Source organism: Solwaraspora sp. WMMD791 (assembly GCF_029581195.1).
In the GTDB taxonomy this organism is placed as follows: Bacteria; Actinomycetota; Actinomycetes; order Mycobacteriales; family Micromonosporaceae; genus Micromonospora_E.
Genome location: NZ_CP120737.1, coordinates 4,144,537 through 4,259,879 on the forward strand (window position 1 = coordinate 4,144,537; position 115,343 = coordinate 4,259,879).

Sequence of the window (115,343 nt, forward strand, 5' to 3'; positions counted from 1 at the left end):
TTCGTCGACGGTGCGCAGCACCACCATCGTGTCCCGCTGGTCGGGGTGCCAGTCCCAGTTCTGCCCCAGCAGCAGGTGGCCGTCGACGGCGTGGCTGCCGAGGACTCCGGCCGCCGTACAGCCGCCGTCGGCACCGTCCGGATGCCCCGGCGCGGCGGGGGGCCGGGTCCCGTAGAGCAGTTCGGTACGCGCGTTGAGCGCATAGATCTCGTCGACGTGCACACCGGCGCCCTCGGCCAGCCCGTCGAGCATGTCGGTCACTCGCGGATGCACGGCACGACTGGCGTTACGGAACGTGCCTCCGGCCACCCGTACCGCTGCCCGGCTCAGCCCGGCCTCGTCCCGGAACCGGCGCAGGTACCGGTCGACGTTGTCGGCGATCAGGCCGGCGGCGGCGGCACCGTAACCGGCACCGCACTGGGCGGGCGCGCCGGTGACGTCGACCACCACGACTCCGGCGGCGGTGAGCGGGGCCCGCAGGTCGTGCCGGGCGACATCATCGGCCACGAGGACCACCTTATCGTCGCCGGTGACGAGACCTGCCCCGGAATCTACCCTGATTGTCTGACCAGGCCTTATCCGCAGGGTGCGGCGGCCGCCTACGCTGTGGCCATGGCAGATGACGGCAGGGCGGTCGGTCCGGTGGACGAGTCCTGCGTGCTCATCGACGGCCCATGGGAGCACCGGTACGTCGGCGCGAACGGCAGCAGGTTCCACGTCGTCGAGGCGGGCACCGGCCCGCTGGTGTTGTTCCTGCACGGTTTCCCCGAGTTCTGGTGGGCCTGGCACGAGATGCTGCCGGCCGTCGCCGACGCCGGGTACCGGGCCGTCGCGGTCGACATGCGCGGCTTCGGCGCCAGCGACAAACCACCCCGCGGGTACGACGGCTACACCCTGGCCGCCGACGTCACCGGCATGATCCGGGCCCTCGGTGAGCGTTCGGCCGTCATCGTCGGCGCCGGGTTCGGCGGCATGATCGGCTGGACGGCCGCCGCGTTCCACCCCCGGATGGTGCGCCGGTTGGTCGTCATCGGGGCCGCCCACCCGCTGCGGCTACGGTCGGCGATCTTCTCCGATCCGCGGGGGCAGTTCACCGCCTCCACCCCGTCGCTACGGTTCCAGCTCCCCCGCTACGAGCACGTGCTGACCCGCGACGACGCGGCGATGATCGGTGGATTCCTCCGGCGCTGGGGCGGGCCGGCCTGGACGGACGGGCCGCGATTCGCCGAGTACGAGCGACGGTGCCGCACCGCGATGCGAATCCCGCAGGCGTCGTTCTGCGCGTTGGAGGGCTACCGTTGGGCGTTCCGGTCCCTGCTGCGCCTGCACGGCTACCGCTTCGTGAAGCTACTGCAGGAACCGCTGGTGACGCCGACGCTACAGCTGCACGGTGCGCTCGATCCGGCGGTCCTGCCGCGCACCGCCCAGGGCTCCGGACGGTACGTGATCGCCCCCTACGAGTGGCGGCTACTGGACGCGGTAGGCCACTTCCCGCACGTCGAATCGCCCGACCTGGTCCTCGGTGAGGTGCTGCGATGGGCGAAGAGCTGATCCTGCCCGGCTGCGGACTGCGGCTCAGACCCGCTGCTCCCGCAGCTCGGTGACCTCGTTGGCCGGTGCCCAGCCCTGGTAGACGCCGAAGTCGAACTCTTCCAGCCCGAGGGACTGGGCGACCGGGGCACGGCCGCCGGTGTACTCGACCCGCAGCCAGCTGTCGTGCTTGGCGAGCACCACGAACGGCTGGCCGTGCCAGGTGCAGGTGGTCCGCACGTACGCCAGGTCGTCGATCTCGGCGGCCGGCACCACCCGGACGCACCGGCCGGGGCGGATGGCGGTGAATCCGTCGCTGTCGGTGGGCTGGTAGATCCGGACGTGGTCGCCGTCCGGGCTGGCGTCGTACTCCTGCCCTCGCCAGCGGGCGACGTAGCCGTCACGCATCATTCCTCCTTGACCCGCTGCCACGCCGTCTCGTCGACGTCCAGGCGGGCAACGAGTGTCTCGGTGCCGTCGGCGGTCAGCCGCCACAGCTGTGATCCGTGCGGCAACCGAATGCTGTCCACTTTGAACTCGGCCACCACGTCGCTGCTCTCGCCCGGGGCGAACCCGTTGCCCCGGAACGGCGGTCGCTCGATGACCCAGCCTTCCATCGCCCGCATCGCGGACTCGTGCTGCCCGCCGTAGGGGATGCGGTAGAGACTCGGCCGGTAGGCCGGCCAGCGGAGCACGAAGATCTCCGGCGCCTCCCGATCGAACGGTGAGCCCGCGTAGCCCAACCCGAGCGCGGCGTGCAGCTTGCCCGGGGTGTTCAGATGGGCGACCTCGGCGGCCCGGTGCACGAAGCCGGACACCCGGTCGTACCCGCGCTCCAGGTAGTAGTCGACCTGGCTGGCCGCGATGGCCTTCTGCATCATCGTCGGCTGGTCGGGATCGGTACCACCGGTCGCGGCGACCGGCTGTGCGACCGGCGCCTCGGCCGGTCGGGCCTCCGCCGGCTCGGCGTCGGTCTCGTCACCGAGGCCGAGCTCGGCGGCCCAGCTGGCCAGGCCGACGATCTCTGCCCCGGGCAGCTTCGCGCCGACCGGGGTGCCCGGATTGATGACGAACGACCACTGGGGGTCGGGCCAGCGCCGGATCAGCTGGACGAACTTGACCTCGACCGTTTCGAGCGGGGTGTCGAAGTGGTCGGCGATGCGTTCCGGTGACGTGAACACCAGGACGAAGGTGTCACCGTCCACTGTTTCGGTGCGCCACACGAAGCCGTCGTCGCCCGGCCGCGCCCCGGCCGCCGACTCCGGCGAGACCGGCAGCAGGACCCGGGCCAGCAGCAGCGTCGACAGGAACGAGTTGCTGCCCCCGCCACCGGCAGCGGCCACCAGGTCGCGCTCGACGTCGTTCGCCGGATCGAAGACGACGGCCGGCTCCGGCTCCGGCTCCGGCAGCTGGGGATCCGGCTGGGGCTCCGGCTGTACGGGCTGTTGAGCGGGCTCGACCGGGGCGACCGGCGGCGCGGAGACCGGGCCCGGTGCCGCGACGTCGGCCGGGGCGGGGGCGACGTTCGCCGGAGCAGGGCCGACGTTCGCCGGAGCGGCCGATGCGGGGGCCGACGCCGCAGGCTCGACCGGCGCCGGACCGGCAGGTGGTGTCGGGACGCGACGGGGCAGGCCGTTGGGCCCGACGCCGCCGACGCCGCTGCCACTCGATCGGGTCGACCCGTACGGCGGTGGGCTGGCGGGTGTCGGCGGCGCGGTCGGTGTCGCCGCAGCGAGGTCGGGTTGTGGGCGGTGCGGCCACTGACCCTGCGGGGCCGGGGTGGTCGGCGGTGCGGGCGCCGGTGGCGCGGGTGCGGGCTCGGGTGGCGCGGCGTGATCGGTGGCGTACCGGTCGTGCGGCGACGGCATCGGCTCCCCGGGCCGGGCCGGAGCAGCGTGACCGCCCGGAGCACCGTGACCGCCCGGCCCCATGCCGGTCGGCACGGTGGCAGTGGCCCGTGCGCGGGCCTGCCCGCCCCGGTTCGGCAGTCGCGCGTCGCCCCGCGCCAACTGAGCGACGAACCAGGCCGGCAACCAGCCTTCGATCGGTAGGCCGGGATTGACCGCCAGCCACCACTCAAGATTCGGCCAGGTGGCGGCGAGCTCGGCGAAGGTCACCCGGCGGGCGGAGCTGCCATTGTCGCCGAGGCAGGCCCGCAGGGTCACCGGGGAGGTGAAGGCGAGCACGTGGGTCCGGCCGTTGGTGGTCCAGGTACCCCAGCCGAGTGGAGCCTGACCGGCCAGAGCCTCCGCCGACACCGGCAGCAGCAATTCCGTACCGGCCAGGATCTGGAAGTACAGCTCCTGGTCCTGCCGGAGCAGCGCATCACGCATCGCGGCCTCGACCTCGGTGGCCGGTTCCCATTCGGTCACGGCCGCCCCCCTTCCACCGGACAGGCCACACGCGTCGGATACAACCTACAAGGTAGGGCGGCGATCACAACGGCCGGCGGGGAGGCGTTCTCGGCCACGCCCCGACTATCACTCAGCGTGCCGGTTGAAACACAATTCCCCTGGTCGGTCACTGAAACAGCCGGACGTTGTGCTGCTCCGCACTGAGATAGTCGGCCGCCGATTCGTCCACCGCCACCTTGATCTCCTGCAGCATGGTGCGCAACCGGCCGGCCGCCGCCCGCCAGTTGGCCTGGCGGGCCTCGTACGCCTGACGCGCCGCACCGTCCCAGCTGCCGACCAGCGGCGCGGCGTCGCGCTCCACCTGATCGAGCTGGGTCTCCAACGTCCGCAACGCCTGCTGGATGTCGACGCTCGCCTGCTGCAGCACCCGGAAGTCGACCACCAGGACGTCATCGTTCATCGGGTCACCACCGACCCACCGGCACCCGTACCCGACACGCCTCGGCTCACAGCGGCAGCTCGATGCGTCGGGCGACGGCCGCGACCCGGTCGCCGGCGGCCGTGTCGGCACCACGGTAGTGCGCGCTCGCGCCGCGCACCGCACCTGCCGTCTCACGCAGCGCCCGGTGCAGGGCCGCCTGCTCCTGCGCCCACGCCGTCTTGACCTGCTCGAACGAGCGACCACCAGCACCCCGCCAGGCGCTGCGCACCACCTCGAGACGCTGCAGCAGCCCGCGCAGCATCGCCTGCAGCTCCTCGTCGGTCTGCTCGAACCGGGCAGCGACCTGCTGCATCGCCGCCGGATCGACCTGTGTCTGCGACATCTGACCACCCGTCATGTCTCGCCTGCCGTCACCCCACCGACGAACGTAGCCGGGCGCGCTCCCCGACGCTGCCCCGTACCCGTCCGCTGTGGATAACGTGACGCCCGCTGCCGCTGCGGGGCCGTCACCGGAGGGCGGCGCGCGCGTCCAACGCCGGGCCGGCCGGGACCAGTCCGACCACGTCGGCGGGCATCGGTACCGGCACCGCGTCGGGATAGCCGAGCACCGCGAGCGTCGCCGGATCGGTCACCTCGTGCCGTACCCCGGTTTCGGTGACCAGGCTGACCGGCGCGGACGCGGATGCGCTCGCCGTACCGTCGCTCGCCGTACCGTCGCTCGCCGCGACCGCCCGGACGAGCGCCGCGCGGCCGGGCGGCACCTGCACCCCGCCGACCGCCGGCCCTGGCGGATCCAGGTCGATCTCCACCGGGGCGTCCGGCCCGGCGATCCGTACGCAGAGTCGACCGTCCGCTGCTTCGCGTAGTAGCGGTGTGGTCGCCGGTGGTGGTGCCGACCCGGACGGCGTCAGGTTCCCCGCGCCGGCAAGAGCACGGAACCTGCCCTGCGTCAGCGGAGTCGGCACCGCCTGGTCATGGCTGGTGAGCAGCAGATCGGCCTGCACCTGGGTGATCTGCGCCAGTCCATCGCGCGCCGCCACCGCGTACTGCCGCGATCCGCTCTGGGTGGCCACTACGAAGACCTCGCCGATCCGGGCGCCCGGTACGCCGGACGACCGGTCGCCGACGCCGGGCACCACCGGCCCGACCAGGTCGGCACCGGCCGGCACCGCCCGCAGAAGCGCCGTCGCGACCGGCAGGGGCCGGTGCTGCCCCCAGCCGAGCGCGCCGCGCACCAGTTGCGGCTCCGGTACGCCGTGCCGCCGGCCACGCCAGAGCAGCGCGACCTCCCCGTCGGGTGTCTGGACCAGCAGCCCGTCCTCGCCCAGTGGGCGGTTCGTCGCGCTTGCGACCCCGACCCCGACCGCCGGCGGCGGAGCATCGGTGTCGCCGGACGTCGACGTCCCGGTGCCCGAGCAGACCGTCCAGGCGCCGTCGAGCAGATCATCCTGCTGCGGCAGCGAGTCGGGAGCGCCCAGGATGCCCAACGGGGCACCGCGCTGCACGCTGCGCAGCGCGTCCCGGGACACCAGCACGGTACGCGGCGGCGCGCTTGCCACCAGCAGCGCCGCCGAACTGTAGTTGTGCACCGGGTGCAGCAGTCCGTCGCGGTAGACGTACCGGGCACCGGACTCGCGCTCGACGATGATCGCCCGGCCGTCCCGCCAGTCCTGCCGTGCCGATCCGGCGACCGCACCGTATGCCGCGGCACCACCCACCCCGATGGCGGCGACCAACAGACCGGCCAGCGCCACGGTCCCGGCCCGGCCGCCCGGCACCGGCGCAGCCGGATCGGCGTCGCCGGTCACCAGTGCGGCCACCGTCCGGTTCCCCGCATACCGGTGCGACCGCAGCAGTTCGCGCCGCGATGCCATCGTCCACCTCCGCACTCCACTCGGGACGGCGCCGACAACCCGGCGTGACCGGCGCGTCGACGGTGAGAGATCGTATCGCCGATCGACGATGCGGGGCGGTACGGCGAACCGCCGTCATGGCAAGATCCGGGGATGGGTTTCGTGACTAGCCTGCTCATTCGGCTCGGCAGCACCGCGCTCGCGTTCTGGCTCGCCACCCTCGTCATTCCCGGCATCAGCCTGGAGACCGACGCGGTCGGTGAGGGCATCGTCACCTTGCTGCTCGTGTCGGTGATCTTCGGTCTGGTGAACGCGATCCTGCAGCCGATCATCAAGACCCTCGGCTGCGGCCTCTACGTGCTGACGCTCGGCCTGATCGCGATCGTCGTGAACGGACTGCTGTTCCTGCTGACCGGTGTCATCGCCGAGCAGCTCGACCTGCCGTTCGAGGTCGACGGGTTCTGGCCGTCCGCCGTGCTCGGTGCGCTCTTCGTCAGCGTGGTCACCTGGCTGTTGGGGCTGGTGCTGGACCGGGACTGACCGTCGGGCATCGCGTCGCCGGACATCGCTCACCCGGTGTCGCCGCATCCGTCCGGAATTCGTAGGGACAGCCGACCAGCCGACGTCTACGGTCAGCGGATGGTGTCGATCATGCTTGCGGACGGCCATCAGATCTGCGACGACCCGACCCGGGTCGACGTCGACCGGGTCCACGGTTGGCTCTCCACCGACGCGTACTGGGCGCTGGGCCGCCCCCGGGAGGTGGTCGCCCGGTCGATCGCCAACTCCCTGGTGTTCGGGGTCTACCGGGGCGGCGACGGCGGCCAGGTCGGTTTCGCCAGGGTCGTCACCGACAAAGCGACCTTCGGCTGGCTCTGTGACGTCTACATCGACCGCTCGGTGCGGGGTCGTGGACTCGGCCGCCGGCTGGTGGCGGCGGCCCGCGACGAACTGGCCCGACAGGGGGTACGCCGGCTGCTGCTGGGCACTCTGGACGCGCACGGCGTCTACGCCGAGCTGGGCTTCACCCCGCTGGCCGACCCCGACCGTTGGATGGAGCTGACGGCACCACCGACGGCCGATCTGAACACCGGCGGCTGACCGGCACGCGCGCCCGGTGACTCCACCGACCCGGTGACTCCACCGACCCGGTGACTCCACCGACCCGGTGACTCCACCGACCCGGTGGGTCAGCCGACCTGGTGGGTCAGGATCGCCGATCCGTCGGCCCGCACCAGCTCCAACCGTTCCAGGTCGGTCTCGGCGAACCGGGTGGCGCCGGTGAAGACGATCTCCGCGCCGGGACTCACCGCCCACGAACCGACCCGCTGCCTGGCACCGTCGCGGTCGTAGGCGACCAGCTCGAAGTTCATCGGTTCGCCGTCCGGATTGGTCGGCTCCCACCAGCATCGCATCGTCACCTCGGTGCCGTTGGCCACCTTCTGCAGGCCGACCTCGGCGTGGATCGGCAGCTGCGACGCCACCGGCTGCATCGCGGTGAGCTGGGTGCCGGGGTTGGTCTCCGGCGTACCGCCGGCACCGACCCAGCCGACCCCGAAGCCGACGACGATCGCCAGTCCGGCGGCGGCCAGCGCCGCGCCGGCGGTCTGCCAGCGCCGCATCCGCCGGCCCTTGCGGCGGGCCTGCCCGGCGGCGGTGACCAGCGTCGACAGCCGGGGGCCGGCCGACGGTGGGTCGCTGATCTGCTCGAACCCCGCCGGGTCGAGCCGGCCGAGCAGACCCGGCAGTACGGCGATCTCGGCGACCGCCTGCCGGCAGCTCGGACAGCCACTGAGGTGGTGCTCGTACGCGGCACGTTCCGACGGGGACAGGGCACCCAGGACGTACGCGCCGTCGTCGTGCGCGTAGTCACACTTCACTGGGTCACCCCCATCTCCTCCAGCACCAGCCGCAGCGAGCGCAGTGCGTAATGTGTACGTGACTTCACGGTGCCGGGCGGCACCCCGAGCCGGGCGGCCGCCTCGGAGACCGAGCGACCCCGGTAGAAACATTCGATCAGCACCTCGCGGTGCGGTGGGGACAACCGGCCGAGAGCTTCGGCCACTGTCCACGCCTCCACCGCGCGGTCCGCCTCGTCCACCGCGGGCGGTGGCTCCGGCAGCTCGTCGGTGACGACCTCCCCGACCCGTACGCTGCGTCGACGCCAGGCGTCGATGGCGAGGTTGCGGGCCGTGGTGAACAGCCAGGCCCGTACGGAACCTCGCTCCGGGTCCAGCGACTCGGGATGTCGCCAGGCCCGCAGCAGCGTCTCCTGCACCAGGTCCTCGGCTCGTTGGCGGTCACCGCCGGCCAGCCGCAGGGCATGGGCGAAGAGCGCGTCGCCGTGCTCCTCGTGCAACGCGCGCATCAGTTGTGAATCCTGGTCGGTCAAGAGGCGCCCTTCCCTTCCGCCTCTTGACACGTAGCCGCCGACCCGGCGGTTCAACGTCCTGCGAAAACAGCTCAGTTCATCGGCTGTTCCGGCGCGGTCATCGCATCGGCGACCGCCCGGGCGGCGGTCAGCAGCTTCGCGCGGACCACCCGGGCCGAGGTCATCATCTCGGCGGCCGGCAGCGCACAGGCGATCGCGACCCGTCGTTCGACGTCCTTGTCGACGTTGACCATGACCGCCGCGCAGGCCACCCCCTGCCGGTACTGGCCGATCTCCAGATGCATGCCGCGCCGGTCGCCGACCGCGATGTCCGCCTCGAAACCCTCGATCGTCGTGATCGTCGCCGAGGTGAACGGCCGCATGCCGAATTCCTTGAGGTAGCGGAACCGCTGATCGGGGGTGAGGGTGGCGAGCAGCGCCTTGCCGAGCGCGGTCGCGTGGGCGCCTTCGTCGAAGCCGGGGACCATGTCCTCCAGGTACGGCGACCGCAGCCCGTCCGCTGAGGCGGTCACCGCCACCTGGGTGCCGACGAATCGGCCGAGATAGTGGCTGTAGCCGGTCTCGACCGCCGCCCGGCGCAGGGCCTCGCCCACCGCCGGCGGCCCGCGGAACGCGGCCACCAGTTCCCGGTAGCGGTCGGCGACCTCGAGCCCCACGATGTAGGTGCCGTCCTCACGACGGATCACATAGCCCTCGTACGCCAGCGTGCGCACCAGGTGGTACGTGGTGGCCACGGTCAGCTCGCAGCGCCGGGCAATCTGTTTGACGGTCAGTCCGCGCGGGGCACGACCGACCGCTTCGAGCACCCGAAGTGCCCGTGAAACACTCCGGATGAGGTCCGAAGGTTCCGCCAAGGGGTCGCGCACAACCACCTCCGCCGCCGGGGACTTACACCATATGAAAAGACAGCCGCCTGTGGAATGCCCTTTCGAATCAGGGGCACCAGATGGCGACTATCGGTGTGGCGCCCGACACGTACGGTTCATGCTATTGGCTGGCCTGAGCTCATCGCAAATGGGAGCACCCACCGTCCACCCCCGTACCGCCGCTGGACAGCGGAAATCCGACTGCCACGCTACGCCGACGACCCCGTCCGGCAAGCCGGCCGTCAGCGGTACGGACGTCGTCAGTTGGTGCGGTCGGCGATGAAGTCGCAGAGGGACTCCATCGCCTGCCGGGCCGGCCCCGCCGGCAGCGGTGCCAGCCGGGACCGTGCCTCCTCGGCGTAGCTGCGCACCGTCTCCCGGGCGCGCTTGAGCGCCGGCGACTCGCGCAGCAGGCCGAGCGCCTCGGCGTGCAGGTCGTCGTCAGTCACCGGACCGGCGGCCAGGATCTCCCGCAACCGTCGGGAGGCGGCGTCACCGTCGTCGTCGGCCAGGGCGTACAGCATCGGCAGGGTCGGCACCCCCTCCCGCAGATCGGTGCCGGGCGTCTTGCCCGACTGGGCCGACTCGGAGGCGATGTCGAGCAGGTCGTCGGAGAGCTGGAACGCCACGCCGATGGTCTCGCCGTACCCGGCGAGGGCCTCGATGTGGGTCGGCGTCGCACCGCCGAACATGCCGCCGAACCGGGCGGACGTCGCGATCAACGAGCCGGTCTTGTCCCCGATCACCTGCAGGTAGTGGTCGACCGACGGTTCACCGTCGCGCGGACCGACGGTCTCGGCGATCTGGCCGTGCACCAGCCGGGCGAAGGTGCGGGCCTGCAGCCGGACCGCCTCGATGCCCAGGTCAGCGGCGAGATCGGCGGCCCGGGCGAACAGGTAGTCGCCGACCAGGATCGCCACCGAGTTGGTCCACCGGGAGTTGGCGCTGGGCGCGCCCCGGCGCACCGGGGCCTCGTCCATCACGTCGTCGTGGTAGAGCGTCGCCAGGTGAGTGAGCTCCATCACTACCGCCGCCGGCACCACCAGCGGCCGCTCCGGGTCGCCGAAGTGCGCGCCGAGCGCCACCAGCAGCGGCCGGAACCGCTTGCCGCCGGCCTCGACCAGATGTCGGGCCGCCTCGGTGACGAACGGGTCGGCGCTGAACACACTGTCGCGCAACTCGGCCTCGACCGACGCCATGATGTCGGTGACGGACGCCTGCAACCGCGGGTCGACGATGTCGATCCCGATCGAGGTCACCGCCCCGCCGCCAGACGCGATGGAGCTGCCGTCAGCCGTCCTCACCACACCCCCAACCATGCCACAACGGTCCGTGCGGCCCAGGTTGGGGGCGGGTGAGGTGACTCATCGGACAAACTCGGCGGCGTTGCTGGTGAGATCCAGCAGTGCGCCCGGCGCCACCCCGAGCAGCAGCGTGGCCAGTACGCCGATCATCAGCGCCGCCGAGGTGAGCGCCCCGGGGATCACCACCGTCGGGGTGGCCTCGCTCGGCTCGCTCAGCCACATCATCACCACCACCCGCAGGTACGGGAAGGCAAGGATCATGCTGGTCACCACACCGGCGATCACGAGCCAGATCTGGCCGTCCCCGACCGCCGCCCCGAACACCGCGAACTTGCTGGTGAAGCCGCTGGTAAGCGGGATTCCGGCGAACGCCAGCAGGATGAAGGTGAAGATCCCGGCGAACAGGGGCGACCGGCGGCCCAGCCCGGCCCAGCGGGACAGGTGGGTGGCCTCACCCTCGTCGTCACGGACCAGGGTCACCACGGCGAACGCCGCGATCACGATGAAGCCGTACGCCACCAGGTAGAACATCGTGCTCGCCAGGCCCTCGGCGGACAGCGACAGCACACCCACCAGCAGGTAGCCGGCGTTCGCCACCGACGAGTACGCCAGCAGCCGCTTGATGTCGGTCTGGGTGACGGCCATGATCGCCCCGACCAGCATGGTCAGTACGGCGATCGCGCCCAGCACCGGGGTGAAGTCCCAGGCGGCCCCGTAGAAGGCCACGTGCAGCACCCGTAGCAGCGCGCCGAACGCGGCGACCTTGGTACAGGCGGCCATGAAGCCGGTCACCGGGGTCGGCGCGCCCTGGTAGACGTCCGGTGCCCAGACGTGGAACGGTGCCGCGGTCGCCTTGAACAGCAGCCCGACGGAGATCAACGCGATGCCGGCGAAGAGCAGCACCGGGCTGGCCGTCGAGGTCTCCACCGCCGTACGGATGGTGGCGAAGTCGACCCCCGGCCCGGTCGGGCTGTCCACCCCGGCGGTGAAGCCGTAGGTCAGCGCCAGCCCGAACAGGAAGAACGCCGACGAGTAGGCGCCGAGCATGAAGTACTTCAGTGCCGCTTCCTGGCTGAGCAGCCGCCGGCGGCGGGCCAGCGCGCAGAGCAGGTACAGCGGCAGCGAGAAGGCTTCCAGCGCGATGAACATCGTCAGCAGATCGTTGGCCGCGACGAACAGCAGCATGCCGGCGATGGCGAACAACGCCAGCGGGTAGACCTCGGTCGCACCACCCCGGCCGGCCGCCTGCTTGCGGTCCTCCGGCGAGTTGACCACGATCGCCGCCTGCGCGACGAACGCGCCGCCGGTCTCCAGCGACCGTTCGCCGATCAGCAGCATGGCCATCACCCCGAGGACGAGGATCGCCCCCTGCAGGAACAGCGTCGGGCCGTCGACCGCGATCGCCTCACCTGCGGTCACCGTCCGGGTGCCGCCCTGCAGCACGACCGCGACCAGGGCGGCGACCATGCTGGCGAGGGCGAGCACCAACTGCACCGGGTTGCGTACCGACCGGGGCACGAACGCCTCGACCAGTACGCCGACCATCGCCGCGCCGAACAGGATCAGCATCGGCGCGATCGCCGCGTAGCTGATCTCGGGGAACGAAATGTCGCTCACCGGGCCGCCTCCTGAATAACGCCCACGGTCGGGGCGGGGTCGGACCTGCCGACGTCATCGGACAACGTCGCCTCGATCGCCGGGTTGATGACGTCGGTCAACGGCTTGGGGTAGAAGCCGAACAGCAGGATCAGCGCGATCAGTGGGGCGACCACGATCTTCTCCCGCAGGGTGATGTCCCGCTTCATCGGCTCGACCTCGGTCAATGCCGGGTTGAGCGTGCCCTGGGTGGTGCGCTGCACCATCCACAGCACGTACGCGGCAGCCAGGATGATGCCGAGGGTGGCGATCACCGCGACCGGCTTGTTCACCGAGAAGGTGCCGATCAGCACCAGGAACTCGGAGATGAACGGGGCGGTACCGGGCAGCGCCAGCGACGCCAGACCGGCGAAGAAGAAGACCCCGGCCAGCACCGGGACCAGTTTCCCGGCGCCGCCGAAGTCGCTGATCAGCGCGGATCCGCGGCGGGCCACGAACATGCCGACGACCAGGAACAGCAGGCCGGTGGCGAGCCCGTGGTTGACCATGTAGAGCACCGCACCGGTGCCGGCCTGGGTGGTGAACGCGAAGATGCCGACGCCGATGAAGCCGAAGTGCGAGATCGAGGTGTACGACACCAGCCGCTTCAGGTCGTTCTGGCCGACCGCCAGCAGCGCGGCGTAGATGATGCCGATCACCGCCAGCGTCAACGCCCAGGGGGCGAACCACTGGGACGCCTCCGGGAACAGCCCCAGGCAGTAGCGCAGGATGCCGAACGTACCGACCTTGTCCATCACACCGACCAGCAGCGCGGCCGAGCCGGCCGGCGCGGCGCCACCGGCGTCGGGCAGCCAGGTGTGGAACGGGAAGAACGGTGCCTTGATCGCGAAGGCCACGAAGAAGCCGAGGAACAGCCAGCGTTCGACACCGGTGGACATGTCGATCTGGCTGAGCGCCTGCCAGTCGAAGGTCTGCCCGCCGACCACCCACAGGCCGATCACGGCGGCCAGCATGAACAGGCCGCCGACCAGCGAGTAGAGGAAGAACTTGACCGCCGCGTACTGCCGCTGGTGGCCGCCGTAGCTGCCGATCAGGAAGTACATCGGCACCAGCATGACCTCGAAGAACACGTAGAACAGGAAGATGTCGGCTGCGGCGAAGACGCCGATCATCGTGCCTTCGAGCAGCAGCAGCAGGCCGAAGTAGACCGGCACCGACCGCTTCGACGCCTCCGCGTCGTGCCAGGAGGCGAGGATCACCAGCGGCACCAGTACGGCGATCAGCATCAGCATGACCAGTGCGATGCCGTCGGCGGCGAAGGTGAAGTTCACCCCCCAGTTGGGGATCCACGGGTACGACTCACGGAACTGGAAGCGCTCACCACCGGCGGAGAAGGCAAACCACATCACCAGTGACAGCACCAGCACCGCCACCGACCAGCCGAGCGCCAGCCACTTGGCCAGCTCCCCCTGGCGGCGCGGGACGAGCGCCACCACGAGCGCACCGACCAGCGGCGCCACGGTCAGCACCGAGAGGAACGGAAAGTCGTTCACGCCAGCCATCCCATCTGCAGGGCGAGGAACGCCGCGACCACCACGAAGGCACCGGCGAGCACGGACATCGCGTACGAACGCACGAAGCCGGTCTGCAGCCGCCGCAGCCGCCCGGAGCTGCCGCCGATCGCGGCGGCCAGCCCGTTGACCAGGCCGTCGACTCCCCGGTTGTCGAGGAAGACCAGCGCCCGGGTGAGGAAGATGCCCGGCTTTTCGAACACCGCCCGGTTGACCGCGTCGGTGTAGAGGTTGTGCCGGGCGGCGGTGACCAGCACCCCGGCCGGTTGCTCCTGCTCGGCGGTGCCGTTGCGGAACAGCAGCCAGCCGAGCAGCGCGCCGAGCACGGTGATCACCAGCGCCAGGATGGTGACCGCGCCGTGCGACAGCACCGCCTCGTGGTGGCCCTCCTCGGTGCCCAGCACCGGGGTCAGCCACTCGGGCACCGAGGTGGACATCAGCCAACCGGCGGCGACCGAGCCGACCGCCAGCAGGATCAGCGGCACGGTCATCAGCGGCGGCGACTCGTGCGGGTGGTCGATGTCTTCGGTCCACCGCTTCGGGCCGTGGAAGGTGAGGATGAACAGCCGGGTCATGTAGAAGGCGGTCAGCCCGGCACCGAGCAGCGCGGCCCCGCCGAACAGCCAGGCGGTCCAGTCCTCCCGTTCGAAGGCCGCCGCGATGATCGGCTCCTTGGAGAAGTAGCCGGACAGCGGCCAGATGCCGATGATCGCCAGCCAGGCCAGCCCGAAGGTCGCCCAGGTGATCTTCATGTGCCGCCACAGACCGCCGAACCGCCGGATGTCGGTCTGGTCCTTCATCCCGTGCATCACCGAGCCGGCACCGAGGAACAGCCCGGCCTTGAAGAAGCCGTGCGCCAGCAGGTGCACGATCGCCAGCGCGTACGCCCCGCCGCCGAGCCCGACGCCGAGGAACATGTAGCCGATCTGGGAGACCGTCGACCAGGCCAGCACCCGCTTGATGTCGTCCTTGGCGCAGCCGATGACCGCGCCGATCAGCAGGGTGAGCGCGCCGACGCTGACCACCACGGTCTGCAGCGTCGGGTTGGCCGAGAAGATCGGGTTGGACCGGGCGATCAGGTAGACGCCGGCGGTGACCATCGTCGCGGCGTGGATCAGCGCCGAGACCGGGGTCGGACCCTCCATCGCGTCCGGCAACCACGCCTGCAGCGGGAACTGGCCGGACTTGCCGGTCGCGCCGAGCAGCAACAGCAGGCCCATCGCCAGGATCGTGCCGGACGCCAGCGCGCCGGCACCGGTGAAGACCGCGTCGAACTGGGTGGTGCCGAGGGTGGCGAACATCAGGAAGATCGCCAGTACGAGGCCGGCGTCGCCGACCCGGTTCATCAGGAACGCCTTCTTGCCGGCGGTCGCCGCGGCGGGCAGGTTGTACCAGAAGGAGATCAGCAGGTACGACGCCAGACCGACGCCCTCCCAGCCGAGGAAGAGCATCACGTAGTTGTTGCCGAGCACCAGCACCAGCATCGCGGCGACGAACAGGTTGAAGTACGCGAAGAAGCGCCGTCGCCCCGCATCGTGCGACATGTACTCGACCGCGTACACGTGGATCAGGAAGCCCACGCCGGTGATCAGCAGCACGAAGACCGCCGACAGCGGGTCGAACAGCAGCCCGAAGTCCACCGACAGGCCACCGACCTCGATGAACTGCCACAGGCTCAGCTCGACCGCCCGGTTGTCCAGGCCGCGTAGCTGGAAGAAGTAGGTCAGGCCGAGGACGAAGATCGCCCCGACGGCGACCACGCCGAGCCAGTGCCCCCACTTGTCGGCGCGCTTGCCGAGCAGCAGCAGGATCGCCGCGCTGGCCAGCGGAATGGCCACCAGCAGCCACACGCTACTCAGCAGCCCCGTGGCCTGGGCGTACTCCACAGTCGGTTCCACGTGTGGGCCCCTTAGTACTTCAGCAGGTTGGCGTCGTCGACGCTCGCCGAGCGCCGAGTCCGGAAGATGGTCATGATGATGGCGAGCCCCACGACCACCTCGGCAGCCGCCACGACCATCACGAAGAAGGCGATGATCTGGCCGTTGAGGTCACCGTTGATCCGGCTGAAGGTGACCAGCGCCAGGTTCGCGGAGTTGAGCATCAACTCGATGCACATGAACAGCACGATCGCGTTGCGGCGGACCAGCACGCCGACCGCGCCGATGGTGAACAGCACCGCCGACAGGATCAGGTAGTTGTCCGGAGTCATTTGTCAGTCCCCTTCGGGGCGGCCTCGCTCGGCGAGAGCTCACGCGTCGGCAGGATCGCCGGGATGCTCCGCTCGGTGAGCGTGCCGTCGGGCAGCCGGCCCGGCGTGGCGACCGAGGTGGAGGTGGCGTAGACACCCGGCCCCGGCTTCGGGCCCGGGTAGTTGCCGGGCGCGAACCGTTGCCGCATCATCTCCGGCTGGCCGCGCCGCTGTTCCTTGCGCTTCTCGATGTGCGCCAGGATCAGGGCGCCGATCGCGGCGGTGGTCAGCAGGGCGGCGGTCACCTCGAAGGCGACCAGGTAGCGGGTGAACAGCAGGGCGGCGATGCCCTGGACGTTGCCGTCCGCGTTGGCCTGCTCCAGCCCGGCCGCCTGCACCCCGCCGAGGCCCCGGTACAGCCCGGTACCGACCAGCGCGGCGAAGCCGACGCCGAGCACGACGGCGGCGATCCGCTGACCGCGCAGGGTCTCGATCAGCGAGTCGGAGGCGTCCCGGCCGACCAGCATCAGCACGAACAGGAACAGCATCATGATGGCGCCGGTGTAGACGATGATCTGCACCAGGCCGATGAACGGCCCGCCCTGCACGACGTAGAAGACGCCGAGGCAGAGCATGGTCAGGACCAGCCAGAGCGCGGAGTGCACCGCGTTGCGGGCCCACACCATGCCGATCGCGCCGAGCAGCGCGAGCGGGGCCAGGATCCAGAAGGTCACCGCCTCTCCGGTGGAGACCTCCGCTACGAGCTCGGTCATGGCTTGCCCTCTCCCGTCGTCGTCCCCGAGCCGTCCTGGGTGCCCTGCTCCGACCAGGGCGCCCGTTCCGCACCGGCCGACGTACCGGGGTTGGTCAGCGCCCCGACGTAGTAGTCCTTCTCGCTGTCGCCCAGCCGCATCGGGTGCGGCGGCTGCTCCATGCCCGGCAGCAGCGGCGCCAGCAGCTGCTCCTTGGTGAAGATCAGGTCCTGCCGGGAGTCGCGGGCCAGCTCGTACTCGTTGCTCATGGTCAACGAGCGGGTCGGGCAGGCCTCGATGCACAGGCCACAGAAAATGCACCGGGCATAGTTGATCTGGTACGTGCTGGCGTACCGCTCGCCCGGGGAGAACCGCTGCTCCTCGGTGTTGTCGCCGCCCTCGACGTAGATCGCGTCTGCCGGGCAGGCCCAGGCGCACAGCTCACAGCCGATGCACTTCTCCAGCCCGTCCGGGTGCCGGTTGAGGATGTGCCGGCCGTGGTAACGCGGCGCGGACACCGGTGGCTTGAACGGGTAGTCGGTGGTGACCACCTTGCGGAACATGTGGGAGAAGGTGACCCCGAACCCCTTGAACGTTCCCGTGATCGCGCCCACGTCACACCTCCTTGTCGTCGGTGGCGGGACCGACCTGGGCCGGTTCCCGTTCGGCTACCGCCCGCTTGGCCCGCGGGCTGGGCGGGACCTGCAGGTCCATCGGGGGCAGCGGGAAGCTGCCCGGCGGACGGGTGTCGACCTGCTCCTGCAGGGTCGGCGTCGGCTGTTGCCTGCGGCTCGGCCAGAAGATCACCACGGCCAGCAGGATCGCGACCGGGATACCGATCGCGACCAGCCGGTCGTTGCGCTCCCAGCCGCTGGTCACCCGGATGCCGCCGAGCGCCAGGATCCAGAGCAGGTTGATCGGCAGCAGCACCTTCCAGCCGAACCGCATGAACTGGTCGTAGCGCAGCCGGGGCAGGGTGCCGCGCAGCCAGACGAAGACGAACACCAGCGCGATGACCTTGCCCATGAACCAGAGCATCGGCCACCAGCCGGAGTTGGCCCCGTCCCAGATGCTGATCGGCCAGGGTGCCCGCCAGCCGCCGAGGAACAGCGTCACCGTCACCGCCGACATGGTCACCATGGCGACGTACTCGGAGAGCATGAACAGTGCGAACTTCAGCGAGCTGTACTCGGTCATGTAGCCGGCGACCAGCTCGGACTCGGCCTCGGGCAGGTCGAACGGTGCCCGGTTGGTCTCGGCCACCGCCGCGATGAAGAAGATGATGAAGCTGGGCAGCAGCAGGATCGCGTACCAGCCCGGCGCGTACAGGTCGAAGCCAGCGATCGAGGTTACCCGGTCACCGCCCGACTGGGCGGCGACGATGCCGCTGGTCGACATCGTGCCGGCGGTCATGAAGACGCCGACCACCGACAGCCCGAGCGCGATCTCGTAGGAGATCACCTGCGCCGTCGAGCGCAGGCCGCCGAGCAGCGGGTACGTCGACCCGGACGCCCAGCCGCCGAGCACCAGGCCGTACACGCCCATCGACGAGCAGGCCAGCAGCACCAGCACCGCCACCGGCACGTCGGTGACCTGCAGCGGAGTCCGGGTGCCGAAGATGCTCACCATCGGTCCGAACGGGATCACCGACAGCGCGGTCACCGCGCAGATCACCGAGATCGTCGGGGCGAAGAAGTAGACCACCTTGTCGGAGGCCTTCGGCAGGATGTCCTCCTTGAAGGCCATCTTCAGGCCGTCCGCCAGGGTCTGCAGCAGACCGAACGGGCCGGCCTGGTTCGGGCCGGGCCGCACCTGCATCCGGCCGACGACCCGCCGCTCGAACCAGACCCCGAGCAGCGTGCCGACCAGGCCGAACACGAAGGCGAAGAGCACCTTGATCAGGATCAGCCACCACGGATCCTGCCCGAAGTCGGACAGGGTGGGATCCTGTGCAAGTCCGTTCACCGCAGACCCCCTACGTTGAGGTTCGTCGCGCCGTTGCCGCCGAGCGCGCCACCGGCGGCCGCGCTGACCTTGACCACCGCTCCGGCGACCGCGCCGAGGCTGCGGCGCACCGTGGAGCCGGGCGAGTTCGTCGGCAGCCAGACCACCCCGTCGGGCAGTCCGTCGGTGACCGCCGCCGGCAGGGTGACCGCGCCCCGGTCGGTGCCGACGGTGACCGGGTCGCCGTCGGCGACGCCGAGCGCGCCGGCCAGCGCCTTGCCGAGCCGGGCCACCGGTCGCCGCGCCGTGCCGCCCAGATGCGGGTCACCGTCGGTGAGGGTGCCGAGGTCGATCAGGTGGTGCCAGGTGGCCAGGACCGCTTCGCCGGCCCCCGGTGCCGCCGCCGCGACCGGGTCGACCAGCGGCAGACCGGGCCGCTGGGCCTTGGTAGCCGGCAGTGCGCCCAACTCGCGGCGGATCAGGTTGACCTCGCCGGTGCCGAGGGTGACGCCGAGTTGGGCGGCGAGCGCGTCGAGCACCCGGGCGTCGGGCATCGCGGTCGTCTCCAGCACCGCGCCGAAGGTGCGCAACCGGCCTTCCCAGTCGACGAAGCTGCCGGCCTTCTCCACCACCGGGGCGACCGGGAAGACCACGTCGGCGCGGCGGGTCACCGCGCTGTGCCGGATCTCCAGGCTGACCAGGAACGGCACCGCGTCCAGGGCCTGCTCGGCCAGGCGCGGGTCGGCCAGGTCGGCCGGGTCGACCCCGGCGACGACCAGCGCGCCGATCTTGCCGGCGGCGGTCGCCGCGACGATCGCGTCGACGTCACGGCCCGGCTCGGCCGGGATGATCCCGGCCCCGATGTCCCAGGCCCCGGTGAGCTCGGCGCGGGCCGCCGCGTCGGCGACCGGACGGCCACCGGGCAGCAGGTTCGGCAGGCAGCCGGCGTCGACCGCGCCCCGGTCACCGGCCCGGCGTGGCACCCAGGCCAGCTTCGCGCCGGCCCGGTCGGCGACCGCGCCAGCGGCCGACAACCCACCGGGTACGCCCGCCAGCCGCTCGCCGACGATCAGGATCGCGCCGGACCGGGCGAGTGCCTCGGTGACCGTCGTGTCCTCGGTGAGCAGCCGCGCCTCGTCGCCGGGCACGGTCGGCACCAGCGTGGCGCCCAGCTTCTCCAGGCCCCGGCTCAGGTACGGCGCCAGCGCCACCACCCGCAGGCCCTTCTTGGTGTACGCCTTGCGCAGCCGCAGGAAGAGGATCGGGCACTCCTCCTCCGGCTCCAGCCCGGCGAGCACCACCACCGGGGCCCGCTCGACGTCGGCGTAGGTCGCCTCGGCGCCGCCGGCGACCCGGGCGGCCAGGAACTCGGCCTCCTCGGTGGAGCCGACGGCACCGGCGATCGGCCGGGCCCGGAAGTCGATGTCGTTGGTACGCAGCGCCACCCGGGCGAACTTCGCGTAGGCGTAGGCGTCCTCGACGGTGAGCCGGCCGCCGGTGAGCACCCCGACGCCGTACGCGCCGTCGCGGGCCTTGCGCAGCCCCTCGGCGGCGACCGCCAGGGCCTCGCTCCAGGACGCCTCACGCAGCTCACCGCTGTCGGCGTCGCGGACCAGCGGGGTGGTCAGCCGGTCGGTGGCGGTGGCGTAGCGGAACCCCCACCGGCCCTTGTCGCAGTTCCATTCCTCGTTGACCGCCGGGTCGTCGCCGGCCAACCGGCGCATCACCTTGCCACGCCGGTGGTCGGTGCGCTGGGCGCAGCCGGCCGAGCAGTGCTCGCAGACGCTCGGCGTGGAGACCAGGTCGAACGGGCGGGCCCGGAACCGGTACTGGGCGCCGGTCAGCGCGCCGACCGGGCAGATCTGCACGGTGTTGCCGGAGAAGTAGGAGTTGAACGGCTCGTCGCCGGCACCGGCCTCGCCGTCGACCGCCGGGTCGGCGCCGAACGCCTCGTCGCGGTAGACGTTGATCTGCTCGCCGGAGGAGCGGTCCATCAGGTCGATGAACGTGTCGCCGGCGATCTCCTCGGAGAACCGGGTGCAGCGTTGGCACAGTACGCAGCGTTCCCGGTCCAGCAGCACCTGGCTGGAGATCTCGACCGGCTTGGGGTACTCCCGCTTGTGCTCGTGGAAGCGGGAGTCCGGCCGGCCGGTCGACATCGCCTGGTTCTGCAGCGGGCATTCACCGCCCTTGTCGCACATCGGGCAGTCCAGCGGGTGGTTGACCAGCAGCAGCTCCATGACCCCCTGCTGGGCCTTCTTGGCCACGTCGGAGGTGAGCTGGGTGCGGACCACCATGCCCTCGGCGACGGTCTGGGTGCACGAGGCGACCGGCTTGCGCTGGCCCTCGACGTCGACCAGGCACTGCCGGCAGGCACCGGCCGGGGCGAGCAGCGGGTGGTCACAGAACCGGGGGATCTCGATGCCCAGCTTCTCGGCGACCCGGATCAGCAGCGCCCCCTTGGGCGCGGTGACCTCGACGCCGTCGATGGTCAGGGTGACCGTCTCGGTGGTCTTCGCTACCTCTGCCATTAGTGCGCACCTACCAATGCTTTCTCCGACAGCTTCGGTGCCGTGCGGCCCTCGATGTAGTCGAGGTAGTCCTGCTTGAAGTACTTCAGCGAGGAGGTCACCGAACTGGTCGCACCGTCACCGAGGCCGCAGAACGACCGGCCGAGGATGTTGTCGCAGGTGTCGAGCAGGGTGTCGAGGTCCTCGTGGGTGCCCTGGCCGGCCAGGATCCGCCGGTAGACCCGCACCATCCAGTAGTTGCCCTCGCGACACGGGGTGCACTTGCCACACGACTCGTGGTGGTAGAACTCCAGCCACCGGTAGGTCGCGTACACCGGGCAGTCCTGGTCGGAGAAGATCTGGGTGGCGGTGGTGCCGAGGATCGACCCGGCCGCGGCCACCCCTTCGAAGTCCAGCGGTACGTCCAGGTGCTCGGCGGTCAGCAGCGGCGTGGACGACCCGCCGGGGGTCCAGAACCGCAGCTCGTGCCCGGGTTGCATGCCGCCGGCCAGCTCGATCAGCTCGCGCAGGGTGATGCCCATCGAGCACTCGTACTGGCCGGGGTTGGCGATCCGGCCGGAGAGCGAGTAGATCATCGGGCCGGACGACTTCTCCGTGCCCATGGACTTCCACCAGTTGGCGCCGCCGAGCACGATGTACGGCACGCTGGCGATGGTGCCGACGTTGTTGACCACGGTCGGGCAGGCGTACAGGCCGTGGGTGGCCGGGAACGGCGGGCGCAGCCGGGGCTGGCCCCGGAAGCCTTCGAGGGAGTCCAGCAGCGCGGTCTCCTCGCCGCAGATGTACGCACCCGCGCCGCTGTGCACCACCAGGTCCAGGTCGAAGCCGGAGCCGAGGATGTCGGTGCCGAGGTAGCCGGCCCGGTACGCCTCGTCGACGGCGTTGCGCAGCCGCCGGGCGGCGTGCACCGCCTCGCCCCGGATGTAGATGAAGGCGCGGCTGGCCCGGATCGCGTACGAGGCGATGATGACGCCTTCGACCAGCGAGTGCGGGTCGTACATCATCAGCGGCAGGTCCTTGCAGGTGCCCGGCTCGCCCTCGTCGGCGTTGACCACCAGGTAGTGCGGCTTGCCGTCGCCCTGCGGGATGAAGCCCCACTTCAGTCCGGTGGGGAATCCGGCCCCGCCCCGGCCCCGCAGCCCCGAGTCCTTGATCAGTTTGATCAGATCGTCCGGGTGCACCGGGTCACTGGCGCGACCCCGGCCGCCCGGCTTGCCGGCGAGCACCTTGCGCAGGGCCGCGTAGCCGTCGAGCTGCTCGTAGACGTCGATCTTCCAGGCGTCCGGCGACAGCCAGCGCTTGGTCAGCACCGGCGTCAGCTTCTCCAGGGTCTCCCGTCGCGGCTCGGTCATGCCGTGCCCTCCTCGCTGCGCGCGTCCCGCAGCGCCTCACGCTGCGGCTGCGGGCTGTCACCGGCTGGTTTGGCGTCGCTGGCCGGCGGGTTGGCGGCGGTGCCGGCCGCCTCGGCGGCCTCGGCGTCGCTGTCCGGCTCGGTCCGGTCGGCCGGCACCGTGGTGCCGGGCGCGTCCGGGACCGGCGTCTTCGCGTCCGGCGCGCGGGTCTCCGCGGCCCGGATCTCCGGCGACTTGGCCTGCGGGGCCTTGACGTCCGGGGCCGTGCTGCCGGTCGCGGCGGGCGCGGGCCGGCTGGCCGCCGGCTCCGGCGCGTCGCCGCTGATCGGGGTGTTCGGGTCGAAGCCGGCGACGGCGATGCCGTGCTGCTGGGCCAGGCGCAGCCCACGCAGGGTGGCGTCGCCGGCCGGTCCGTCGGCGACCGCACCCTCGCGGGTGTCGGAGAAGCCGGCGAGCTGCAGCGACATCTCCTTCAGGGTGCACAGTCGGGCACCCCGGGTGGGGGTCGGGCGGCCGCCGGCGCGCAACTCCTCGACGACCCCGAGCGCGATGTCCGGGTCGACCTTGTCGAAGAAGTCGTAGTTGACGGTCATGACCGGGCCGTAGTCGCAGGCGGCGAGGCACTCGGCATGCTCCAGGGTGACCGTGCCGTCGGCGGTGGTCTCCTCGTGCCCGACGCCGAGATGCTCACTGAGCGCGTCGTAGACCCGCTGCCCACCGAGCACGTCGCACATGGTGTTGGTGCAGACGCTGACCAGCCAGTCACCGGTGGGCCGACGCTTGTACATCGTGTAGAAGGTGGCGACCGCGCTGACCTGGGCCTTGTTGATGCCCAGCTGCTCGGCGCAGAACTCGACGCCGGCCGGCGAGACGTAGCCGTCCTCGGACTGCACCAGGTGCAGCAACGGCAGCAGCGCCGAGCGGGACCGGTCCGCCGGGTACCGGGCGATGATCTCCCGGGCCCGGTCGTGCGTTTCCTGACTGAAGCCCATCAGCGGTCACACCCACCCATCACGGGGTCCAACGAGGCGCCCCCGGCGATCACGTCGGCGAGCAGCCCGCCTTCGGCCATGGCCGGGATCGCCTGGAGGTTGACGAAGCTCGGTTCGCGGTAGTGCACCCGGTACGGGCGGGTCCCGCCGTCGGAGACGGCGTGCACGCCCAGCTCGCCCCGGGGTGACTCGATGCCGACGTACACCTGCCCGGGTGGCACCCGGAAGCCCTCGGTCACCAGCTTGAAGTGGTGGATCAGCGACTCCATCGACTGACCCATGATCTTGGCGACGTGCTCCAGCGAGTTGCCCATACCGTCGACGCCGATGGCCAGCTGCGCCGGCCAGGCGATCTTCTTGTCGGCCACCATGATCGGGCCGGGCTTCAGCCGGTCCAGCGCCTGCTCGACGATCTTCAGCGACTCCCGCATCTCGGCCATCCGGACCAGGTAGCGGCCCCAGACGTCGGCGGTCGGCGTGGTCGGTACGTCGAACTCGTAGTTCTCGTAGCCGCAGTACGGCATGGTCTTGCGCAGGTCCCAGGCGAGCCCGGCCGAGCGCAGCACCGGACCGGTGACGCCCAGCGCCAGGCAGCCGGTGACGTCGAGCACCGCGACGTTCTGCGTCCGCTCCAGCCAGATCGGCTGCCCGGAGAGCAGGTCCTCGTACTCCTTGAGCCGCTTCGGCATCATCTTCAGGAACTCGCGGATCTTGACGATCGCCTCGTCCGGGATGTCCTGGGCGACCCCGCCGGGACGGACGTAGGCCATGTTCATCCGCAGCCCGGAGACCAGCTCGAAGATCTCCAGGATGTACTCGCGCTCCCGGAAGCAGTACAGCATGATCGAGATCGCGCCGAGCTCCAGACCGGTGGTGCCCAGCCAGATCAGGTGCGAGGAGATCCGGTTGAGCTCCATCATCAGCACCCGGATGGTGTTCGCCCGGTCGGTGATGTCGTCGGTGATCCCGAGCAGCTTCTCCACCGCGAGGCTGTACGCAGTCTCGTTGAAGATCGGCGCCAGGTAGTCCATCCGGGTGACGAAGGTGGTGCCCTGCACCCAGTTGCGGTACTCGAGGTTCTTCTCGATCCCGGTGTGCAGGTAGCCGACGACCGTCCGGGCCTCCCGGACCGTCTCACCCTCCAGCTCCAGCACCAGGCGCAGTACGCCGTGGGTGGACGGATGCTGCGGGCCCATGTTGACGATGATCCGCTCGTCGGTGAGCGGGTCGGTGCCACCGACCACGGTGTCCCAGTCCCCACCGGTGACGGTGAAGACCTTGCCCTCGTCGGTGTCGCGCTCGGTTGCGTATCCGGCGGTCATTGGTAGCTCCTCCGCTTGTCCGGCGGTGGGATCTCGGCGCCCTTGTACTCCACCGGGACACCGCCCAGCGGGTAGTCCTTGCGCTGCGGGTGGCCTTCCCAGTCGTCCGGCATCAGGATCCGGGTCAGCGCCGGGTGGCCGTCGAAGATCACCCCGAACATGTCGTACGTCTCCCGCTCCTGCCAGTCGGCGGTCGGGTAGACGGCGGTGACGCTGGGCAGGTGCGGGTCCTCGGCGCTGACCGCCGCTTCGAGCCGGACCCGACGGCGGTACGTCATCGAGGTCAACTGGTAGACGACGTGCAGTCGGCGCTCGTCGGCACCGAGGTAGTCCACTCCGGAGACCGAGGAGCAGAGCTCGAAGCGCAGCGACTCGTCGTCGCGCATCACCCGGCACACCTCGGCGATCCGCTCCGGGCGGATGTGCAGGGTCAGCTCGCCCCGGTCGACGATCACCTTCTCGATCGCGTCGGCGAACGCCGGGTAGGCCTCCTCCAGCGCGTCGCACACCTCGTCGAAGTAGCCGCCGTACGGCCGCTCGCTGCCGGCCACGGAGGCCCGGCGACGGACCAGGCCGCCGAAGCCGGAGGTGTCGCCGGAACCCTGGATGCCGAACATGCCACGCCCGGCCGGGCTGGCCGGCGGGTACTCGGCCGGTGCGCCACTGGTCGCCCCGACCGGCGGTGCGGCGGCGGGTACGCCGCCACCGGGCTGCTCGCTCGGCGCGTTGGTCGGCCCCGTCACTGAATCGTCCTTTCGCTGGTCGACGCGGACATCACTTCAGCCGCTCCCGGACGTGCAGGTGGTTCTGGGCCTTCATCCAGTTCTCGATCCGCAGCTGCTCCTCGCGGCCTTCCCGGACGGCCTGCTCCCACTCGGCCCGGCGGGTCTTGTCGGAGCGGTACGACGACGGCATCGCCCCGGGGGCGACCACCGGAACGTCACCGCGGGCGCGGCGGGCCTCGAGCATCTTGCGGCCGTTCGGTCCGAGCGGCTCGTGGCCGATCTTCTCGCGCAGTTTCAGGACCGCGTCGATGAGCATCTCCGGGCGCGGTGGGCAGCCCGGCAGGTACATGTCGACCGGCACCACGTGGTCGACGCCCTGCACGATCGCATAGTTGTTGAACATGCCGCCGCTGGAGGCACAGACGCCCATCGACAGCACCCAGCGTGGCTCGGCCATCTGGTCGTAGATCTGCCGCAGCACCGGGGCCATCTTCTGGCTGACCCGGCCGGCGACGATCATCAGGTCGGCCTGCCGGGGCGAGGCCCGGAAGACCTCCATGCCCCAGCGCCCCATGTCGTAGTGCGGGGCACCGGCCGCCATCATCTCGATCGCGCAGCAGGCCAGCCCGAAGGTCGCACCCCAGACCGAGGTCTTCCGGGACCAGTTGACCAGCTTCTCCACCGAGGTGAGCAGTACGCCGGCGGGGAGTTTCTCCTCGATTCCCATGGTTCCTCCGTCAGTCCCAGTCGAGCCCGCCGCGCCGCCACTCGTACACGTAGGCGACCGAGACGGCGACGATGAACAGCGAGACCGCGACGTACCCGAACGCGCCGAGCGGATCGAGCGAGACCGCCCACGGGATCAAGAAGATGATCTCGATGTCGAAGATGATGAACATCATCGCGGTCAGATAGAACTTGATCGGGATCCGACCGCCGCCGACCGGCTCCGGACTCGGCTCGATGCCACACTCGTACGCTTCGAGCTTCGCCCGGTTGTAGCGCAACGGTCCGGCCAGCCGGGCGGCGGCCACCGAGAACAGCGCGAAGGCCGAGGCGAGGGCGAACACCCCGACGATGGGTATGTAAGGCGAGAGCGACATGGGCTTCTCCTGCTCGTCCTTCCCTGCCCGCGGTCAGTTTCCAGCGATCCAGCGTGTTGACTGCCCGGGTCGGGCACCCTTGCCCGCCCCGGTGGTTGCTGCGGTGGGCCGGTGCCGGCCCGGTCGTGCTCGTGGTGGCGTCACACGGCGGGAGCCACCTTGGTCATCGCGTTGATCATCCGGTCCATGGCATCCCCACCCCGTGGATCGGTGAGGTTCGCCAGCAACTTGAGGACGAACCGCATGAGTGTCGGATGCGGCATGCCGTGTTTGGTGGCGATCCGCATGATCTGCGGATTGCCGATCAGCTTCACGAAGATGTTGCCGAGCCGGTAGTAGCCGCCGTACCGGATCTTCAACTCGGCCGGGTACTGCGCCAGCGCGCGCTCCCGGTCGGCACCGGCGGACCGGGCCAGCGCCTGCACCGCGACCTCGGCGGCCAGCTCACCGGACTCCATCGCGTACGCGATGCCTTCACCGTTGAACGGGTTGACCATACCGCCGGAGTCGCCGACCAGCAGGACTCCGCGGGTGTAGTGGGGCACCCGGTTGAAGCCCATCGGCAGCGCGGCGCCGAGAATCGGACCGTCGGCGTTGGCCTCGTCGGCCAGCCCCCAGTCCGCCGGGGTGCTGCCGAGCCAGTCGGTCAGCATCCGCCGGTAGTTGGTCTTACCGAAAGCCGACGACGAGTTGAGCACGCCGAGGCCGACGTTGACCCGGCCGTCGCCCATGCCGAAGATCCAGCCGTAGCCGGGCAGCAGCCGGTCGCCGCCCTCGCGGCTGCGCAGCTCCAGCCAGGACTCCAGGTAGTCGTCACGATGGCGGGGGGAGCGGTAGTAGCGGCGGACCGCGACGCCGAGCGGCCGGTCCTCCCGCTTGGCGAGCCCCATGGCCAGCGGGAACCGGCCGGAGACACCGTCGGCGGCGACGATCAGCGGAGCCCGGAAGGTCGTCGGTTGCTTGTCCGGGCCCACCTCGGCGGTGACCCCGACCGCCCGGCCGGTGTCGTCCAGCACCGGAGCGACCACGTTGGTGCCGGTGTGCAGCAGCGCGCCGGCCTCGACCGCCCGGCTGGCCAACAGGTCGTCGAAGTCGAGCCGGGTCCGCACCAGGCCGTAGTTGGGGAAGCTGGCCAGGTCGGGCCAGTCGAGCTCGAGCCGGATCCCGCCGCCGATCACCCGTAGGCCCCGGTTGTGCAGCCAGCCGGCCTCCGGCGAGGTGTCCACACCGAGCTTGATCAACTGCTTGACGGCACGCGGGGTGAGCCCGTCGCCGCAGACCTTCTCCCGGGGGAAGTTCGTCTTCTCCAGCAGCAGCACCCGTACACCGTGTCGGGCGAGGTGGTAGGCGGTCGCGGATCCACCTGGGCCCGCGCCGACGACGATGACGTCGGCTTCGGTGTCGCTCACAGCCACCTCCCATTCACCTCCGGGCCGCTCGTGAAATGCTTCACAAGCCGTCTCGGGGTGAGTCTAGAACCGTTAACAGGGCGGCAATCGGTTAGGCGACCCTAACCCTGCGAGGTAGCGACCCCGGCGGGTGACCGACGACACGGAACCTCCCATCGACGGACACCGAGGAGTAACCGGACCGCGACACCGCCACCGGAAACGGGAGATTCAGCCACGCCCGCGTGGCGGGTCCGTACCGGCTACGCCCGGCTCTGCCGGGTCGAGACCGGCTATACCCGGGTCGCCCGGTGCAGCGCCACGATGCCGCCGGTCAGGTTGCGCCACTGCACCGACCGCCAGCCCGCCGTGCCGATCCGCCCGGCCAGCGCCGCCTGGTCCGGCCACTGCCGGATCGACTCGGCCAGATAGACGTACGCCTGCGGGTTGCTCGCCACCGCACGCGCCACGGTCGGCAACGACCTCATCAGGTAGGACAGGTAGACGGTCCGGAACGCCGGGTTGGTCGGCTGGGAGAATTCGCAGACCACCAGGCGCCCACCGGGCCGGGTCACCCGGGCGAACTCGGCCAGCGCGGCACCGGTGTCCACCACGTTGCGCAACGCGAAGGAGATTGTCACCGCGTCGAAGGTGGCGTCCGGGAACGGCAGCGCGAGGGCGTCACCGGCGATCAGCGGCACCTGTGGGCGGGCCCGGCGACCGGCCCGCAGCATCCCCAGCGAGATGTCCGAGCCGACCGCCCACACCCCGTCGCGGCCCAGTTCGGCGGTCGACACCCCGGTCCCCGCCCCGACATCGAGGACCTTGTCGCCGGGACGCAGCTCGGCGGCCGCCCGGGTGGCCCGACGCCACCGACGGTCCTGGCCGAAGGAGATCACTGTGTTGGTCAGGTCGTAACGGCCGGCCACCCCGTCGAACATCGCGGCGACCTCGGCCGGTTGTTTGTCCAGGCTGGCGCGGACGGCAGGCGGATTCTGGTTCACACCTTCGCACTCTGCCAGCTACCGGCGGCGACCGGCGGAGCGGGTCCCGACCACTCTCACCAGCATCCCGAGCAGCACCGCGACCAGGCCGAGCCCGACGAGTGTGGCGACCGACGGCCCGGTGACCGGCAGCCCGTCGACGCCGGGCGGCGCGGTCAGCACCGTGAACGTGTCCTGGTTGTCGCTCGGATCGACGTCCACGGCGGTGGCGGCCACCGCGCCCGCCGGCAGGACCGTCGGCGTGGTGACCGGGTCGCCCGCCGCCAGCGCCACCGGGTCGGCCACCTCGGCGATCGCCGCCGTGACGACGCCGCCGGTGAGCACGGCCGGCGCCGGGGCGCCCGCTCCGACCCGGACCGGGTGGGTGAAGACCATCGCCGAACCGGTCTGCGCCGATCTCGTGGCCAGGACGAGTTCGGGGTACGCGCAGGTGGCCTCGGCACCGTCGGCCGCGTACCGGCAGCCTGCCAGGGTCTCGGCGAACGTCACGTGCTCGGGCAGCCGCACGGTGAGCGTGATCCCGGTCACCGGCACCGTGCCGACGTTGCCCACCTCGTACCGCAGCGCGGTGGTGTCGCCCGGGGCCACCGTCGCCGCCGGGTCGTCGGGCAGGTACGGCACGTCCCACGCCCGCACGTAGACGTCGGTGACCGGCGACCCGGCGATGCTCACCGGGGCCTGCGCGCTGTCGTTGGCCGGGTCGGGGTCGCGACCGTCGTGGCGCACCGTCGCCCGGAGCACACCGATCCGCACGCCAGCGCCGATCCACGGCCGGATCCTGGTCTCCAGCCGGATCGAGCGACCGGCCGGCAGGTCGGCCAGCGCGCACTCGCCGGCCACCGGGATGTCGTAGTGCGGGTTGGGCGACGTGGGGTCCGGCGACGGCGGATCGTAGGGCGGCATCGTCCCGGGCAGGGTGTCACAGAAGTGGATGGTGCCGGCGTCGACCGCTTCGCTGTCCACCCTCGACTCGCTCAGGTCCAGGATGACCCCGCGGGCCGTGCCGGGCCCGTGGTTGGTCACCGTGATCACCGTCGACTTGTAGCCGGGCGCGTTGATCGTGGCACCGGTGATCCGTACCGCCAGATCGGCCCCGGCGGCCGGGCTCCCGGCAAGATCGGCACCAGGGCTCCCGGCCGGATCGACGTCCGGGGAGACCGGCGTGGTGACGGGCGTGGCGACGGGTTCCGAGGGAGCCGGGTCGGCCGGGGCAGGGGTGGCAGCGGCCGACCCGACCCCGGGGGCGAGGGCGACGCACATGCCGGCGGTCACGAACGCGACGGTTGCCGTACGCCGGACCGCTGGCAGTTTCCGGTTCCAGACCATGGCGACGTAGCGTAGTCATCGAACTCACTGAATGCACGCCCGACACCCGGACACACGTCGGGCGGGGTGGTTGAACCACCCCGCCCGCCGCGCCGTGCGTTATGTAGACGGCCCCCGCGGGCCGCTGGAGTACCCTTCCGGCAACCCGCCCTGGGGGACGTGACCAGCACCGACAGGGGGCGTCGGCGCGGCGCGGGTGGCTGCCGGAACGTTGTTGACGGCGACGTTAGCGGCCGGCCCGCAGCTTCGCGCGCCTCGTGATCAACACGTTATGGCCCTCTGACCTAAGGTGCGCGCGCCCTCCGCCACATCGACAGCGGTACGCACCACAACCGGCCGAGCGCGAACGCCGTACCGATGAAGCCTGCTCGTCCGGTCGGTCACCAGGCTCCCCCCGATCAGAGGAGAACGGCCCGCTCAGCGGGCCGACGCCCCGGCGGTGGGCGGCGACGTCAGCGGGCGTCGACCAGCGGAAGATCCCGTCGGGCGCCACCGCCGGGCAGGGCGATCGACGAGAAGTGCGACACCACCCGGTCGTCGGTCGGGTCGTCCGCCGGGGTGTGGTGCACCGCGAGGTGGCGGTACTCGGTGTCGCGCTGTGCCGGGATCCGGCCGGCCGACCGGATCATCCAGATCAGCTCGTGCAGGTTCGACCGGTGCCGGGCACCGGCGGAGGAGATCACGTTCTCCTCCAGCATGATCGAACCCAGGTCGTCGACGCCCATGTGCAGTGCCAACTGCCCGACGTCCTTGCCGGTGGTCAACCAGGATGCCTGCAGATGCGCGACCTGGTCGAAGAAGAGCCGCGACACCGCGATCATGCGCAGGTACTCCAGGGTCGTCGCCTGGGTGCGGCCCTTCAGGTGGTTGTTCTCCGGCTGGTAGGTCCACGGAATGAACGCCCGGAAGCCACCGGTGGAGTCCTGGACGTCCCGGATCATCCGCAGGTGCTCGATCCGCTCGGCGTTGGTCTCCCCGGTGCCCATCATCATCGTCGCGGTCGATTCGATGCCGTGCCGGTGCGCCAACTCCATCACCTCGAGCCAGCGCGCGCCCGACTCCTTGAGTGGCGCGATCGCCCGACGCGGCCGTTCCGGCAGCATTTCGGCACCGGCCCCGGCGATCGAATCCAAACCCGCCGCCTTGATCCGGGCAATCGCCTCGTCCAGGGTGACACCGGATACTCTGGCCATGTGCAGAATCTCGCTCGGGCCGATCGAGTGGATCACCAACTGCGGGTACGCGGACTTCACCGCGCCGAACAGTTCCTCGTAGTACTCGACGCCGAAGTCAGGGTGATGCCCGCCCTGCAGCATCACCTGGGTCGCGCCGAGCTCGACCGCTTCGCCACAGCGACGCAGGATCTCCTCGGTCGGGTGGGCCCAGCCTTCGGCGTGCTTGGGTGCGCGGAAGAACGCACAGAACCGGCATGCGGTGACGCAGACGTTGGTGTAATTGATGTTGCGATCGATCAGGTACGTCACGACGTTGTCCGGGTACCGGCGACGGCGTACCGCGTCCGCGGCCTCACCGAGGGCATGAAAGGGCGCATCGGTGTAGATCAGCAGCGCCTCCTCGGGGGTGATCCGGCCACCGTCGGCGCCACGCTGCAGGATGCTGTCGATCTCCCGGCTGGTAGTCACGCATGAAGCGTACTGCCCTGGTGGAGGAGAGACAGAGCCACCGGATGACCCTGCTCCGTCGACACCTGCCCATCGTGATCCTGCTCGCCGCCGGAGTCGCGCTGCGCGTCGCCTACCTGATGGCGTACCAGCCGGCCTTCTGGTTCCACGGCGACAGCGGCGCCTACCTGTTGATGCTCGACCAGCCACTGGAGCCGCACCCGAACCGGCCGCTCGGCTACGTCCTGCTGCTGGCCGCGCTGGAGCCGACCCGCACCCTCGCCGCCGTCGCCGGCGTCCAGCACCTGCTCAGCCTGCTGCTCGCGGTCGGCCTGTACGCCCTGCTGCTGCACCGGGGAGTCGCCCGGTGGCTGGCCACGCTCGCCGCCGTACCGGTGATCTTCGACTCCCTGGTCCTCACCATGGGTCACTACCTGCTGCCCGACCTGCTCTTCATGGTGTTGTTCGCCACTGCCGTCGGCGCGCTGCTCTGGTCTCCCCGGCCGGGCCTGGTCGCCGCGATCGTCTCCGGCGGCCTGATCGCCGTCGCCTGGGTGACCAAACCCACGGCCCTGCCGGTCGCCCTGCTACTGGCGATCTATCTGGTCGTACGGCGGGTCGGCTGGCGTCCGGTGGTCGGCTACCTGGTCGCCTTCGCCGTGCCGTACGTCCTGGTGATGGTCTGGGTCGGTGACCGGCAGAGCGTCTACGGCGCGCAGAGCGGCACCGCCCTGTACGGCCGCGCCGCGATGATCGCCGACTGCGACCGGATCGAGCTGACCGACGAGGAACGTATCGCCTGCCCCGACCAGCAGCTCGGGCAGCGGTGGGACCGCGCGGACGCCTTCTTCTGGCGGCGGCCCGCCCGGCTCGGCGACTGGGTCTACACCGACGAGGGCACCCGGGTGCTGACCAGTTTCTCCCGGTCGGTGATCCGCCAGCAGCCCGGTGACTACCTGGCGACCGTCGGCAAGGAGAGCGCGGCGCACTTCGTGCCGGGCCTGTACCTCGGGCCGATGAACGACTGCCTACGGCAGCGGCTGGTGCCGCCGGTACGGTTCCGCTCCGCGGAGGTCCGCGTCGCGGACCACTGCCCGCCCGCCCAGGCCTCCGCCGACTATCATCCGCAGGTCGCCGAGCCGGCGGTGGCACCCCCGGCCACCGCGCTCAGCCGGGCCCTGCACTGGTACGGCACCTGGACCCGGGGCATTCCGGTGGTGCTGTCGCTGGCGGTGCTGTTGACCATCGCCGCGCTCGTCGCCGGCCGCCGGGTCGCCGGCTGGATCCGGCTCGACACGGTCCTGCTGGTGATCGCCGGTCCGGGTCTGGCCGTGTTCACCGTGGCGATCGGCATGTACGAACCCCGCTACGCGTTGCCGGCCCTGCCGCTGGCGGCGGCTGCGGCCGCGTTGGCCGCACAGGGTCTGATCCACCGCGATTCGCCGGGCACCCCGACAGCGGCCGACCACGCCGACAAGGGAGCACAGTCGGACTCCGACAAGGAAACACAGTAAGGCCCCGACAGGGAAGCGCAGTAATCGTAGAGGAATTCACGTCCAACATTTTTGCAAATGACCGTGACTACCTCTGGCGCAGCCGGGACACCGCAACTACGCTGGGCCGCGACTCCGGGATCGGCTCGCCCGCCGGTGCCCGGCCGTCCGGCAGCGCCCCCGATGTCGATGGAGCTGATACAGATCCGCCTATCTCGATTCAGCCGACGCCGCGACAGTTAGAAATGTCGCGGGTTCCATGATCCGCGTGAAATTGTTTCGCACCACGGTGTCGAATGTCGCCGGGTACGACGGATCACGCTGCCCGGATTCCCCCATCTCACCCGCTCATCTCCAAGGAGACAATCGATGTCTGCTGCCTCCCTGCCGCGCACCGGCACCAGCGCTGCGGTCACCATCGGTGGAATTGGCGGAATCGGCCAGTTGAGCCTTCCGCTACCGGCGGCCCTGGTGACCGCCGCGGTCACCATGATCGTCATTGGTGCGTTGCTCGTCCGGCTGTCCTTCCGTCCGGGTCGCCCCGCGTCGAACCGGTGACCGCGACCCTCGTCCCAGGGCGCACCTACGCCGCCGCCGCTGCCCTGCTGGCAGCGGTGGCGGTGTGGGCCGCCCACCATGCGCTTGCCGCGTTCGGCCTGCTCAGCCACGGCACCGGGCACCGCTTCACCGCGATCTACGTCCTCATGTACGGCCTTCTGGTGTGGCAGTTGGGGTTCGCCTACCTCAATCAGCCGTACCGGGTCGGCCGCGCCGGGCGGCGGGCCCTCGACACGCTCGACGTGGCGGCGCTCGTTCCGGTGTACAACGAGGACCCGACGGCGCTGCGCGCCTGCCTGGAATCGATGATCGGGCAGCACCGGCGACCCCGGACGATCGTGGTCGTCGACGACGGCTCCACCACCGGCACGGCCGCGTACGCAGAGGTCCGGGACTGGTTCGGGCCGGCCGCCACGCAGGCCGGGATCCGGCCGGTGTGGCGACGCCAGGACAACGCGGGCAAACGGCACGCGCAGGCCGCCGCCATCGCCGAGGCACCCGACGCCGACGTCTACTGGACCGTCGACTCGGACACGATCAGCGATCCGCGCGCCCTCGGCGAGCTGCTCGCGCCACTGGCCGACCCGGCAGTGCAGTCGGTCGCGGGGATCGTGATGGCCGCCAACGTCCGGTCGTCGCTGCTGACCCGCTTCACCGACCTGTGGTTCGTCGCCGGGCAGTTGACCGACCGGTCCAGCCTCTCCGTCCTCAACGCCGTCTGGGTCAACTCCGGACCGATCGCGGTGTATCGCGGCCCGGTGATCCGCGACAACCTGGACAGCTACCTCAACGAGACCTTCGCCGGGCGGCGGGTACCGTTCAGCGACGACTCGATGCTGACCCTGTTCGCGATGTTGGCTGGCCGGACCGTCCAGCAGCCCTCCGCGTTCGCCTTCGCGCTGATGCCCGAGAAGGCCGGCCACTTCCTGCGGATGTTCGTCCGTTGGATGCGGGGCTCGTTCATCCGGTCACTGTGGCGGATGCGCTACCTGCCGCTGCGCTCGTGGGCCTACTGGCTGCACCTGATCCGGTGGGCGACGACGCTGCTGTCCACGACGCTGTTCGTGACCGTGGCGGTGGTGATCCCGATCCAGGAGCCGTCGCTGGCCGCCCTGCCCTGGCTGGTGAGCGTCCCGATCGTCATCGGGTACGCGCAGTGCCTGCGGTACCTGACGATCCGCCGGTCCGACCAGTCGACTGCGTACCAGTGGGGCACCTGGGCGCTCGCGCCGATCGCGGTGGCCTGGGCGATGCTGGTGCTGCGCGCCACCCGCTGGTACGGCGTCGCCACCTGCTGGAAGACCGGCTGGGGCACCCGTGGCACCGTCGAGGTCGCCCTGGCGGCGGCCCCGATCCCCAGCCAGCGCGCCGGCGGCGTCGAACAGGTGCCGAACCCGGATGCCGAACTGGCGGCCCGCAGCTAGCCTGATCGGTCGTGCGGCGGGTATCGGTGGTCGGGGTGCCAGGGTCGGGGAAGTCCACTCTGGCCGCAGCGTTGGCGGCCAGGCTCGGCGTACCGCACGTCGAACTGGACGCGCTGTTCCATCAGCCGGACTGGCAGCCGACGCCGCCCGAGGAGTTCCGGGCCGCCGTCGCCGACGCGATCGCCGGCGACGGCTGGGTCACCGACGGCAACTACTCGTCGGTGCAGGAGACGATCTGGCAGCGCGCCGACACCGTGATCTGGTACGACCTGCCCCGCTGGCGGGTGATGCGCCAGATCGTGTGGCGTACCGTGCGCCGGGCGTGGAGTCGGGTGGAGCTGTGGAACGGCAACCGGGAACGCTGGACCAACCTGTTCAGCCGCGACCCGGAACGCTCGATCATCGTCTGGGCGTGGCAGCAGTACCCGCACTACCGCAGCCGGTACCAGGCCGCGACGACCGACTCCCGGTGGAGTCGGCTGCGGTTCGTCCGGATCACCTCACACGTCCAGGCCCGACGGCTGCTGCACGATCTGGACCGGTGAACTCCCGCGCCGAGCTGCGCCGTCAGGTGTCGTAGTCGACCGTGAGCCGGTCGGTGGTGGCGACGGACTGGCAGGTCAGCACGTAGCCGGCGGCCAGCTCGTCGGGCTCCAGGGCGTAGTTGCGGACCATCGACACCGCACCGTCGACCACCTTCGCGCGACAGGTGGAGCAGACCCCGCCCTTGCAGGCGTACGGCAGCTCGGAGCGGACCCGCAGCGCGGCGTCGAGCACCCGTTCGCCGGGCCTGGTCCGCACCGTCGAGGCCCGCCCGTCGAGCAGCACCGTCACCTCGGCGCCGGTGGCCTCGGTCGACACACCAGCGTCCATTGTGCCGCCGGACGATCCGGCGGTGGCGGGTGCGTCGCCGGCGTGGAACAGCTCGCTGTGCACCGCCCCGGCCGGCACCCCCCGGTCGGCGAGCACCTGCTGGGCCGTCGTCACCAGACCGTACGGTCCGCAGAGGAACCACTCGTCGATCCGGTCACCCGGCACCAGGGTGTCCAACAGCCGGCCGAACCGGGTGGCGTCGATCCGCCCGGACAACAGCTGGGCGCCGGTGACCTCCCGGGAGAGTACGTGCACCACCTGCAGCCGCGTCGGGTGCCGATCCTTCAGGTCGGCGATCTCGTCGGCGAACATGACGGTGTGCGCCGACCGGTTGCCGAAGATCAGGGTGAACCGGCTGGACTGCTCGACCGCCAACCCGGTGGCGAGCAGCGACAGCATCGGGGTGATGCCGGAGCCGCCGGCCAGCATGCCGTAGTGCCGGCTGCGCTGCGGGGTGAACCCGGTGGTGAAGTTCCCGAGCGGTGGCAGCACGTCCACGGTCGCCCCGACGGCGAGCTGACGCACCGCGTACCCGGAAAAGGCGCCGCCGGGCACGTGCCGCACGCCGATCCGCAGCCGGCCGTGGTCGTCGAGCTCCGCCGGGGTGGAGCAGATCGAGTACGAGCGGCGCACGTCGGGGCCGCCGGCCGGATCGACCAGCCGTACGGTCAGATGCTGCCCGGCGGCGAACCGGAACGCCTCGCGGACCGGCGGCGGTACGGCGAAGGTGACCGCGACCGCGTCGTCGGTGAGCCGGTCGACGGCGACGACCGGCAGTGGGTGGAACATCGGCCGCCGCCGGGTCGGCCGGCTGATCGTCACCGCCATCGCGGCACCACCCCCTCGCCCGCCATCACAGGGCCTTGATCTGCTCGAACGGTTCAGCGCAGGCCTGGCACCGCCACAGTGACTTGCAGGCGGTCGCGCCGAAGCGGCTGAGTTGCTCGGTCCGTGGCGACCCGCAGGCGGGGCAGCGCACGGTCAACGGCACGGGTACCGGCCCGGTGGCCGCCGGGTGCGGTGGGGCGATCCCGGCGGCGGCGAGCTTGTCCCGGCCGGCGGCGGAGATCCAGTCCGTGCTCCAGGCCGGGGCCAGCACGGTCACGACCGTCGCCTCGGCGAAGCCGGCGCGGGCCAGCGCCGCCCGGATCTCGCTGCGCATCAGCTCCATCGCCGGGCACCCCGTGTAGGTCGGGGTGATGGTCACCCGGACCGCGCCGGTGGCGTCGTCGATCTCGACGCCGCGCAGGATGCCGAGGTCGTCGATGGTGAGGACGCGGATCTCCGGATCGACCACCGCGGCGACCGCCGCCCGGGCAGCGGCCACGGGGGTCGCGGTCTGCCCGGCAGCGGCCACGGGGGTCGCGGTCTGCCCGGCAGCGGCCATGGGGGTCGCGGTCTGCCCGGTGGCGCTCACCACCGTGCTCCCGGATGTGCCCGGTGCACCACCTGCATCTCGGCCAGCAGGTAGGACAGGTGCTCGGTGTGCCGGCCGTGCCGGCCGCCGTCGGGTCGCCAACCGTCGTCGGGTCGACGCAGCGTCGCCTGGTCGAGGACCGGTCCGATCATGGCGAGCCAGCCGTCGCGCGGGTCGGCGACCCCGCCGCCGGGCAGCGGGGCGACCAGCTCGTGCGTGTACGGCCACAGCAGGTCGACCGCGTGCTGCATCCGGCGGTGCGACTCCTCGGTGCCGTCGCCGAGTCGCAGCGTCCAGATCCGGGCGTGGTCGAAGTGGTACGCCGATTCCTTCGCCGCCTTGGCGGCGATCGCCGCCAGCCGATCGTCGGGGCCGGACCGTAGCGCGGCGTAGAGCCGGCTCTGGGCCGCAGCGACGAACAGCAGCTTGCCGATGGCGACCGCGAAGTCGTCGTCGGGCAGTTCGACCAGCAGGCAGTTGCGGAACTCCTGGTCGGTACGCAGGTACGCCAGGGTGTCCTCGGTGATCGGATCATCCGCCGGGGCGGCCGGCACGGCACCGGGTGGCAGCTGCTCGGCGGCGTACGTCAGCAGCAGCCGGGCCACGCCGAGCTGGTCGAGCGCGATGTTGGCCAGCGCGACGTCCTCTTCGAGCTCGGGAGCCCGGGTGCACCACCAGGTCAACCGCTGGGCGGTGATCAACGCGTCGTCGGCCCAGCAGAGCAACTGGTCCACCGGGGTGCTGCCGCTCACAGGTGACGCACCCCGTCCGGCACCTGGTAGAAGGTGGGATGTCGGTAGACCTTGTCGGCGGCCGGGTCGAAGAAGGCGTCCTTCTCGTCCGGGCTGGAGGCGGTGATCGCCTCGGCCGGCACCACCCAGATCGAGACGCCTTCCTGGCGGCGGGTGTAGAGGTCGCGGGCATGCCGTAGGGCCAGCACCGCGTCGGGCGCGTGCAGGCTTCCGACATGGGTGTGGGCCAGACCGCGCCGGGGGCGGACGAAGACCTCCCACAGCGGGGTGGGGGTGGTGGCGCTGGCCTGCTCGCTCATCGGATGCCCGCCCCCGCCGTCGCGGCGGTACCGGTCGTGGTGGCCCGGGCCGCGGCGGTACCGGTCGTGGTGGCCCGGGCCGCGGCGGCGGACCGGGCGGCCTGCTTGTCGGCGTACGCCCGGGCGGCGGCGCGCACCCACCCGCCGGCGTCGTGCGCCGCCCGACGGTGGGCGAGCCGCTGCCGGTTGCAGGGACCGTCGCCGCTGATCACCCGGTGCAGTTCGGCGTAGTCGGGGGCGGTGAAGTCGTACGCCTGACGCTGCTCGTTCCAGCGCAGGTGCGGATCCGGCAAAGTCAGGCCGAGGGGCCCGATCTGCTGGACGCACATGTCGACGAAGCGTTGCCGCAGCTCGTCGTTGGAGAAGCGCTTGATCTTCCAGCTCATCGACTGGGCAGAGTGGGTGGAGTCGACGTCGGGCGGGCCGAACATGGCCAGGGAGGGGTACCACCAGCGGTCGACGGCGTCCTGGGCCATCTGCCGTTGGGCCGAGGTGCCATGGGCGAGGGTGTGCAGGATCTCGTACCCCTGGCGCTGGTGGAACGACTCCTCCTTGCAGATGCGGATCATGGCGCGGGCGTACGGGCCGTACGAGCAGCGGCACAGCGGCACCTGGTTGATGATGGCGGCGCCGTCCACCAGCCAGCCGATGGCGCCGACGTCGGCCCAGGTCAGCGTGGGGTAGTTGAAGATGGAGCTGTACTTCTGCCGGCCGGACAACAGCAGGTCGACGAGCTCCTCGCGGGTCACTCCGAGGGTTTCGGCGGCGGCGTAGAGGTAGAGGCCGTGGCCCGCCTCGTCCTGGACCTTGGCCAGCAGGATCGCCTTGCGGTGCAGGCTGGGGGCCCGGCTGAGCCAGTTCCCTTCGGGCTGCATACCGATGATCTCCGAGTGCGCGTGCTGGGCGATCTGCCGGATCAGGGTGCGCCGGTAGCCGTCCGGCATCCAGTCGCGCGGCTCGATCTTCTGGTCCGCCTCGATGGTCCCGGTGAAGTACCCGGCGGGATCGTCACTGCATACCGGGTCGGTCTCCGCCCCGACCCGGTGGCGGGCTGCGGCCGCCCGCAACTCCGCCTCGGCGGCCTCGACCTCGTCGAGGATGCCGCCCGGTGCTTCACGCATCGACTGGGGGTGATCGCCGTCCACCCGTCCAGTGTTACAACCAATCCACCCCCACGCCAAGACCTGTAACAAAACAGTCCAGACTCCGGACAACTTCGGGCACCGGGGAGACGTGCCACCGGCGATCCCGTGAGGCAACTCACCGCAGACATGATTCTGATCCACCTATTGTGCCATTATTATCGAACTAAATGGACATAACAGTTTATTTTTGCCGCAATTAACCTGAACTTGAAACTCCCTCCCCTGGCCGATCGAGGTTTCCGACGTAAACTGCCCTGTGTCGCGCCGGGCCCACCGAGCGCGCCAGGCCGGACACCCATCGTCGATCAGGACACCCGACGCAGGATCATCCACGCTCACCTCCCGGAGCAGCCCCCCATGACTTCACGCGTGACGGTCACTGTCGTGCTGGCAGCCCTGGTGGTCGGTGCCGTCCTGATGATCCCCACCGCTTCGGCACGCCTGGTGGGCGAGATGACGTCGACCATAGGCAACCAGCCGGCGACCGCGCTGACCGAATCGACGCCGACCGCCCCCGAGTCCCCTGAGCCGCCCGCCGTACCGACGCTGCGGGCAGCACCGGTCTCCGTCCCCGTCGACGGCTTCCTCTCCTGGGCGCTGCTGGACCGGGCCAGCGGCGAGATCAGCGGCTCGGACAACATCACCGAGACCAGCTCGACCGAGTCGATGATCAAAATCTGGATCGTCTCCGACTACCTGCGCGAACTGGGCGAGGTCGAGCCGGGCCCCGACAACCTGGCACAGGCCGCGCTGGCCATCCGGGACAGCGACGACGACGCGACGAACCGGCTCTACTACGCCGCCGGCGGCGACATCGTGCTCGACCGGATGATCAAGATGTGCGGGTTGGCGCAGACCCGGGCGGTGATCCCGCCAGGGGAACGCAACATCTGGTGGAGCTACACCCAGATGTCCGCCCGCGACGCCGTCCTGATGGGCGAATGTGTCCGCAACGGCACCGCCGCCGGGCCGAAATGGACCGACTGGGTGCTGAGCCAGATGACGCAGGTCCGAGGCAGCACCGCGGTGGCGGACCAGCAGGCCCGCTCCGGCGGCGGCCGTTGGGGGATCGTCGACGGGCTGCCACAGAGCCTCCTCGACGAGGTCGAGGTCGGGATCAAGAACGGCTGGACCCGGATCTGGGCCGACGCGTCCTGGCACCTGAACTGCCTCGCGGTCACCGACGACTGGGTGCTCGCCGTGATGACCCGCTACCCCGGCGAGTACGGACTCGACTACGGTGCCAACCTCTGCCGCGACGTCACCCGGCAACTGGTCACCCCGCACGCCGGCGCGTCGATCCAGCTTCCCGCCGCTGCCACGCCCGCAGCCCGTAGCTGACATGGCGGATCAGCACCCCACCGACCGGGCCGGTGACGTTCCACGCCCCCGGATCCCGGTCACGCACGCCCGGCCGGCCGGCATCGCCCGCCACGGCCGGCGCCCTGGCCGGTGCCGCTGGCCGGTGCCGCTGGCGCTGGCCGGGGTGCTGGTGATGATCGCTGCCACGGTCGCCGCCCTACGGTTCGTCCCCGACGCGCCACTGGCCAGCGCAGCCGAGCAGCCCGCCGGGCAGTGGCGCGACGGCGTACCGCAGTCGGATCCCACACCCACCCCGCAGGCCAGCCCGACGCTGCCACCGCTGGCGGTCGCGCCGGCCGACGTACGACTCGACGTCGACGGCTGGTGGTCGTGGGCGCTGCTCGACCAGCGCACCGGGGAGATCCACGGGTCGGCCAACCTCGCCGAGACCAGCACCACCGCGTCGTTGATCAAGGCGTGGATCGCGGCCGACTACCTGCGCCGGGCCGCCGAGGCCGGCCGTACGCCGGACGACTACCGGATGTACCAACTGGAGATCATGATCCGGGACAGCGACAACGCGGTGGCGGAGCAGCTCTGGCAGGAGATCGGCCGGTCAGCGGCGATCGACCGGATGATCGACATCTGCGGCCTCACCGACAGCAGCTCCACCGAGAACCGGTGGAGCACCACTCTGCTGTCCCCCCGCGACGTCGCCCGACTCGGAGCCTGCATCGCCGACGGGCGGGCGGCCGGCGCCACCTGGACGGACTGGTTGCTGACCCAGATGCGCACCGTCCGCAGCCCCGGCGACTTCGGCGTACTGCAGGCCTTCGACGGCGACGAGGCAGCCGGCATCGCCATCAAGAACGGCTGGGTGATCCGCGACGAGGAACAGCAGTGGCACGTCAACTGCCTGGCGATCGGTGACGGCTGGACCATCGGGGTGATGGTCCGCTTCCCGACCAGCCACGACTACAGCTATGGCGGCCGGGTGTGCCAGGACCTGGCTGCCCAGCTCCGTGCGGCGGCAGCGACACCGGCGGAGTCCGCGGCACCGCCGGACGTCGAGGTCGACGTCGACGGCACAGGCGCGGAGGCGGGCACAGGCGCGGGGGCGGGCCGGTCGTCAGGCCAGGAAGAACTCCGGGCCGTCAGCGGGTAGCGGCGGCGCCTCGCCGAGCAGGGCGGCCCGGCCGGCGAACTCCCGCAGGCCGGCCACCTGCCGGTCGCCGAGGGAGAAATCCAACACCCGGAAGTACGACGCCAGCGTCGCCGCGTCGAACGGCTCCCACCGGGCGGCTGCCTGCGCCACGTCGTCGAGCTCGGCCAGGCACAGATCCCGGGAGCGCAGGAAGGCCTGGTGGACCTCCTTGACCCGGCCAGGATGGGCGGCGGCGAAGTCGCGGCGTACCGCCCAGACGGCGAACACCATCGGCAGGCCGGTCCAGTCCCGCCAGGCCTGCCCCAGGTCGGTCACGGTCAGACCACGGGCGGGGGCCTCGTAGTGGGCCCGCAGCGCGACGTCGCCGATCAGCACCGCCGCGTCCGCCTCCAGCAGCATCTGGGTGAGGTCCGGCGGGCAGGTGAAGAACTCCGGGGCGACCCCGTACCGCTGCGCCAGCAGCATCCGGGCCAGCAACACCCCGGTACGCGAGGTGGACCCGAGGGCGACCGGCCGGCCCGACAGCTCCTCCAGTGGTCGGGTGGCGACGACGTTCACCGACAGCACCGGGCCGTCGCTGCCCACGGCGATCTGCGGCAGCAGCAGCAGGTCGTCTGCGTGCCGCAGATACTCGACCAGCGAGATCGGGCCGATGTCGAGGTCACCGGCGACCAGGGCGGCGCTGAGCCGCTCCGGCGAGTCCTTGTGCAGGTCGACGTCGAGCAGCGCGCCGGAGCGCATCAGCCCCCAGTAGATGGGCAGGCAGTTCAGAAACTGGATGTGCCCGACCCGGGGCCGGCGCAGCTCGCCGGCCGCTCCCCCGTCACCACGACTCATGATCCCCACCGTAACGGGCGGTCCGTCGACCGGCGCGGGTACGCGGCCGACGAGTGGCGAACCCCGCAGTCCGGGGCGGCCCGAGGACCCGGACGGACGTTCGTCGCCGCCTGCCGGAATCGGCCCCGGACCGCTCGCGATGCGGTAGCAACAATGGTAGGAACGAGGTAGCATCGCGGTATGAAGGTCAGTGTGAGTCTGCCCGACGACGACCTCGCCTTCGTGGAACGCTATGCCCGCGACCGCGGCAAGACGCGCTCCGCCGTCCTGCACGAGGCCGTCCAGTTGCTGCGTCGGCGCGACCTGGCCGCCGAGTACGAGTCGGCGAACGACGAGTGGGTCTCCAGTGGCGAGGCCGAACTCTGGGACGCGGTGACCGGAGACCCGCTGCGGTGAGACGAGGTGACGTGGTCCTGGTCGACCTCAACCCCATCATCGGAGCGGAGGCCGCCAAGCGTCGACCGTCGGTCGTGGTCAGCAACGACGCCGCCAACCGCAGCGCGGTCTCGCGCGGCCGGGGCGTCATCACCGTCGCGCCGGTGACCAGCAACACCGCCCGGGTCTACCCGTTCCAGGTCCTGCTGCCGCCGGATCCGGCCTGCGGGCTGACCGTTGCCTCCAAATGCCAGGCCGAGCAGATCCGCTCCATCGACGTCGCCCGGGTGCACCGCCGGCTCGGCGCACTCTCCCCGGAGCAGCTCCGGGACCTCGACGACGCCATCCGGCTGCACCTGGACCTGTGAGGTCGCCGCACCGGCCCCGACGCCACACCCGGCGGACAGCGTACGGGTCGAAATCGGTGGAGGACGCCGGCGACGGCGAGTAGTGTCACTGGTCGCTTGACGGCCATGGTGAACAGGCACCGTTGACGGACGTCACCGCGCCGGGGCCCCGACGGGCGACCCGGACACGCGAGCGAGCACGCCGACGATCCGCGCTGGAGTCCGCATGCCCGTACCAGATCTCGACACCGAACTCGACACCGAACGCGCCCACCTGGCCGCGTCCCGCGCCGCGCTGCAGCGGATGCGGCAGCGGGCGGAGACCCTCTTCGCCGCCGGGGACACCGTCGCCGGGGACGCGTACACCGCCGAGACCCTCGGCCGGCACCTGTCCCGACGGGTCGCCGAACTGGCTGACGACCCACACACCCCGCTGTTCTTCGGCCGCCTCGACTTCGGCCCGGCCGAGGAGACGGCACCGACCGACGAGGGCGCCGGACCGGCCGACCACACCGTAGGCCGCTACCACATCGGCCGGCGGCACGTCGCCGACGACGCCGGCGAACCGCTGGTCCTGGACTGGCGGGCACCGGTCAGCCGCGCCTTCTACCAGGCCAGCGCCGCCAACCCGCAGCAGATACGGGTCCGCCGCCGGTTCGGCTACGTCGGTGGCGACATCACCGGCTTCGAGGACGAACACCTCGACCGGGGCGAGGAGCTCGGCACCAGCTCCCGCATCCTCACCACCGAGATCGAACGGCCCCGCGTCGGACCGATGCGCGACATCGTCGCCACCATCCAGCCGGAACAGGACGCGCTGGTCCGCGCCGACCTGGGCACCTCGATCTGCGTACAGGGGGCGCCCGGCACCGGCAAGACCGCCGTCGGCCTGCACCGGGCCGCGTACCTGCTGTACGCCTACCGGGAGCGGCTGCGCCGTGCCGGGGTGCTGATCATCGGACCGAACCGGGCGTTCCTGGCGTACATCGCGAACGTGCTGCCCGCTCTCGGCGAGGTCGAGGTCGCCCAGTGCACGATCGCCGACCTGATCGACGCGGTGCCGGTCCGCGGCGTCGACGATCCCGCCGTCGCCGCGCTCAAACACGACCCCCGGATGGCCGAGGTGATGCGCCGGGCCGTCGCGGCGTACCTCGGCGAGCCGCAGTCCCCGATCACGGTCGCCGACGGCTCGTACCGCTGGCGGATCGGGGCCGAGGCTCTGCACCGGGTCGTCGCCACGGTCCGCGCCGAGAATCCGCCGTACCTGCTCGGCCGGGAACGGGTGCTGGCCCGCGTCGTGGCGCTGCTGCAACGCCAGGCCGAGACCCGGCGGGCGGAGTCGCCCAGCGACGCCTGGCTGCGGCGGATGGCGCGGGTCGCCCCGGTACGCGGCTTCCTGGACCAGGTCTGGCCCGCACTGACCGCACCGCAGGTGGTGGCGGCGCTCCTCACCGACGCGCGCCGACTGGCCGACGCGGCGGCCGGGGTGCTCGACGACGCCGAGCAGGCGGCGCTGATCCGTCCGGCAGCCCGCTCGCTGGGCAGTGTGCGGTGGACCGACGCCGACCTGGTGCTGATCGACGAGGTCGCCGGACTGCTGCACCGGCCGGCCGGGTTCGGCCACGTCATCGTCGACGAGGCACAGGACCTGTCCCCGATGCAGTGTCGGGTGATCGCCCGGCGCAGCGAACACGGCTCGATCACCCTGCTCGGTGACCTGGCGCAGGGCACCGCCGCGTGGGCGGCCACCGACTGGCGCGACGCCCTGACCCATCTTGGCCGCCCGCAGACCCAGGTGGTGCCGCTGTCGGTCGGGTTCCGGGTGCCGGCGGTGGTGGTAGCGCTGGCCAACCGGTTGCTGCCCGCCCTCGGGGTGGACGTGCCCCCGGCCGTGTCACTGCGACGCGACGGCTCGCTGTCCGTGCGTACCGTCGCCGACCTGGCGGCCGCCACGGTGGCCGAGGTCCGCGCGGCCCTGACGCACGACGGCTCGGTCGGGGTGATCGCCGCACGGGACGCGACCGCCGGCCTGCGGGCGGCGCTGTCCGACGCCGACGTCCCGACCACCGACGTCGACGACCCCGACCCGGCGGTACGGGTGACCGTGGTCGCCGCCACCGACGTCAAGGGCCTGGAGTACGACCACGTGGTGGTCGTCGAGCCCGCGCAGATCGTCGCCGCCGAGCCACGCGGCCTGCACCGGCTGTACGTCGTGCTGACCCGCGCGGTGTCCCGGCTGGTGGTGCTGCACTGCGCGCCGCTACCGGCCCCGCTAGCAGACGACTGAGTGTCACCACCCCGGACCCGCTCCGGTCCGGTGCCGGCAGCTGCGGAACAATCGCCAGGTGAGCGAGGAGAAGCCGACCGGCGGCGGGCTGCGCCGGCTGCTCGCCTTCCTGCTCGCCGTCGCACCGGTCGCCCTAGTGCCGGTCACCGCCGAGCTGCTGCGCCACCGGCTGCCACACCGGCTGCCGATGCACTGGGACGCCGCCGACGTGGTCGACGCGACGAGTTCGCTGACCAACAGCGTCACCGGGTACACGATCGGCGCCTCCGTCGGGGCGGTACTCGCCGCCGTCGGGGTGCTGCCGCTGGGGCTGCGGTGGCGGCTCCGCCGGTGGCTGATCACCATCGGCGCGGCGGTGGCGGCCTTCGTCGCCGCGATCTGGCTGACCACGGTGTCACTGTCGATCGACGTACTGGATCCGGCGCAGGCACCGGCACCGAGCTGGCACGTGCCGGCGCTGCTGATCGGCGTCAGCGGCTGGACGTTGGCGGCGTACCGGGCCTGCGGCCCACCACCGGCGGCGCCGGCGGCGGCCGGCCGACCCGCCGCCGACCTGCCCCGGGTGCCGCTGCCGCCCGGTACGGACAGCTGGACCGCGCCGACGGCGGTGTCCCGCCACGGGTTCTGGCTGCTGGTCCCGCTACTGCTGCTGACCGTGCTGATCGGGTTCTGGCTCAACATCTGGGCGGCCAGCCCGGCGCTGCTCGCCGCGCTGCTGGTGGGCCTGATGCTGGTCAACCGGCTGAGCATCGACCGGGCCGGCATCCACATCGGGTTCGGCCCGTTCGGCTGGCCCCGGCTGACGGTCCCGGCACGGGAAATCGTCGGCGCGGTCGAAACCACCGTCCGGGTCTCCGAGTGGGGCGGCTGGGGATACCGGCTGCACCCCGACATGCGGGGTCGCGGCCTGATCACCGGATCCGGCCCGGGAGTACGGGTCGAGCTGTCCGGCGGGAGGTACTTCGTGGCGAGCACCCGGGACGCGGCGACCGTGGCCGGGCTCGTCAACACCGTCGCCGACCTCGTCGAACGCTGAACCGCCAGCCCGGTCAGATCCCGGTGGGCCAGCCGCTGGAGGACTGGCCGGACGGGTTGAACGCCGCGTGCAGTGCGGCCGCCACCCGGTCCTGTGCCTGCACCGCCACGTCCAGGACCGCCCCCATGCCGAAGAACTCATGCGGTACGCCGTCGTAGTGGATGTGGTCGACCGACACCCCGGCGGCCCGCAGCCGAGCGGCGAACTCCTGTCCCTGGCTGCGCAGCGGATCCCGCTCCACGGTGATCACCACCGCTGGCGGCAGCCCGGCGAGGCGCTCCACCGGCACGTCGAGCAGCGCCACCCGGGGATCGGCGAGCAGCTGCGCCGACGGGAAGGTGTGCCGGGCGAACCAGCTCAGCATCGCCCGGTTCAACGGTGCCGCGTCGGCGGCGTCCACGGTCGAGTCGTCATCGACGACGACGCTGGTCAGCGGGTAGATCAGCACCTGGAGCAGGGGCAGCCGTTCGCCCGCGTCACGCAGTTGCAGGCAGGTTGCCGCCGCCATGTTGCCGCCGGCCGCCTCCCCGGCGATCGCGATCCGCTGCGGATCCCCGCCGATCTCCCCGGCGTTGGCCAGCAGCCACCGGGTGGCGGCGAGGACGTCGTCGTGGGCGGCGGGGAAGGGATGCTCCGGCGCGTGCCGGTAGTCCACGGCGACCACCATGCACCGCTCCCGGTTGCACAGCGCCCGGGGTGTGGCGTCGTAGGTGTCCAGGTTGCCGACCACCCAGCCGCCGGCGTAGAGGTAGACCAGCACCGGCAGGCCGGCCGACGGTGAGGCCGACGTCGGCCGGTACACCCGCAGGGTCAGTTCGCCGCCGGGCCCGTCGATCACGTAGTCGAAGACCGAGTCGACCGGTTCCCGTTCGTCGAGGTCGCCCCGGTCGGCACGGATCCGGGCCACCGCGTCGGTCAACGTCGGCTGCCGGCGGGCCTCGGCCGGATCGAGGATCTCGGTCGGCCGGGGCCCGAGCGCCGCGAACGCGTCCAGCAGCGCCTGTGACTGTGGCTCCAGCAACCCGGAGGCGTCGGTGGCGACCCAGCCGCGCCGCCCCGACGTCCGGTCCCGCAGCCGGTCGAGCAGCGCGGTCGGCCCGCCCAGCAGCCGACCGCCCCGGGCGGTGTTCGGTGCCTGCGGGTGCGGGTGGGTCGGTGCCCGGTGCTTGGCAGCGCTGAACTGCTCCCCCAGCTGAGTCATCCGTTGCGGTCCGACGGCGGACCGCAACGCCGGCAGCAGGATGCCCTCCTGCTCGGTGGCCTGCCGCCGGACGTCGGCGATCAGGTGGTTCAGCGCCTCCTCGAAGTCCAGGTTGCCGGGTTTCGACCGGTCGATCTCCGCCGCGGCCTCCTTGATCCGTTGCCGGGTGTCGCGGCCCCGGCCGACCAGATCGGCCACCGCCTCGGCCGGCAGCCCACCGGCCGCCATCCGCTGGGCCACCTCGGGCTCGTCGAGCACCGGGTCGAGGGTCTGCTCCTCGGCGGCCAGGTGCATGGACATCCGGAACACCACCTGGTCGGCGAGGATCCGCCGGTCTCCCTGGCCCGCCTCCAGCCGCTGGAAGATCCGGTCCAGCAGGATGTGGTCGTCGCGGATCGCCTGGTCGATGTCACCCGGCAGCGCCTCGATCACCTGTCCCATGGCTCCCCCTGGTCGCGTCCGTTCCCGCGCCACCGCCGCTGGTGGCCGCCCGCCTGCGGCGCGGGATACCCGACACCGCCGGCATGATTCCGCCGTACCGCCGGTCGTTTCGGGCAGATCTTGGCCGTACCGCTGGTCGTTTCGGCCCGATCGCGCCCGGCACCGCCGGTCGGGTGCCACGATGCGGTCAGTGGGGTGCGCCCGACGTCCCGCAGGAGGAGAGGCCGTCATGTCCGTCGCCGCAGCCGGGGTCCCCGCCTGGGTCGATCTCGGCACCCCCGACCTGGCTGGTGCGATCCGGTTCTACGGCGAACTGTTCGGCTGGACCGCCCGGATGCCCGACGAGCCGGACAGCGACGGGTACGTCCTGTTCAGCAAGGACGACAAGCTGGTCGCCGGGGCCGGCGCGGTCTCCACCGACGGACAGCCGCCCACCTGGACCACCTACATCGGCACCCTGGACGCCCAGGCCACCGCCAAACTGGTCGAGTCGGCCGGCGGCACCGTACTGATGCCGCCGTTCGACGTACTGGACCGGGGACGGGCCGCCGTCTTCACCGACCCGGGCGGTGCCAGCTTCGCCGTCTGGCAGCCGGTCGGGATGGTGGGTGCCGAGTTGATGAACGTGCCCGGTGCGCTCTGCTGGAACGAGCTGACCACCCGCGACCCCGACGGTGCCAAGGAGTTCTACGGCGAGGTGTTCGACTGGGAGGTACGCGACACCCCGTTCCCCCCGATCATGTACACGGAGTGGCTGGTCGAGCAGCAGCCGGTGGCCGGGATGATGCCGATGGTCGGTGACGACTGGCCGGCCGAGCTGCCCGCCCACTGGATGGTCTACTTCGCGGTCAACGACTGCGACGCGACCGTCGAACACGCCACCGCGCTCGGTGGCACCGTGTCAGTCGCCCCCACCGACCTGCCGCACGGCCGGTTCGCCGTGCTCCACGACCCGCAGGGGGCGTTCTTCTCGGTCATCCGCATCGCCGGCGACTGACGCACCGCCGGCGACTGACGCACCGCCGGCGACTGACGGGTCCCCGGGGGCGCGGGTGGACCGGTCGCGGACCGGGACGACCAGCGGGCCGTGGGCGCCCGGCAGCACCCGTACCCGGGCCCGGTAGTAGCGGGCCAGGTTCTCCTCGGTCAGTACCTGCACCGGCGGGCCGTCGGCGACCGCACGGCCGGCGGCGAGCAGCACCAGCCGGTCGGCGTACTCACCGGCCACCGACAGGTCGTGCATGGTCGCCAGCACGGTCAGCCCCCGGTCGCGGCGCAGCTCGTCGACCAGCTCCAGCACCTCCTGCTGGTGGCCGATGTCCAACGCGCTGGTCGGCTCGTCGAGCAGCAGCAGCGGCGCCTGCTGGGCGAGCGCCCGGGCCAGCAGCACCCGCTGCCGTTCGCCACCGGAGAGGGTGCTCAGCTGCCGGTGGGCGAACCCGGACAGGTCGAGCCGGTCCAGCACCTCGTCGACCACCGCCAGGTCGGCGGCCGACTCCCGCCCCAACGGCGGGACGTACGGCGTCCGCCCGAGCAGGACATAGGCGGCGACGGCCATCCCGGCAGGCACCACTGGGGACTGCACGACGGTGGCGACCCGCCGCGCCCGGTCCCGACGGCCGAGCCGGGCGATCGGCGTACCGAACAGTTCCAGGGTGCCGGTGGCCGGCACCAGCCCACCGACCGCCCGCAGCAGGGTCGACTTGCCGGCGCCGTTGGGGCCGATCACGGCCACCCATTCCCCGGCGCTCACCGTCAGGTCGACACCGTCGAGCACCGGCGTACGGTCGAGCCGTACCCGCAGGTCACGGGCCTGGACCACGGCGGAGCGAGCGGGGCCGGCGGGGCCGGCGGAGCGAGCGGGGCCGGCGGGGCGAGCGGGGCCGGCGGCGGAAGCAGCGGAAGCGGTCACAGCGTCACCGTCCGGCGGGTGGTACGCAGCACCAACACGAAGAACGGGGCGCCGAAGAAGGCGGTGACCACGCCGATCGGGATCTCGGCAGGCGCCGCGACGGTGCGCGCCACCACGTCGGTGACGGTCAGGAAAGCGCCGCCGAGCAGCATCGACAGCGGCAGGATCACCCGGTAGCTGCTGCCGACCACCAACCGGACCAGGTGCGGCACGATCAGCCCGACGAACCCGATCAGCCCGGAGACCGACACCGCCGCCGCAGTGCCCAGCGACGCCGCGGCGAGCAGCAGGTAGCGGGACCGCTGCGGGTGCAGCCCGAGGCTGGCGGCCTCCTCGTCGCCGACCGACAGTACGTCGAGTTCCCGGCCGTGGACCAGCACCACCAGGCCGGCCAGCACCGCGTACGGGGCGATCAGCCGCACCTCGTGCCAGCCGTCGGTGGCGAGCCGGCCGAGCAGCCAGGAGTAGACCTCGCGGATCGTGTCGACGTGCCGTTGCAGCAGGTAGGTCTGGCCGGCGGCGAGGAACGCCGAGACCGCGACGCCGGCCAGGATCAGCGTCGCGGTGGACCGGTCCCGGCCGCCGGCCGCGCCGAGCAGGTAGGTCAGCGCGACCGCGCCGACGGCGCCGACGAAGGCGGCCACCGGTACGGTGACCGGCAGCCCGGTCAGCACTCCGGTGCCGGGGCGCAGCGCGATCACCGCGGTCACCGCCAGCCCGGCCCCGGCGGCGACCCCGAGCAGGTGCGGGTCGGCCAGCGGGTTGCGGAACACCCCCTGGTAGCAGCCGCCGGCCAGGGCGAGCATGCCGCCGACCAGCAGCGCCAGCACCACCCGGGGCAGCCGCAGCTGGGTGACGATCGCGGCCTGCCGGTCGGTCAGTCCACTGTCGAGTTCCACGCCGGGCAGTTGGTCGAGCAGTTCGACGCCGACCGCCAGCGGCGGCAGGCTGGCCGGGCCGAACGCGAGCCCGGCCAGCACCGCCAGGACGACGGTGGTCACCGCTGCGGCGAACCAGCCGACGGTCAGGCCCGGCCGGTGGCGGGCCGTACGGAGCATGTCAGGACGTCGCCGCGTCGACCGCGTCGACGATGGCCCGGACCAGGTCGACGACGCGGGGACCCCACCGGGAGGCGATGTCGTCGTCGAGTTCGACCACCTGGCCGGCCTGTACGGCGGTGATCGTGGACCAGCCGGCGCGGGCCGCCACGGTCTGCGCGTCCTGCGCGCAGCACTTGGTGTCGGCCAGGAAGATCAGGTCCGGGTCGGCGTCGATCAGCGCCTCGGCGGACAGCTGCGGGTAGCCGCCGGCCTCGCCCTGCGGGTCGGCCGCGTCGGCGACGTTGGTCAGCCCCACCATGGCGAACAGCGAACCGACGAAGGTCTGGCTGGTCACCGTGTAGAACGTCGGGTCCAGCTCGTAGTAGTAGGTCAGCGGCTCGGCCAGCTCCGGCGCGTCGGCGACCAGTTTGTCGATCTCCGTACGCATGCCGTCGACCAGGTCGGCCGCCGCGTCCGGGTGCCCGGTGAGTGCGCCCAGTTCGGTGATCTGGCGGTACGTGTCGTCCAGGGTGACCGCCGCGTCGGCCAGGTACACCGGGATCGACAGCCGGTTCAGCCCGGCCACCACCCCGTTGGCGTCGGTGGAGAGCACCACCAGGTCGGGCTCGTAGGTGACGATCGCCTCGACGTTCGGGGTGAATCCGGACAGGTCGGTGATCGGCGCCTCGGCCGGGTGGTTGGAGTTGTCGTCGACGGCGGTGACCTGATCGCCGGCGTCGATCGCGAAGAGCATCTCGGTCAGCGTCGGCGACAGCGAGACGATCTTCTCCGGGCGTTCGTCGAGAGTCACGTCGCCGACGGTGACCGGGAAGCTGGCCCCCGCCTCCGGGCTTACGCCGGGCTGTGCGTCGTCGGCTCCGTCGGAGCCGGCCTGGGAGCAGCCGGCCAGGGCAAGCGTGGCGGTGGCGGCGACTGCGGCGGTACGCAGCAGCGCCGCCCGCAGCCGATACGGTGTCCTCATTGGTCCTCCTGTCGGTCGAGGGGTGCTGCTTCGCCGACAGGTCGGGGGTGCCACTGGGCTGGCCCCGGCCAGGTTGGCGAGGCGCCCTTCCTCGAGAGCGCGGTTCGCGACCACACCGCAGGCGACCTGGCTCGCCCCGGGCGGCGGTCGCCGGTCGGGGCATCACAGTTGCGGGACAGCGCCGGGTTCACACCGGCTTCGCTGCGGGGCGGTCGCTAGCACGGTAACCCACCGGCCGCGCCGGGTCGTCATCGCGACAGCTCAGGGCTGCCGTACGGTGATGTTCGCCGCACGGCAGCCCTGGTCGCAGGAGGGTCAGGAGCTGGTGATCGTCACGTTGTCGATGGCGGCCTCGACCAGGCTGGCGGTGGAGGTGTCCGCCGCCTGGACCAGGATGCGCACCGACTGACCCGCGTACGGGGTCAGGTTGTAGCTGTTGGTCGACCAGGATCCGTACCGGTTGCTGGCCGCCCCGGACTGGTCGAGCAGGGTGGTGGTGCCGCCGCTGTGGACGACGCTCACCCGCAGGTAGTCCGCCGACGACGAGTTGTTGAGGTGGGCGAGGTACCACGCCAGGGACAGCGTGAGGGTGCCGCTCGACGGCAGCGAGATCGCCGGTGACTGGGCGCTGGTGACCCCGCCGTCGACGTCGTACGTACCGGCGGAGCTACCGGCGAGCCGGCCGGTGACCAGGCTGTTGCTGCCGGCGTAGGCGGCCAGCTGCAGGGCCCCGCCGGAGCTGGTGGCCTGCGCCACGCCACGCTCGAACTGCCCGGCGGTGGCGGTGTCGGTGCCGGCCGGGTCGGTCGTCCAGCCGGTGGCGGTCTCGAAGGTGTCCGACCAGACGGTGCTGCCCGGCGGGTCGGGGTCCGGGTCGCCGCCACCGCCGCAGTACTGGGACTGCTTGCCGATCGCCCGGTACGGGCAGTCGGCGTATTCGCTGAGGATCAGCACCGCGTCCCGGTTGCGGGTGGTCTCCCGGGTGATGACCGAGGCGGGCGGGTAGAAGCCGCCGCCGGCGGCACCCCGGGGGTAGAGCTCGAAGGTGTACGCCCAGATGCCGTGCTGGGCCCACATCCAGTCGATGCTGCTGCCGTCGGTGATGTAGAGGTCCGACGACTGCTCCGGGGTGTAGCCGTTGGTCGCCGCCATCTCGCCGCCGATGGTGGCGAAGGTGTTGTACTGGTCGGCGGTCATCCCGGTGGTGGTGTTGGCGGTGGTGTGCCCGAACGGCCAGAGCACCAGCTCCGAGTAGGAGTGGAAGTCGATGTTGGCCTTGATCTGCTGGGTGCCGCCGACGACCCGGCTGTTGACGAAGTTGCGCAGCGCCTGGGTCTCCGGGGCGGAGAACGCCGACGGGCCGCGGTAGGTGTCCGACGACGGGGATCCGGAGGAGCCGCCGCAGCAGCCCCACAGGTAGCCCCAGTTACGGTTGAGGTCGGTGCCGACGAACGACGACCCGCTGTTGGGTTGGCGGTTCTTGCGCCAGGACCGGTACGAGCCGGTGGCGATGTCGTACTCGCTGCCGTCGGGGTTGACACTGGGGACGATCCACAGTTCCCGGTTGTTGACGATGTTGGTGATCCGCGAGTCGCTGCCGTAGCTGTCGGTGAACAGGTTCAGCAGGTAGATCGCCATCTCGACGGTGAGGTGCTCGCGGGCGTGCTGCTGCGAGTTGAACAGGATCTCCGGTTCGTTCTCGTCGGTGCCGACGTTGTCGGAGATCTTGACCGCCATCAGGTCACGGCCCTCGTACGACATACCGATGCTGACCTTGCGGGCGATGCTCGGATGGTCCGCGACCACCTTGTTCACGGCGGCGGTCATCTCCGCGTAGTTGTGGTACGCCGAGTCCGACGGCGGGAAATCCAGGGTGCCCACGTCACCGGTGCCACGGACCGGGGCGCGGACCGCCTCGACGTCGAAGCCGAGCGCCCGGATCGCCGTGACCTCGTTGCGGGTCGCGGTGACGTTGATGACGCCGTGTTCGATGAAGTCGATCGCGGCGCCGGTCTTCGCCACCGCGTCGCGGTCGGCGAAGGTCTTCGGCCCGAGGACCCGGTACGGACCGGCGATCGAGTCCCGGTCGACGCCGCTGGGCTTGGGATCGGCCGATACCGGGCCGGTCACGACGGCGAACAGGCCGACGACGGTGGCGATCAGCAGGACGGTGGTCCTGCGCCACGAGCCGGCGGCGTTCGCAGATGGTGCGCGGAATCGCATGTAGACCTCCTGGGGGTGGGGAGGACTCCGCTAGTGAGCACAACTGCACCATTAGTCACATGGTCATATCAACATCCATTACCCTCAGTTCCATGCCAAGCTGATCATCACACGGTGCGGATACTTCGCGTACCGGACAGCACGCAGCGGAGTGTCCGCAGCTCACAGCAGTTTGTCGAGGGTGATGGGGAGATCGCGCACCCGGATCCCGGTGGCGTTGTAGATGGCGTTGCCGATCGCCGCCGCCGACCCGACGGTGCCAAGTTCACCGACGCCACGCGCACCGAGACCGTTGACGACGGGGTCGGGTCGGTCGATGAAGTGAACGTCGATGACCGGAATGTCGGCGTTGACGGGGACCATGTAGTCGGCCAGGTTGCTGGCGGCCAACCGTCCGGTGTCGAGTTCGAGCGGGTTGTCCTCCAGCAGCGCGTGACCGATGCCGAAGATGACGCCGCCGACGATCTGGCTCCGGGCGGCCTGGGCGTTCACGACCCGGCCGATGTCCGCGACCGTGGTGAACCGGGTGACCCGGGGCTCGCCGGTGTACCGGTTGACTCTGACCTCGCAGAAGTGCGCGCCGAAGCTGTGGAACTCGTACTGGCTGGCCTCCGGGCCGGGCTGGACCGTCGCGGTCGCCTCGACGTTTCGACGGCCGACCGTGGTCAGCAGGCGCTCGAAGGGCATCGAGCGGCCCTTGCCCCGCAGTTGCCCCTTCTCGTACGTCAGTTCCTCGCTGTTCGCACCATGCCACGGTGACTGCGGATCCGTGACGGCGACCTGGATGAGTTCGGCGACCGCAGCGTGGACGGCGGCTTCGACCGCCGGCACGGTACTGGCGGTGGCCATGGAACCCACGGCCGGTGCCCCCTGGGGCAGGGCGGTGTCACCCAGTTCGGGTCTGACCCGACGCATCGGGATGCCCAGCTCGTGGGCTCCGGTGATCGCCAGCAGAGTCGTCGCACCGGTGCCCAGATCAGCGGTGGCGGAGGAGACCAGGGCGGTGCCGTCGTCGAACAGCCGGACCCGGACCTGGACGGGGTCCGGTATCCGGCGTCCCGGGTAGATGGCGGTGGCCATCCCCATCCCGACTAGCCACTGCCCGTCGACCCGGCTGCGGGGCTGGGCCCGACGGGCCGACCAGCCGAAGCGGCGGGCACCGATCCGGTAGCAGTCGTCGAGATACTTGCTCGACCAGGTCAGATCCGCGCCGGGCGCGGTGGTCGCATAGTTGCGCAGCCGCAACTCGACCGGGTCGACGCCGGTGGCGACGGCGAGTTCGTCCATCGCGGTCTCCAGCGCGAAGGCCCCGGGCGCCTCGTTGGGTGCCCGCATCGCGCAGGTCGGCGGCACGTCGAGCAGGACCTGCCGCTCGTCGAAATGCAGGTTCGGGGTCTTGTACAGCACGGCCGAGGTCTCGATGGCCGGCCGCATCGACCAGTAGCCGACGAACGGCATCACGGCGTCGCTGGTGTGACTCACCGCGTTGAGGACGCCGTCCGAGGAAGCGCCCAGCTTGACCGTCTGGTCGACCGCACTGCGGTGGCCGATCACGGTGAAGAGCTGCTCCCGGGGCAGGACCAGCCGGACCGGACGGTTCAGCTGACGGGCGGCGGCAGCGGCCATGGGGACGTCGTACCACGGAATCACCCGGCTGCCGAAACCGCCACCGACGTACGGGGTGATCACCCGCACCCCGGTCGGCGGGATACCGAGTCGGATGGCTGCCCCCAGGGCGGCGATGTGGGGCAACTGCGCACCGCTGTACAACGTCAGCTGGGTGTGGTCGCTGTTCCACTCGGCGAGAACGGCATGGGGCTCCATCGGGACGGCATGCTGCGTCGGCTGATGGAAGGATGCCTCCACCACCACGTCACTGGCAGCGAACGCCGCCTCGATCGAGGCGACACCCGGGGCGAGGACGGTGACGCTCGCCGGGGGGTGGCCCGGCCCCACGGCGGCCGGAACGCGAGGCTCGTCGGCGAACGACGTACGAGGCCGTTGCTCGTCGTAGGTCGTGGTGATCAGCCCGGCGGCCTCCCGCGCCTGCGCGGGGGTCTCGGCGACGACCATGCCGATGATCTGCCCCCGGAACCGGACCCGGGTGTCCTGCAAGGGGGCATAGTTCTCCCCGGCACCGGGCACCGGCTGGATCCCGAGTGGATTGAACGGGCTGTACACCTCGATCACGCCCGGGGCGTCGCGCGCCGCCGTGGTGTCCATCGCGATGATCGAACCTCGCGCGATGGTGCTGGTGACCAGGTGGGCATGGGCCAGCGTGGCGGCCGGACCGGCAGCCGGGTGGTCGGCCGAGTACCGGGCGGCGCCGGTGACTTTCGGTCGACCGTCGACGCGGTCGATGTCGCGGCCGAGCGGGGAGACGGTCATCGTGACTCCTGACTGCGAGAGGTGGACCGGGGTCGGGCGATGCCGCTGCGCAGCGGTGCCCCGGAACCGCCGAGCCGCTGCGCGACGATCTCCGCCGCGATCGACAGCGCCGTTTCCTGCGGGGTACGGGCACCAAGGTCGAGCCCGATCGGCGAGTGCAGCCGGCCCAGCTCGTGCTCGGTCAGGCCGGCCTCGCGCAGCCGTACCAGCCGCTGTTCGTGGGTACGCCGTGACCCCATCGCCCCGACGTAGCCGACCGGCAGTCGCAGGGCGGCGGTGAGCAGCGGTACGTCGAACTTCGGGTCGTGCGTGAGTACGCAGATCGCCGCCCTGCCGTCGAGGTGCTGGGTCTGCAGGTGGCGGTGCGGCCAGTCGACGACGACCTCGTCTGCGTACGGGAACCGGGCGGGTGTGGCGAAGGTGGCCCGCGCGTCGCAGACGGTCACCCGGTAGCCGAGGAAGGCACCCACCTGGGCCAGCGCCGCCGCATGGTCGATCGCCCCGAAGACGAGCAGCCGTGGTGCCGGGGTGTGGCACTCGACCAGCAGGGTCGACGGCTCCCGGCGGTGACTGTCCGCCACCCCGATGTCCACGGTCCCGCTGGTCCCGGTCTGCAGCGCGTCGGTCACGTGGGCGGCGGCCACCTCATCGCGCCGTTCGTCACCGAGAGTTCCTTCGTGGGGCCGCCCCGGTCGGACCACGATCATCCGGCCGAGGTCGCTCCGCGGGCCGCGTACGACCGTCGCGACGGCGACCGGCGCGTCGCGCGTCGCGTCGGCGTACGCCGATTCGAGGTCGGGCTCGGCAGCGAGGTCGGGCTCGGCACGCGGATCGTGGTGGCGCAGGAAGATGCCGATCGTGCCGCCGCAGGTCAGACCGACCCCGATGGCGTCGTCGTCGGTGTACCCGAACTCGAGGTTCCTCGGGCTGCGGTCGGATCGCAGCATCTCCTGACATGCCTGGACGACGGCGGAGTCGACGCAGCCGCCGGAGACGTTGCCCAGCACCGCGCCGTCGGCGTCGACGACCAGCGACGAGCCGGGCCGGCGGGGTGCGCTGCCCTGCACCGACGTCACGGTGGCAACCACGTACGGTGTCCCGCTGCGGACGCGGTCCAGCAGCTCGGCGGCAAGTTCAAGCATCGTCGCCGCCCCGGTGGATGCCGGCGGTCACGGCGGTTGGCCGGCCGGTCACCGGTCCTCCGCCAGTTCGGTGAGGGCCCGGAGCACGGTGCGTTCCAGCAGCACCGGTTTGAACCCGTTGTGGGCCAGTGGCCGGGCACCGTCGGCGGCGAGCCGGGCCGCCGCCTCGAACGTCCCGGCATCGGCCCGCCGGCCCGCCAGGGCCCGTTCCACCGCCGGCAGCCGCCACGGAACCGTGCCGACCCCGCCGACCGCCACCCGCGCCTGCCTGATGATCCGGCCGCGCCATTCGACGGCGACCGCCGCCGAGGTGAGGGCGAACTCGTACGACTGACGGTCGCGGATCTTCAGGTAGCGGGAGTGCGGCGCCCACGGCGACCGGGGCACGGTGACACCGGTGACGAGCTCGCCCGGTCGCAGCGTGTTCTCGACATGCGGGGTGCTGCCGGGCAGGACGTAGAAGGTGTGGAGCGGCACCGTCCGCGCGCCTCGCGCGCCGAGCAGATGCACCCTGGCGTCGAGCGCCACCAACGCGACGGCCAGATCGCTGGGGTGGGTCGCGACGCAGGCGTCGCTGGTGCCGAGGATCGCATGCGTACGGTTGACGCCGGTCAGAGCCGGGCAGCCGCTTCCCGGCTCCCGTTTGTTGCAGCCGGTGGTGACGTCGCGAAAGTAGCCGCACCGGGTCCGCTGCAGCAGGTTCCCACCGATGCTCGCCATGTTGCGCAGCTGCGCGGAGGCGCTCAGCTCCAGCGCCTGGGCGATGACCGGATAGTCGCGGCGCACGGCACGGTCGGCGGCGACGTCGCTCATCCGGGCGAGGGCGCCGAGGTGCAGTCCGTCGTGGTCGAGTCTGATGTCGCGCAGCGGCAGCCGGTTGATGTCCACGATCCGCTGCGGCGTCAGCACGTCGAGCTTCATCAGGTCGACCAGGGTCGTGCCGCCGGCGAGGAAGGCCGTGTCGGGGCCGGCGTCCGCGATCGCCTCGCGGACCGCACGCACCCGGCTGTACGTGTACGCCCGCATCAGCGCATCACCTTCTGCGCTTCGCGGATCGCCTCGACGATGAACGGGTAGCAGCTGCACCGACAGATGTTGCCCGACATCCGTTCGCGGATCTCGTCGTCGGAACGGGCGGGCCCCTCGTCGACCATCGCGACCGCCGACATGATCTGCCCCGGTGTGCAGAATCCGCACTGCAGGCCGTCGCACTCGATGAACGCCTGCTGCATCGGATGCAGCCGGTCGCCCCGGGCCAGGCCCTCGATCGTCCGGACCTCGCGCCGGTCGACCGTGGCCGCCAGCGTCAGGCAGGACAGCACCCGCCGGCCGTCGACGTGTACGGTGCACGCCCCGCACTGGCCACGGTCGCAGCCCTTCTTCGTGCCGGTGAGCTCCAGTCGTTCACGGAGCGTGTCGAGTAGGGTGTCCCGAGGGTCGACCTGGACCGAGACCGGCTCGCCGTTGACCATCACCCGTACGGTGACCGCGTCAGCGTCCACGACGGGTGCCAGGTTCTCGACTTCTGCTGTCTCTGCTGCGTCGGTTGTCGGCGCGGCCTGCGCGCCGCTCGTCAGCAGTGGCACCGCCAGCGCGGCGGCGGCTCCACCGCTCAGCACGCTGCGCCGGGACACACCCGACCCGCTGTCGCCTTTCTCATCACCTGGATTCATCGACTCACCTGGAATCATCGATCATCTCCGAACGGCGTCGGACGGGGCTCGCCGGGTGGAACCCGGTGGCGGGCAACCGGTCGGCTGCCACTTCCACCCTCATCACCGATGTGGATCGTTGCCAGGACCTGTCGATCCCAGGCTAGGGTGGCCCCGATGACGGGCCACCGCCGCCACGCGATGCTGGAGCAGCTGCGCCGGGCGTACGACACCGGCGCGGCCGCCCGCGACCAGCGTCCGAAGTCGGCGTGGAAGCTCGCCGAGCGATCCGCGTTCGGCAAACGGCTGGTGCGGCACGGGGCCCGGTCCCTGCTGGAGATCGGTGCGGGCACCGGCCAGGACAGCCGGTACTTCCAGGAGCAGGGCTTCGACGTGGTCGCCACCGACCTCACCCCGGCGATGGTCGCCGCCTGCCGGGCGAAGGGGCTCGACGCCCGGCTGATGGACGTCCTGGCCATGGACTTCCCGGTGGCGTCGTTCGACGCGGTCTACACGATGAACTGCCTGCTGCACGTGCCGAACGCCGACCTGCCGGCCGCCCTGACCGCGGTCGGAGACGTGCTGCGGCCGGGCGGGCTGTTCTTCCTCGGCGTCTACGGCGGCGACGGCGGCGAGGGCGTCGCCGACTGGGACGACCACGACCCGCCCCGATTCTTCTCGATGCGCACCGACGAGCAGATCCGGCGGTACGCCACCGACGTCTTCGACCTCGTCGACTTCCATACCCTCGTCGTCGACGGCGGTTTCCGCTTCCAGTCGTTGACCCTGCGCCGCCCGGCCACGGTGGAGCTATCCGGAACGCCTGGGGTTGCCCGATGACGGATCACCGGTGGCGGGTGCGGCTGGCAGGGCTGGCCGCCGCTGGCGGGTTTCTCGCGATCGCCCTCGGCATCCGGGTGTTGGCCAGTGGGGACGGGGTGCTGGACAGCTCCGGCACGCTGCAGCAGCACTCCGGCACCGCCCTGTACGCGTCGATGGTCTACGCCGGAGTGTTCGTCCTCGTTCCCCGGGTCGCGCCGGTCGTCGCCGGGGCGGTCGCGGTCGCCTTCTGCTGGCTCGTCGAGCTGTTCCAGCTGACCGGGATCCCGGCGGAGCTGTCCGCACGCAGTGTCATCGCACGGCTGGTGCTGGGCGTCCAGTTCGACGCCACCGACCTGGCGTGGTACGTCATCGGCGTACTGCCGTTGGTCGTCTCGCACCTCGCCATCGACCGCTGGCGGCGGCACCGCCGCAACCAGCAACCGACGGCCGCCGGCACCGCCCACAGGTAGCGCAGGTGTCTACGGTGGAGACGGGTGGGCCAGGGCCGCCTGGACGATCCGGACCGCCTCGGCCGGGTCGATGCCGACCCGGCTGATGATCGTGGCGTAGTCGCGGGCGGCGCGGCGGGCCTGTTCGAGGGCCTGGTCACCGGCGGCCGAGACGAACGAGCCGGCGCGCCCCCGGGTCTCGATCAGGCCGGCCTCCTCCAACTCCCGGTACGCCCGACCGACCGTGTTCACGGCGAGACCGAGGTCGGCGGCGAGCCGGCGGACCGTCGGCAACCGGGTGCCGACAGCCAGCGACCGGTCCTGGATCTGCTTCGCCAGTTGGGCCCGCAGCTGCTCGTACGGCGGCGTCGGCGAAGCGGCGTCGATGACGATCATCGGACGATCATGGCCTGCCGGGCAGTCACCCCGACGTCGGCAGTCCGGCGGTGGATCAGGGCGAGCGCGACGACGCCGGCCGGGACGAGTCCGATGGCCACCACGTTCCACCAGCCGAGCGACTCTCCGTACAGGAAGATCGCCGGCAGCGTCCAGACCAGGTTGGGGGTGACCAGGGCGCGGGCGTCCTCGATCCGCATGATGACGTCGGCCGTCAGCGACGCCTCGTCCTCGGCCACCGCCGGGCTGGTCAGCACCTGGCGTAGCTGCAGTACGGTGCCGGCGCCGGCCCCGACGAGGCCGATCAGCACGACGGCCGCGCCGGCGCGCAGGTCAGGGTCGGAAATCGGCAGTACGCTCACCGCGAGCAGCAGCGCGCTGGCGAAGGTGGCGACCGCGAAGACGGCGTACGGCCGACCCAGCACCGCCTGCCAGCCGAACCCGACCGGATGGGCCACCCGTCGGGGCAGTTGGGCGCCGGCCCGCCGGTCGACCCGCCGGACCCACCAGCCGAGCAGCCACTGGCCCGCGAGTAGCGCGACCACCAACGCGGCCAGCACCAGCAGGCGGAACTGGGCGGACGTGCCGTCGCCGAGCCGGGACACGTGGGTGAGTGCCGCGCCGATCAGGAAGGCGGCCAGCAGGAGGCTGCCGTAGAAGGTGGCCTCCCGGCGTACGGTCAGCCGCGCGGTGAGCAGCGGAGTCGGCTCGGCGTCGGTCAGACCGTGCCGGTCCAGCCACTGTCTGGTCACCGGGTGCTCTGCCTGGTTCATGTCCAACAGCTCCTTTCTGTCGCAATGCTTGTCTCACTAGAGTGAGACAATACATGCGACAAAGTCAAGCCGACGTCCCGAGCGAAACCGGGCGGCAGGGATCTGCACCTGCGTCTATGGTGGGCCGATGGCGTCGGTCAAGCAGTTCCAGGTCACCTTCGACTGCGCGCAGCCGGAGCGCGTCGCCCGCTTCTGGTGCGAGGTGCTGGGGTACGTCGTTCCGCCACCGCCGCCGGGGTTCACCTCCTGGACGGAGTTCGATCAGGCACTGCCGCCGGAGCGCCAGGGCTCGGCGTTCGCCTGCGTGGACCCGACCGGGGTCGGCCCGCGACTGTTCTTCCAGCGGGTCCCCGAAGGCAAGACCGTCAAGAACCGGCTGCATCTCGACGTACGGGTCGGCACCGGGCTCGCGGGGGACGAGCGGGTCGCCGCGCTCGAAGCCGAATGCGCCCGGTTGGTCGCGCTCGGCGCGGTACGCGTACGACTGCTGCACGCAGACGGCTTCAACGAGTCGTGCCTGGTGATGCACGACGTCGAGGGCAACGAGTTCTGCCTCGACTGACCGGCCACATCTCGACGCGGGCGACACTTCCGGCCGTTGGACGCGGGGGCACCGGCAGGGCTGGTGGACCACCCAGTCAACCGTTGACACATCGCCGTAGCCCGGTCGACACTCGATCGAAATGCATCGATTCTAGTCGATCATCGGCGATTGTCGGTGCCCACATCCGAGAGGAAGTGACGGACCGATGAGCGAGACACCCGACGTGAGGTCGGCGAGCAGTCGGCGCGGCCACACCAGACTTACTGTCGGCGTCGCCTGCACCGCGATCCTGACGCTCCTGATAACAGCGCCGGTCACCAGCGCCCACGCAGACACGACGTACGCCGGCACACGCGCCGATACGACGCACGTCGGTGCCCACCTCGACACGACGCACGCGACACAGCTGCCGCCCGACCGCCCGGTCATCACCTCCAATCAGACCGGCACCCACGACGGCTACTTCTACGCCTACTGGAAGGACGCCGGCAACGCCACCATGACCTTGGGCCCGCAAGGCCAGTACAGCGCTCACTGGGACGGCGTCAACAACTGGCTCGGCGGCAAAGGCTGGGCGACCGGTCATCGCCGGACCTTCAACTACTGCGCGACCTTCCACCCGGGCGGCGTCTCGTTCCTCTCGCTCTACGGCTACACGACATCACCGATTGCCGAGTACTACGTCGTCGAGAACTGGGGCACCTGGCGGCCCACCGGTACGGCGATGGGCACCGTCGTCAGCGAGGGCAGCACCTACGACATCTACCGACAGATTCTCGGCGTCGGCATCACGCCGTACTACCGCTACTACAGCGTCCGGCAGCAGCCGCGGTCCAGCGGAACGATCAACACCGGCGACCATTTCGACGCATGGGCCCGCGCCGGCCTGAACCTCGATGCACCCATGGGTTACATGATCATGGCGACCGAGGGCTACCAGAGCAACGGACGATCCAGCGTCACGGTCGACAGCGACACCACCAGGCCGAAGCGGTGCACTCCCAGCCCGAACGGTTCCGCGCACTCCCAATAGTCTCGCGCACAATCTCATTGGTACGCGGTGCTGCCGCGCAGGTCGCGCCGGCAGCTATCCTGGCCGTCGGTCAAGCAGTTCCAGGTCACCTTCGACTGCGCGCAGCCGGAGCGCGTCGCCCGCTTCTGGTGCGAGGTGCTGGGGTACGTCGTTCCGCCACCGCCGCCGGGGTTCACCTCCTGGACGGAGTTCGATCAGGCACTGCCGCCGGAGCGCCAGGGCTCGGCGTTCGCCTGCGTGGACCCGACCGGGGTCGGCCCGCGACTGTTCTTCCAGCGGGTCCCCGAAGGCAAGACCGCCAAGAACCGGCTGCATCTCGACGTACGGGTCGGCACCGGGCTCGCGGGGGACGAGCGGGTCGCCGCGCTCGAAGCCGAATGCGCCCGGTTGGTCGCGCTCGGCGCGGTACGGGTGGAATCGCTGTTTGCAGATGGTTTCGACGAGTCGTGCCTTGTTATGCGCGACATCGAGGGAAATGAGTTCTGCCTCGATTGAGGATCCGGCAGAACCCCTTCCATCGCATCGATCACAATGAAAGGATGTGATCGTTACACGTCGATGTCATGGCATCAGGGCCGTGGAGGTCGACGAACGACCCGATGGGAGTACGTATGCGAAGACTGACCACACTGCTGGTGGCGTTCACGATCGCCATGGCCGGCCTGTTCGCAACCACCGCCGCCCCAGCTTCGGCGGACTACCCGGATCCACCGGGCGGCACGCTCCGCAATGTCTACAGTGATCTGAGCTTCTGTCACTGGTACGGCAACTACGGCATCCAGAACGACATGTGGAGTTCGTACCTCTGCCAGTACCGCGCGTACGGCAACCCGCCCTCCGTCTACTACTTCTTCTGGACGTTCGACTAGTCGCGAACAGGTGGTTTCTGGGGAGGCTCCACCCAACGCGACAACGGCGGCGAACAGCGCGGCGACCGTCAGGACGCCGCTTGGAACTGCTGCGACTGCCAGTCCCGCAACGCCTGCTTGATCCGTACGTTCTCGTCGCGCGTAGCCGCCAGCTCCGCCCGCACCGCCGTCAACTCGTCGGCGACCAGGTGCAGGAAGGCCCGTACCTCGGTCGGGTCGCAACCGCGCCGGGTGCGCTCACTGAACCAGCGGTCCCGGACCTGGCTGGGGCTGATCGACGGCCGCGCCGCACCGACGTAGCGGTGGCCGGCGGTGTTGCGCCCGTGCCGCCCCGGGGCCGGCGGCCGCGCCTGGGCGGCGAGGTCCGCGAGCAGCCGGGCCTGTCGGCGGGTACGCCGAGGAAACAGCAGAAGGTGCAGAAGTCGACGCATGGCGGATCAGTCCTTTCGAGGAATCACTGCTCGGTGGTGATCACGGGACGGCCGTCGCGTTCGACGACGCCAGGTCGCCGGAGGGCATGTTTGAACACCGACAGCAGCATCATCTGACCGGTCCGGGGACCGGCGACGAACGTGCCCATGACCGCGATCATGGTCACCTGCGGAACGTCGTGACCGTGCCGCAGATGGGATATCCGCATTGCCACCGGGCCGTTGCCGAATGCCCAGTCCTCAGCGCGCAGCCGCAACACGTCGCCGACTTTGATCAACGGTTCACTGGGCACGGTCGGGCCGCCCGTCGTCACCGTTCTGTGGCGGGTGCGGAAACTCCGGCGGCGACAACCCGGCGACGGTCAGCACCGTACGGATCCGGCGGGCTTTCGGCACGTCACGCCGGTCGAGGATCGCCAACGCCATGGTGAACGGGGCGCAGAACGCCGCCGATCCGCAGGCCGGGCATTCGCCGGTCCGCAGCGGCAGGTGCTTCTCGGCGGTCTCCCGCGCGTGCCGCAACACCCGTTCGGCGTCCGCGTCGACATCCACGTCGGCATCGGAGCCCGGCTCCTTATTGATCATCGACTTCTCCCGTCCAAGAAGTTCTGACGACATCCACCCTGGACGCAGCCGGTCCGCAGTGGAAGGATTTCCACCAACAGAACCCGTTCCGAAGTTTCGATCTTGAATCGGGAAGGACCGGTAATTCGTGACCACCAACGGGGTTCCCCGCATCCTCAAGTTCCTCCGTACGCTCAACGGCGGCATGACCCAGGAGCAGTTGGCGCAGCGGCTGAGCGTCTCCACCTCGCTGATCGCCAAGTTCGAGACGGCCCGGCAGATCCCGCTGCCGGACACCGCCGTGCAGATCGACGAGGTCTTCGGCAGCGGCACGCTGGTGCAGGAGACCGCCGACGACGCCCGCCGGGCCGTCCCGCCGGACTGGTTCCAGCCCTGGCCGGAGTACGAGGCCGAGGCCGAGATGCTGCGCTGGTACGAGCCGACCTACGTCCCTGGGCTGTTGCAGACCGAGGCGTACGCCCGCGCGGTGCTCGCTGTCGGCATGCATGCGCCGGAGGTGGCCGAGCAGCGGTTGGCCCACCGGCTCGCCCGCCAGACGACCGTCTTCGACCGCAAGACGCCGCCGGTCGCCTCGTTCATCGTCGACGAGGCCGCGCTGCGCCGGGGCGACCCGGTGGTGATGAAGGAGCAGCTGCTGCACCTGGTGGAGATGTCGCGGCGTGACCGGCTGCTGCTGCACGTGGTGCCGCTCGACGCAGGGCTCTACGCCGGACAATCCGGCAACTTCATCCTGGCCACACTGCCGGACGGGGCGACGGTGGCCTATGCGGAGAATCCGTTGGACGGCCGCACCTACGAGGAGCCGGCGAAGGTCGCCGCCTTCGTCAACGCATGGGAGGCGATACGCTCGGTGGCACTGCCCCGGGACGCGTCCCGGGACCTGATCGCGAGGATGGCGGAAGAGCTATGACCGAGCCAGCGTGGCGCACCTCCAGCCGCAGCAACAGCAACGGCGGTGCGTGTGTCGAGGTCGCCGACAACCTGCCGGGCCGCGTGCTGGTCCGCGACAGCAAGGACCGCACCGGCGGCACCCTCACCTTCGCCCCCACCGCCTGGTCGACCTTCGTCACCCAGGTGGGCACGACCCACCGCTGACCAACGACCGGTGGCACCTGCTCACCTTGGCCGTGGTCGGGGTGCGTATCACGAGCCGAGACCGGGACCTGCTGTCGGGATGCGCCGAGGCAGGTCAACGGTCGTCAGCCTCGCGGGCGGCGAGAAGCAGGTCAAGCGGCGACAGGTTCTCCGGTACGTCGTAGCGCGGAAGTTGGTCGAGGTCGTTCGTCGTGGTGGCGGCCAGCTTGATCAGGCCCTTGGCGACCAGCGAAGAGTATCGGCTGAGCGTGGCCGCCCCCGGCAGCAGCACCGCGATCACGGTGCCGTGCCGGGTCACCTCGATCGTCTCGCCACGCGCGACCCTGGCGAACATCGCACTGGGGTTGCACGAAAACTCGCATACGGACACGGTGCCCAACCCACAACCCCCCTCGCCGTACCTACAACTCCACCATCGCACCCACAACCTGCCTGATCACGGTCGGGTGAGCAGATCCGCGACTCGACGCGAACGGCGTCGACCCTGAGCACATCCGAGCGGCCGCACTCGCCGCCGAGAGGCCGACAACTCCGACGGGCGACCGACCGAGCCTCCAGGAACGCCGCAGCCGTTCACCGGATCGGGTGGGCACCAGCGCACGCTCATGCCGATGACAGTGCGAGCCCAGTGTGTAAGAGTAAATTGATTACCGTATATCAACTGGGGCGAGTGTGTCCTTAGTGCGGACAGTCTTGTCCCGGTGAGTGCCGTGGGCCGCCTGTGACGGGGTGTTCAGGGACACGCTGCCTGGCCGGTCGTTTGGGTCGGGATTCTGTCAGTGTGGCTGGTGGATGCCGTGGTCCATGATGGCGGGTATGGCGCGCGGTGGCGGGATGAGGTGGCTGGGCTGGCTTGTCGCGGGTTTGCTGGCGGTGGTTGCCGGGGTGTGGGTGTTGGTGACCCGGTTGACGGCGGATCAGTTGAGTCGGGCTGATCAGGTGGCCAGTGTGGTGGCCGCGGTGGTGGCGGTGGGTGGTGTGCCGCTCGCGGTGTACGGGGTGGTCTTGGCGCGGCGTGCGCTGGTGTCGGCGGGTCCGTCGCAGGCCGCCGGTGGTGGCCTGGTGCAGCGGGTCCGTGCTGGCGGTGACGCGATGGTGGCCGGCCGGGACTTGACGGTCGGCCGGGGCGAGAGCCGGGGCCGGTGGGGTTCCGGGCGAGGGGGTGGCGATCGGGTCGAGAAGCAGGATGTGCAGGCGGACCGGGAGGCGACGGTGGCCGGCCGGGATCTGGATGTCGAGGACGGGCGGGACGTGGGGTGACCGCGTTGGACGGGCTGCCGGGCGACGATGTGGTCGGCGGGCGTCGTCAGGATGTCGTTGCCGGCCGGGACGCGTACGTTGCCGGCGGGGATCTGATCATCAACGAGTCGGGTGTGCCGCCGTACACGGTGGACAGGTTCGTGGACCTGCCGGCGGCGGGACTGGTCGAGCTGGCGGAATCGCGGCGGCAGCCGAGCAGGTTGCTGACCGCGCGGCGCCAAGCGATCGTGTTCACCGGTCGTGCCTCTGAGCTGGGGGCGCTGCGGCAGTGGCAGGACGATCCGGCCGTGCGCCGGGTGTGGGCGTGGCACGGCCCGGGTGGGCAGGGAAAGACCCGCCTGGCTCAGGAGTTGGGCCGGCAGAGCGTGGCTGCGGGGTGGCGGGTCGCGGTGGCTGGGCACCACGACGCCGCTCCGCCGGAGGCGGACGCGAAACCGTTGGGCACGCCGTGGCGGTGGTTGCCGGCCGGGCGCCGGCCGCTGCTGCTGCTGGTCGACTACGCGGAACGGTGGCCCGTGCACGACCTATTGCGGCTACTGACCGACTGCCGGTCCCGGGCGCCGAAGGTACGGGTCCTGCTCCTGGCCCGGTCGGTCGACTGGTGGCCCACGATCGCCGCCGAACTGCCCCGGCTCGGATACACCGCTGACACCTGTGACGACGGCGAGCCGCGTCTGCTGGCGGCGCTGGCCGGAGACCGGCAGGCCCGGCGTGCTCTGTTCGAGGCGGCCTGCCAGCGGTTCACCGAGATCTACCAGCCCGACAGACCCGAGTCGGGCTGGCCCGACCGGTGGCAGCCGCCCGGGGACCTGGGCGACGACCGGGTGTACGGGACCACCCTGGGTATCCATATGACGGCGCTGGCAACCGTCAACGCCTACACCCGGCAGGCCGTCCCGCCGCGCTCGGCCGGTGACGTGACCCGCTACCTGCTGGACCGGGAACGCGCCTACTGGGCGCGGCTGCACGGCAGCGCACCGGACACCGTGACCGCTGCGGCGCGCACGGTGTTGCTGGCCTGCCTGGCCGGGCCGCAGTCCCGCGATGACGGGATCCGGTTGCTGACACGCACTCATCTGGCCGACGAAAGAGCGGGGCAGAAGCTGCTCGACGCCCACGACCGCTGCTACCCGTCACCCGGTACCGGCACGGTGCTGGAACCGATGTACCCCGACCGGCTCGCTGAGGATTTCATCGCGTTGAGCCTGCCCGCCAGCCCGACCGGGGAACCGGTCACCGCCAGCGGGCACACCGACTCCTGGACAGCGACCACACTGCTCACCGCCCGCCGGACAGCGGACGACACCCTCACCTACACACCCGGCCCGCTGACTACCCGTACTGACGGGCAGAAACCGCCGGCCCACGCCGCCCGAATCCTGATCTTCCTGGCTGCCGCTGCCGGCCGACACCCGCACGTCCACGGCTGGCTACACACCCTGCTGAGCATCGACCCGACGCTGGCGGTACACACCGGCGGGACCGCACTGACCGCCGTCGCCGGGTACACCAGCCCCGCCCTCGCCGACACCATCCACGCCCTGCTGCCTGAACGCTCCCTGGACCTTGACCCCGCCGCCGCTGTGCTGGCCCAGCACCTGCTCGACCACACCGACGGCAGCGACGAACAACGCGCCCGGCACACCGGCAACCTCGCAATCCGACTCGCGAACACCGGCCGGCGCCAGCAGGCCCTGGCCCCGGCCGAGGAAGCCACCGGCATCTACCGCCGGCTGGCCGTAGCGAACCCGGACGCCTACCTACCCAACCTCGCCATGTCGTTGAACAACCTCGGCAGCATCCTGTCCGGGCTGGGGCGCCGGGAGCAGGCACTGGCCCCGGCCGAGGAAGCCACCGGCATCTACCGCCGGCTGGCCGTAGCGAACCCGGACGCCTACCTACCCAACCTCGCCGCGTCGTTGAACAACCTCGGCAGCATCCTGTCCGAGCTGGGGCGCCGGGAGCAGGCACTGGCCCCGGCCGAGGAAGCCACCGGCATCTACCGCCGGCTGGCCGTAGCGAACCCGGACGCCTACCTACCCGACCTCGCCGCGTCGTTGAACAACCTCGGCAGCATCCTGTCCGAGCTGGGGCGCCGGGAGCAGGCACTGGCCCCGGCCGAGGAAGCCACCGGCATCTACCGCCGGCTGGCCGTAGCGAACCCGGACGCCTACCTACCCAACCTCGCCGCGTCGTTGAACAACCTCGGCAACCGCCTGTCCGAGCTGGGGCGCCGGGAGCAGGCACTGGCCCCGGCCGAGGAAGCCGTCACCATCCGGCGCCGGCTGGCCGTAGCGAACCCGGACGCCTACCTACCCAACCTCGCCGCGTCGTTGAACAACCTCGGCAACCGCCTGTCCGAGCTGGGGCGCCGGGAGCAGGCACTGGCCCCGGCCGAGGAAGCCACCGGCATCTACCGCCGGCTGGCCGTAGCGAACCCGGACGCCTACCTACCCAACCTCGCCGCGTCGTTGAACAACCTCGGCAACATCCTGTCCGAGCTGGGGCGCCGGGAGCAGGCACTGGCCCCGGCCGAGGAAGCCACCGGCATCTACCGCCGGCTGGCCGTAGCGAACCCGGACGCCTACCTACCCAACCTCGCCGCGTCGTTGAACAACCTCGGCAACCGCCTGTCCGAGCTGGGGCGCCGGGAGCAGGCACTGGCCCCGGCCGAGGAAGCCGTCACCATCCGGCGCCGGCTGGCCGTAGCGAACCCGGACGCCTACCTACCCAACCTCGCCGCGTCGTTGAACAACCTCGGCAACATCCTGTCCGAGCTGGGGCGCCGGGAGCAGGCACTGGCCCCGGCCGAGGAAGCCACCGGCATCTACCGCCGGCTGGCCGTAGCGAACCCGGACGCCTATCTACCCAACCTCGCCATGTCGTTGTGGGCGTACGGGTGGGTGTGTGTGAACGTGAAGGCCAACTACGCCGAGGCTCTGGAATCAGTCACCGAGGCGATCAGCCTCTATGAGCCGCTCGTGAGCCAGCTGCCGCAGATGTTCGCCGGACAGCTGTTCTCGGCGTATCGGACCCTGGCGGACGTGCTCGACGGTCTTGGCCGTACCGAAGAGGCCGCCGAGTTGCGCCAGCAGCTCGACGAGGCGGCCAGTGGTGGGCCAGGCAGGTAATGATGGTTGAGGCTCAGGGACGACCCTGGAAGGTGTGCGCGAGGGCTCCCCGGGCTCACGGGTAATAACGGCCCGTTATCCGACACAGCGGCCACCCCACGTCGATCGATCCCCGGACTCACCGCAGTCGCAATCGGCCAGCGCGGCGTGCATGGCTATGCATGACCATTGGTGCCAAGACGCGCGGATCTGCCGCGAACCGCGCGTCACGGAGCGTATCCAGGCGCCGCCGGGGGGAGCCGCCCGGACGTGCCGAGATGTGCGCACCCCGATCATGGCGGCAGCGCGTGCGGGCCGTGGGGCATCGGTCGCCGTGCTCGCCCTCGTGCCACTATGGTGCGCCATGGATCATCAGGGGCAGTTTCGTCATGCGGCGATCGCGTCGGGCATCCCGGACGACGAGGTCAGCCGGTTCATCGAGCACCTCCGTCTGTCGATCCGGTTGAGCGGGGGATCCGACGGCGTTCCAGTCGGGCAGTTCGGTGGGCTGCCCCGGCTGCCGGTAGGCATGGACTGGCCGTCCGACGGGGTCGGTCCGTTGCCGTTCATCTTCTCGGTCGACTGTGCGGCGTTGCCAAGAGTCGACGGCTTCGGCCTGCCAACAGCGGGCTCGCTGCTGTTCTTCCTGAACCACGAGCTGGCCGCTGCCACCGGAGAGCAGAGGTACGGCCGGGTCGTGTTCGTGCCCGCCGGCACCGATACCGAGGTGGCGGCAGGATCCACCGACCACGCGTCCGTCGGCGAGCAGTACGACGTCAGCGCCACGCTGCGCGCGGAGTTGCCCAGTTGGTTCGGGGCGGACGTGGACGACGTGGACGAGGACGACCTGTCGCCGTTGCGGCAGCAGTTGACCCGTGACCTCGAGCGGGACCTGCCACACGTGGACGAGCTCTCTGCTCTGGCCGGCGACATCTGGCCGCCTGACAACAAATACGCCAGCGCCTACATCGGCGGGTACCCCGACGCCGAGGTGATCAAGTGGATCGCGGAGCAGACCCTCGCGTGGCGGGAGAAGACCGGCGAGATCGTCGTCCCGGTCGCGAAGTGGTATTCCCATGTGGAGAAGGAGACGCACCGGCTGACGAGTGAGTGGGTGTCGCTCGCCCGCTTTCCCGTGGACGACGAGTCCTCCTACCGAAGTGACGGGAGTTTCGTGATCCGGCACGACGACCTGGCCGCTGGCCGGCTACACGAGGCGCTGCCCGTCGCTGAGCTGATCCCATAGACAGGACTGCAGTTTCACCTGCCAGTTCGTCGAGGGCCGTGTCGCCGACCGCTACCCGCAGGCCTGGAACTGCGAGGTCGGGTCGGCTGATCAGCCGGTCCGCCGACGGCACCGGGGCTGGAGAACGACACCGAAGGCACCGCAGGACGGAAAGACTTCGGTGGCGGCCATTGCGACGCCGCGATCTGGGCCCCGGTGACCGGCAGGGTGGGCGAGATCTGGTCGAGCAAGCGCTGCGCCAGGTTGGCGTCGATCTCGAGGTCCGCGCTGATGCGAACATCGGCAGCGGTCGCCAGGTCCACGACGTCGTCGCTGGTGAACGTATCAGCTCCGAGAGTGCTCAGCCGTCGCGCGAACTCCTGGACATTTATCATTTGTAGCCTCATCGTCGGGTTGTTGATTATCCACCGTAACCTCCGCCTCGGTCGGCGGATCCCGCGCGTGGGGCCGGCAGGGCTGTCACGCTCTGTGCTACCCATGCTGTCCGCGATGCCCAAAATGCCGCGAACCACGCGTCACGGAGCGTACGAGCGTGGGGCGTGTGGTGATGTTGGCCGGCGTCAGCGTCCGGCCGACAATCAGCCGCTGCGACGGTTGCCGTACTGGCGAGGGCTCTGCACCGTGCCGGAGCGGCCGTGGATGCGGCTGGCCGTACCTGCGGTGTGGTTGGCCTTGGCCTTGCCCTTGGAACGGCGTGCCGCCCGGTTCTCGAAGGGCTGCGGCTGCTCCTCGGTTTCCGCTTCGACGTCAGCGGTGGGATCGGCGTCGCTGGTGGCGTCGGTCATCGTTGTCTCCTCGTACTGTCCGGCTGCGGATCTTTCACACGCGCCCGCAGCGATACGCAGACGGTAGCGCGCAGACCGACCCCAGCCGGGGCCGGCTGCCCCAGCGAACCGTCCAGTCACGCCAGAGCCCCAGCCGGGGTCACTTCACCATGACGCCGTCCCAGCATCCGGATCTGCCGCGCCGAGGGCGCGGGCGGGCCTTCCTGGTGGCCAGTTGCTCTCGACATCGCGGGCGCCCGGGCAGGACTCGCTACGCTGGCACGGTGACCGTGGCCGATGAAATCGCCCGTAGCCGGTACGTCAGTCTGACCACGTACCGCAAGGACGGCACTGCGGTGGCCACGCCGGTCTGGCACGTACCGCACGGTGCCGAACTCTGGATCGTGACCGAAGCGGGCTCGGGCAAGGTCAAGCGGATCCGGAACGACCCGCGCGTTCTGGTGCAGCCGTGTTCCATACGCGGGGCGGTGGCACCGGACGCGCCGAGTGTGACGGGAACGGCCCGGCTGCTGGACGGCGACGCGACGGCGCTGGCCCGCGAGCTGCTGGCCCGACGGTACGTCGTGTCGCGGGCAGGGAACTGGTTCGCCCGGCTGCTCCGGCTACGCCGGCCTCCGATGGTCGGCATCGTCGTGTCGTTCTGATCGATCCGGCTTTCCGACCGCGAAGCCACCCGGCACGCCCGCGCCGGCGGCCGGAGCCGGGCCAGCTCCTCCAAGTCGGCCGCCACCGGCCGGCCCATCATCGTCCGGAACGGTCCGGGCAGCATGCTCCTGATCATTTTGGCCGGGGTCGGGACGATATCGGCGATCCGGACCCGGGCGCGCTGGCTCGAACTCCGCGAGCCGCATCATCCCCGGGCCGCCGTAGCGGTCGTACTGAAGCTACTTCACGAGGCGTATTCGTTCGAGATCTCGGTGGCGTAGTTCTGCCACAGCGGTCGCATGGTCTCGGCGTTGACCGGCTGCCCGGAATCGATCATGGCCTTGAAGTCGCGGAAATACTGCACGTACAGGTCCGGCGTGAACGTGTTCAGCATGACCGCGTTCCCGTCGCCGACATTGGCGAACGTGTGCGGCGCCCCGGTCGGCACGATGACCCAGGTGCCCGGCCCGGCGTCGTACTGGTCCTCGCCGACGGTGAACCGGAACGTTCCCGCCAGCACGTAGAAGCCCTCGTCGTGCTGGGCGTGGCGGTGCTGCAACGGGCTTGGGGTGCCCGGCGGAATGGTGACCTCGGCGAACCCCAGCCGGTGGTCGGTGTGCTCGCCGTTTTCCAGGATGCGGATCTGCTGCGCCCCGCTGCCGAGGATCTCGCCCTCACCGGGACGGACGATGTTTACCTTCGCCACGACTTCTCCCAACCTATCGCCTGCCTTGGTGACCACCATCCTGTTCCGGTCCGGCGGTGCCCGTCTTGGTCGTGCGTGCACGGTTGTTGGTCACCAGTGCGCGGGCGTTGTAGCCGTACGTCGTCTTGAAGAGCTTGCTGAAATGGGTGGGATCGGAGAATCCCCACCGGGCGGCCACGGCGGTGACCGTACGTCCGCTCCCGGCCAGTTCGGCCCGGCAGCGCTCCAGGCGGCGATGACGGATCAGGGCCGCGACGGTGAGCGGCTGGTCCTCGAACAGCTTGTGCAGCCGGCGTACGGAAATGTGGTGGGCGGCGGCGATGCCGGGCGGGGACAGATCGGGATCGGCCAGCCTGGCCTCGATGTAGCCGGCGATCCGGTCCCGCAGCCGCTCGTCCGGGGCCGGCTGTTCGTCGCCCAGCCGGGCCTCCAGTGCGACCGCGATCAGCTCGATGACGGCCGCCGCCGACCGTAGCGCCTCCACCTCGCGGAACTTGGTCGCCGACCGTGCGGATTCGCGAGCCAGCACGGAGACGAGAGCGCCCGGACCGTGGCTGCCGTCGATGCGTACGCCGATGAGCCGGTCGATCTGCGCGGGCCGGATCCGAAGCTCCCGGCGCGGAACCAGGATGGTGACGTGCGCCGAGGCGGTGCTCTCGAACCGGATCGTGCGCGTGGGATCGAGCAGCACCAGGTCGGCCGGCCCGAGTTCGGCGTGGCCGCGCCCCTGCTCGACCCGCGTCTGACCTCGGGTCATCACCTTGATTGCCAGGTTCTCGCCGTCGGAGGCGTCGCGCTCCCGCCCGATACAGGCGCTCACGGGCGTGTCGAGGGAGACCAGTCGCAGCGGCCCGAGGTCACGGGTGGCGATCCGGCCCCGGAAGCCGGCCCCGGCCAGCTTGTTGACCAGCGGCGGAAACCCGCTGGCGGCCAGCTCGTCCTGGAACGTCTCAAGGTTGCCGATCACCGTTCAACGGTAATGGCGAATCTTCCGCTCGAACACGATGCTCGGCTGGGGCTACAGCGGCGGGGCCCGGATCTGCTCGCCGGGGCGCCTCGACCGAAGCCTGGCCGGGCAACGGTCGCAGACCCCGGCGTTGAAGCCGCGGCCCCTGCGCACGACGACCTGGCCGCTGGCCGGCTATACGAGGCGCTGCCCGTGGCTGAGCTGATCCCATAGACCAGCGGCAGTGTGGATACGGCCCACGATCGGCGTTGCCGACGATTCCGATGCCAGCTGCCGGGAATCCACTGTTGCCGATCGGCGAGCTTGAGCCTTCCCGGTTCGAAAAGCGGCACGGGCGGGTCTGACGGTGAGCCCCCGGCTGATCAAGCCGGAGCGCTCGAGCGCCTGAAGGTGCTGCGACACGGCCTGCATGCTCATGGTGTACCGCTCGGCGGGTCGCACTCAACCAGCGATCGCCCTACCGGAGCGGATTCTGGAGATCGCCGGTCCGGTCTTCCAGGTCGCCGAAGTCGGTGAAGAAGCAGGCGACCTCGCCCTCGGCGGTGTACCCGACCCAGCTGCGGTACCGGCCGTCGGCATTCAGGTGGATGGCGACAAGGTTGGTGTCGGTGGCCTCGTGGTGGTAGACGCTGTAGAGCCCGTCCTGGTCGAAGGAGAGGTCCGCGATCAGTTCCTCGCGGGCGTCGTCGTCAGTCAACGCCTCGAAGACCTCGACCGAGCCGAATCCGCCGGTGGCACCATCGACCGGGTAGATGAGGTCCTCTCCGTTGCACTGGGCTGGCAGCCACTGGCTGACCGGCTCGGGACGTACGACGACTCCGGCCCCCAGCACCACGTCGCCCTCGGCCAGGATCTCGACGGCGTACTCGCCGGGTGCCACGGTCTGGGCGAACGCCCCGCAGGCGACCTCCCCGGCAGGGAAGAGTCCGGGCGGTTCGGCGGCCACCAGCCGACCGCTTGGCAGCCGCAGCCGTACGTCGGCGGCGACGGTTGTCGCCGCCGGGTGCGAACCGGATGCGAGCGGTAGCAGCGTCACGATGTCCTCCAATGCCGCCGAGCCGGGTGCACGTCGGTCTGCCGTGTCTCGGCACGTTGTCGAGCGCGGCACCAGGCAAGCCGGGTGTGTCAAGAATTCTTGACATCATGTCAGGACTGCTTTACCTTCGAGATGTCAAGTTTTCTTTACATGGCAGCGAGGCCACCGGCTCGCGGCCCGATGCCGCGCACCCGGAAGCAAGCCGGGGCGCGCACAAGCCCTCACCCGCAACCCCTTGACAGATCGAAGGAGCGACGATGCAAGAGCTGACCCGTACCGCCCGGACGACCGGGCTGTTCTACCTCGGCATAGCCATCACCGCCGTACTCGGTTTCCTCATCGTCCGCGCGCAGCTCCTCGTGGCCGACGACCCTGATGCGACGCTGGCCAACCTGGTCACACACGGTGCGCTTGCCCGCGCAGGCGTCGCCCTGGAGCTCGCCATCGTCGTCACCCAGGCCCTCACCGCCGTCTGGTTCTACCGCCTGTTCCGCCCCGTGAGCTCCGTTGCCGCAGGCGGGATCGCCGCCTTCGGCCTGATCAACGCGGTCGTCATCCTGGTGAGCGCGGCGCTGCTGGGCACCGCGATCGGGGTCTCAGCCGCCCCGGTCGGGGACGCGGCGGCCACCGTCCAGCTCCTGTACCTGGTCAGCGCCAACTTGTGGAGCGTGGGAGCACTGTTCTTCGGCCTGTGGCTCATCCCCATGGGCTGGTGCGTGCTGCGCTCGGGCTGGATGCCCCGCCTCCTGGGCTGGATCCTCCTGGTCGGCGGCGTCGGGTACCTGCTCAGCCCGTTCGTCTCGTACCTCGCCCGCGACGCACAGGTCCTCGTCGACGCGATGGTCTATCCGGCGTCGGTCGGCGAGATCTGGATGGTCGGCTACCTGCTCAGCTACGGCGTACGCCGGACGGCACGGGACGAAGCGTCGCCAGCCGTCCGTACGCCGACGTCGGCGGCGAGCTGAACCGCCTCATACAGCAGGCTGTACCTTCTCGGCCGCGAGGCACCGGATCCGCCGTTGCGTCGCTATCGTCTGAAGCCGGGGAGGTACGCCAATGCCGCGCAGAGACACCGTCGGGCGTTCGGCCGCGGTGCGGGCGGCGGGGCCGGGCCGTGGGCCCAGACTGCGACGGTACGCCCGTCGCCGCGTACGGATGTCTGTCGACGCCATCGAACACCTCGTCGGCGGCCTCGGCACGTCGATCCTGGCGCTCGCGGCCGTACTGCTCCTGGTTCTGGTGGCGCTCGCCTGCGTGGTCGGCATCGGCCTGGCGGTGGTCCCGTCGGCGGCGAAGGCGGTCCGGCTGGCCGCCAACCGGGAACGGGCCCGACTGTCGCGATCGGACCACGACCTGCCGCTGCCGCCGGCGGTCCCCGCCAGCCTGCGCGGCGTCCTGCACGACCCATGGGTCCGGCGCGAGGCCGCGTTCGTGGCCGCGCACGGCACCGTCGGGTTCGGACTCGGTGTGGTCGGGCTGTCCCTGCCGATCTCCGCCGTGCAGAACCTGCTGTTCCCGTTGTACTACTGGGTGCTGCCGCCGGAGGCGGGCGGCCCGGGGTTCATCGACTGGCGGATCGACGGGTTGCCCGACGCCCTCGTGGTGGGGCTGATGGGTGTCGGCTGGCTCGCCGTGACCGTTGCCCTCGGCCCGCTGCTTGCCCGGCTGCAGGCGTTGCCGGGGCGGCGGTTGCTGGCACCACCGCGCGACGTCGACACGTCGATGCGGATCGCCGAGCTGACCGCGACCCGGGCCGCCGCGCTGGACGCGCACGCCGTCGAGCTACGCCGCATCGAGCGGTCCCTGCACGACGGGGCACAGAACCGGCTGGTCGCCGTCACCGTACTGCTGGGTGCCGCGCGGCGGGCGATGGCCCGGGACCCGGCGCGGGCCGTGGAGATCCTGGACCGCGCGCACGACTCCGCCGAACTGGCGCTGGCGGAGCTGCGTACCGTGGTCCGCTCGATCCTGCCGCCGGTGCTCGACGACCGTGGGCTCCCCGCCGCGCTCGACGGCCTGGCCGCCGGCTGCGGGGTGCCGTGCACGGTGCAGGTCGACGTCCCGGGCCGGTGCGCCGCGTCGGTCGAGGCGACGGCATACTTCGTGGTCGCGGAGGCGCTGACCAACGTCGCCCGACACAGCGGTGCCACCTCGGCGTCGGTCACCGTGCGACGCAACGCCGACCGGCTACACGTGTCCGTCGTGGACGACGGCCGGGGCGGTGCCAGCGAGAGCGGCGGCTCGGGGATCGGGGGCATCCGGCGGCGGGTGCAGGCACACGACGGCCGGTTCACCCTGACCAGCCCACCTGGTGGGCCGACGACACTACTCGTGGAGCTGCCGTGCGGATCGTGATCGCCGAGGACGACGCCCTGCTGCGGGAGGGTCTGGCGCTGCTGCTGCGGGCCGAAGGGCTCGACGTGGTCGCCACCACCGACTCGCCGACGACGTTCCTGGCCGCCGTGGACGAGTTCCGGCCGGACGTCGCGATCGTCGACGTCCGGATGCCGCCCACGCACACCAACGAGGGCATCGTGGCCGCCGTCGAGGCCAGGCGCCGTCGACCCGACCTCGCGGTGCTGGTCCTGTCGGCGTACGTCGAGCAGGCCTTCGCCACCGACCTGCTCGCCGGCGGCGCGGTCCGGCTCGGCTACCTGCTCAAGGAGCGGGTCGGCCGGGTCGAGGAGTTCCTCGCCGCGCTGCACCGGGTCGCCGACGGCGGTACGGCGATCGACCCGGAGGTGGTCGGGCAGCTGTTCGCCCGCAGCCGTCCCGACAGCGACCTGAGCCGGCTCAGCACCCGGGAACGCGAGGTGCTCGCCCTGATGGCCGAGGGACTCGGCAACACCGCCATCGCGCAGCGGCTGTTCGTCACCGACGGGGCCGTCCACAAGCACATCCGCAGCATCTTCGCCAAGCTCGGTCTCGCCCCGGACGACCGCGCCGACCGGCGGGTGACGGCGGTCCTGCGCTATCTCGAAGACGCCCAGCGACGCGGTTAGCGTCGCCCGGCGGAGCGGTTGGTACAGCCTGCGCTACCCCGGTCGGCCAGTACGCTGGATCGTCCGCAAGCCCGTCTGACCATAGCGTTCTCCATGTCATCGTCCTCTGACGACATGGAGAGTGGTCCAGATGTCCGTCCGCGTTGGACGCCCCGCCGACCCGGCGGTCCGCGTGATACAGCTCGCCCGTACGTATGGTTCCGGACCGCAGGCGGTCACCGCGCTCGCCGGCGTCGACGCGGAATTCCACCGCGGCACGTTCACGGCGGTGATGGGGCCGTCCGGTTCCGGCAAGAGCACCCTGCTGCAGACCGCGGCCGGCCTGGACCGGCCCTCCTCCGGGCAGGTGTTCATCGGTGACCAGGAGTTGTCGCGGCTGTCGGAGACGAAGCTGACCAAGCTGCGGCGCAGCCGGATCGGCTTCGTCTTCCAGGCCTTCAACCTGATCGGCGCGCTGACCGTCGAGGAGAACATCCACCTGCCGCTGCGGCTGTCCGGGGCGCGCCCGGACGCCGCCTGGCTGCGTCAGGTGGTCGAACGGGTCGGCCTCGGCGACCGGCTGCACCACCGCCCGGCCGAGTTGTCCGGCGGGCAGCAGCAGCGGGTCGCGATCGCCCGGGCGCTGGCGATGCGCCCCGAGGTGATCTTCTGCGACGAGCCGACCGGCGCGCTGGACACCCAGACCGCCGCCGACGTGCTGGCCCTGCTGCGGTCGGTGGTCGACGACGCGCAGCAGACGGTGATCATGGTGACCCACGATCCGGTGGCGGCGTCGTACGCCGACCGGGTGATGGTCCTGGCCGACGGCCGGATCGTGCGGGACATGCCCCAGCCGGGCGCGGAGCAGATCGCCGAGCAGTTGGCGTGGCTCGGCCGCCGCCAGCTCGTGACCCAGGAGAGCTGAGCCATGCTGAAGCTCGCCCTTCGGATGCTGCGCCACCGCATCGGCAGTGCGGTCGCCACCCTCGTCGCCCTCACCTGCGGCGTCATGATCCTCATGTCGATGGGCGTGATGGTCGAGTCCGGCATGCGGTTCACACCCGAACCGCAGCGGTACGGCGCCGCCGACATCCTGGTCGCGGATCGCGACATGACCATCGAGACCACCGAGTTCGGAGAGACGTCCACGGTCACCGTGGACCTGCCCACCGGCGGAAGCGTGCCGGTCACCCTGGCCGACCGCATCGGGCAGCTGCCCGGCGTGGCGGTCGCCGCCGCCGACCGCTCGATCCAGGCGGTCGTGCCGATCGAGTCTGCCGCGCCAGGTCAGCAGGCGGCACAGGGGGCGGTCGGGCACGGTTGGAGCAGCGCCGCGCTCACCCCGTACCGGATCGTCGACGGCGACCAGCCGGACACCACCGACGAGGTCGCCATCGACGTCCGGCTCGCCTCGACAGCCGGCACCCCACTGCGGCCCGGCGACCAGATTCCGGTCCTCGCCGCCGGCTCGGTGCAGCAGTACCGGATCAGCGGCATCGTGGACCGTACCGCCGCCGGTGACACCCCGCCCGCGCTCTTCTTCACCGACGACCACGCCGCCGCGCTCACCGGCAACCCGGACCGGGCCGGACTGATCGGGATCGTCCTGGCCCGTGGCGCGGACTCGGCCGCCGTGACGGCCGAGGTCGGCCGGCTCGCCGCCGAAGCCGGCGCGACGGTCTACACCGGCACCGAACGGGCCGGACTCGAACAGTCCGAGGCGCTCATGGCGGCCGACATGCTGATCCAGCTCGGCTCCGTACTCGGTGGCTACGTCGCCGGGCTCGTCATGTTCGTCGTCGCCGGAACGATCGGCCTGGCGGTCCGCCACCGCCGCCGCGACCTGGCTCTGTTGCGCGCCGTCGCGGCGACCCCGGGACAGGTACGGCTGCTGGTCGTCGCCGAGGTCGCGCAGTTGGCCATCGTCGCGGTGGTGCTCGGCATCCCCGCCGGACTGTGGGCGACCGACTGGGTGCACCGGCAGCTCATGGACCGCGGCTTCATCCCGCACGGCTTCCCGTTCGACGGCGGGGTGCTCACCGCCGTGGCGGTCAGCGTGGCAACCGTACTGGTGGCGGTGTCGGCGGCGCTGATCGCGGCCCGCCGGACGGTGCGGATCCGGCCGACCGAGGCGCTCGGTGAGGTCGCCGTGGAGCCGGCCCGCAGCAGCCTCCTGCGGCTGGTCGCCGGTCTGATCGCACTTGGCGGCGGGGTCGCGTTGACCATGTTCACCACCGCGCTACGTGGCCAGGCCGGACTCAGCGCGGCGCTGGGCATGCTGTTCGTCTTCGTACTCGCCGCCGCACTGCTCGCGCCGTGGATCAACCGGTACGCCGCACAGGTCCTCGGCCCGCTGCTGCGCGCCGTGTGGGGCGACAGCGGATACCTGGCGGCGGCCAACCTGCGGGCGAACGCGCAGGGTATGGCGACCGTGCTGACCGCGTTGGTGCTGTCGGTCGGCTTCGGCGGCTCGATCTGGTTCCTGCAGGACAACCTGGATCGGGAGGCCATCGCCCAGACCCGCGACGGCACGCTGGCCCAGCACACGCTGATGTCGGCGGTCGGGCTGCCGGCGAGCGCCGCAGCGGACGCCCGCGAGCTGCCCGGCGTCGTCGCCGCCACACCGGTCCGGCGTACCTCGGTGATCCTGCCGGTGATGGGGGGCGCCGAACCCTTCGGCGCCCAGGCGATCGACCCCGACGGGGCCGACCGGACCATGGACCTGTCGGTCACCGAGGGCAGCCTCGCCGACCTGCGTGGCGACACCGTGGCACTGTCGAACCTGCAGGCAGCCACCCTGGGTGCGGATCTCGGCGACCAGGTCGAGATCTGGCTCGGCGACGGCACCCCGGTCACGTTGCGGCTGGTCGCCGTCTACGAACGCGGGCTCGCCTTCGGGGACGTGACCCTTCACCGGGAGACGGTCGACGGCCACACCCCGACCAACCTCGACGACGAGCTCCTGATCCGCACCGAACCGGGCAACGCCGAGGCCGTCGCCGGGCTCGCCGGCCTGGTCGAGCGGTACCCGGGCAGCGGCCTGATCGACACCGGGGCCGTCGGCGCCCAGCTCGCCACCGACCTGGCGCTCAGCGCCTGGATGAACAAGCTGGTCATCGGGGTCATGGTCGGCTACGCCGCCCTCGCTGCCGCCAACACCATGATCATGGCGGCGCTGACCCGGGGCCGCGAACTGGCCCTGCTGCGCCTGGTCGGCGTCACGACCCGTCAGGTCAAGCGGATGGTGCACGCCGAACAGGTCGGCCTGCTCGGCACGTCGCTGCTCATCGGTGGTGCCATCGCCGCCGTCACGTTGGTCTCGGTGGTCCGGATGATGACCGGACAGCTGATCCCCTACGTCCCGCCGCTCGGCTGGATCTCGATCATCGGCGGCACCACGCTGCTCGCGCTGGTCACCACCATCGCCCCCATCAGTGCACTCCTGCGGACGCCGCCGGTCAACAGCATCGGCGTCAAGGAGTGACCGTCAGCCAGTCCACCGCAGGCTCCGACGAATCGTCGTCGGCTCCGTGGATCGGCGCACCGTGCGCCCGGTCCGAACACTCACCAGGAGGTTCCATGTCACCGCAACACGCCGACAGGTCCGGTTCCGACAAGGGCACCGTCACCACCCCGGACGACAGCACCGACACCGACACCGTCCCGGGCGACAGCACCCGCACCAGCAACGGCAACGGCACCGGCACCGGCACCGGCACCGGCACCGGCACCGCGACGCCGCGCAAGCAGTTCGGGTTCGGTCGCCGCAGCGCCGCCGCGCTGGCGCTCGTCGCGCTGGCCGGGATCGCCGGCATCGGCATCCAGTACGCGGACGCCGCACAGGCCCACCGCCCGAAGAAGGACACCATCCAGACCAGCCTGGACGCGCTGGTCAAGGCGGGCGTCGCGCCGGGGGCGCTGGTCTCGGTACGGGACAGCAAGGGCCGCGTCACCAACTACACCGCCGGCGTCAACGACCCACGGACCAGGGCGAAGGTGCCCACCGACGGGTACGTGCGGATGGCGAGCAACACCAAGATGTACACCTCGGTCGCCGTCCTGCAGCTCGTCGACGAGGGCAAGGTGAAGCTGGACGAGCCGATCGAGACGTACCTGCCGGGGCTGGTCCGTGGCGAGGGCTTCGACGGACGCACCATCACGGTCCGCCACCTGCTGAGCATGACCAGCGGCCTGCCGGAGTACGAACTGCCGGACGTCTCCGTGTGGGGCCAGACGTACTACGAGCCACGTGACATGCTCGACTCGGCGTTCTCCCAGCCGGCGCACGCCCCGGCTCCCGGCGGGCAGGTGCAGTACCGCAACGCCAACTACATCGTTGCCGGCCTGCTGGTGCAGAAGGTCACCGGTCGCCCGCTTGCCGAAGTGATCACCAACAAGATCCTGAAGCCGGCCAAGCTGCACGAGACGTACTGGCCGAGTGTCGGTGACAAGACGATCCGCCAGCCGCACGCCAAGGGCTACCTGCCGGATCCGGAGACGATGAAGTGGGTCGACACCACCCAGGTGGACCCCTCCATCTCCTGGGCGGCTGGCCAGATGATCTCCACCCCGAGTGACCTCAACAAGTTCCTGGTGGCGCTGCAGAACGGGAAGCTGATCACGCCGGCGACCCTGGCCGAGATGCGCGACGGCAAGGCCTTCCAGCCCGGTGGCGAGGCCTTCCCGGACCTGGTGTGGCACTACGGTCTCGGGGCCACCGGGTACGACCTCTCCTGCGGCGGTCGGGCCTGGGGGCACGGCGGCGACATCGACGGATACTCCAGCCGTACCGCCATCACCGCCGACGGTCGCGCCGTGACCCTCGTGGTGACCGCCACGACCAACGAGGGCATCTTCAAGGTCCTGGACGCGTTCGACGCCGCCCTGTGCGCCGACAAGTGACCGCCGCCGACAGGTAACCGCTGCCGGGTAGCTGACCCGCCGCCGGGTAGCTGACCCGCCGCCGGCATCTGACCGCCGCCCCTGCCGGGATGCACCGCGCATCCCGGCAGGGCGGCACCCCCCGAGTCAAGGAGTTGCACACCATGTCCCCATCAGTCTGCCTACCGGACCGGTCCACCCGGTCGCGCCGCCGGCTCGTCACCATGGCGACGGCCGCCGCGATCGCGGCGGGCGGGCTCGCGGCCGCCGGCCCGGTCGGCACCGCCCAGGCCGAGACCCGCCCCGACGCCATCGCGCAGCGCATCGAAAAGCTCGTCGGCCCCGACCGGCACCCCGGGGCGCTGGCCGCCGTCCGGGACCAGCGCGGCCGGACCCGCCACTACACGGCCGGCGTCGGCGACCTGCGTACCGGCACGAAGGTGCCGACCAACGGTCAGATACGGATCGCCAGCAGCAGCAAGATGTTCGCCTCCGTGATCGTGCTGCAGCTCGTCGGCGAAGGCAAAGTGGACCTCGACGGGTCGGTCGAGACGTACCTGCCGGGTCTGGTGCGCAGCCCCGGCGTGGACCCGGAGGCGATCACCGTCCGCCAACTGCTGCAGCACACCAGCGGTCTGCCGGACTACCTCGACGCGATGTTCCAGGGCGTGGCCGACATCCCGCCGTACCAGCACATCTACTTCGAGCCCCGGGACCTGCTCGACATGGCCAACGGCAGGCAAGGCCAGCCAGCCGGCACCTGGGCCTACAGCAACACCAACTATCTGCTGGCCGGCCTGATCGCCCAACGGGTCACCGGCCGCCCGTTCAACGAGCTGGTCACCACCCGGATCATCGAGCGGATCGGCCTGCGGGACACGTACGCGCCCGGCGTCGGCGAGGAAGGCATCCGGGGCCGGCACCCCAAGGGTTACCAGCTCGATCCGGCCGTCGACCAGCTGCTCGACTTCACCCGGATGGACCCGAGCTGGGGGTGGGCCGCCGGACAACTGATCTCCACTCCGGCTGACCTGAACACGTTCCTGCGGGCGCTGCTCGACGGCAAGCTGCTCAAGCCGGCGCAGCTGGCCGAGATGCGCACCACCGTCGCCATCCCGGAGACGAGCCTTGCGTACGGGCTCGGTCTCTTCCGCACCCCGTTGAGCTGCGGCGGGTTCGCCTGGGGCCACGGTGGCGACATCCCCGGCTACTCGAACGCCAACGGCGCCACCGACGACGGTCGCGCGGCGACGCTGGCGGTCACCTCGCTCACCGGGTCGGTGACGGACAAGTCCGTCGCCGCCGAGCGGGCCGCGCTCGTCGACGCCGCGCTCTGCGCGAAGTGACCCGTACCGGCTGAGGGCGGTTCAGCAGCGGACGAGTTCGTCGATCAGCGTCCAGTGTCCGTCCTCGATCGGCCGACCGTCGTCGAGGTTCAGCAGTTGCCGTACCGCCGTGGTCAGACTGTCCTCGGTGATCCGCTGCGGGTCGTTGCCGGCCCGCAGCGGAGCCGCGACCAGCTTGACCATCGTCCACAGCCGCCGGGTCTCGACCTGGTCGAGGTCGCCGAACATCTGCTCCGCCAGTACGGCGGTCCGCGTGATCGCCGTGCTGGCGACGCTGGCGTCCAGGCCGGCCAGGGCGGCCCGGTCTGCCAGGTCCCGCCGGACCGACTCCGCCAGATGCGCCGTCGGCTCCGGCGGGACCATACTGGCCGTTGTGTCCCGGGGTGCCAGCGTCACCGACCGGGGAGAGTCGAGGAACGCCTGGGCCGCCGATGACGCAGGGTCGGGCAGCTGTTCGGCAACCTCGGGGACCGTTCCGGAAACACCGTCGGGGACCGTGCCGGTGACCGCCTCGGCGGCCGTCGTGGCAACGGGTTCAGGGACGGTGCCGGGCACCGCCTCGACGATCTCCACGTGCGGTGGCGGGGGCGATGGTCCGCCGAGCAGTTCCTGCATGTGGGCCACGCCGTCAGCCTTGAACCAGGCCCCACGGTCTTCGCGGTACCACCGCCAGATCCGCCCGGGAGCGTCGAACCCGGCCCTCGTCGGCACGACCACCTGCACGCTGAGCGACCGGTGCAGGTAGCGGGCGAGTTTGCGCAGGTGTGCCGCGCCGCTGGTGCCGGAGAGCTCCGCCGGATGTTTCGGCAGCAGCAGAATGTCCTGGCGGCTCCAGCCGACGGTGTGCTGGATCTGCGCCGCCACCGCCTGCGGATCGTCGATCTGCTGGCCACCCAGATGGACCGTGCCGGTCGAATCGATGTCGACCACGACGGTGGTGACGCCCGGGTGGTGCGGCAACGTCTGCGGGTCCAGCGGGGTCAGGTCGGTGGCCCGGGTGGACTCGACGACCAGGATTTCACCGTCGTGCAGAGCCGTGGTGCGCGGGTGCGTCGGCGGCCCGACCAGCGGTACGGCCTCCGGCAGCTTCAGTGCCTTGGCCGCAGCCGCCGTTACGGTGATCACCGCCGCGTTGCTGACCGTCAGGTCGATCGTGATCGGCTGATGGACGGTGTGCGTCCCCGTGATCCGGAAGGTTCCGCTCGAGACGAGGTAGACGTACCCCTCGGTCTTGTCCTCGTGGGTGTGTTCGACGGTGCTCGACACCGTCAGCGGATCTGGCCTCTCCGTACTCGACGCCAGCTTGGTCTGCAGGAACTCCTGATCGCGACTGTTGGTGACGGTGGTGCCGGTCTCCGTCTCGTCGCCGAGTTCCCGCACGCTCTCGTTGGTGAGTTTGACCGAGTAGAGGTACGTCAACGTGTGCGGCAACAGCTGGACGGTCGGTTCGGCGATCAACAGGTGACTCAGCCCGGGGATCCTGACCCCGCCGGGTTGCAGGATACGGTCGCCGAGCCCGAGCAGCACCGCCGGGACGACCTGCGTGGCCAGGTGGCCCTGAGTGCCCGGAGCCAGCCAGTACGGCGGGTGGGGCAGTCGGTCGGTGTGCCGGAACACCGTGTTCTGCACACCCCGGACGGCCGCCGCCAGCATCGACCGGTCGACGGTCAGGTCGTTGAGCAGCACCTTCGACCTGACCTTGCCTCCGATGGCCCCGAGACGCCGCGCCGACAGGTCGTAGTACGGCAACAGGTCGGCCGGCCGGCGATCCCGGTAGACGACGACCTGGGTCACCGCGCTGCCGACCGGCAGCATCGGGATGTCGGTGGTCAACGCGGTCGGGTAGTGCAGCCGCAGCGTCCCGGGCAATGTACGGGTCTGTGCCGGCTGAGGTCGTTGCCGCGCCCACCAGGTGGTGATCGGGCCGGCCTGTCCGAGACTCATCCAGACCACCATCTCCGGTGGGCTGGACACCGTGGCGACCCGAATGGTGAAGGTCCACGGGTGGGTGTACTCCTCGAACCCGACGTACTTGCGAGAGTCGGTGTCCGCCTTGTTCGCCTTGTCGTCGATCTTGAGACGTTCCTGCTGACGGTCGGACTTCGACACGGCCACGGTCCGTACCCGGTTCCGGCCCACCGACCTGCCGAACAGCCGGACCGCCACTCCGAGGGCCTCACCTGATCCGGGCACGGACAGGCCGCCGCCTCGGCTCCACTCGAAGCCCCGGCCGCGACGATCGTCGCTCTGGACGCCGCCCTGGTGGTAGGTGTCCGACTTCTCCTTGGCCGGCAGGCTGCCGATGTGCGTCCCCTGGCCCATCCGAGCGGTCACCGTGACCACGTCGACGGTCCACCCGTACCAGGTCTTGCGCGGCAGCAGCAGCTGCAGGGCGCCGTTGGCCCCGAGGTACGGGGCGAGGACGTGCAGGGCGTCGGCCTCCAACAACATGGCCAGTTTGTCCTGCCGTCGGGCGACGACGCTCCACGCCTGGCTGGTCCCGGTGACGTGGGGCAGCAGGGTGAGCACCGTCGGCATGACGTCGTCGGCGTTGCTCAGCTCCACCACGTCGCCGAGGCCGAGCGACTGGCCGGAGGCGACCGTCGGCGGAAGGTAGCGCCGGGCCTGGCCGACCGTCGTCTCGCTGGTCGTCGTCTCGCTGGTCGTCGTCTCGCTGGTGGACACGAACTGGCCGGCGAGTGCTTCGGTGACCGTACCGGTGAGCGCCGGCGCGGGCAGGTTGTACCGGTCGGGGAAACGCAGCGTCTCGGTTCGTAGCAGGACGGCGGTCATCGACCCGGCCGGGACGAGCCTCGTCTCGGTGACCATCGTGTCGTCGACGCCCTTGCGGGTCGCCCGCACCTCGAGGACGGTGTGGAACTGGTACAGGTCGCTCGCGGTGCTGTCCTTGGCGGACCGGCGGTTGACACCGCTGATGCCGTGACCCGACGTATGGTCCCAGAGGGTGAACGCCACCTGGCCGCCGTAGGTGCCGGTCAGCCCGATGGCGGTGCCGTCCCGCTCACCCCGCAGCCCGAGGGTGGCGAGCAGCCGCCAGGGCCACTTGATCTTGTACGCCGTAGACGTGTCGAGACTGCTGTTGACGTCCTTGACGTTCTCCGGACCGCCGCTGAACTGGGAGCCCCGCCGCAGGTCGACATCCGTCAACGCTTTCACCGGGTCGCGCAGGATGTCGACCGGACGCGCCCGGTACAGCCGGCGATGAACCGTCAGGTACCACGACGTGCCGTCGGCGGCGGTGAACAGGCCCAGGTAGGTCGTGCCGGACGGGCTCAAGGCGTTCGCCGGCCCGTACAGGTTCACCACCCGCACGCCGGTCGTGACCGTGTCCTTGTCGATCTGGGTGATGTCGATCTCGTCGGGATAGCCGAGCAGCTCGGCGATGGCCCCCGCCACTGCGGCGGTCTTCGGCGGGGTCAGCGGAGTCGAGCCTGGCGGCAGCTTCACCTCCGGGCCGGGGTCGGCGAGATCGAGTACGCCGAGCTGCGGCAGGGCGTCGACCCGGTCGCTGTCGAGCCGCCCGATCGTCGTGACCGTGCTCTCGATCGAGGTCTCCGTCAGCTGCGGGTCCTCTGTGCCCGTCAGGTCGAGCACCAACGTCTCCACGCGCAGACGTACGGCGTACCTGCCGCGCACCCCCGCACCGGTCAACTTGATCCGCCGGTTCCCCCGATAGCCGACCATCGCACTGTCGGAGTTCGCTTGGCTGAACGTCAGGTCCGTGCCGACGTTGAATCCGCCCTGCACCCGCCAGTCGAGAACCGGACCGAACTTCTTCCGCCCGATGACCGTACCGTCGACGCCGATCTGCTGACTGGTGGTCACGCCGGTACGGGTGACCAGCTTCCCGCCGTACTTGGCCGACGAGTCGATGGTGAGCTTGTCGTCGGACCGGGCCGATCCGGCGACGCCGAACAGGGACTGATCGGTGACGTTCCCCTTCTGATCGACCCAGAACTCGACATGCACCAGGTACGTACCGAGTTCGTACGACGCCTGCAGGCCGCCGTCGACCGCCTTGCCATGCCCGGTGAGCAGGGCGCTACCCGAGAAGTGGGCCGCGAAGTGGCGCTCCATGGCGGCGATCTCGACCGGTGACACGGCGTTCCCCTTGATGAACCCCTCGAGGGCCTCCCGGATCGAAGCCAGCACTGCCGGGAACACCTGTTCCACCTTGGCGATGCCGGTGACCATCGGCAGCACGGTGAACGGCTGCTGAACACCGGTCTGCGCCGGGGTCAGGAACGTCAGCGGGGTCAGGGCGCTCGTGCTTCCGGCCTCGTCCCGGGCGGCGGCGAGGAACGTGCGGGCCGGCCCCGTGAAGCGCCACCTGGCCCCGACCTCGGGGGTGACGACCACCGTCGCGGTCAGCGACCTGTTCATCAGCAGCGCGTCGGTCGTCCGTTCCACCACGGCTTTCTGCGCGTGCTGGCTGGCGTCGCTGACGTTGATCGCCTTCGCCGTCGCGCCACCGAGAACGCCGCGGACGACGCCGCGACCCGGGGTCTCGACGTCCCCGGTCTGTGGATCGGTCATCTCGTTGATCCCGAACCCACTACCGACGCTCGCGGCCAGTTGGGCGCTGCTGCCGTTGCCGTCCTTGCCGGCGGCCTTCGTCCCGCCCAGCGAGTCCAGTCGTAGGATCGTGTTCGACATCCGGTCGATCGCCCAGGTGTGCGGCGAGGAGCTGGTGTCCTGTGGCGTCAGCGTCAGCGTCAGCTGGTCGGTGCGCGACCGGCCGTCGAGCGTGTGCGGTACGGACAGCAGCAGCGCCCCGGACGCGAGGTCACGCGGATGGTGGGTCAGCGTACGTTCGCTGAGGAACTCCGCGATGGACCTCAGCACCTCGGGGCGGGCCCGTCGCCGATGCACCACCCCGTCGGCGTCGGTGGTGTCCGAGTGGTAGTGGTCCAGCAGTTTCGATCTGATGACGCCGAGGTCGACCGACACGACCTTCTTCCAGGCACCGTCGAGATCGCCGGTGACGGTGCCCGGCGACAACTGGTCCTGCTCACCGTCGGGAGCGCGCAGCCCGCTCAGGTCCGGGACCAGCGTCTCCTTCAGGTAGCGGACGGTGAGCTGCTTGCCGATCAGTACCGACCTCGCAGCCTCCGCACTACCGATACGACGTACGGTGATCCGGGGTTCGGGGTAGTCGAAGTAGCCGGGCGTCTTGAAGCTCTTGATGGAGGTGGCGTACTCCGCCATCGTGGTCACCGACTGCCCGGTGCTGGTGGTGACTGCGGCGGTCGCCGTCACGGCCGCCACCACGCCGCTCTCCGGCGGCAGCCCGATCGCCGGGGTCGACGCCGATGCGGTCTGGCTGGCGGCGGTGGCGGACTTCGGCGCCGCCCGCGCTCCGTACGGCACCGCGAAGTTGACCTCACCGGCCTTGTACCCGGGCTTGGCGACGGACGGGCCGAGCTTCAGCCGTACCTCGTACATGTTGCCGCCGGACGACACCACGTCGCCGCTGTTCGCCAGGTTACGCAGATAGTGGTCGTCGGTCAGGTCGGCGGCCAACTGGCGGGCCACGGACGGCGACAGCGACGTGAACCGGACGACCTGGGCGGCGAAGTCGCCGAGGTCGCGCAGGCCGGAGTCGAACTGCCCGTCGCCCAACGCGTCGAACTGCTGGGCATGCGCCGGCGGCCCGAACGTGATCCCGCGACGCTCACCGGCGAAATCGACGTAGCGCTGCACCAGCTCGGGCCAGTGCCGCCGATCGACGGACCGCAGACCCTCGCTGAACGCATCGGACAACTGCACCAGGCGGGTGCCCTCCGGCAGGGTGGCGAGTATCGCCGGATCCAGCGTTCCAGGGTTGTTCACCAGCAGCACGACAAGGTCGGCGCCCTTCCCCGGGGCCTCCTGCCCGATGATTTCGTGGAGCTGGCGTGGCTCGTCCCTACCTGCCTCGACGACCTCGCCGGACTCCCGGTCCACCGCAGCGAAGATCACCGCCGTCGGTGGTACCGGAGCATTGGCCCGCAGCCCGTGGAACACGACGTCCAACAGCTGCAACGTCCAGGTGGGCGCCTTGTCGAAAGACCCGTCGAACTCGAACACCTTGGCGACGCTCACGGCGAGCCCGTCCGAGACCGTGTTCCAGTCCGGCGCCCACCGTTCCTGCTCGACCTGGTCGGCCTGGGCCACATGGTCGGCCTGGGCCACCTGCTCGGCCTGGCCCTGATCGACGTGTGCCGGCTGGTCGATGACGGTGGGCGCGGTCGGGAGGGCGTCGTTCACATGTGCCTGCAGCTGCCGGTCGATCAGGTCGATCTGGTCGGTGAGGACACGACGATGCGCCTCGATCTGCTCGGCGATCGGCCCGCTCGACGGTCCGGCCAGCCCGTCGCGTTCGGCGGTCAGTGACTGGAGACGATGCCGCAACGCCTCCACACCCTGATCGGCCCGGTCGGCCTCGGTGGTCCGAGTAGTCCCGGTGGTCTCGGTGGTCTGCTCAAGGGTGCCGGGTCGGTAGTCGTGTGGTGCCAGCAGCAGCCCGGAGACGCCGTCGTGGTGTGCCGAATCCGACCCGGTCAGCGGGACCCGGTCCGGGCCGAAGGCGATGAACCGCAGGTCGACCAGGCCGACCGGGGCACCTCGGCTCGGCGTCCGGCTGTCGTACCTGGTCACCGGCTGCTGATCGGCGGGAACCGTCACATCGACCCAGATCAGCCCCGACGAGCCGGCGTTGACCAGCGCGAACGCGTGGGTCGGCGCGTTGGGCGGCCCGGCCGTCAGGTAGGCGACCGACCCTGGCGAGCCGTCGAGCAGACCGGCGACCTGCTCGATGGTGCCCGCCTGCCGCCAGGGTTGCCCCTGCTCCATCGCGAAACGCTGGGCAGGCCCGGCCTCCAGGTAGCCGGAGTCCTGCACCGCCTTCGGCCTGGGCTTGAGGACGCCGACCCGGGTCAACGCGTCGTCGAGGTTCTGCAGTTGGGGCAGGCAGTCCAACGGCTGCGGATCCGCCAGGCGCGTCTGCTGCAGCGACTGCGCCGTCTGGGTGACCGTCTCCACCGTACGAGAGTCTGTCTCCACCGGACGGATGGTCGGCACCGCCGGGGGACCGGCCGGTGCCGCCGTGGTGTCGGGGGCCTGCGCGGCGTCGTCGGCCTTCGTGACGTACGACGAGAAGACGTCCCCGTTGGACTGCTCATGATTGAGCCAGAGCTTGCTGTGGCCGCCGGAGACCAGCGGCTCGCGGACCAGGTAGACGAAGTCCTCGCGATAGTCGCTGCCGATCCGGTCGAGCACGTCCCTGGAGAGTTCCCGGTGGTAGGCCAACTCCTGGAACCCGTCACGGGCCTCGGCCACCGCCCGGTTCGACTTGAGTTCACCGATGAAGCGGTCGAACAGACCGTCGGCGTCGAGCAGGTCACGATAGGGCGCGGTGGTGACGTCCTCAGGGCGGGGGTTCGTCGGCAGCGACCGCTCGAACACCGTCCGGAAATCCTGCCGGAAGACGGTCCAGGCACGTTCCAACGCGACCGAGTCCAGCTCAGGAAAGTGCGCCGCCACCTCGTCGAACGTGCTGCGGGCCCGATCCAGCGTCCGTTCGAACATGGCTTCGGCGGTGAAGGCGTCGTACAGTTTCGTCCGACTTGTCTCCATCGCCTCCAGCAGCCGCTCCAACGGGGTCACCTGCGGGCCGTCGGGCGAGGTCTCGAAGGCCTCCCGGTACGCGGCCCGCACCGCCTGCTCCCAGCGGGCGTTGACCGTCGCCAGCCCTTCCGGGGACAGGGTGGACTTCGGGGTGCCGAACCGCCAGTCGACGTACGCCTGGTTGAACAGCTCGACCTGGATCTGGCGGATCCCCTCCGTACCTTCCAGCACGCCGGGAGGCATCTGCCCGTTGGTCGCCTCCCACAGCCGCCCCGGTGTCGGATACGGGTTGTCGCCCCCGTCGAGCAGGTGGCCCACCGTGGTGATGTGGTCCGACCCCTCGCCGAGACGTGCCCGGACGTGTCCGGGCAGCTCCTGGTGGCGCCACCAGTCGAGGTCCGGGAACGGTTGATCGGGCCGGCGGCTGATCAGCTGCGCGGCCTGCCGCTCCCTTGGGTCAGGGTGCAGGGCGAGTTTGGCTTCCTCCTGGGTCAGCGGCTCCGCGATCCCGAGGCCGTCGCGCCGTTGCGCGTTGAGCTTCAGCAGTTCGCTGGGGCGTACCCCGCGCTCGAGCCCCTTCTGGAACGCCGCCAGGTCGGCGCTGTCCAGGTCCAGCTCGTGCAGCCGTTGCTCGATGTTGGCCCGATGGTTCTCGAACGGGTTCAGCCGGGACTCGGCCAGCACCTTGTTCAGGCCCAGCCATCCGTCCTGGAAGATGCCGAGGACCTTGGGTCCGTCGGCGCGCTCCGCCCAGCCTCGACCGTCCGGCGCGTACTGGTCCGGGTGCGGGCTGAGCAGCTCCGCCCGGTCCAGTAGCTGCCCGTACTCGCTGTCCAGGGCGTGCCGGGCCTCCGGAGTCAACACCGGTTGACGCGGCGGCTGCGGCTGCGGGGACTGGGGCGGGGTGGTCGGCGCCGACGAGGAGGCGTCTGCGTCGGGCAGCGCCGCCGGTGCCGGGTCCGGCTGCGGCTGCGGCTGCGTCGCAACCGGCTGTGAATCCGGCGACTGGGCCTGCGGCTGGGATTGCGGCTGGGACTGCGGCTGGGGCTGCCCTGGTTGCTGACCGGGCGGGTCGCCGATCACCGACGACCGGGCCGACGTGGCCGAGGACGACACCGACGTCGTCCGGTCGAGACTGCTCACCGAGGTACGCGGGGATCCGTCCGGGGCGACCTGGCCGGCGACCACACTCGACGCTGTCCGGCCGGGCTCCGGTGTCGGCCTGGGCTGGGGCGAGGGGTTGGTCGGCTGCGTGCTGGACGAGCGCTGATCGGGTTGTCCCGGCCGCACCGGCGACGCCGCCTCACCGGTGGTCGCCACCGGGGACGGGCGGGCCGACGCCTCGATGCCCGTCGGCACCGACGACACCGCGGTCTTCGGCGCGGTCCCCAGGTTCGCCGGCGGCAGTGACCCGGCGTGCGGCTCACCCACCGGACGTACCGCCGACGGCTCACCCACCGGGCGGCCCGTCGGTGGCTCGATGACCAGCTTCGGCGGCGGTCCGCCGCCGTTGGTGAGGCTCAGGTCGATGCCCGGCGGTCGGGACGACGTGACCGATCCGATCGGCGGCGCGTTCGGTACCGACGTCGCCGGCACCGGCAGGGGCGGCCCGACCGGTCCGGGCAGCCCGCCGACGGGTCCCGGGCGGGACCCGGCCGGCACCATGTCGTGCAGACCCGGTACGGCTCCCGACAGGCCCATGACGGCCGAGATGCCGACCACGACCGGATCCGCCTCGTACTTCACCCCGTACGCCGTCTTGACGATCGCCTCCGGGGCGAGGTCGACCGCCATGTTGGTGCCGACGTTGGAGACGATCTCCGCCGTCGGCCGGATGACGACCTGGCTGGAGCGGACCGCCGCGCCCGCCACCTGCGCCGGGGTCCGCGCCGCCGGGGCCACCAGGGTGACGCCGTTGCGGGCGGCGACGTGCAGCGCCGCGGCCAACCCGTCGCCGAACTGCAGAGCGGTGATCCGGGGCATCCCGGCGGCGACGACCCGCAGCGCCCGACCGAAGTTCACCGACACCTGCACCACGACCCGCACCAGGCTGGACAGCAGTACGGAGACCGCCCGGGTGATCGCGGCGAAGAGCGGCCCGACGGCGAACGTCAGCGGGGTGAGCACCACCCCGATCACGCCGACGATGATCTCGATCGTCCGCATCTGTTCCTGTTCGGCCCGCGCCTCCCGGACCGCCTGGGCGAAGTCCTGGATCGCCTGCCCGACCGCGATCATCTCGTTGGCCACCGGGACGACCGTGTTGGTGACGATCCCGCCCCAGGCCTGCACCGCCCGGTCCCGGCCGGTGCCCCGCCAGGCGATCTCGCCGAGCGGTCCGGTGATCCCGCTGGCCCGCCGGAACAGGTCGTTGCCGAGCGCGACGAACGCGTTGCCGAGACTCTGGATCTGCTGGTCGTCGATCTCAGTCGGAAAGATCGGCACGTCGCACCTTCCTGGTCGGCACGTCAGGCTTCCTCGATCGCCACCTGGATCACCGTGTCGGGGTGTGCGCGGCGCAGCAGCCGGCCCCGGCCCGGTGGCCCGTCGCCCGCCCGGTGGCCGCCGAACAGCACCCCTTCGCGGCTGTCTCCGGGCAGGATCAGCGCGGCCGGTTGCTGCTCGCGCAGCCGGGCGAGCAGCTGATCGACGGCGAACCCACGGGAGCTGCCGGTGACCCGCCGGGCCAGCACCACGTGGAACCCGAGATCGTGCCCGTGCGCCAGTCGGTCGACCAGCGGCGACAGCGGCGAGGTGCCGCCGCCGACGAGGTCGTGGTCGTCGACCACCACGAACAGCTGCGGCCCCTGCCACCAGTCGCGGCGGGCCAGGTCCTGGCCGGTCAACCCGGGTGGTGGCATCCGCTCGGCGAGTTTGTGGTCGACCTGTGCGACGTACTCGGCGGCGGCGGTCGGGTCGGCGGCGTAGGCACCCAGGTAGTCCTCCGGCACCGCCCCGAGCAGCGTGCGCCGGTAGTCGAGCACGACGAACCTGATCTCCCACGCCGTGTAGCGGCGGGCCATCGCCGCCATCCAGGTCCGCAGCAGCTGGGTCTTGCCGGCACCGGAATCGCCGAGCACCACCAGGTGCGGGTCGTCGTTGATCAGGTCGAGGTGGACCGGGGCGAGGCCGACCTCGTCCAGGCCGACCGGTACGCCGGCGACGGCGGCGTCGACCGGCAGCTGCGCCGCGGCCAGCCGGCGTGGCAGGACCCGTACCTCGGGGGCCGCCGGCCCACTCCAGCCGGCGGCCAGTTTGCCGATCGCCTCGTCGATCGCCTCGGCGAGGGCGTCGACCGTGTCGGCGTCGTCGACGCGCGGCAGCAACGCCTGGTACGGCACCCCGGGCGGGGCCAGTCCCCGGCCGGCGACGACGTCCCCGAGCGCGCGGGCCGCCGGCCGGCTGATCTCGCTCTCCGACGGGTCGTTGAGCCGCAGTTCGAGCCGGCCGGCGAGGCTGTCCCGCAGGTTGGAGCGGATGTCGAACCAGCGGTTCGCGGTCACCACGACGTGCACCCCGACGCCGAGGCCACGCGCCGCCACGTCCACGACGACCTCGTCGGCCAGGTCGAACTCGGCCCGGATGGCGGGCCAGTTGTCCAGCATCAGGAACACGTCGGCGGCGCGCACGTCGGCGGGCAGTCCGCCACTGGCCCGCAGCTGCCGCCAACGGGCGGCCGAGTCGACGCCCAGGTCGGCGAAGATCCGTTCGCGGTCGTCGACGAGTCGCCGGATGTCCAGCAGGATCCGGCGGGCCAGCTCCACGTCGCGGCGACCGGCGACCCCGGCGACGTGCGGGGCGGCGGCGAGCGCCCGCAGCCCACCGCCGCCGAGGTCGACGCAGGCGAACTGGGCCTCGTCCGGGGTGTGGGTCAGCATCAGGGCCAGCATGGTGGTGCGCAGCAGGGTGCTCTTGCCGGTCTGCGGCGCACCGACCACGGCGAGGTTCCCGGCGACGCCGAAGTCGACAAGCATCGGAGACTGCTGCTGGGTGGCCGGCTGGTCCAGGACACCCAGCGGCACCCGCAGCCCGCCCGGCCAGGGCCAGCTCACGGCCTGCAGGCCACGCTCCGACACCTCGCCGACCGGTCCGAGCACGGATCCGAGAGCGATCGCCGGCGGCAGCGGCGGCAGCCATACCTGGTGGGCCACCGCGTCGACCTGCGCCAGCGCGGTCGTCACCAGATCCAGTGTCGACGGTCCGTCGACGCCGCCCTCGACCGGCCCGGGATCGGCTGCCGGACCGGGGTCGGGCGCCGGGGCGTCGCGGGTGACCGGGCCGAACGGCACCGGGACGAGTTGGACCGGCGCGGCCGGTCGGGCCGCCGGCCAGGCCGGACCGGAGACGTGCGAGACCCGGAACCGGCGGTACGACGACTCGTCGACCTTCAGGTACGCCGAACCGGGCAACGACGGCAGCAGGTACGCGTCGACGGTGCCGAGCACCGCCCGGCTCTCGGCGGCGCTGAACGTCCGCAGCCCGATCCGGTACGACAGGTGCGACTCCAGACCCCGCAGCCGACCCTCGTCGAGCCGTTGGCTGGCCAGCAGCAGATGGATGCCGAGGCTGCGGCCCACCCGACCGATCTGCACGAACAGGTCGATGAAGTCCGGCCGGCCGGTGAGCAGCTCACCGAACTCGTCCACGATCACCAGCAGGTACGGCAGCGCCGGCAGCGGGCTGCCGTCGACAGCCGTACCGCCGGCGGCACGGCGCACCTGGTACTCGCGTACCGAATCGACGTTGCCGGCGTCGCGCAGCAGCCGCTGCCGACGCTGCTGTTCCCCGACGAGCGCCGATCTGACCCGGTCCACCAACGCCATGTCGTCGGCCAGGTTGGTGATCAGACCGGCGACGTGCGGCAGGTCGACGGCGTTGGCGAAGGTGGCCCCGCCCTTGAAGTCGACGAGCACGAAACTCAGCAGATCCGGCGGGTGGGTCATGGCCAGCCCCACCAGCAGGGTACGCAGCAGTTCGCTCTTGCCCGACCCGGTCGCACCGATCACCAGCCCGTGCGGTCCGACGCCGCCCTGCGCCGACTCCTTCAGGTCCAGCACCACCGGTCGGCCGTCGCTGTCGATGCCGATCGGTGCCCGCAGCAGCTGCTCGCTACCGGCCGGCAACCAGCGACCGGTGCCGACGACCTCGTCGCGGGACAGACCCAGCAGTTCCGGTACCGACAGCGACCCGGCCAGCTCGGCGGCCCGGGGCGGCCGCAGCCGCAGTGGTGCCATGGCGCGGGCCAGACACTGTGCCAACGCCGGGGTCGGCGCGTCGCCCACCAGGTCGTCGACCGCGACGATCAGCTCCGACCGGCCGGCGAGCGTCAGCTGCCCGCCGTCGTCGACGCTGACCCGTACGTCGGCGCGCGGCGGCTGGTACGACGGGCGGGTCACCAGACACACCACGCTCACCCCGGTGGCCTTGCCCGCCCGGGCCAGCAGTTCGGTGAGGACCGGTTCCCGCACCCAGGTGCTGGTCGGGTCGTAGCCGTCGATCAGCAGCACCAGCCGGCGGCCCGGGTCGGCCTCGGCCCGCGACAGCAGCAGCGGTTCGTCGGCGGCGGCGAGCCGGGCCAGCCACAGCTCCAGGAGTCCGACCAGGGCCGACAGCTCCTCGGCGACGGCGACCGACGCGACCGACGGCGGCAGGTCGGCGACCTCCCCGGTGGGGCCGGCGGTCCGGACGTGCGGCAGCCAGGCCGCCCACCGCCAGTGGTCGACGGTGTCCGGCGCGCATACCACCACGGCGACGTCCTCCGGTGCGTGCAACGCCGCCGTCTGGCACAGGATGGCCCGGCCGACCGTGCGGGTCGCCGTCGGCGGGCCGATCACGCTGACCACCCCGGCCCGGCCCAGGTCGATCAGGCCGGGTTGCCGGCCGACCGTACCGACCTGCTGGACCACCTCCTCGGCGGCCGCCGCGAGCTGCGGGTCGGTGTCGGCCATCGGGTCGGCCCGGGCCGACAGCGCCACCGGTACGCACAGTGGACCGGTACCCAGGCCGATCCGGATCCAGAGGAAGTCGGGATCGGTGGGTCGGCGCTCCCACAGCCGCTGCCGGTGCCAGGCGATCGCGAGCAGCCGCTGCGGCGACGGGTGGGCCACGGCAACCGCGGCACGTTGCGCGGCGGCGATGCCTCGGGCGTCACGGCGGATCCCGACCAGGTGCTGGTGGTAGCGGATGCGCTGGCGGGCCCGCTGACGGCGGGCGTGGGCGCTCATCTGGTAGCGGATGCCGAAGGTCGACACGATCGAGACCACGATGAAAGCGATGCCGGCCACCACCATCCAGCGGTGGCCGATCGTGATCATGTAGCCGGCCATCGCGATCGTGCTGAGCAGCGGCAACAGCAAGGTGATCAGCGCGACGCCGCCGTTGGCGGAGGTGTCGGTGGGCGGGGCCGCCACGGTGAGCCGGCCCTGTGGCAGCGGCGGCGTGCCGGTACGGGCGGCCCGGTGCAGCAACCGGACGGGAAACGGGGACCCTGGTGTCGACATGGCTTCCCTGCGGTCCGGCCCGGTTCAGGACCGGGCCACCTCGGTGAGAACGACGGGATTGGGGGCGCCGCCCGGCGGAGTGTCGTCGTCGCCGGTGCCGCCGGACGGACCGGTGCCGCCGCCGGCACCACCGCCGCCGGTGCCACCACCGACCGCGTCGATGAACGTGTCGAAGATGTCGACGGTCTGCGTCTCGGCGGCGTCGTAGTTGAGTGCCGCCCGCCGCAGGTTGACCCCGATCACCGCGAACAGCCCGGGCGGATCGTCGTTGAACAGTTCGCTGGCCGCCATGTTGAAGTCGTCGAAGAGGTGCTGCGCGTCGGTCGCGCTCGGCCCCAGCCAGGCACCTGCCCCGGACAGCCCGTTGAGCGCGCCGACGATCCGTTCCAGACACCCCGCGACCCGACCGGCGTCGTTGATCACCTGCTGACCGCTGCTGGCCAACGTGGCGATGTCGCAGGAGATGCTGCTGGTGTTGTAGACCGGGTCGGGCCCGAGGGGGCTGTCGGCCAGGGGCATCTCACGATCCCCGTACGGTGTAGTAGTTGGCGGTCTCCGTCCGCTGGTAGTTGTCCACCGTGGTCTGCATCCGGCTGATGATCGCGTCGATCGCGTCGATCAGGTCGGTGTTCGCGCCGATCAGGTCCTGCGACAGGCCGGCGAAGGTCGACGCGGCGGGCCCGGTCCAGCCGGTCGTGGCGGCGTCCAACGCTCCCTCGATGCCGGTCAGCAGCTCGTCGACGGTGTCACGTTCGGTCCGGAGGGTCGTGATCGCGGCACGCACCGCGTCCATGTCGACGTAGTACATCAGCGGCATACCGGCTCCTCTCCCCACCCGCGCGGACGCGTCGGGTGACGCAGCACCGAGTGTGGTCACCGTAGGTCGCCGGCGGGCGGACCGGACAGCTCCGCTTTCGGGCCCCGGTACCCAGAACATGGACGTTCCCGTGGTCACCCGGTCCGGGGGATGCTGCGCCGGAACCGACGGCACGACCGGGAGGTGGCATGGGGACGAGCAGCAACAATCCAGGTGACGAGATCCGCGACCCGGGACTGCCCACACCTGCGCCGGGCCCGGTCGACGAGGCGCCGCTGCCGGAGGTGACCCCCGACTCCGTCACCGTCGACCCGAACTACTCGATCTCCTACGAGCCCGGCCCCCTGCCGGAGGAGACGGAGACGACCGGCCAGGCGGACGACGCAGACCGGACCACGACCTACGCCGGGTTCTCCGTCTCACTGGCCGGGCTGGCCGCCACTGAAGGTTCCCTGCTCACCGCCACCCGGGAGCTGACCGCCGCGTACGAGCAGCTGCGCACCCGGGTGGCCAGCACCCAGGGCACCGTCTTCGGCCAGACCGAGACCCACGACGAGATCGTGCAGGACAACCCCGGAGCGCCGCACCAGCAGTACTACATCAAGCGGGACGTACCCGACGCCCTGCAGGCCGAGGCGAGGGTGTTCGCCGGCCAGATCCAGCCGTACATGGCGCAGGCCCTGGACGACTTTGCCAAGACACTGCAGCTGTTCGGCGCGTACATCCAGGCGCTGGAGGCCACCGGCGACGGGTACGCCACCGCCGACGACCACTCGCGGTTCGACTCCGGCTGACACTCGATGCCGGCTGGACCGGAGCCGGTCGGTCAGGACGCCATCGACCGGCCCAGGTCCAGCATGGTGCCCACCACGCCCCAGATCGTCAACGCCGCGACCAGCGCCACCGCCACGAACAGCGCCGAGGCGGCCAGCAACCAGCGTGGCCGGCGGTCGGCCAGCGGCGACCGCGACGCCAGCCAACCGCCGCAACCCATCAGGATCAGCGCCACCACGACACCCACCCCGACCGCACCGGGCCACCGGGTGGCGACGGTCACGGTGAGGGTCACCAGGCTGGCCACCGCCGCGGCGATCGTCGCCACCGCCTCGACCGCGAACTCGTAGCTGACCGCCCGCAGCGCCAACGCCACCGCCAACGCCCCGACCAGCAGCCAGGCCGCCCAGTCCGGCGTGCGGGCCAACCCCACCAGACCGGTCGCGGTGAGCAGCGCCGCCGCCACCGTCCAGCTGGCGAGGATCCGGTACGCCCGGCGTACCGCCGCCGTGACCGTCACCGGGTCGTCCGCCGGCGCCGAACCGGCACGCCCCTGCGCGAACATGGCCAGTCGGCCCGCCGCCGGCGCGGCGGCGACCAGCATGGCGAACCCGACCAGCGCGACCACCGCCAGCAAACCGGCGCCCGAGGGCCGCACAACCCCCAGCGGTACGGCACATCCGGCGGCCACGGCGATCCACAACGCCACCGCCAGCGTCACCGCCGACGGCACCGCCGCGAACGCCAGCAGCCCGCCGACACTGGCGGCGACCGCTGCCCCCGGCACACTGCCCAGGGCCATCGCACCCGCGCAGCCCAGGGTGACCGGAGCGGTCAGCGCCAGGCCCGCAAGCAGCGGCTCCGACGACGGCCAGCCACGTCGGCGGGCGAGGGCCGCCAACGCCGGTACGGCCAACCCGACGACGACGGCCAGCAGTTCACCGCCGACCGGACGGTCCGGGTCGAGAGTCGCCAACCCGATCGTCGCCACCAGCCAGGCGACCCCCGCCGCCACCAGCGTCGCCGCCGCCGCCCGCTGGTTCCACCGCCACCGTCGCAACTCGTCGGTTGCCTCGGCAACCACCTCGTCGATGTCGGTCACCTGCGGTTCGTGCTCCTCGTCGGCGGCCAGGTCGACCAGGTACAGCACCATGCCCTCGGTCGGCGCGCAGTCGGCGAGCGGGGCGTCCAGCGGCAACGGTCGACGGCCCAGCGGGGCCAACGACCACACCTGCGGGTGGGTGCCGGTGGTGGGCTGCTGACACAGCTCCAGGAGCAGCCCGAGATACTCGCCGACCGGCACCTCCACCGGCAGTGCGAGGTCGATCCGGCGCCGGGCACCCACCACGGTGACCGGGCACCGGGTGACCGCCGCGGCGGCGGACGGCGTCACGACGGCCGCCACGTCGCGCGGTTGCTCTCCTCCGCCCCGGAGTAGTTGTCCCAGCAGGTGTTCAGCGCATTGCCGATCATGCCGAGCACACCGGTGGGTCCGAAGAGGTCGGCGGCGGCCGTGCTCCACTGGTTCCGCAGCTCGAAGTAGTGCTCCCGCGCCTCGCCCGTCCAGATCGTCTCCAGCTCGGCGAGCTGGGACTTCAACTGGGACAACCGCTCCTCCATCTCGGCGGACCGGGACAGGACGTACCCGCCGGCGGTCTCCTGCGCCGACGTGACCCGCAGAAAACTGCTGTCGATGCTCATGACGACTCCTCCCCCTCGTCGGTTCGGTGCTGCCGGACGTCGCCTACCTGACCTCCGCGCAGCTGGGCCTGCCGGCAGCTGGTCAGCCGAGCCGGGCCGGCGGCATGGACTGCAGCACCCGCTGCACCGACTGGTTGTTCGCCTGCTCGCTGCCCACGTAGTTCTGGTACGTGGTGTTCAACCCGTTGGAGATCCCCACCAGCGCGTTGTGCAGGTTCTGGGCGTCGATCGCCCACTGCTGCATCAGCTCGTCGAAACTGACCTGCGTCACGCCCTCCCACGCGCCGCGCAGCGACGTCACGTACTGCCGGAGCTGATCGAGCCCGATGGAGATCTCCTCGGCGATCGTCGCGGCGCTCTGCGCACCCGCCTGCACCTGCAGCGGGGTCACCCCGTAGTCGCTCACCCTCGGTCCACCTAGTCCCATCACACGGTCCGCCACCTGCCGGTGCTGCCGCCGTCATCGTGTCCTCCCCGCCACCCGCGCCACCAGTCACCAAATCCCGGACGTCGGCGCCGGCTGCCAGAACAGGGACGTGGTGCGCCGCGCCGGCCACCGCCGACAATGGGCCCGATGACCACACGCCTGCGGGTAGCGACGCACGGATGGGGTGCCCACCGCAGCGTCGGAGCCGCCCTGCGGGCGGCCGACGTCGGCGGCACCGTCACCATCCGGGCCGGCCGCTACCGGGAGGCGCTGGTCCTCGACCGGGCCGTCACCCTGGTCGCCGAGGGCGAACCCGGATCCGTCCGGATAGTCACACCGGTCGCCCCGGTGCTGGTGGTCGGCGCGCCGGTGACCGTCCGGGGCGTGGTGTTCGAGGCGCCGCCGGCCTACCCGGGTACGCCGGACGGGCCCGCCGCCGCGGTGCTGCTCGAGGCGGGCACCGCCCTGTTGGAGGACTGTACGGTCGTCGGCGCCGGGGTGGCCGTCACCGGCACGGCGACGGCGACGCTGCGCCGGGTCACCATCCGGCAGGTCACCGGCGACGGCATCCAGGTGACCGACGACGCCACCGTCACGGCCACCGACTGCGTCCTGACCGGGATCGGCGGCTGCGGGCTGCGGATCGCCGGTGGTCGGGTCGACGGCAGCGGCTGCCGGATCGACGGCAGCGCCGGTGCCGGGGTACTGGCCACCGGCAACGCGCGGGCGCACCTCGACGACTGGGTGTTCACCGAGGTACGGGACTCGGCCGTCGCGGCCCGCGACGAGGCACGACTGACCCTCACCGGGGCACGGTGCGTCGAGCCGGGCGGCAACGCCGCGTACCTGACCGGGCGGGCCCGGATCACCATGACCAGGGTCGACGCCACCGGGTCCGGGTACAGCACCGTGCACGTCGGCGGGCAGGCCCACGCCGAACTGACCGGCTGCGAACTGACCGGCAGCGGCGAGCACGGGCTGACCGTCGTCGACTCCGCCACGGCCCACCTGACCGGCGGGCGGATCCACGGCGCCCGGCTGGCCGGCGTACACGTCGCCGACCGGGGGGACGTGACGACGGACGCAGCGACCGTCTCCGGCGGCACCGGCCTGATCGTCGACAGCGCACACCGCCCGCTGCTGCGCGGCGGTGCGATCACCGGCACCGGCGGCGTCGCCGTACAGGTCGGGGACGGACGCACCGTGGTGCTCGCCGGGCCGGCCCTGCACGGGAGTGTCCACGGCGGACCGTGGGCGGTGCTGCGCTGCCCGGACCCGGGGCCGCGCGGTCGACCGCCCGGAGCCGGACCCGCGACGGTGCCCGGCCCTCCACCGGAGCCCGTCGCCACCGGGGCGCCGCCAGCGCCGGTCGCCACCGGGGCACCTTCGGAGCCGACCATTGGCGGGGCACCTTCGGAGCCGGCCGGTGACCTGGCCGACCCGGACGAGGCGGTCGCCCGGCTGCTGCGCCAGCTCGACCAGCTCGTCGGGCTCGACGACGTCAAGCGCGACGTCGGCGCGCTCGTCACCGTCATGCGGCTGGTCCGGCTGCGCCGCGACGCCGGCCTGCCGCCGCCACCGCTGAGCCGGCACCTGGTCTTCGCCGGCAACCCGGGGACCGGCAAGACCACCGTGGCCCGACTGTACGGGCAGATCCTGCACGCGCTGGGCATGCTCACCCGGGGGCACCTGATCGAGGCCAGCCGCAGCGACCTGGTCGGCGAGTACGTCGGACACACCGCGCCGAAGACCACCGGCGTCTTCCACCGGGCCCGGGGCGGCGTGCTGTTCATCGACGAGGCGTACGCGCTGGCCCCGACCGGTCAGGGCGCGGACTTCGGTGCCGAAGCGGTCGCTACCCTGGTGAAACTGATGGAGGACCACCGTGACGACGTCGTCGTCATCGCCGCCGGCTACCCCGACGACATGGCCCGCTTCGTCGCCTCGAACCCGGGTCTGGCGTCACGCTTCACCCGGACGTTGCGGTTCCCCGACTACCGCTCGGGCGAGCTGGTCCGCATCGTCGAAGCTCAGGCGCGGCAGCACCACTACCGGCTCACCGGGTCCACCCGGGACGTCCTGACGGCGCTGTTCGACCGGATGCCCCGGGTCGACGGCTTCGGTAACGGCCGGACCGCCCGGCACGTGTTCCAGCGGATGACCGAACTCCACGCGGTGCGCGTCGCCACGACACCCGGGGCGACCGGGGACGACCTGAGCGACCTGCGACCGCAGGATGTGCCCGATGACGCCGATGACGCCGGCTGACCGCCGCGTACCGGCTGGGCTGCCCGCGCCCGCCGACCGCCACGTACCGGCCGGGCTGCCCACGCCCGCCGACCGACCGGTAGCCGCCGACCGGCCCGCGTCGGCGACGCCGCTGCTGCTGGACTGGGCCGCGCTGCCCGCCGCCCGGTACGCCGCCGCCGTCGCCGGAGACCGCTGCGTTGTCCTGATCGTCCCCGCCGACGAACCGGTGGACCTGGTGGGCCTGCTCCGCGCCGGGGTGCGGGCGCTGGTCGCCGCCGGTGACCCCGTACCCGATCTGGACCTGGCGATGGCGGCGGCCGCCGCCGGTGGCCGGTACGTCTCGGCCGGGCTGGTCGACCGGTTCGTCACCGCCGTCGACGAGCCGGCACCGCCGGACCGGATCCCGCTGACGTACCGGGAACTGGAGGTCCTGCAGGGCATCACCCAGGGGCTGACCCACCGGCAGGTGGCGCGCCGCATCGGCGTCACCGAGGCGACCGTCCACACGTACGCGAAACGGCTGCGCCGCAAGCTCGACGCGGTCAACAAGGCCGACCTCACCCGCCGCGCGATCGAACTGGGGTACGCCGCCGGCGGCGCCGCTGCACCGTGACCACCCGCACCGACGGCAGCGGCGGCGCGGCGTGCCGGTTCTGCCGGTGCGATTTCCTGTCGCCGACACCCGCCGGCCGGTTGCATGACCAGGTGGGCGGCGCGCCGGCGGCGGGCACCGCCTGCGGGCCGCCAGCAGGCGACCGGCGCGGCGCCGTACGGAGGACGCGTTGACCGTCGGAGGGGTCTCGTACGACGTCGTCGTCCTCGTCCGGGATCCACTGGCCGGCATGGGCGTACGGTTCCTGCTCTCCGACGTCCGCCGGATCCGCAGCCTCACGATGTGCGCACAGGTCCAGGACCTGCTCGCCGGTCCGCTGCCCGGTGCCACCGGGCAGGGTCGACCGGCGGTGGCGGTGCTCGGCGTCGACGTGCCCGCCGGCGACCTGCGTCGGGTCTGCGACCGGTGGCCGACCCTGGTGGTGACGTCGGCGACGGCGATGAGCACGGCCCTGGCGGCGGTACGGTGCGGCGCCCGGTCGGTGGTCGTCGCGGCCGCGACCGACCCGGTCGAGATGCGCCTCGCCCTGGACACCGTCGCCTCCGGCGGTGTCCACCTTGGACGTGGCCTGCAGTGGGCACCGGCCGCGGTCGTCCACCCGGCGCCGCCGCGCGGCGACGCCGCCACCGCCGAGGCCCCCCGGCTTCCGGCGCTGGCCCCACGGGAGGTGCAGACCCTGCGGCTGATCGCCCGTGGCCTCACCCACGCGCAGGCCGCGCGGGAACTGGGGCTGACCGCCGCCACCGTCGACACCTACGTCAAACGGATCCGGGTCAAACTCGCCGTGGGCAACAAGGCCGAGCTGACCAGACGGGCGATCGAGTTCGGCTACGTACCGGCCGGGGTGGCCGCCGGCTCCTGACCCGGTTCGAGACGACCGGCCACCGGTGCCGGTCGCTCACCCGGCGGTGCAGTTCACCCGGACCTGCGCGACGCCGATGTGTTCACCGCCCGGGTCGGCACCGGAGTCCTGCAGATGCAGGGAGATGGCCCCGTTGCGGACCGCCACCGAGCCTGATCCGACCCACCGCCCCCGGTTCGCCGTCTGGTTGATCGAGAACTGCGCGTACGGGGTCGTCGACGTCCGGCCGCCGAGCACCTTGTACACCGCCGGGTTGCCGGCGACGTCCCGCGCCGACCCGCTGTTCGGGACGTGGACCGAGAAGGCGCAGGTGCCGTTGACCACCGGGGCCGTCTCGAACCACCAGACCACGTAGTTGCGGCCGGTGGCGGTGGAGCCGCCGGACATCGGCATCGCCATCGCCGCCCCCGAACAGCCGTCGCCACGGTGGCCGCCGCTGATGTCGTACCAGCCGGCGGTGCCGTCGCGGTACACCCCCCAGGTGTACCAGTTGCGGGCGTCGTTGTTGCCGGAGCAGCCGGGTCCGGCGATCGCCGCGTACGTCGCCGCAGCGGGCCGCGCCGCGCTGGTCGCCTGCGGTGCGGTCGTGGTGTCGCGACCCGACGTGGCCGGTGCCGTGGTGCGGGTCGCGGCCGCCACGGCGGGAGTGGTCGCGGCCTGCGGCCCGGCCGGTGGCGGCTGCACCAGCTGCGCGCCGGTCTGCGTACCCGGGGCAGGGCCGGCCGGAACCGGGCCGCCCGGACCGGCGGTGCCGGCCGGTCCGACGGTCGTTCCCGGTACGGCGGACCCGTCCGGGCCTGCGGAGCCGTCGGAGCCGGTGGACCCGTCCGGGCCGGTGGTCGGCGCGGTCGCGCCCGGTGCCCCGGCCGCCCGCGCGGTGCCCTCGCCGCTGCGCAGATACTCCACCAGGAATCCGGCGACCGCGACGACCACCAGCACCAGCAGCACCGCCACCAACGCGGCGACTCCCCGACGCATCGGCGACGCCGCCGGATCGCGGTGCAGCACCCGGGTCGCCACGGCGTCGGCGAACGCCGCCCGGGCCCGGTCGGCCGGTAGCTGACCGGCGGACCCGCCCTCGGCTGACGGTTGCTGGCCGCGTGGCATCCCATTCCCTTTCGGACACGTCTCGACGCAGGTGGACGCCGCGAGTGCAGGCGCACGCCCCGACCCCTCGGATGGAACCCGATCCCGGTCCTGCGGAACAGGAAATCCGACCGGCAGAACCGGGGTCGACGTCAGGGCCGGCAGGGACCGGCCGACGTCAGGGCCGGCAGAAGCAGGCCGACCTCAGGGCTGGCGCAGCCGCGCGAGCAGGGCGCGTGCCTCCAGGTCGGCCGAGCCCGCGCAGAGCGACCGCGCCCGGTCGAAACACCGGGCATGGTCCTCGGCGCGCTGCTCGGCCCGGGCCACCAGGCCCAACGCGTACCAGGCCTGGGCTTCGCGCAGGGCGTCGCCCAGCTCGTGGCAGACCCCGACGGCACGGGTGGCGACCGCGACCGCCCGTGGGCTGCCCAGCCGGGCCAGCACCTCACTGAGCGCACCGAGACACTCGGCTATCCCGGTCGGATGATGCTCGGCGACGAACGCCGCGTACGCCGATTCCAGGACCTGCACCGCACCCGGCAGGTCCCCGGCGGCGGCCAGGTCGAGGCCCAGCCGGTAGCCGAACATGCCGGCCGTCACCCGGTCCCGGCCCGCCGGGTCGGCGAGCCGGTCGAGCCCACGGCGGTGGGTCCGGGCCGCCTGCTGCGGCTGCCCCAGGTCACGCTCGATGTCGCCGACGGCGTAACTGGCGATCACCGCCCCCTGGGTCACACCGAGGGCGGCGAACAGGTCGGCGGCGAGCCGCGCCCGGTCGAGCGCCTCCGCCAGGCGACCACAGCGGTGCAGCGCACCGGTGGTGTACAACGTGCTCCACGCGTACCCGGTCCGGTCGCCGATCTCCGCGTGCAGCCGCCGCGCCCGTTCGTGCTCCGGCAACGCCTGCTCGGGGCGACGGACCTGGTACTTCAACGCGAACCCGAGCGAGTCGCGGTGCCGGGCCTCCGCCGCCGGATCACCCAACGCGCGGGCGGAATCCACCGCCGTCTGGAACACCTCCTGCCAGGGCGCCAGATGGTGATGGCGGTTGGCGACCCCACGGATGGCGTCGACCACGGTCACGATCTCGGCGTGGCGCTGCTGCTGTGCCGTACACCGCAACGCCCAGGTGATCGCCCGGCGCTGCGCGGTGCACCAGTCCAGCGCGGCCGAGGCGGACCCGAACGGCGTACGGGCGGCGGGGAACCGGTGCCGGGTCAGCGGCTCCTGGTACGACGGAAACCAGCCACCGACGGCGGCCACCGTCGCCAGCAGGCCGGCCCGGACCCGGTCGAGAGCCGCCTGCCGATCCGCCGGGCTGTCCTCGGCCGCCGCGCGTTCCTGCCCGAAGACCGCCAGCAGATCGTGCAGCCGGTACCGGCCGCTGCCGGGCAACGGCGTGAGCAGGCCCGCCTCGGCGAGCCCGGCCACCACCGTCGCGGCCCGGTCGGTGCCGGTGTCCAGCAGGTCCGCCACGACCGCCGCGTCGTAACCGGGCCACGGCAGCAGCGCCAGCCGCCGCAGCGCCGCCCGATGCTCCGGGTCGAGCTGCCGGTAGGACACCAGGAACGCCGTACGGACCTCGATGTCCCCGGCGTACAGCCCGTCGAGCCGGCGCTGACTGTCGCGCAACCGGTCCAACAGCCCAGCTATTGTCCACAGCGGACGGCTGGCCAGCCGGCTGGCCACGATCCGCAGGGCCAGTGGCAGGCCGCCGCAGATCCGGACCAGCTCGTCGACCGCCGCCGGCTCGGTGGCCAGCCGGTCCGGTCCGACCACCCCGGCCAGCAGAGCGCGGGCATCGGGCCCGGGCAGGGCGCCGAGCGCGATCCGCCCGACGCGCCCCGGACCCGCACCGGTCGGGCCAGTGCCGGTCCCGCCGGCACCGGTCGGGTCAGCGCCGGTCCCGCCGGCACCGGTCAGGTCAGCGCCGGCCACGGCGGCACCGGTCGGGTCAGTGCCGGTCAGGTCGGTCAGCTGGCGGCGGCTGGAAACCAGGACCCGCCAGTCGCCGCCGACCGGCAGCAACGACCGGACCTGCGCGGCGTCGCGGGCATCGTCGAGGACCAGTACGGCGCTACGCTCGGCCGACGTCTCGCGGTACAACGCCAACCTCCCGTCGAGGCCACCGGGCAGCCGACGGCGGTCCACACCGAACTCGTCGAGCAACTGCGCGACCGCACTGCGTACCGTCGTCGGCTGTTGCTGGGTGCCCCGGAGGTCGACGAAGTACGCCCCGTCCGACAACTCGGCAGCCACCGCACGGGCCGCGCGCACGACCACGCTGGTCTTCCCGATTCCAGGTGGACCGTGGACCACCACGATCGACCCGGGACGGGCCAACAGGCCCGCCAGCCGGCGCAGTTGCGCGTCCCGCCCGCTGAAGTCGGGGGGATCGGCCGGCAGCGGCACCCGCGTCGGCGCGGCCAGACCGATCAGGGCGAGATCCGGATCGCCGTCGACCGGCTGGCGCGACGTCGCCGACCGGCGCAGCCGCTGCGCCTCGGCCGGCGGCAACCGCAACGCCTCGGCGAGCCCGGTCACCGTGGCCCGCTGCGGCCGGCCGACCCGGCCGCGTTCCAGGTCCCGCAGCGTCCGCACGCCCAGACCAGCGGCCTGCGCCAACTGCTGCTGGCTCAGGCCGGCGGCCCGGCGGTACCGACGCAGCAGCACGGCGAACGCGTCCGGACCCGCCGGGTCCGCAGCACCGAGGCTCATGGTCCGGCCTTTCGACACACCCGACGCTGACCGTGCGGCCACAAGTTACCGGACATCAATTCCGCAGCCACACCACCGAAGCACCGGAACGGAACGATCATCAGGTATGCCGACACCCGAGGTTGCCCCGACCACGCACGACGGCCGGTCACCGACCGACCTGCCGTCGCTGCTCGTGGCGTTGCGGCGGTCCGCCGGCCTGTCGCAGGAACGGCTCGCCGAGGCCGCCGGCCTGTCCGCACGTACCGTCGGCAACCTGGAACGCGGCCGGGTGGCCCCGCACCCGTCGACGATCGAACGGATCGCGGCGGTTCTGCGCGCGACGACCTCCGTCGACGCGGTGGTCGCGGACCAGCTCACCCGGGCAGCGGCCGCCTCGGTGAGCCGTCGACCGGAGACCGGCCGCCCGCTGACCCTGCCCGAACGGCGACGCTCCTGCCCCGACCGACAGACCGAGCTACACCAACTCGACGCGCTCGCCACCGCGGCCGTCGGCGTACGGCCCTCGGCGGCCGTCGGCGTACGGCCGTCGGCGGCCGTCGGCGTACGGCCGTCGGCGGCCGGACCGGCCGTCGTCGTGGTGTGCGGGCCGGCGGGCGTCGGCAAGACCGAGCTCGCCGTGGCGGCGGCGCAGCGCGCCACCGACCGGCACGGCGTCGACGGCCTGCTGCTCGACCTGGCCGGCACGTCCCGGCAGCCACTGGCCGTCGGTACGGCGATCGACCGCCTGCTGCGCGCGTTCGGCGTACCGGAGCACCGGACACCACGGCCGATCCACGAGCGGGCCGGGCTGCTGCGGTCGGTCATGTCCGATCGGCGCGGGATCCTCGTCCTGGACGACGCGTACGCCGAGGAGCAGGTCCGGCCGGTACTGCCCGTGTCAGCGGGGTGGTTGACGATCGTGACCAGCCGTAGTGGACTGGCCGGACTGTTCGGAGCCCGCTGGTACCCACTGGCTCCACTGTCCGGCGCGGCACCTGCCGATGGTCCGGCCGGCATCGACGCCAGCTACCTCCGGTTGCCGGCCAACCAGCGCCACCTGTTCCGGCGGCTGGCGTTGCTGCGCCCCGGCGACCACCCGACGACGGTCGCCGATCTGCTGACCGAGCTCGGTCCGGCGGCAACCGCGCGCGCCCTGGACGGGCTGACCGAGAGGGGGCTGCTGACCGACACCCCTGCGCCGGGCGGCTTCCACCTCTGCCCCGGGATCCGCCGGCACGCCGAAACCCGGCTCTGGCACGAGGAGTCCGTCGCGCAGTGGCACCACGCCTACCAGCGGTTATGCCGGCATCCCGACTGGCGCGACCGCGCGCAGCTTCCCGAACAATCCACTGTCGAGTCGTTGCCACCGCCGCCAGCACCTCGGGGGTGGACCGCGCCGGAGGGCGGCAACCAGCGGTGAAACCGCCGTGCCGATGCCCGGCCGGGCATCGGCACGGCGATCTACCTCACGCGATCAGCGACAGGCCGCCTGTGCGGACGGGATGATCAGTCGCAGACCTGCGCCTCGTAGGGCACCTCCATCGAGACCGACACCAGCTCACCGTCGAGGCGCGCCGCCGCGGTCACCGTCGCCGTACCGGCCGGGACGACCGCCCCACCGGCAGGGAAGGTCCGCGCCTTGCTCGTCGCCGGCGCCACGCCGTACTCCTTCTCGCCGTAGCCGGTGGTGACGGTGCCGGTGATCCGGGCCGGCGCGTCGTTGGTGACGTCGACGACAAGCTGGGCGTTGCGCCCGAAGCACCGGACACCGGCCGTCGCCGACACGGCCAACGCCGGGCCGTCGGTCGCCGGAGTGAACGACCACGAGTCGATCTCGAACAGGTCGTCGCCGGCCGGTCCGGCGAAGGTGAAGTAGACGTCGTGCACGCCGGTGACCCCGTCGAGGGGGGTGGTCAGCTCCGTCCACTCGCCCAGCGCTCCGTCGACATCGATGGTCGCCACCACCGGCGCGGTGACGTCGCCGAGCCGGACCTGGATCGACCCGCCGGCCGCCAGCGGGCGGACCTTCGCCGTCAGACTCCGCGCACCGGCGTCGAAGTCCACCGAGGAGAGCGCCGTCCAGTCGCCGTTGTCGACGTCGCGCACTGCCAGGTTGGGTGCGCTGTCACCGAACTGTGCCGATCCGCCGTCGATCTTCGCGGTCGCGACCCCCTTGCTCCAGCCGAACGTCTCGGCCTCGAAGACGCGGTACGGGTCGAAGTCGCGGACCTGGTCGACCCCGGCGTAGGTGCCGACGACCTGCTGGATCGTGCCGTCGGAGTTGAAGGTCAGCTCCTGGATGTGCGGGCTACGGTAGCCCTGGGTGGTGTTGCCGTTGATCCGCTTGTTCAACGTCGGAGCGTGGTAGGTGAAGTAGTACCTGCCCTCGTACTCGAAGACGGACTGGTGGTTGTTGCCGCCGGTGCCGGCCCCGAAGAACTGCGACTGGTTGGGGAAGAGCACCCCCGCGTAGGTCTCCTTCGGCCACGACATCGGGTCGTCGGAGATCAGGTAGCCGATCTGGCCGGCACCGGGGTAGCCGGGCAACGGGGTCTGGTTACCACCGAAGTCGGGCCCGCCGAAGTGCGACGAGTACGACAGGTAGTACCTGTCGTCGCGCTTGAACACCTGCGCTGCCTCGAAGGCCACCGGGGCGTCCACCACGGCCGCCGTACCCTCGGTCGACACCATGTCCGCGCCGAGTTCGATCGCCCGCAGGTTCTTCGGGTTGTTGAACCGTTCGGCCGGCGGCATGCTGGTCGACGCGGGACCGCCACCGAAGTAGAGGTACTCCTCGCCGTCGTCGTCGACGAACGGAGCCGGGTCGAACTTCCAGGCGACATCCTCCGCGCCAGGGGTGCGGCCGTCGATCAGGGTGCTCGTCCGCTCGCTGGTCCACGGGCCGATCGGCGACGCACCGGTGATCACGTTGCTCGATCCACCGCCGTTGGCGTAGTAGAGGAAGAACTTCTCCTGGCCGTCGACCACCTTGCGGGCCATGCCGGGTGCCCACGAGTTGTTGGTGAACGGCGCGACGCCGTCCGGACCGGCGACCTGGATCTCACCATGGTCGGTCCAGTTGACCATGTCGGTCGTGGAGATCACCGTGATCTGGTTGATGTCGCCGTAGTTGATGCCCGGCGAGACGCCGGTGACCGGGTCCGGGGCGTACCCCTGGGTGTCGTTGGTCAGGTACAGGTAGACCCTTCCGTCGTGCACGAAGCCGTAGCCGTCGGCACCGAACTTGTGCCCGATCAACGGGTTGTGCTCACCGGGCAGCTTCCCGACGACCTCGATGGTCTTCGACGGTGCCGGCGGCGGTGGGGCACCGATCACCGACACGTCGTCGAGCCTGAAGTCCATCAGGTGCAGGTCCGGGTCCGCCGCCGGGTCGGCTGTCCACGGCGTCTCGAAGAACAACCGGGCCGTCGAGACGCTCTGGTTCGCCGGGATGGTGAACTGCCCGGCGAACTGCGCCCACTGGCCCCTGGTCGCGGTCACGCTGACCAGGTTGGTGTACGTCGCCCCGCCGTAGTGCATCGTGGCGAAGAACTGCTTGGTCGCCGGCGAGGCCGCGTT

General features: G+C 71.3%; 99 protein-coding genes, 2 pseudogenes and 1 riboswitch (2 of these 102 only partly in view). Of the genes and pseudogenes, 38 read left to right on the top strand and 63 right to left on the bottom strand.

The features are described 5' to 3' along the window. Positions 1 to 507, bottom strand: the start of a protein-coding gene (locus tag O7623_RS18395; RefSeq protein WP_282224261.1) for a C45 family peptidase. Its footprint begins 729 nt before the window's first position; only the first 507 of its 1,236 coding nucleotides appear in the window; it begins with the start codon at positions 505 to 507; its stop codon lies off the left edge, out of view. Between the two features lie 105 nt (positions 508 to 612). Here O7623_RS18395 and O7623_RS18400 point away from each other — a divergent pair, with 105 nt between their 5' ends. Further along, positions 613 to 1,551 carry an alpha/beta hydrolase gene (locus O7623_RS18400; protein WP_282224262.1) on the top strand — a complete coding sequence of 313 codons (939 nt, stop codon included), beginning with the start codon at positions 613 to 615 and terminating at the stop codon, positions 1,549 to 1,551. 24 nt (positions 1,552 to 1,575) lie between these two features. Here O7623_RS18400 and O7623_RS18405 read toward each other — a convergent pair whose 3' ends face one another. The 5 genes from O7623_RS18405 to eccB all read right to left on the bottom strand — a co-directional run bounded on the left by O7623_RS18405 (position 1,576) and on the right by eccB (position 6,200). After that, positions 1,576 to 1,941: a hypothetical protein gene (locus O7623_RS18405; protein ID WP_282224263.1), complete on the bottom strand. Its 366-nt coding sequence runs from the start codon at positions 1,939 to 1,941 to the stop codon at positions 1,576 to 1,578. Then, positions 1,938 to 3,902 (bottom strand): SseB family protein, encoded by a 1,965-nt coding sequence (locus O7623_RS18410; protein ID WP_282224264.1) that lies wholly within the window; start codon positions 3,900 to 3,902, stop codon positions 1,938 to 1,940. The genes O7623_RS18405 and O7623_RS18410 overlap by 4 nt, the downstream gene beginning before the upstream one ends. 148 nt (positions 3,903 to 4,050) lie before the next feature. Further along, entirely contained in the window at positions 4,051 to 4,344 is a 294-nt protein-coding gene (locus O7623_RS18415; RefSeq protein ID WP_282224265.1) for a WXG100 family type VII secretion target, read from the bottom strand. 46 nt (positions 4,345 to 4,390) lie between these two features. Then, positions 4,391 to 4,708, bottom strand: a complete 318-nt coding sequence (locus O7623_RS18420) for a WXG100 family type VII secretion target (protein ID WP_282224266.1) — start codon at positions 4,706 to 4,708, stop codon at positions 4,391 to 4,393. 124 nt (positions 4,709 to 4,832) lie between these two features. Then, on the bottom strand, positions 4,833 to 6,200 hold the full coding sequence (gene eccB, locus O7623_RS18425) for a type VII secretion protein EccB (RefSeq protein ID WP_282224267.1): 1,368 nt from the start codon (positions 6,198 to 6,200) through the stop codon (positions 4,833 to 4,835). Positions 6,201 to 6,332: 132 nt separating this feature from the next. On the opposite strand from eccB, the gene O7623_RS18430 reads away from it, so the two are divergent. Together O7623_RS18430 and O7623_RS18435 are read left to right on the top strand one after the other, a co-directional pair. Beyond that, positions 6,333 to 6,719 carry a phage holin family protein gene (locus O7623_RS18430; RefSeq protein ID WP_282224268.1) on the top strand — a complete coding sequence of 129 codons (387 nt, stop codon included), beginning with the start codon at positions 6,333 to 6,335 and terminating at the stop codon, positions 6,717 to 6,719. Positions 6,720 to 6,818: 99 nt separating this feature from the next. Continuing rightward, positions 6,819 to 7,280, top strand: a complete 462-nt coding sequence (locus O7623_RS18435) for a GNAT family N-acetyltransferase (RefSeq protein ID WP_282224269.1) — start codon at positions 6,819 to 6,821, stop codon at positions 7,278 to 7,280. A gap of 89 nt (positions 7,281 to 7,369) precedes the next feature. Here the strand turns inward: O7623_RS18435 and O7623_RS18440 are convergent, their stop codons facing one another. The 22 genes from O7623_RS18440 to mqnC form a co-directional block, all read right to left on the bottom strand. After that, entirely contained in the window at positions 7,370 to 8,059 is a 690-nt protein-coding gene (locus O7623_RS18440) for a zf-HC2 domain-containing protein (RefSeq protein WP_282224270.1), read from the bottom strand. After that, positions 8,056 to 8,550 carry a sigma-70 family RNA polymerase sigma factor gene (locus tag O7623_RS18445; RefSeq protein WP_282229466.1) on the bottom strand — a complete coding sequence of 165 codons (495 nt, stop codon included), beginning with the start codon at positions 8,548 to 8,550 and terminating at the stop codon, positions 8,056 to 8,058. The genes O7623_RS18440 and O7623_RS18445 overlap by 4 nt, the downstream gene beginning before the upstream one ends. A gap of 92 nt (positions 8,551 to 8,642) precedes the next feature. Further along, entirely contained in the window at positions 8,643 to 9,437 is a 795-nt protein-coding gene (locus O7623_RS18450) for a helix-turn-helix domain-containing protein (RefSeq protein ID WP_282224271.1), read from the bottom strand. A gap of 260 nt (positions 9,438 to 9,697) precedes the next feature. Further along, entirely contained in the window at positions 9,698 to 10,756 is a 1,059-nt protein-coding gene (locus tag O7623_RS18455; protein ID WP_282224272.1) for a polyprenyl synthetase family protein, read from the bottom strand. Positions 10,757 to 10,801: 45 nt separating this feature from the next. Next, a complete protein-coding gene (gene nuoN, locus O7623_RS18460; protein ID WP_282224273.1) occupies positions 10,802 to 12,358 on the bottom strand; it encodes an NADH-quinone oxidoreductase subunit NuoN in 1,557 nt (518 codons plus the stop codon). Beyond that, entirely contained in the window at positions 12,355 to 13,890 is a 1,536-nt protein-coding gene (locus O7623_RS18465) for an NADH-quinone oxidoreductase subunit M (RefSeq protein ID WP_282224274.1), read from the bottom strand. Before O7623_RS18465 ends, nuoN begins: the two co-directional genes overlap by 4 nt. Beyond that, complete coding sequence (gene nuoL / locus O7623_RS18470) at positions 13,887 to 15,806, bottom strand: NADH-quinone oxidoreductase subunit L (protein ID WP_282224275.1); 1,920 nt, start codon at positions 15,804 to 15,806, stop codon at positions 13,887 to 13,889. Before nuoL ends, O7623_RS18465 begins: the two co-directional genes overlap by 4 nt. An 11-nt stretch (positions 15,807 to 15,817) precedes the next feature. Beyond that, positions 15,818 to 16,117 carry an NADH-quinone oxidoreductase subunit NuoK gene (gene nuoK / locus O7623_RS18475; protein WP_123607128.1) on the bottom strand — a complete coding sequence of 100 codons (300 nt, stop codon included), beginning with the start codon at positions 16,115 to 16,117 and terminating at the stop codon, positions 15,818 to 15,820. Then, positions 16,114 to 16,869 (bottom strand): NADH-quinone oxidoreductase subunit J, encoded by a 756-nt coding sequence (locus O7623_RS18480; RefSeq protein WP_282224276.1) that lies wholly within the window; start codon positions 16,867 to 16,869, stop codon positions 16,114 to 16,116. The genes nuoK and O7623_RS18480 overlap by 4 nt, the downstream gene beginning before the upstream one ends. Next, on the bottom strand, positions 16,866 to 17,462 hold the full coding sequence (gene nuoI, locus O7623_RS18485) for an NADH-quinone oxidoreductase subunit NuoI (protein ID WP_348775094.1): 597 nt from the start codon (positions 17,460 to 17,462) through the stop codon (positions 16,866 to 16,868). The genes O7623_RS18480 and nuoI overlap by 4 nt, the downstream gene beginning before the upstream one ends. Before the next feature lies 1 nt (position 17,463). Further along, on the bottom strand, positions 17,464 to 18,813 hold the full coding sequence (nuoH, locus tag O7623_RS18490) for an NADH-quinone oxidoreductase subunit NuoH (RefSeq protein WP_282224277.1): 1,350 nt from the start codon (positions 18,811 to 18,813) through the stop codon (positions 17,464 to 17,466). Next, entirely contained in the window at positions 18,810 to 21,323 is a 2,514-nt protein-coding gene (locus tag O7623_RS18495) for an NADH-quinone oxidoreductase subunit G (RefSeq protein WP_282224278.1), read from the bottom strand. The genes nuoH and O7623_RS18495 overlap by 4 nt, the downstream gene beginning before the upstream one ends. Further along, a complete protein-coding gene (gene nuoF, locus O7623_RS18500) occupies positions 21,323 to 22,675 on the bottom strand; it encodes an NADH-quinone oxidoreductase subunit NuoF (RefSeq protein WP_282224279.1) in 1,353 nt (450 codons plus the stop codon). Before nuoF ends, O7623_RS18495 begins: the two co-directional genes overlap by 1 nt. Next, complete coding sequence (gene nuoE, locus O7623_RS18505) at positions 22,672 to 23,670, bottom strand: NADH-quinone oxidoreductase subunit NuoE (protein ID WP_282229467.1); 999 nt, start codon at positions 23,668 to 23,670, stop codon at positions 22,672 to 22,674. Before nuoE ends, nuoF begins: the two co-directional genes overlap by 4 nt. Continuing rightward, the gene (locus O7623_RS18510; protein ID WP_282224280.1) at positions 23,667 to 24,989 is read right to left on the bottom strand and encodes an NADH-quinone oxidoreductase subunit D; all 1,323 of its coding nucleotides are present in this window, start codon (positions 24,987 to 24,989) and stop codon (positions 23,667 to 23,669) included. Before O7623_RS18510 ends, nuoE begins: the two co-directional genes overlap by 4 nt. Then, complete coding sequence (locus tag O7623_RS18515) at positions 24,986 to 25,732, bottom strand: NADH-quinone oxidoreductase subunit C (protein WP_282224281.1); 747 nt, start codon at positions 25,730 to 25,732, stop codon at positions 24,986 to 24,988. Before O7623_RS18515 ends, O7623_RS18510 begins: the two co-directional genes overlap by 4 nt. A 31-nt stretch (positions 25,733 to 25,763) precedes the next feature. Then, positions 25,764 to 26,441: an NADH-quinone oxidoreductase subunit B gene (locus tag O7623_RS18520; RefSeq protein ID WP_282224282.1), complete on the bottom strand. Its 678-nt coding sequence runs from the start codon at positions 26,439 to 26,441 to the stop codon at positions 25,764 to 25,766. 10 nt (positions 26,442 to 26,451) lie between these two features. Beyond that, positions 26,452 to 26,817 carry an NADH-quinone oxidoreductase subunit A gene (locus tag O7623_RS18525; RefSeq protein ID WP_123607118.1) on the bottom strand — a complete coding sequence of 122 codons (366 nt, stop codon included), beginning with the start codon at positions 26,815 to 26,817 and terminating at the stop codon, positions 26,452 to 26,454. A 140-nt stretch (positions 26,818 to 26,957) separates the two neighbouring features. Then, positions 26,958 to 28,226, bottom strand: coding sequence for a geranylgeranyl reductase family protein (locus tag O7623_RS18530; protein ID WP_282224283.1), 1,269 nt, complete (start codon positions 28,224 to 28,226; stop codon positions 26,958 to 26,960). A 272-nt stretch (positions 28,227 to 28,498) separates the two neighbouring features. Further along, complete coding sequence (locus tag O7623_RS18535; RefSeq protein WP_282224284.1) at positions 28,499 to 29,209, bottom strand: demethylmenaquinone methyltransferase; 711 nt, start codon at positions 29,207 to 29,209, stop codon at positions 28,499 to 28,501. A gap of 18 nt (positions 29,210 to 29,227) precedes the next feature. Then, on the bottom strand, positions 29,228 to 30,535 hold the full coding sequence (locus O7623_RS18540) for a hypothetical protein (RefSeq protein WP_282224285.1): 1,308 nt from the start codon (positions 30,533 to 30,535) through the stop codon (positions 29,228 to 29,230). Between the two features lie 452 nt (positions 30,536 to 30,987). Further along, positions 30,988 to 32,178, bottom strand: coding sequence for a cyclic dehypoxanthinyl futalosine synthase (mqnC, locus tag O7623_RS18545; protein WP_282224286.1), 1,191 nt, complete (start codon positions 32,176 to 32,178; stop codon positions 30,988 to 30,990). A gap of 2 nt (positions 32,179 to 32,180) precedes the next feature. Here mqnC and O7623_RS18550 point away from each other — a divergent pair, with 2 nt between their 5' ends. The 4 genes from O7623_RS18550 (at position 32,181) to O7623_RS18565 (ending at position 36,177) form a co-directional block, all read left to right on the top strand. Continuing rightward, positions 32,181 to 33,671 (top strand): hypothetical protein, encoded by a 1,491-nt coding sequence (locus O7623_RS18550; protein ID WP_282224287.1) that lies wholly within the window; start codon positions 32,181 to 32,183, stop codon positions 33,669 to 33,671. 348 nt (positions 33,672 to 34,019) lie between these two features. Then, positions 34,020 to 34,208: a hypothetical protein gene (locus O7623_RS18555; protein WP_282224288.1), complete on the top strand. Its 189-nt coding sequence runs from the start codon at positions 34,020 to 34,022 to the stop codon at positions 34,206 to 34,208. Next, positions 34,205 to 35,632 (top strand): glycosyltransferase, encoded by a 1,428-nt coding sequence (locus O7623_RS18560; protein WP_282224289.1) that lies wholly within the window; start codon positions 34,205 to 34,207, stop codon positions 35,630 to 35,632. The genes O7623_RS18555 and O7623_RS18560 overlap by 4 nt, the downstream gene beginning before the upstream one ends. An 11-nt stretch (positions 35,633 to 35,643) precedes the next feature. Continuing rightward, the gene (locus tag O7623_RS18565) at positions 35,644 to 36,177 is read left to right on the top strand and encodes an AAA family ATPase (RefSeq protein WP_282224290.1); all 534 of its coding nucleotides are present in this window, start codon (positions 35,644 to 35,646) and stop codon (positions 36,175 to 36,177) included. Between the two features lie 22 nt (positions 36,178 to 36,199). On the opposite strand, the gene paaE is transcribed toward O7623_RS18565, so the two are convergent. From paaE to paaA, 5 genes and pseudogenes are all read right to left on the bottom strand, one after another. After that, positions 36,200 to 37,333, bottom strand: coding sequence for a 1,2-phenylacetyl-CoA epoxidase subunit PaaE (gene paaE, locus O7623_RS18570; protein ID WP_282224291.1), 1,134 nt, complete (start codon positions 37,331 to 37,333; stop codon positions 36,200 to 36,202). 25 nt (positions 37,334 to 37,358) lie between these two features. Continuing rightward, entirely contained in the window at positions 37,359 to 37,832 is a 474-nt protein-coding gene (gene paaD / locus O7623_RS18575) for a 1,2-phenylacetyl-CoA epoxidase subunit PaaD (RefSeq protein WP_282229468.1), read from the bottom strand. An 86-nt stretch (positions 37,833 to 37,918) separates the two neighbouring features. Beyond that, the gene (paaC, locus tag O7623_RS18580; protein ID WP_282224292.1) at positions 37,919 to 38,674 is read right to left on the bottom strand and encodes a 1,2-phenylacetyl-CoA epoxidase subunit PaaC; all 756 of its coding nucleotides are present in this window, start codon (positions 38,672 to 38,674) and stop codon (positions 37,919 to 37,921) included. Then, entirely contained in the window at positions 38,671 to 38,973 is a 303-nt protein-coding gene (paaB, locus tag O7623_RS18585) for a 1,2-phenylacetyl-CoA epoxidase subunit PaaB (protein WP_282224293.1), read from the bottom strand. Before paaB ends, paaC begins: the two co-directional genes overlap by 4 nt. 92 nt (positions 38,974 to 39,065) lie before the next feature. Continuing rightward, positions 39,066 to 40,094, bottom strand: a pseudogene (gene paaA, locus O7623_RS18590) (1,2-phenylacetyl-CoA epoxidase subunit PaaA); the annotation flags it as partial. 381 nt (positions 40,095 to 40,475) lie between these two features. Between paaA and O7623_RS18595 the strand changes: the two are divergent. Next, the gene (locus O7623_RS18595; protein WP_282224294.1) at positions 40,476 to 41,459 is read left to right on the top strand and encodes a hypothetical protein; all 984 of its coding nucleotides are present in this window, start codon (positions 40,476 to 40,478) and stop codon (positions 41,457 to 41,459) included. Positions 41,460 to 41,613: 154 nt separating this feature from the next. Then, the gene (locus O7623_RS18600) at positions 41,614 to 42,585 is read left to right on the top strand and encodes a serine hydrolase (protein ID WP_282229469.1); all 972 of its coding nucleotides are present in this window, start codon (positions 41,614 to 41,616) and stop codon (positions 42,583 to 42,585) included. Here O7623_RS18600 and O7623_RS18605 read toward each other — a convergent pair. Further along, the gene (locus O7623_RS18605) at positions 42,550 to 43,422 is read right to left on the bottom strand and encodes a menaquinone biosynthesis protein (protein ID WP_282224295.1); all 873 of its coding nucleotides are present in this window, start codon (positions 43,420 to 43,422) and stop codon (positions 42,550 to 42,552) included. The two genes, O7623_RS18600 and O7623_RS18605, sit on opposite strands and share 36 nt — an antisense overlap. A gap of 180 nt (positions 43,423 to 43,602) precedes the next feature. Between O7623_RS18605 and O7623_RS18610 the strand changes: the two genes are divergently transcribed. The 4 genes from O7623_RS18610 (at position 43,603) to O7623_RS18625 (ending at position 47,467) form a co-directional block, all read left to right on the top strand. Next, entirely contained in the window at positions 43,603 to 43,818 is a 216-nt protein-coding gene (locus tag O7623_RS18610) for a ribbon-helix-helix protein, CopG family (RefSeq protein WP_282224296.1), read from the top strand. Further along, entirely contained in the window at positions 43,815 to 44,165 is a 351-nt protein-coding gene (locus O7623_RS18615) for a type II toxin-antitoxin system PemK/MazF family toxin (RefSeq protein WP_282224297.1), read from the top strand. Before O7623_RS18610 ends, O7623_RS18615 begins: the two co-directional genes overlap by 4 nt. Before the next feature lie 205 nt (positions 44,166 to 44,370). Beyond that, a complete protein-coding gene (locus O7623_RS18620) occupies positions 44,371 to 46,431 on the top strand; it encodes an AAA family ATPase (RefSeq protein WP_282224298.1) in 2,061 nt (686 codons plus the stop codon). 58 nt (positions 46,432 to 46,489) lie between these two features. Next, positions 46,490 to 47,467 (top strand): hypothetical protein, encoded by a 978-nt coding sequence (locus O7623_RS18625; protein ID WP_282224299.1) that lies wholly within the window; start codon positions 46,490 to 46,492, stop codon positions 47,465 to 47,467. 13 nt (positions 47,468 to 47,480) lie between these two features. On the opposite strand, the gene O7623_RS18630 is transcribed toward O7623_RS18625, so the two are convergent. Continuing rightward, positions 47,481 to 49,109, bottom strand: coding sequence for an alpha/beta hydrolase fold domain-containing protein (locus O7623_RS18630; protein ID WP_282224300.1), 1,629 nt, complete (start codon positions 49,107 to 49,109; stop codon positions 47,481 to 47,483). A 229-nt stretch (positions 49,110 to 49,338) separates the two neighbouring features. On the opposite strand from O7623_RS18630, the gene O7623_RS18635 reads away from it, so the two are divergent. After that, entirely contained in the window at positions 49,339 to 50,106 is a 768-nt protein-coding gene (locus tag O7623_RS18635; RefSeq protein WP_282224301.1) for a VOC family protein, read from the top strand. 57 nt (positions 50,107 to 50,163) lie between these two features. Here O7623_RS18635 and O7623_RS18640 read toward each other — a convergent pair. The 8 genes and pseudogenes from O7623_RS18640 to O7623_RS18675 form a co-directional block, all read right to left on the bottom strand. Then, positions 50,164 to 50,931, bottom strand: a pseudogene (locus tag O7623_RS18640) (ABC transporter ATP-binding protein); the annotation flags it as partial. A gap of 86 nt (positions 50,932 to 51,017) precedes the next feature. Next, a complete protein-coding gene (locus O7623_RS18645; protein WP_282224302.1) occupies positions 51,018 to 52,079 on the bottom strand; it encodes an iron ABC transporter permease in 1,062 nt (353 codons plus the stop codon). A 1-nt stretch (position 52,080) separates the two neighbouring features. Continuing rightward, positions 52,081 to 53,043 (bottom strand): ABC transporter substrate-binding protein, encoded by a 963-nt coding sequence (locus O7623_RS18650; protein ID WP_282224303.1) that lies wholly within the window; start codon positions 53,041 to 53,043, stop codon positions 52,081 to 52,083. A gap of 125 nt (positions 53,044 to 53,168) precedes the next feature. Continuing rightward, positions 53,169 to 53,240: riboswitch (cobalamin riboswitch) on the bottom strand. A 118-nt stretch (positions 53,241 to 53,358) separates the two neighbouring features. After that, on the bottom strand, positions 53,359 to 55,266 hold the full coding sequence (locus O7623_RS18655) for a M14 family zinc carboxypeptidase (RefSeq protein ID WP_282224304.1): 1,908 nt from the start codon (positions 55,264 to 55,266) through the stop codon (positions 53,359 to 53,361). A gap of 162 nt (positions 55,267 to 55,428) precedes the next feature. Then, the gene (locus O7623_RS18660; RefSeq protein ID WP_282224305.1) at positions 55,429 to 57,654 is read right to left on the bottom strand and encodes a xanthine dehydrogenase family protein molybdopterin-binding subunit; all 2,226 of its coding nucleotides are present in this window, start codon (positions 57,652 to 57,654) and stop codon (positions 55,429 to 55,431) included. Next, positions 57,651 to 58,796: an XdhC/CoxI family protein gene (locus O7623_RS18665; protein WP_282224306.1), complete on the bottom strand. Its 1,146-nt coding sequence runs from the start codon at positions 58,794 to 58,796 to the stop codon at positions 57,651 to 57,653. The genes O7623_RS18660 and O7623_RS18665 overlap by 4 nt, the downstream gene beginning before the upstream one ends. Before the next feature lie 48 nt (positions 58,797 to 58,844). Next, on the bottom strand, positions 58,845 to 59,822 hold the full coding sequence (locus O7623_RS18670) for a xanthine dehydrogenase family protein subunit M (protein WP_282224307.1): 978 nt from the start codon (positions 59,820 to 59,822) through the stop codon (positions 58,845 to 58,847). Beyond that, on the bottom strand, positions 59,822 to 60,268 hold the full coding sequence (locus O7623_RS18675) for a (2Fe-2S)-binding protein (protein ID WP_282229470.1): 447 nt from the start codon (positions 60,266 to 60,268) through the stop codon (positions 59,822 to 59,824). Before O7623_RS18675 ends, O7623_RS18670 begins: the two co-directional genes overlap by 1 nt. A gap of 357 nt (positions 60,269 to 60,625) precedes the next feature. On the opposite strand from O7623_RS18675, the gene O7623_RS18680 reads away from it, so the two are divergent. Together O7623_RS18680 and O7623_RS18685 are read left to right on the top strand one after the other, a co-directional pair. After that, the gene (locus O7623_RS18680; RefSeq protein WP_282224308.1) at positions 60,626 to 61,288 is read left to right on the top strand and encodes a class I SAM-dependent methyltransferase; all 663 of its coding nucleotides are present in this window, start codon (positions 60,626 to 60,628) and stop codon (positions 61,286 to 61,288) included. Continuing rightward, positions 61,285 to 61,740, top strand: coding sequence for a DUF2809 domain-containing protein (locus tag O7623_RS18685; RefSeq protein ID WP_282224309.1), 456 nt, complete (start codon positions 61,285 to 61,287; stop codon positions 61,738 to 61,740). Before O7623_RS18680 ends, O7623_RS18685 begins: the two co-directional genes overlap by 4 nt. 9 nt (positions 61,741 to 61,749) lie before the next feature. Here O7623_RS18685 and O7623_RS18690 read toward each other — a convergent pair whose 3' ends face one another. Both O7623_RS18690 and O7623_RS18695 read right to left on the bottom strand, forming a co-directional pair. Beyond that, a complete protein-coding gene (locus O7623_RS18690) occupies positions 61,750 to 62,115 on the bottom strand; it encodes a GntR family transcriptional regulator (protein WP_282224310.1) in 366 nt (121 codons plus the stop codon). Then, entirely contained in the window at positions 62,112 to 62,888 is a 777-nt protein-coding gene (locus tag O7623_RS18695) for a hypothetical protein (protein WP_282224311.1), read from the bottom strand. Before O7623_RS18695 ends, O7623_RS18690 begins: the two co-directional genes overlap by 4 nt. A gap of 127 nt (positions 62,889 to 63,015) precedes the next feature. On the opposite strand from O7623_RS18695, the gene O7623_RS18700 reads away from it, so the two are divergent. The 4 genes from O7623_RS18700 to O7623_RS18715 all read left to right on the top strand — a co-directional run bounded on the left by O7623_RS18700 (position 63,016) and on the right by O7623_RS18715 (position 65,334). Next, positions 63,016 to 63,450, top strand: coding sequence for a VOC family protein (locus tag O7623_RS18700; protein ID WP_282224312.1), 435 nt, complete (start codon positions 63,016 to 63,018; stop codon positions 63,448 to 63,450). A 187-nt stretch (positions 63,451 to 63,637) separates the two neighbouring features. Further along, complete coding sequence (locus O7623_RS18705) at positions 63,638 to 64,465, top strand: glycoside hydrolase family 11 protein (RefSeq protein ID WP_282224313.1); 828 nt, start codon at positions 63,638 to 63,640, stop codon at positions 64,463 to 64,465. Between the two features lie 30 nt (positions 64,466 to 64,495). Next, on the top strand, positions 64,496 to 64,960 hold the full coding sequence (locus O7623_RS18710) for a VOC family protein (RefSeq protein WP_282229471.1): 465 nt from the start codon (positions 64,496 to 64,498) through the stop codon (positions 64,958 to 64,960). A gap of 116 nt (positions 64,961 to 65,076) precedes the next feature. Next, positions 65,077 to 65,334 carry a hypothetical protein gene (locus O7623_RS18715; RefSeq protein WP_282224314.1) on the top strand — a complete coding sequence of 86 codons (258 nt, stop codon included), beginning with the start codon at positions 65,077 to 65,079 and terminating at the stop codon, positions 65,332 to 65,334. Positions 65,335 to 65,402: 68 nt separating this feature from the next. Here O7623_RS18715 and O7623_RS18720 read toward each other — a convergent pair whose 3' ends face one another. From O7623_RS18720 to O7623_RS18730, 3 genes are read right to left on the bottom strand one after another with little or no spacing between them, the layout of a single operon-like run. Next, positions 65,403 to 65,765 (bottom strand): DivIVA domain-containing protein, encoded by a 363-nt coding sequence (locus tag O7623_RS18720; RefSeq protein WP_282224315.1) that lies wholly within the window; start codon positions 65,763 to 65,765, stop codon positions 65,403 to 65,405. Positions 65,766 to 65,788: 23 nt separating this feature from the next. Continuing rightward, positions 65,789 to 66,058 (bottom strand): hypothetical protein, encoded by a 270-nt coding sequence (locus O7623_RS18725; RefSeq protein ID WP_282224316.1) that lies wholly within the window; start codon positions 66,056 to 66,058, stop codon positions 65,789 to 65,791. Beyond that, positions 66,048 to 66,350, bottom strand: coding sequence for a hypothetical protein (locus O7623_RS18730; RefSeq protein ID WP_282224317.1), 303 nt, complete (start codon positions 66,348 to 66,350; stop codon positions 66,048 to 66,050). Before O7623_RS18730 ends, O7623_RS18725 begins: the two co-directional genes overlap by 11 nt. A gap of 127 nt (positions 66,351 to 66,477) precedes the next feature. Here O7623_RS18730 and O7623_RS18735 point away from each other — a divergent pair, with 127 nt between their 5' ends. Both O7623_RS18735 and O7623_RS18740 read left to right on the top strand, forming a co-directional pair. Beyond that, positions 66,478 to 67,260 (top strand): helix-turn-helix transcriptional regulator, encoded by a 783-nt coding sequence (locus O7623_RS18735; RefSeq protein WP_282224318.1) that lies wholly within the window; start codon positions 66,478 to 66,480, stop codon positions 67,258 to 67,260. Then, positions 67,257 to 67,445, top strand: a complete 189-nt coding sequence (locus O7623_RS18740; protein WP_282224319.1) for a DUF397 domain-containing protein — start codon at positions 67,257 to 67,259, stop codon at positions 67,443 to 67,445. Before O7623_RS18735 ends, O7623_RS18740 begins: the two co-directional genes overlap by 4 nt. 94 nt (positions 67,446 to 67,539) lie before the next feature. On the opposite strand, the gene O7623_RS18745 is transcribed toward O7623_RS18740, so the two are convergent. Then, positions 67,540 to 67,779, bottom strand: coding sequence for a hypothetical protein (locus tag O7623_RS18745; RefSeq protein ID WP_282224320.1), 240 nt, complete (start codon positions 67,777 to 67,779; stop codon positions 67,540 to 67,542). A 482-nt stretch (positions 67,780 to 68,261) separates the two neighbouring features. Between O7623_RS18745 and O7623_RS18750 the strand changes: the two genes are divergently transcribed. The 3 genes from O7623_RS18750 (at position 68,262) to O7623_RS18760 (ending at position 73,061) form a co-directional block, all read left to right on the top strand. Next, a complete protein-coding gene (locus O7623_RS18750) occupies positions 68,262 to 68,705 on the top strand; it encodes a hypothetical protein (protein ID WP_282224321.1) in 444 nt (147 codons plus the stop codon). After that, on the top strand, positions 68,702 to 71,836 hold the full coding sequence (locus O7623_RS18755; protein ID WP_282224322.1) for a tetratricopeptide repeat protein: 3,135 nt from the start codon (positions 68,702 to 68,704) through the stop codon (positions 71,834 to 71,836). The genes O7623_RS18750 and O7623_RS18755 overlap by 4 nt, the downstream gene beginning before the upstream one ends. Before the next feature lie 151 nt (positions 71,837 to 71,987). Next, entirely contained in the window at positions 71,988 to 73,061 is a 1,074-nt protein-coding gene (locus O7623_RS18760; RefSeq protein ID WP_282224323.1) for a DUF1963 domain-containing protein, read from the top strand. A 578-nt stretch (positions 73,062 to 73,639) separates the two neighbouring features. Here O7623_RS18760 and O7623_RS18765 read toward each other — a convergent pair. Then, entirely contained in the window at positions 73,640 to 73,846 is a 207-nt protein-coding gene (locus O7623_RS18765) for a hypothetical protein (RefSeq protein ID WP_282224324.1), read from the bottom strand. Positions 73,847 to 74,109: 263 nt separating this feature from the next. On the opposite strand from O7623_RS18765, the gene O7623_RS18770 reads away from it, so the two are divergent. Continuing rightward, entirely contained in the window at positions 74,110 to 74,490 is a 381-nt protein-coding gene (locus tag O7623_RS18770) for a PPOX class F420-dependent oxidoreductase (RefSeq protein ID WP_282224325.1), read from the top strand. A gap of 245 nt (positions 74,491 to 74,735) precedes the next feature. Here the strand turns inward: O7623_RS18770 and O7623_RS18775 are convergent, their stop codons facing one another. The 3 genes from O7623_RS18775 to O7623_RS18785 form a co-directional block, all read right to left on the bottom strand. Continuing rightward, the gene (locus O7623_RS18775) at positions 74,736 to 75,236 is read right to left on the bottom strand and encodes a cupin domain-containing protein (RefSeq protein ID WP_282224326.1); all 501 of its coding nucleotides are present in this window, start codon (positions 75,234 to 75,236) and stop codon (positions 74,736 to 74,738) included. Further along, on the bottom strand, positions 75,211 to 76,164 hold the full coding sequence (locus O7623_RS18780) for a helix-turn-helix domain-containing protein (RefSeq protein WP_282224327.1): 954 nt from the start codon (positions 76,162 to 76,164) through the stop codon (positions 75,211 to 75,213). Before O7623_RS18780 ends, O7623_RS18775 begins: the two co-directional genes overlap by 26 nt. 457 nt (positions 76,165 to 76,621) lie before the next feature. Beyond that, on the bottom strand, positions 76,622 to 77,200 hold the full coding sequence (locus O7623_RS18785) for a DUF4241 domain-containing protein (RefSeq protein ID WP_282224328.1): 579 nt from the start codon (positions 77,198 to 77,200) through the stop codon (positions 76,622 to 76,624). Positions 77,201 to 77,457: 257 nt separating this feature from the next. Between O7623_RS18785 and O7623_RS18790 the strand changes: the two genes are divergently transcribed. The 7 genes from O7623_RS18790 to O7623_RS18820 all read left to right on the top strand — a co-directional run bounded on the left by O7623_RS18790 (position 77,458) and on the right by O7623_RS18820 (position 86,408). After that, on the top strand, positions 77,458 to 78,165 hold the full coding sequence (locus O7623_RS18790) for a DUF4386 domain-containing protein (RefSeq protein ID WP_282224329.1): 708 nt from the start codon (positions 77,458 to 77,460) through the stop codon (positions 78,163 to 78,165). Positions 78,166 to 78,355: 190 nt separating this feature from the next. Further along, positions 78,356 to 79,555 carry a sensor domain-containing protein gene (locus tag O7623_RS18795; protein WP_282224330.1) on the top strand — a complete coding sequence of 400 codons (1,200 nt, stop codon included), beginning with the start codon at positions 78,356 to 78,358 and terminating at the stop codon, positions 79,553 to 79,555. Continuing rightward, a complete protein-coding gene (locus tag O7623_RS18800) occupies positions 79,543 to 80,202 on the top strand; it encodes a response regulator transcription factor (RefSeq protein WP_282224331.1) in 660 nt (219 codons plus the stop codon). Before O7623_RS18795 ends, O7623_RS18800 begins: the two co-directional genes overlap by 13 nt. A gap of 130 nt (positions 80,203 to 80,332) precedes the next feature. After that, positions 80,333 to 81,106, top strand: coding sequence for an ABC transporter ATP-binding protein (locus O7623_RS18805; RefSeq protein WP_282224332.1), 774 nt, complete (start codon positions 80,333 to 80,335; stop codon positions 81,104 to 81,106). A 3-nt stretch (positions 81,107 to 81,109) separates the two neighbouring features. Continuing rightward, positions 81,110 to 83,665 carry an FtsX-like permease family protein gene (locus tag O7623_RS18810; protein ID WP_282224333.1) on the top strand — a complete coding sequence of 852 codons (2,556 nt, stop codon included), beginning with the start codon at positions 81,110 to 81,112 and terminating at the stop codon, positions 83,663 to 83,665. A 95-nt stretch (positions 83,666 to 83,760) separates the two neighbouring features. Beyond that, positions 83,761 to 85,083: a serine hydrolase domain-containing protein gene (locus tag O7623_RS18815; protein ID WP_282224334.1), complete on the top strand. Its 1,323-nt coding sequence runs from the start codon at positions 83,761 to 83,763 to the stop codon at positions 85,081 to 85,083. 143 nt (positions 85,084 to 85,226) lie between these two features. Continuing rightward, a complete protein-coding gene (locus O7623_RS18820) occupies positions 85,227 to 86,408 on the top strand; it encodes a serine hydrolase domain-containing protein (RefSeq protein WP_282224335.1) in 1,182 nt (393 codons plus the stop codon). Between the two features lie 21 nt (positions 86,409 to 86,429). Here the strand turns inward: O7623_RS18820 and O7623_RS18825 are convergent, their stop codons facing one another. Genes O7623_RS18825 through O7623_RS18840 form a run of 4 tightly spaced genes read right to left on the bottom strand, consistent with a single transcriptional unit; the run spans position 86,430 to position 101,354 of the window. After that, positions 86,430 to 96,482: a hypothetical protein gene (locus O7623_RS18825; RefSeq protein WP_282224336.1), complete on the bottom strand. Its 10,053-nt coding sequence runs from the start codon at positions 96,480 to 96,482 to the stop codon at positions 86,430 to 86,432. A 23-nt stretch (positions 96,483 to 96,505) separates the two neighbouring features. Beyond that, positions 96,506 to 100,537: a type VII secretion protein EccCa gene (gene eccCa, locus O7623_RS18830; RefSeq protein WP_282224337.1), complete on the bottom strand. Its 4,032-nt coding sequence runs from the start codon at positions 100,535 to 100,537 to the stop codon at positions 96,506 to 96,508. Positions 100,538 to 100,561: 24 nt separating this feature from the next. Beyond that, entirely contained in the window at positions 100,562 to 101,056 is a 495-nt protein-coding gene (locus tag O7623_RS18835; protein WP_282224338.1) for a hypothetical protein, read from the bottom strand. A 1-nt stretch (position 101,057) separates the two neighbouring features. Next, positions 101,058 to 101,354: a WXG100 family type VII secretion target gene (locus O7623_RS18840; RefSeq protein WP_282224339.1), complete on the bottom strand. Its 297-nt coding sequence runs from the start codon at positions 101,352 to 101,354 to the stop codon at positions 101,058 to 101,060. A 188-nt stretch (positions 101,355 to 101,542) separates the two neighbouring features. Between O7623_RS18840 and O7623_RS18845 the strand changes: the two genes are divergently transcribed. Continuing rightward, a complete protein-coding gene (locus O7623_RS18845) occupies positions 101,543 to 102,148 on the top strand; it encodes a hypothetical protein (RefSeq protein WP_282224340.1) in 606 nt (201 codons plus the stop codon). Positions 102,149 to 102,180: 32 nt separating this feature from the next. Here the strand turns inward: O7623_RS18845 and O7623_RS18850 are convergent, their stop codons facing one another. The 3 genes from O7623_RS18850 to O7623_RS18860 form a co-directional block, all read right to left on the bottom strand. After that, positions 102,181 to 103,533: an EsaB/YukD family protein gene (locus tag O7623_RS18850; RefSeq protein ID WP_282224341.1), complete on the bottom strand. Its 1,353-nt coding sequence runs from the start codon at positions 103,531 to 103,533 to the stop codon at positions 102,181 to 102,183. Further along, positions 103,518 to 103,829: a WXG100 family type VII secretion target gene (locus O7623_RS18855; protein WP_282224342.1), complete on the bottom strand. Its 312-nt coding sequence runs from the start codon at positions 103,827 to 103,829 to the stop codon at positions 103,518 to 103,520. The genes O7623_RS18850 and O7623_RS18855 overlap by 16 nt, the downstream gene beginning before the upstream one ends. An 82-nt stretch (positions 103,830 to 103,911) precedes the next feature. Continuing rightward, positions 103,912 to 104,235 (bottom strand): WXG100 family type VII secretion target, encoded by a 324-nt coding sequence (locus O7623_RS18860; protein WP_282224343.1) that lies wholly within the window; start codon positions 104,233 to 104,235, stop codon positions 103,912 to 103,914. 168 nt (positions 104,236 to 104,403) lie between these two features. On the opposite strand from O7623_RS18860, the gene O7623_RS18865 reads away from it, so the two are divergent. The 3 genes from O7623_RS18865 (at position 104,404) to O7623_RS18875 (ending at position 107,981) form a co-directional block, all read left to right on the top strand. Continuing rightward, positions 104,404 to 106,524 carry a right-handed parallel beta-helix repeat-containing protein gene (locus tag O7623_RS18865; protein ID WP_282224344.1) on the top strand — a complete coding sequence of 707 codons (2,121 nt, stop codon included), beginning with the start codon at positions 104,404 to 104,406 and terminating at the stop codon, positions 106,522 to 106,524. Then, on the top strand, positions 106,502 to 107,119 hold the full coding sequence (locus O7623_RS18870; RefSeq protein WP_282224345.1) for a LuxR C-terminal-related transcriptional regulator: 618 nt from the start codon (positions 106,502 to 106,504) through the stop codon (positions 107,117 to 107,119). Before O7623_RS18865 ends, O7623_RS18870 begins: the two co-directional genes overlap by 23 nt. A gap of 169 nt (positions 107,120 to 107,288) precedes the next feature. Further along, the gene (locus O7623_RS18875) at positions 107,289 to 107,981 is read left to right on the top strand and encodes a response regulator transcription factor (RefSeq protein ID WP_282224346.1); all 693 of its coding nucleotides are present in this window, start codon (positions 107,289 to 107,291) and stop codon (positions 107,979 to 107,981) included. 36 nt (positions 107,982 to 108,017) lie between these two features. Here O7623_RS18875 and O7623_RS18880 read toward each other — a convergent pair whose 3' ends face one another. Together O7623_RS18880 and O7623_RS18885 are read right to left on the bottom strand one after the other, a co-directional pair. After that, a complete protein-coding gene (locus O7623_RS18880) occupies positions 108,018 to 109,088 on the bottom strand; it encodes a hypothetical protein (protein WP_282224347.1) in 1,071 nt (356 codons plus the stop codon). 183 nt (positions 109,089 to 109,271) lie between these two features. Further along, a complete protein-coding gene (locus O7623_RS18885; protein WP_282224348.1) occupies positions 109,272 to 111,782 on the bottom strand; it encodes a helix-turn-helix domain-containing protein in 2,511 nt (836 codons plus the stop codon). A gap of 106 nt (positions 111,783 to 111,888) precedes the next feature. On the opposite strand from O7623_RS18885, the gene O7623_RS18890 reads away from it, so the two are divergent. Continuing rightward, positions 111,889 to 113,184 (top strand): helix-turn-helix domain-containing protein, encoded by a 1,296-nt coding sequence (locus tag O7623_RS18890; RefSeq protein WP_282224349.1) that lies wholly within the window; start codon positions 111,889 to 111,891, stop codon positions 113,182 to 113,184. Between the two features lie 86 nt (positions 113,185 to 113,270). Here the strand turns inward: O7623_RS18890 and O7623_RS18895 are convergent, their stop codons facing one another. After that, positions 113,271 to 115,343: the 3' portion of a family 43 glycosylhydrolase gene (locus O7623_RS18895; RefSeq protein WP_282224350.1), read on the bottom strand. 345 nt of this gene lie beyond the right edge of the window; the window shows 2,073 of its 2,418 coding nt (coding positions 346-2,418); the start codon falls outside the window, past its right edge; the stop codon is at positions 113,271 to 113,273.

Bases quoted from the DNA above. Each gene is read 5' to 3' on its own strand.
- O7623_RS18665 (WP_282224306.1), bottom strand. From the start codon at position 58,796: ATGCTTGAACTTGCCGCCGAGCTGCTGGACCGCGTCCGCAGCGGGACA.
- O7623_RS18645 (WP_282224302.1), bottom strand. From the start codon at position 52,079: ATGCTCCGTACGGCCCGCCACCGGCCGGGCCTGACCGTCGGCTGGTTC.
- O7623_RS18760 (WP_282224323.1), top strand. From the start codon at position 71,988: ATGGCTATGCATGACCATTGGTGCCAAGACGCGCGGATCTGCCGCGAA.
- O7623_RS18765 (WP_282224324.1), bottom strand. From the start codon at position 73,846: ATGACCGACGCCACCAGCGACGCCGATCCCACCGCTGACGTCGAAGCG.
- O7623_RS18690 (WP_282224310.1), bottom strand. From the start codon at position 62,115: ATGATCGTCATCGACGCCGCTTCGCCGACGCCGCCGTACGAGCAGCTG.
- O7623_RS18555 (WP_282224288.1), top strand. From the start codon at position 34,020: ATGTCTGCTGCCTCCCTGCCGCGCACCGGCACCAGCGCTGCGGTCACC.
- O7623_RS18405 (WP_282224263.1), bottom strand. From the start codon at position 1,941: ATGATGCGTGACGGCTACGTCGCCCGCTGGCGAGGGCAGGAGTACGAC.
- O7623_RS18510 (WP_282224280.1), bottom strand. From the start codon at position 24,989: ATGACCGCCGGATACGCAACCGAGCGCGACACCGACGAGGGCAAGGTC.
- O7623_RS18685 (WP_282224309.1), top strand. From the start codon at position 61,285: ATGACGGATCACCGGTGGCGGGTGCGGCTGGCAGGGCTGGCCGCCGCT.
- O7623_RS18820 (WP_282224335.1), top strand. From the start codon at position 85,227: ATGTCCCCATCAGTCTGCCTACCGGACCGGTCCACCCGGTCGCGCCGC.
- O7623_RS18595 (WP_282224294.1), top strand. From the start codon at position 40,476: ATGACTTCACGCGTGACGGTCACTGTCGTGCTGGCAGCCCTGGTGGTC.
- O7623_RS18730 (WP_282224317.1), bottom strand. From the start codon at position 66,350: ATGATCAATAAGGAGCCGGGCTCCGATGCCGACGTGGATGTCGACGCG.
- O7623_RS18400 (WP_282224262.1), top strand. From the start codon at position 613: ATGGCAGATGACGGCAGGGCGGTCGGTCCGGTGGACGAGTCCTGCGTG.
- O7623_RS18745 (WP_282224320.1), bottom strand. From the start codon at position 67,779: ATGTTCGCCAGGGTCGCGCGTGGCGAGACGATCGAGGTGACCCGGCAC.
- O7623_RS18835 (WP_282224338.1), bottom strand. From the start codon at position 101,056: ATGCCCCTGGCCGACAGCCCCCTCGGGCCCGACCCGGTCTACAACACC.
- O7623_RS18660 (WP_282224305.1), bottom strand. From the start codon at position 57,654: ATGACCGTCTCCCCGCTCGGCCGCGACATCGACCGCGTCGACGGTCGA.
- O7623_RS18700 (WP_282224312.1), top strand. From the start codon at position 63,016: ATGGCGTCGGTCAAGCAGTTCCAGGTCACCTTCGACTGCGCGCAGCCG.
- O7623_RS18455 (WP_282224272.1), bottom strand. From the start codon at position 10,756: ATGGTTGGGGGTGTGGTGAGGACGGCTGACGGCAGCTCCATCGCGTCT.
- O7623_RS18540 (WP_282224285.1), bottom strand. From the start codon at position 30,535: ATGGTCTGGAACCGGAAACTGCCAGCGGTCCGGCGTACGGCAACCGTC.
- O7623_RS18775 (WP_282224326.1), bottom strand. From the start codon at position 75,236: ATGGTGGTCACCAAGGCAGGCGATAGGTTGGGAGAAGTCGTGGCGAAG.
- O7623_RS18635 (WP_282224301.1), top strand. From the start codon at position 49,339: ATGTCCGTCGCCGCAGCCGGGGTCCCCGCCTGGGTCGATCTCGGCACC.
- O7623_RS18655 (WP_282224304.1), bottom strand. From the start codon at position 55,266: ATGCGATTCCGCGCACCATCTGCGAACGCCGCCGGCTCGTGGCGCAGG.
- O7623_RS18840 (WP_282224339.1), bottom strand. From the start codon at position 101,354: ATGCCGCTGATGTACTACGTCGACATGGACGCGGTGCGTGCCGCGATC.
- O7623_RS18890 (WP_282224349.1), top strand. From the start codon at position 111,889: ATGCCGACACCCGAGGTTGCCCCGACCACGCACGACGGCCGGTCACCG.
- O7623_RS18795 (WP_282224330.1), top strand. From the start codon at position 78,356: ATGTCTGTCGACGCCATCGAACACCTCGTCGGCGGCCTCGGCACGTCG.
- eccB (WP_282224267.1), bottom strand. From the start codon at position 6,200: ATGGCATCGCGGCGCGAACTGCTGCGGTCGCACCGGTATGCGGGGAAC.
- O7623_RS18790 (WP_282224329.1), top strand. From the start codon at position 77,458: ATGCAAGAGCTGACCCGTACCGCCCGGACGACCGGGCTGTTCTACCTC.
- O7623_RS18705 (WP_282224313.1), top strand. From the start codon at position 63,638: ATGAGCGAGACACCCGACGTGAGGTCGGCGAGCAGTCGGCGCGGCCAC.
- nuoK (WP_123607128.1), bottom strand. From the start codon at position 16,117: ATGACTCCGGACAACTACCTGATCCTGTCGGCGGTGCTGTTCACCATC.
- O7623_RS18740 (WP_282224319.1), top strand. From the start codon at position 67,257: ATGACCGAGCCAGCGTGGCGCACCTCCAGCCGCAGCAACAGCAACGGC.
- O7623_RS18620 (WP_282224298.1), top strand. From the start codon at position 44,371: ATGCCCGTACCAGATCTCGACACCGAACTCGACACCGAACGCGCCCAC.
- O7623_RS18865 (WP_282224344.1), top strand. From the start codon at position 104,404: ATGACCACACGCCTGCGGGTAGCGACGCACGGATGGGGTGCCCACCGC.
- O7623_RS18480 (WP_282224276.1), bottom strand. From the start codon at position 16,869: ATGACCGAGCTCGTAGCGGAGGTCTCCACCGGAGAGGCGGTGACCTTC.
- O7623_RS18630 (WP_282224300.1), bottom strand. From the start codon at position 49,109: ATGGGACAGGTGATCGAGGCGCTGCCGGGTGACATCGACCAGGCGATC.
- O7623_RS18670 (WP_282224307.1), bottom strand. From the start codon at position 59,822: ATGCGGGCGTACACGTACAGCCGGGTGCGTGCGGTCCGCGAGGCGATC.
- nuoF (WP_282224279.1), bottom strand. From the start codon at position 22,675: ATGACCGAGCCGCGACGGGAGACCCTGGAGAAGCTGACGCCGGTGCTG.
- O7623_RS18810 (WP_282224333.1), top strand. From the start codon at position 81,110: ATGCTGAAGCTCGCCCTTCGGATGCTGCGCCACCGCATCGGCAGTGCG.
- O7623_RS18420 (WP_282224266.1), bottom strand. From the start codon at position 4,708: ATGTCGCAGACACAGGTCGATCCGGCGGCGATGCAGCAGGTCGCTGCC.
- O7623_RS18855 (WP_282224342.1), bottom strand. From the start codon at position 103,829: ATGAGCATCGACAGCAGTTTTCTGCGGGTCACGTCGGCGCAGGAGACC.
- O7623_RS18550 (WP_282224287.1), top strand. From the start codon at position 32,181: ATGAAGCGTACTGCCCTGGTGGAGGAGAGACAGAGCCACCGGATGACC.
- O7623_RS18430 (WP_282224268.1), top strand. From the start codon at position 6,333: ATGGGTTTCGTGACTAGCCTGCTCATTCGGCTCGGCAGCACCGCGCTC.
- O7623_RS18675 (WP_282229470.1), bottom strand. From the start codon at position 60,268: ATGGTCAACGGCGAGCCGGTCTCGGTCCAGGTCGACCCTCGGGACACC.
- O7623_RS18815 (WP_282224334.1), top strand. From the start codon at position 83,761: ATGTCACCGCAACACGCCGACAGGTCCGGTTCCGACAAGGGCACCGTC.
- O7623_RS18880 (WP_282224347.1), bottom strand. From the start codon at position 109,088: ATGCCACGCGGCCAGCAACCGTCAGCCGAGGGCGGGTCCGCCGGTCAG.
- paaB (WP_282224293.1), bottom strand. From the start codon at position 38,973: ATGAGCGAGCAGGCCAGCGCCACCACCCCCACCCCGCTGTGGGAGGTC.
- O7623_RS18435 (WP_282224269.1), top strand. From the start codon at position 6,819: ATGGTGTCGATCATGCTTGCGGACGGCCATCAGATCTGCGACGACCCG.
- O7623_RS18650 (WP_282224303.1), bottom strand. From the start codon at position 53,043: ATGAGGACACCGTATCGGCTGCGGGCGGCGCTGCTGCGTACCGCCGCA.
- eccCa (WP_282224337.1), bottom strand. From the start codon at position 100,537: ATGTCGACACCAGGGTCCCCGTTTCCCGTCCGGTTGCTGCACCGGGCC.
- O7623_RS18715 (WP_282224314.1), top strand. From the start codon at position 65,077: ATGCGAAGACTGACCACACTGCTGGTGGCGTTCACGATCGCCATGGCC.
- O7623_RS18415 (WP_282224265.1), bottom strand. From the start codon at position 4,344: ATGAACGATGACGTCCTGGTGGTCGACTTCCGGGTGCTGCAGCAGGCG.
- O7623_RS18720 (WP_282224315.1), bottom strand. From the start codon at position 65,765: ATGCGTCGACTTCTGCACCTTCTGCTGTTTCCTCGGCGTACCCGCCGA.
- O7623_RS18525 (WP_123607118.1), bottom strand. From the start codon at position 26,817: ATGTCGCTCTCGCCTTACATACCCATCGTCGGGGTGTTCGCCCTCGCC.
- O7623_RS18885 (WP_282224348.1), bottom strand. From the start codon at position 111,782: ATGAGCCTCGGTGCTGCGGACCCGGCGGGTCCGGACGCGTTCGCCGTG.
- O7623_RS18600 (WP_282229469.1), top strand. From the start codon at position 41,614: ATGATCGCTGCCACGGTCGCCGCCCTACGGTTCGTCCCCGACGCGCCA.
- paaE (WP_282224291.1), bottom strand. From the start codon at position 37,333: ATGGCGGTGACGATCAGCCGGCCGACCCGGCGGCGGCCGATGTTCCAC.
- O7623_RS18680 (WP_282224308.1), top strand. From the start codon at position 60,626: ATGACGGGCCACCGCCGCCACGCGATGCTGGAGCAGCTGCGCCGGGCG.
- O7623_RS18870 (WP_282224345.1), top strand. From the start codon at position 106,502: ATGACGCCGATGACGCCGGCTGACCGCCGCGTACCGGCTGGGCTGCCC.
- O7623_RS18750 (WP_282224321.1), top strand. From the start codon at position 68,262: ATGGCGCGCGGTGGCGGGATGAGGTGGCTGGGCTGGCTTGTCGCGGGT.
- O7623_RS18520 (WP_282224282.1), bottom strand. From the start codon at position 26,441: ATGGGAATCGAGGAGAAACTCCCCGCCGGCGTACTGCTCACCTCGGTG.
- O7623_RS18695 (WP_282224311.1), bottom strand. From the start codon at position 62,888: ATGAACCAGGCAGAGCACCCGGTGACCAGACAGTGGCTGGACCGGCAC.
- O7623_RS18605 (WP_282224295.1), bottom strand. From the start codon at position 43,422: ATGAGTCGTGGTGACGGGGGAGCGGCCGGCGAGCTGCGCCGGCCCCGG.
- O7623_RS18805 (WP_282224332.1), top strand. From the start codon at position 80,333: ATGTCCGTCCGCGTTGGACGCCCCGCCGACCCGGCGGTCCGCGTGATA.
- O7623_RS18610 (WP_282224296.1), top strand. From the start codon at position 43,603: ATGAAGGTCAGTGTGAGTCTGCCCGACGACGACCTCGCCTTCGTGGAA.
- O7623_RS18845 (WP_282224340.1), top strand. From the start codon at position 101,543: ATGGGGACGAGCAGCAACAATCCAGGTGACGAGATCCGCGACCCGGGA.
- O7623_RS18495 (WP_282224278.1), bottom strand. From the start codon at position 21,323: ATGGCAGAGGTAGCGAAGACCACCGAGACGGTCACCCTGACCATCGAC.